Source organism: Nonomuraea sp. NPDC003804, from assembly GCF_040610675.1.
Classification (GTDB): domain Bacteria; phylum Actinomycetota; class Actinomycetes; order Streptosporangiales; family Streptosporangiaceae; genus Nonomuraea.
In genome coordinates this window covers 221447-328986 of record NZ_JBEXMT010000007.1, presented here as the reverse complement: position 1 = coordinate 328986, position 107540 = coordinate 221447, and the positions used below count along the sequence as shown (strand labels likewise).

The 107540-nt window shown below is 71.1% G+C and carries 95 protein-coding genes, 1 tRNA gene and 1 pseudogene (1 of these 97 cut by a window edge); 57 read left to right on the top strand and 40 right to left on the bottom strand.

Going from position 1 to position 107540, the window contains the following annotated elements; genetic code table 11:
- The 3 genes from ABZX22_RS12750 to ABZX22_RS12740 form a co-directional block, all read left to right on the top strand.
- On the top strand, positions 1-1191 hold a 1191-nt coding region (locus tag ABZX22_RS12750), incomplete at its 5' end, for a thioesterase domain-containing protein (RefSeq protein WP_354907946.1).
- Positions 1166-2455: an MFS transporter gene (locus ABZX22_RS12745; RefSeq protein ID WP_354907945.1), complete on the top strand. Its 1290-nt coding sequence runs from the start codon at positions 1166-1168 to the stop codon at positions 2453-2455. The genes ABZX22_RS12750 and ABZX22_RS12745, both read left to right, overlap by 26 nt.
- 2 nt (positions 2456-2457) lie before the next feature.
- Positions 2458-3363 (top strand): TauD/TfdA family dioxygenase, encoded by a 906-nt coding sequence (locus tag ABZX22_RS12740; protein WP_354907944.1) that lies wholly within the window; start codon positions 2458-2460, stop codon positions 3361-3363.
- Positions 3364-3604: 241 nt separating this feature from the next.
- Here ABZX22_RS12740 and ABZX22_RS12735 read toward each other — a convergent pair whose 3' ends face one another.
- From ABZX22_RS12735 to ABZX22_RS12720, 4 genes are all read right to left on the bottom strand, one after another.
- Complete coding sequence (locus tag ABZX22_RS12735; protein WP_354907942.1) at positions 3605-4549, bottom strand: D-2-hydroxyacid dehydrogenase family protein; 945 nt, start codon at positions 4547-4549, stop codon at positions 3605-3607.
- Between the two features lie 133 nt (positions 4550-4682).
- Complete coding sequence (locus ABZX22_RS12730; RefSeq protein WP_354907941.1) at positions 4683-4856, bottom strand: CsbD family protein; 174 nt, start codon at positions 4854-4856, stop codon at positions 4683-4685.
- Between the two features lie 276 nt (positions 4857-5132).
- Positions 5133-6707, bottom strand: coding sequence for a serine hydrolase domain-containing protein (locus ABZX22_RS12725; RefSeq protein ID WP_354907939.1), 1575 nt, complete (start codon positions 6705-6707; stop codon positions 5133-5135).
- 196 nt (positions 6708-6903) lie between these two features.
- Complete coding sequence (locus ABZX22_RS12720) at positions 6904-7383, bottom strand: MarR family winged helix-turn-helix transcriptional regulator (protein WP_354907938.1); 480 nt, start codon at positions 7381-7383, stop codon at positions 6904-6906.
- Positions 7384-7483: 100 nt separating this feature from the next.
- On the opposite strand from ABZX22_RS12720, the gene ABZX22_RS12715 reads away from it, so the two are divergent.
- The 3 genes from ABZX22_RS12715 to ABZX22_RS12705 all read left to right on the top strand — a co-directional run bounded on the left by ABZX22_RS12715 (position 7484) and on the right by ABZX22_RS12705 (position 10669).
- On the top strand, positions 7484-8317 hold the full coding sequence (locus ABZX22_RS12715; RefSeq protein ID WP_354907937.1) for an NAD(P)H-binding protein: 834 nt from the start codon (positions 7484-7486) through the stop codon (positions 8315-8317).
- 52 nt (positions 8318-8369) lie between these two features.
- On the top strand, positions 8370-9755 hold the full coding sequence (locus ABZX22_RS12710) for a DHA2 family efflux MFS transporter permease subunit (RefSeq protein WP_354907936.1): 1386 nt from the start codon (positions 8370-8372) through the stop codon (positions 9753-9755).
- Between the two features lie 500 nt (positions 9756-10255).
- Complete coding sequence (locus tag ABZX22_RS12705) at positions 10256-10669, top strand: hypothetical protein (protein WP_354907935.1); 414 nt, start codon at positions 10256-10258, stop codon at positions 10667-10669.
- Between the two features lie 164 nt (positions 10670-10833).
- On the opposite strand, the gene ABZX22_RS12700 is transcribed toward ABZX22_RS12705, so the two are convergent.
- The gene (locus ABZX22_RS12700; RefSeq protein ID WP_354907934.1) at positions 10834-11283 is read right to left on the bottom strand and encodes a MarR family transcriptional regulator; all 450 of its coding nucleotides are present in this window, start codon (positions 11281-11283) and stop codon (positions 10834-10836) included.
- A 53-nt stretch (positions 11284-11336) separates the two neighbouring features.
- On the opposite strand from ABZX22_RS12700, the gene ABZX22_RS12695 reads away from it, so the two are divergent.
- Positions 11337-12209, top strand: a complete 873-nt coding sequence (locus ABZX22_RS12695) for an alpha/beta hydrolase (protein WP_354907933.1) — start codon at positions 11337-11339, stop codon at positions 12207-12209.
- 202 nt (positions 12210-12411) lie between these two features.
- Here the strand turns inward: ABZX22_RS12695 and ABZX22_RS12690 are convergent.
- Positions 12412-12485, bottom strand: a tRNA-Pro gene (locus ABZX22_RS12690).
- A gap of 63 nt (positions 12486-12548) precedes the next feature.
- Complete coding sequence (locus ABZX22_RS12685) at positions 12549-13442, bottom strand: metallophosphoesterase (RefSeq protein WP_354907931.1); 894 nt, start codon at positions 13440-13442, stop codon at positions 12549-12551.
- A gap of 30 nt (positions 13443-13472) precedes the next feature.
- On the opposite strand from ABZX22_RS12685, the gene ABZX22_RS12680 reads away from it, so the two are divergent.
- Positions 13473-13925 (top strand): GatB/YqeY domain-containing protein, encoded by a 453-nt coding sequence (locus ABZX22_RS12680; protein WP_354907930.1) that lies wholly within the window; start codon positions 13473-13475, stop codon positions 13923-13925.
- 936 nt (positions 13926-14861) lie between these two features.
- Here the strand turns inward: ABZX22_RS12680 and ABZX22_RS12675 are convergent.
- Positions 14862-17051 (bottom strand): transglycosylase domain-containing protein, encoded by a 2190-nt coding sequence (locus ABZX22_RS12675; protein WP_354907929.1) that lies wholly within the window; start codon positions 17049-17051, stop codon positions 14862-14864.
- A gap of 281 nt (positions 17052-17332) precedes the next feature.
- On the opposite strand from ABZX22_RS12675, the gene ABZX22_RS12670 reads away from it, so the two are divergent.
- Positions 17333-17629 carry a WhiB family transcriptional regulator gene (locus tag ABZX22_RS12670; protein WP_148036282.1) on the top strand — a complete coding sequence of 99 codons (297 nt, stop codon included), beginning with the start codon at positions 17333-17335 and terminating at the stop codon, positions 17627-17629.
- Between the two features lie 60 nt (positions 17630-17689).
- Here ABZX22_RS12670 and ABZX22_RS12665 read toward each other — a convergent pair whose 3' ends face one another.
- Together ABZX22_RS12665 and ABZX22_RS12660 are read right to left on the bottom strand one after the other, a co-directional pair.
- Positions 17690-18844, bottom strand: a complete 1155-nt coding sequence (locus tag ABZX22_RS12665; RefSeq protein WP_354907927.1) for an ArsA family ATPase — start codon at positions 18842-18844, stop codon at positions 17690-17692.
- Positions 18845-18887: 43 nt separating this feature from the next.
- Positions 18888-19907, bottom strand: coding sequence for an ArsA-related P-loop ATPase (locus tag ABZX22_RS12660; RefSeq protein WP_354907964.1), 1020 nt, complete (start codon positions 19905-19907; stop codon positions 18888-18890).
- Between the two features lie 109 nt (positions 19908-20016).
- Here ABZX22_RS12660 and ABZX22_RS12655 point away from each other — a divergent pair, with 109 nt between their 5' ends.
- From ABZX22_RS12655 to ABZX22_RS12640, 4 genes are read left to right on the top strand one after another with little or no spacing between them, the layout of a single operon-like run.
- Complete coding sequence (locus tag ABZX22_RS12655) at positions 20017-20172, top strand: hypothetical protein (protein ID WP_354907925.1); 156 nt, start codon at positions 20017-20019, stop codon at positions 20170-20172.
- Complete coding sequence (locus ABZX22_RS12650) at positions 20169-20624, top strand: RidA family protein (protein ID WP_354907924.1); 456 nt, start codon at positions 20169-20171, stop codon at positions 20622-20624. Before ABZX22_RS12655 ends, ABZX22_RS12650 begins: the two co-directional genes overlap by 4 nt.
- Positions 20625-20667: 43 nt before the next feature.
- Positions 20668-21471 carry an NUDIX hydrolase gene (locus ABZX22_RS12645; RefSeq protein WP_354907922.1) on the top strand — a complete coding sequence of 268 codons (804 nt, stop codon included), beginning with the start codon at positions 20668-20670 and terminating at the stop codon, positions 21469-21471.
- The gene (locus ABZX22_RS12640) at positions 21468-22256 is read left to right on the top strand and encodes an MBL fold metallo-hydrolase (protein WP_354907921.1); all 789 of its coding nucleotides are present in this window, start codon (positions 21468-21470) and stop codon (positions 22254-22256) included. Before ABZX22_RS12645 ends, ABZX22_RS12640 begins: the two co-directional genes overlap by 4 nt.
- Before the next feature lie 17 nt (positions 22257-22273).
- Here ABZX22_RS12640 and ABZX22_RS12635 read toward each other — a convergent pair whose 3' ends face one another.
- Positions 22274-22954 (bottom strand): Crp/Fnr family transcriptional regulator, encoded by a 681-nt coding sequence (locus tag ABZX22_RS12635; protein ID WP_354907920.1) that lies wholly within the window; start codon positions 22952-22954, stop codon positions 22274-22276.
- A gap of 192 nt (positions 22955-23146) precedes the next feature.
- Between ABZX22_RS12635 and nth the strand changes: the two genes are divergently transcribed.
- Together nth and ABZX22_RS12625 are read left to right on the top strand one after the other, a co-directional pair.
- Entirely contained in the window at positions 23147-23866 is a 720-nt protein-coding gene (gene nth / locus ABZX22_RS12630) for an endonuclease III (RefSeq protein WP_354907918.1), read from the top strand.
- A gap of 162 nt (positions 23867-24028) precedes the next feature.
- The gene (locus ABZX22_RS12625) at positions 24029-24676 is read left to right on the top strand and encodes a CoA pyrophosphatase (protein WP_354907917.1); all 648 of its coding nucleotides are present in this window, start codon (positions 24029-24031) and stop codon (positions 24674-24676) included.
- Here the strand turns inward: ABZX22_RS12625 and ABZX22_RS12620 are convergent.
- Positions 24638-25153, bottom strand: coding sequence for a HEAT repeat domain-containing protein (locus ABZX22_RS12620; RefSeq protein WP_354907916.1), 516 nt, complete (start codon positions 25151-25153; stop codon positions 24638-24640). The genes ABZX22_RS12625 and ABZX22_RS12620 overlap by 39 nt on opposite strands.
- Before the next feature lie 79 nt (positions 25154-25232).
- Between ABZX22_RS12620 and ABZX22_RS12615 the strand changes: the two genes are divergently transcribed.
- Complete coding sequence (locus ABZX22_RS12615; RefSeq protein WP_354907915.1) at positions 25233-26426, top strand: MarP family serine protease; 1194 nt, start codon at positions 25233-25235, stop codon at positions 26424-26426.
- 23 nt (positions 26427-26449) lie between these two features.
- Positions 26450-28834, top strand: coding sequence for a helicase-associated domain-containing protein (locus ABZX22_RS12610; protein WP_354907914.1), 2385 nt, complete (start codon positions 26450-26452; stop codon positions 28832-28834).
- Between the two features lie 17 nt (positions 28835-28851).
- Here the strand turns inward: ABZX22_RS12610 and ABZX22_RS12605 are convergent, their stop codons facing one another.
- From ABZX22_RS12605 to acs, 5 genes are all read right to left on the bottom strand, one after another.
- Entirely contained in the window at positions 28852-29304 is a 453-nt protein-coding gene (locus tag ABZX22_RS12605) for a DUF309 domain-containing protein (protein WP_354907912.1), read from the bottom strand.
- Positions 29301-30218, bottom strand: coding sequence for an alpha/beta hydrolase (locus ABZX22_RS12600; protein WP_354907911.1), 918 nt, complete (start codon positions 30216-30218; stop codon positions 29301-29303). Before ABZX22_RS12600 ends, ABZX22_RS12605 begins: the two co-directional genes overlap by 4 nt.
- A complete protein-coding gene (locus ABZX22_RS12595; protein ID WP_354907909.1) occupies positions 30211-30621 on the bottom strand; it encodes a phage holin family protein in 411 nt (136 codons plus the stop codon). Before ABZX22_RS12595 ends, ABZX22_RS12600 begins: the two co-directional genes overlap by 8 nt.
- Before the next feature lie 31 nt (positions 30622-30652).
- Positions 30653-31879, bottom strand: coding sequence for a Na+/H+ antiporter NhaA (gene nhaA / locus ABZX22_RS12590; protein ID WP_354907908.1), 1227 nt, complete (start codon positions 31877-31879; stop codon positions 30653-30655).
- 177 nt (positions 31880-32056) lie between these two features.
- Positions 32057-34045 (bottom strand): acetate--CoA ligase, encoded by a 1989-nt coding sequence (gene acs, locus ABZX22_RS12585; protein WP_354907906.1) that lies wholly within the window; start codon positions 34043-34045, stop codon positions 32057-32059.
- A gap of 148 nt (positions 34046-34193) precedes the next feature.
- Here acs and ABZX22_RS12580 point away from each other — a divergent pair, with 148 nt between their 5' ends.
- The 8 genes from ABZX22_RS12580 to ABZX22_RS12545 all read left to right on the top strand — a co-directional run bounded on the left by ABZX22_RS12580 (position 34194) and on the right by ABZX22_RS12545 (position 42398).
- A complete protein-coding gene (locus ABZX22_RS12580; RefSeq protein WP_354907904.1) occupies positions 34194-35030 on the top strand; it encodes an oxidoreductase in 837 nt (278 codons plus the stop codon).
- A gap of 600 nt (positions 35031-35630) precedes the next feature.
- Positions 35631-36671, top strand: a complete 1041-nt coding sequence (ssd, locus tag ABZX22_RS12575) for a septum site-determining protein Ssd (RefSeq protein WP_354907903.1) — start codon at positions 35631-35633, stop codon at positions 36669-36671.
- A gap of 143 nt (positions 36672-36814) precedes the next feature.
- A complete protein-coding gene (locus ABZX22_RS12570) occupies positions 36815-37972 on the top strand; it encodes a TadA family conjugal transfer-associated ATPase (protein ID WP_354907901.1) in 1158 nt (385 codons plus the stop codon).
- Between the two features lie 253 nt (positions 37973-38225).
- Positions 38226-38927 (top strand): type II secretion system F family protein, encoded by a 702-nt coding sequence (locus tag ABZX22_RS12565; RefSeq protein WP_354907899.1) that lies wholly within the window; start codon positions 38226-38228, stop codon positions 38925-38927.
- A 626-nt stretch (positions 38928-39553) separates the two neighbouring features.
- Positions 39554-40186 (top strand): type II secretion system F family protein, encoded by a 633-nt coding sequence (locus ABZX22_RS12560; RefSeq protein WP_354907898.1) that lies wholly within the window; start codon positions 39554-39556, stop codon positions 40184-40186.
- A gap of 140 nt (positions 40187-40326) precedes the next feature.
- Positions 40327-40581, top strand: coding sequence for a DUF4244 domain-containing protein (locus tag ABZX22_RS12555; RefSeq protein WP_354907896.1), 255 nt, complete (start codon positions 40327-40329; stop codon positions 40579-40581).
- 524 nt (positions 40582-41105) lie between these two features.
- Entirely contained in the window at positions 41106-41441 is a 336-nt protein-coding gene (locus tag ABZX22_RS12550; RefSeq protein ID WP_354907895.1) for a TadE family type IV pilus minor pilin, read from the top strand.
- A gap of 510 nt (positions 41442-41951) precedes the next feature.
- The gene (locus ABZX22_RS12545) at positions 41952-42398 is read left to right on the top strand and encodes an Rv3654c family TadE-like protein (protein WP_354907893.1); all 447 of its coding nucleotides are present in this window, start codon (positions 41952-41954) and stop codon (positions 42396-42398) included.
- 470 nt (positions 42399-42868) lie between these two features.
- Here ABZX22_RS12545 and ABZX22_RS12540 read toward each other — a convergent pair whose 3' ends face one another.
- Together ABZX22_RS12540 and ABZX22_RS12535 are read right to left on the bottom strand one after the other, a co-directional pair.
- On the bottom strand, positions 42869-43537 hold the full coding sequence (locus ABZX22_RS12540; RefSeq protein ID WP_354907892.1) for a GAP family protein: 669 nt from the start codon (positions 43535-43537) through the stop codon (positions 42869-42871).
- 701 nt (positions 43538-44238) lie between these two features.
- On the bottom strand, positions 44239-45021 hold the full coding sequence (locus ABZX22_RS12535; protein ID WP_354907891.1) for a hypothetical protein: 783 nt from the start codon (positions 45019-45021) through the stop codon (positions 44239-44241).
- Between the two features lie 669 nt (positions 45022-45690).
- Between ABZX22_RS12535 and ABZX22_RS12530 the strand changes: the two genes are divergently transcribed.
- From ABZX22_RS12530 to ABZX22_RS12515, 4 genes are all read left to right on the top strand, one after another.
- Positions 45691-47181 carry a sensor domain-containing protein gene (locus ABZX22_RS12530; RefSeq protein WP_354907890.1) on the top strand — a complete coding sequence of 497 codons (1491 nt, stop codon included), beginning with the start codon at positions 45691-45693 and terminating at the stop codon, positions 47179-47181.
- A 53-nt stretch (positions 47182-47234) separates the two neighbouring features.
- The gene (locus ABZX22_RS12525) at positions 47235-47879 is read left to right on the top strand and encodes a response regulator transcription factor (RefSeq protein ID WP_354907962.1); all 645 of its coding nucleotides are present in this window, start codon (positions 47235-47237) and stop codon (positions 47877-47879) included.
- 107 nt (positions 47880-47986) lie between these two features.
- On the top strand, positions 47987-48118 hold the full coding sequence (locus ABZX22_RS12520; RefSeq protein WP_354907889.1) for a hypothetical protein: 132 nt from the start codon (positions 47987-47989) through the stop codon (positions 48116-48118).
- 605 nt (positions 48119-48723) lie between these two features.
- A complete protein-coding gene (locus ABZX22_RS12515) occupies positions 48724-50337 on the top strand; it encodes a hypothetical protein (RefSeq protein WP_354907887.1) in 1614 nt (537 codons plus the stop codon).
- A 443-nt stretch (positions 50338-50780) separates the two neighbouring features.
- On the opposite strand, the gene ABZX22_RS12510 is transcribed toward ABZX22_RS12515, so the two are convergent.
- A complete protein-coding gene (locus ABZX22_RS12510; RefSeq protein ID WP_354907886.1) occupies positions 50781-53669 on the bottom strand; it encodes a DEAD/DEAH box helicase in 2889 nt (962 codons plus the stop codon).
- 140 nt (positions 53670-53809) lie between these two features.
- Here ABZX22_RS12510 and ABZX22_RS12505 point away from each other — a divergent pair, with 140 nt between their 5' ends.
- The 5 genes from ABZX22_RS12505 (at position 53810) to ABZX22_RS12485 (ending at position 60709) form a co-directional block, all read left to right on the top strand.
- Positions 53810-54160, top strand: a complete 351-nt coding sequence (locus ABZX22_RS12505) for an STAS domain-containing protein (RefSeq protein ID WP_183652283.1) — start codon at positions 53810-53812, stop codon at positions 54158-54160.
- A 2-nt stretch (positions 54161-54162) separates the two neighbouring features.
- Complete coding sequence (locus tag ABZX22_RS12500) at positions 54163-54591, top strand: ATP-binding protein (RefSeq protein WP_354907884.1); 429 nt, start codon at positions 54163-54165, stop codon at positions 54589-54591.
- Between the two features lie 853 nt (positions 54592-55444).
- Positions 55445-57760, top strand: coding sequence for a sodium-translocating pyrophosphatase (locus ABZX22_RS12495; protein WP_354907883.1), 2316 nt, complete (start codon positions 55445-55447; stop codon positions 57758-57760).
- 434 nt (positions 57761-58194) lie between these two features.
- Entirely contained in the window at positions 58195-58662 is a 468-nt protein-coding gene (locus ABZX22_RS12490; RefSeq protein ID WP_354907882.1) for a histidine phosphatase family protein, read from the top strand.
- A 13-nt stretch (positions 58663-58675) separates the two neighbouring features.
- On the top strand, positions 58676-60709 hold the full coding sequence (locus ABZX22_RS12485; protein WP_354907881.1) for an FUSC family protein: 2034 nt from the start codon (positions 58676-58678) through the stop codon (positions 60707-60709).
- 78 nt (positions 60710-60787) lie between these two features.
- On the opposite strand, the gene serB is transcribed toward ABZX22_RS12485, so the two are convergent.
- Positions 60788-62002, bottom strand: a complete 1215-nt coding sequence (gene serB, locus ABZX22_RS12480; RefSeq protein WP_354907880.1) for a phosphoserine phosphatase SerB — start codon at positions 62000-62002, stop codon at positions 60788-60790.
- A 104-nt stretch (positions 62003-62106) separates the two neighbouring features.
- Between serB and ABZX22_RS12475 the strand changes: the two genes are divergently transcribed.
- Positions 62107-62790, top strand: a complete 684-nt coding sequence (locus ABZX22_RS12475) for a GNAT family N-acyltransferase (protein WP_354907878.1) — start codon at positions 62107-62109, stop codon at positions 62788-62790.
- On the top strand, positions 62787-63701 hold the full coding sequence (locus ABZX22_RS12470) for a lysophospholipid acyltransferase family protein (RefSeq protein WP_354907877.1): 915 nt from the start codon (positions 62787-62789) through the stop codon (positions 63699-63701). The genes ABZX22_RS12475 and ABZX22_RS12470 overlap by 4 nt, the downstream gene beginning before the upstream one ends.
- A 93-nt stretch (positions 63702-63794) precedes the next feature.
- On the opposite strand, the gene ABZX22_RS12465 is transcribed toward ABZX22_RS12470, so the two are convergent.
- From ABZX22_RS12465 to ABZX22_RS12455, 3 genes are all read right to left on the bottom strand, one after another.
- On the bottom strand, positions 63795-64364 hold the full coding sequence (locus tag ABZX22_RS12465; protein WP_354907875.1) for a hypothetical protein: 570 nt from the start codon (positions 64362-64364) through the stop codon (positions 63795-63797).
- Between the two features lie 96 nt (positions 64365-64460).
- Positions 64461-65456 carry an S-adenosylmethionine:tRNA ribosyltransferase-isomerase gene (locus tag ABZX22_RS12460; RefSeq protein WP_354907874.1) on the bottom strand — a complete coding sequence of 332 codons (996 nt, stop codon included), beginning with the start codon at positions 65454-65456 and terminating at the stop codon, positions 64461-64463.
- 15 nt (positions 65457-65471) lie between these two features.
- Positions 65472-66128, bottom strand: coding sequence for an SDR family oxidoreductase (locus tag ABZX22_RS12455; protein ID WP_354907872.1), 657 nt, complete (start codon positions 66126-66128; stop codon positions 65472-65474).
- A 93-nt stretch (positions 66129-66221) separates the two neighbouring features.
- On the opposite strand from ABZX22_RS12455, the gene ABZX22_RS12450 reads away from it, so the two are divergent.
- Complete coding sequence (locus ABZX22_RS12450; RefSeq protein ID WP_354907870.1) at positions 66222-67337, top strand: GAF domain-containing sensor histidine kinase; 1116 nt, start codon at positions 66222-66224, stop codon at positions 67335-67337.
- The gene (locus ABZX22_RS12445; RefSeq protein ID WP_354907868.1) at positions 67334-67939 is read left to right on the top strand and encodes a response regulator transcription factor; all 606 of its coding nucleotides are present in this window, start codon (positions 67334-67336) and stop codon (positions 67937-67939) included. Before ABZX22_RS12450 ends, ABZX22_RS12445 begins: the two co-directional genes overlap by 4 nt.
- Before the next feature lie 309 nt (positions 67940-68248).
- Here the strand turns inward: ABZX22_RS12445 and ABZX22_RS12440 are convergent, their stop codons facing one another.
- Positions 68249-68938: a hypothetical protein gene (locus ABZX22_RS12440; protein ID WP_354907867.1), complete on the bottom strand. Its 690-nt coding sequence runs from the start codon at positions 68936-68938 to the stop codon at positions 68249-68251.
- 172 nt (positions 68939-69110) lie between these two features.
- Here ABZX22_RS12440 and ABZX22_RS12435 point away from each other — a divergent pair, with 172 nt between their 5' ends.
- Positions 69111-72215: a protein kinase gene (locus ABZX22_RS12435; RefSeq protein ID WP_354907866.1), complete on the top strand. Its 3105-nt coding sequence runs from the start codon at positions 69111-69113 to the stop codon at positions 72213-72215.
- Positions 72216-72783: 568 nt separating this feature from the next.
- On the opposite strand, the gene ABZX22_RS12430 is transcribed toward ABZX22_RS12435, so the two are convergent.
- On the bottom strand, positions 72784-73494 hold the full coding sequence (locus tag ABZX22_RS12430; RefSeq protein WP_354907865.1) for a hypothetical protein: 711 nt from the start codon (positions 73492-73494) through the stop codon (positions 72784-72786).
- 66 nt (positions 73495-73560) lie between these two features.
- Between ABZX22_RS12430 and ABZX22_RS12425 the strand changes: the two genes are divergently transcribed.
- The 4 genes from ABZX22_RS12425 (at position 73561) to ABZX22_RS12410 (ending at position 76581) form a co-directional block, all read left to right on the top strand.
- Positions 73561-74349, top strand: a complete 789-nt coding sequence (locus ABZX22_RS12425; protein ID WP_354907864.1) for an ABC transporter ATP-binding protein — start codon at positions 73561-73563, stop codon at positions 74347-74349.
- A 115-nt stretch (positions 74350-74464) separates the two neighbouring features.
- A complete protein-coding gene (locus ABZX22_RS12420) occupies positions 74465-75352 on the top strand; it encodes an SPFH domain-containing protein (protein ID WP_354907960.1) in 888 nt (295 codons plus the stop codon).
- Positions 75353-75547: 195 nt separating this feature from the next.
- Complete coding sequence (locus tag ABZX22_RS12415; protein WP_354907863.1) at positions 75548-76303, top strand: sulfite exporter TauE/SafE family protein; 756 nt, start codon at positions 75548-75550, stop codon at positions 76301-76303.
- Positions 76304-76332: 29 nt separating this feature from the next.
- Positions 76333-76581, top strand: a complete 249-nt coding sequence (locus ABZX22_RS12410) for a hypothetical protein (protein ID WP_354907862.1) — start codon at positions 76333-76335, stop codon at positions 76579-76581.
- Here ABZX22_RS12410 and ABZX22_RS12405 read toward each other — a convergent pair.
- The 5 genes from ABZX22_RS12405 to ABZX22_RS12385 all read right to left on the bottom strand — a co-directional run bounded on the left by ABZX22_RS12405 (position 76560) and on the right by ABZX22_RS12385 (position 81516).
- Positions 76560-77378 carry an NAD(P)H-binding protein gene (locus tag ABZX22_RS12405; protein ID WP_354907861.1) on the bottom strand — a complete coding sequence of 273 codons (819 nt, stop codon included), beginning with the start codon at positions 77376-77378 and terminating at the stop codon, positions 76560-76562. The genes ABZX22_RS12410 and ABZX22_RS12405 overlap by 22 nt on opposite strands.
- 29 nt (positions 77379-77407) lie before the next feature.
- Positions 77408-78292, bottom strand: a complete 885-nt coding sequence (locus ABZX22_RS12400) for a Rieske 2Fe-2S domain-containing protein (RefSeq protein ID WP_354907860.1) — start codon at positions 78290-78292, stop codon at positions 77408-77410.
- A 30-nt stretch (positions 78293-78322) separates the two neighbouring features.
- Positions 78323-78943, bottom strand: coding sequence for an HD domain-containing protein (locus tag ABZX22_RS12395; RefSeq protein WP_354907858.1), 621 nt, complete (start codon positions 78941-78943; stop codon positions 78323-78325).
- Positions 78944-78989: 46 nt separating this feature from the next.
- On the bottom strand, positions 78990-81086 hold the full coding sequence (locus tag ABZX22_RS12390; protein ID WP_354907958.1) for a molybdopterin-dependent oxidoreductase: 2097 nt from the start codon (positions 81084-81086) through the stop codon (positions 78990-78992).
- A gap of 196 nt (positions 81087-81282) precedes the next feature.
- Positions 81283-81516 (bottom strand): hypothetical protein, encoded by a 234-nt coding sequence (locus ABZX22_RS12385; RefSeq protein ID WP_354907857.1) that lies wholly within the window; start codon positions 81514-81516, stop codon positions 81283-81285.
- 538 nt (positions 81517-82054) lie between these two features.
- Here ABZX22_RS12385 and ABZX22_RS12380 point away from each other — a divergent pair.
- Together ABZX22_RS12380 and ABZX22_RS12375 are read left to right on the top strand one after the other, a co-directional pair.
- Positions 82055-82918 (top strand): helix-turn-helix transcriptional regulator, encoded by an 864-nt coding sequence (locus ABZX22_RS12380; protein WP_354907855.1) that lies wholly within the window; start codon positions 82055-82057, stop codon positions 82916-82918.
- Between the two features lie 67 nt (positions 82919-82985).
- The gene (locus ABZX22_RS12375) at positions 82986-83198 is read left to right on the top strand and encodes a DUF397 domain-containing protein (RefSeq protein WP_354907853.1); all 213 of its coding nucleotides are present in this window, start codon (positions 82986-82988) and stop codon (positions 83196-83198) included.
- A 489-nt stretch (positions 83199-83687) separates the two neighbouring features.
- On the opposite strand, the gene ABZX22_RS12370 is transcribed toward ABZX22_RS12375, so the two are convergent.
- Positions 83688-85082: an MFS transporter gene (locus ABZX22_RS12370; protein ID WP_354907852.1), complete on the bottom strand. Its 1395-nt coding sequence runs from the start codon at positions 85080-85082 to the stop codon at positions 83688-83690.
- A gap of 69 nt (positions 85083-85151) precedes the next feature.
- Here ABZX22_RS12370 and ABZX22_RS12365 point away from each other — a divergent pair, with 69 nt between their 5' ends.
- From ABZX22_RS12365 to ABZX22_RS12350, 4 genes are all read left to right on the top strand, one after another.
- Positions 85152-86000, top strand: a complete 849-nt coding sequence (locus tag ABZX22_RS12365) for a helix-turn-helix transcriptional regulator (RefSeq protein ID WP_354907850.1) — start codon at positions 85152-85154, stop codon at positions 85998-86000.
- 33 nt (positions 86001-86033) lie between these two features.
- Positions 86034-87089 carry a CapA family protein gene (locus ABZX22_RS12360; protein ID WP_354907849.1) on the top strand — a complete coding sequence of 352 codons (1056 nt, stop codon included), beginning with the start codon at positions 86034-86036 and terminating at the stop codon, positions 87087-87089.
- A gap of 10 nt (positions 87090-87099) precedes the next feature.
- The gene (locus ABZX22_RS12355) at positions 87100-87885 is read left to right on the top strand and encodes an alpha/beta fold hydrolase (protein ID WP_354907848.1); all 786 of its coding nucleotides are present in this window, start codon (positions 87100-87102) and stop codon (positions 87883-87885) included.
- 166 nt (positions 87886-88051) lie between these two features.
- Positions 88052-88621: a TetR family transcriptional regulator gene (locus ABZX22_RS12350; protein ID WP_354907956.1), complete on the top strand. Its 570-nt coding sequence runs from the start codon at positions 88052-88054 to the stop codon at positions 88619-88621.
- On the opposite strand, the gene ABZX22_RS12345 is transcribed toward ABZX22_RS12350, so the two are convergent.
- Positions 88593-88901 (bottom strand): hypothetical protein, encoded by a 309-nt coding sequence (locus ABZX22_RS12345; protein WP_354907847.1) that lies wholly within the window; start codon positions 88899-88901, stop codon positions 88593-88595. The genes ABZX22_RS12350 and ABZX22_RS12345 overlap by 29 nt on opposite strands.
- 197 nt (positions 88902-89098) lie before the next feature.
- Between ABZX22_RS12345 and ABZX22_RS12340 the strand changes: the two genes are divergently transcribed.
- Positions 89099-89596, top strand: a complete 498-nt coding sequence (locus ABZX22_RS12340; RefSeq protein ID WP_354907846.1) for a hypothetical protein — start codon at positions 89099-89101, stop codon at positions 89594-89596.
- 123 nt (positions 89597-89719) lie between these two features.
- Here the strand turns inward: ABZX22_RS12340 and ABZX22_RS12335 are convergent, their stop codons facing one another.
- Positions 89720-90352 (bottom strand): hypothetical protein, encoded by a 633-nt coding sequence (locus tag ABZX22_RS12335; RefSeq protein WP_354907845.1) that lies wholly within the window; start codon positions 90350-90352, stop codon positions 89720-89722.
- Positions 90353-90601: 249 nt separating this feature from the next.
- Between ABZX22_RS12335 and ABZX22_RS12330 the strand changes: the two genes are divergently transcribed.
- The 3 genes from ABZX22_RS12330 to ABZX22_RS12320 are packed head-to-tail and all read left to right on the top strand — an operon-like array spanning position 90602 to position 95584.
- The gene (locus tag ABZX22_RS12330) at positions 90602-91720 is read left to right on the top strand and encodes a DUF559 domain-containing protein (protein WP_354907843.1); all 1119 of its coding nucleotides are present in this window, start codon (positions 90602-90604) and stop codon (positions 91718-91720) included.
- Entirely contained in the window at positions 91662-92294 is a 633-nt protein-coding gene (locus tag ABZX22_RS12325; protein WP_354907842.1) for a hypothetical protein, read from the top strand. The genes ABZX22_RS12330 and ABZX22_RS12325 overlap by 59 nt, the downstream gene beginning before the upstream one ends.
- On the top strand, positions 92291-95584 hold the full coding sequence (locus ABZX22_RS12320) for a DUF87 domain-containing protein (RefSeq protein WP_354907840.1): 3294 nt from the start codon (positions 92291-92293) through the stop codon (positions 95582-95584). Before ABZX22_RS12325 ends, ABZX22_RS12320 begins: the two co-directional genes overlap by 4 nt.
- Before the next feature lie 272 nt (positions 95585-95856).
- Here the strand turns inward: ABZX22_RS12320 and clpB are convergent, their stop codons facing one another.
- The 6 genes and pseudogenes from clpB to ABZX22_RS12290 form a co-directional block, all read right to left on the bottom strand.
- Positions 95857-98424, bottom strand: coding sequence for an ATP-dependent chaperone ClpB (gene clpB, locus ABZX22_RS12315; RefSeq protein ID WP_354907839.1), 2568 nt, complete (start codon positions 98422-98424; stop codon positions 95857-95859).
- 52 nt (positions 98425-98476) lie between these two features.
- Positions 98477-98779, bottom strand: a pseudogene (locus ABZX22_RS12310) (helix-turn-helix transcriptional regulator); the annotation flags it as partial.
- 4 nt (positions 98780-98783) lie between these two features.
- Entirely contained in the window at positions 98784-99965 is a 1182-nt protein-coding gene (dnaJ, locus tag ABZX22_RS12305; protein WP_354907838.1) for a molecular chaperone DnaJ, read from the bottom strand.
- 24 nt (positions 99966-99989) lie between these two features.
- Complete coding sequence (gene grpE, locus ABZX22_RS12300) at positions 99990-100583, bottom strand: nucleotide exchange factor GrpE (protein WP_354907837.1); 594 nt, start codon at positions 100581-100583, stop codon at positions 99990-99992.
- A gap of 2 nt (positions 100584-100585) precedes the next feature.
- Complete coding sequence (gene dnaK / locus ABZX22_RS12295; protein WP_354907836.1) at positions 100586-102448, bottom strand: molecular chaperone DnaK; 1863 nt, start codon at positions 102446-102448, stop codon at positions 100586-100588.
- A gap of 293 nt (positions 102449-102741) precedes the next feature.
- The gene (locus tag ABZX22_RS12290; protein WP_354907835.1) at positions 102742-103161 is read right to left on the bottom strand and encodes a hypothetical protein; all 420 of its coding nucleotides are present in this window, start codon (positions 103159-103161) and stop codon (positions 102742-102744) included.
- 514 nt (positions 103162-103675) lie between these two features.
- Here ABZX22_RS12290 and ABZX22_RS12285 point away from each other — a divergent pair.
- From ABZX22_RS12285 to ABZX22_RS12270, 4 genes are all read left to right on the top strand, one after another.
- Complete coding sequence (locus ABZX22_RS12285) at positions 103676-104563, top strand: proline dehydrogenase family protein (protein WP_354907833.1); 888 nt, start codon at positions 103676-103678, stop codon at positions 104561-104563.
- 397 nt (positions 104564-104960) lie between these two features.
- Positions 104961-105755 carry a pyrroline-5-carboxylate reductase gene (proC, locus tag ABZX22_RS12280; protein WP_354907832.1) on the top strand — a complete coding sequence of 265 codons (795 nt, stop codon included), beginning with the start codon at positions 104961-104963 and terminating at the stop codon, positions 105753-105755.
- A gap of 187 nt (positions 105756-105942) precedes the next feature.
- A complete protein-coding gene (locus tag ABZX22_RS12275) occupies positions 105943-107274 on the top strand; it encodes an HlyD family efflux transporter periplasmic adaptor subunit (RefSeq protein WP_354907830.1) in 1332 nt (443 codons plus the stop codon).
- A protein-coding gene (locus ABZX22_RS12270; RefSeq protein WP_354907829.1) for an ABC transporter ATP-binding protein crosses the window boundary here: on the top strand, positions 107271-107540 show its start. 450 nt of this gene lie beyond the right edge of the window; the window shows 270 of its 720 coding nt (coding positions 1-270); its start codon is at positions 107271-107273; the stop codon falls past the right edge of the window. Before ABZX22_RS12275 ends, ABZX22_RS12270 begins: the two co-directional genes overlap by 4 nt.

Sequence of the window (107540 nt, the reverse complement as noted above, 5' to 3'; positions counted from 1 at the left end):
TTCCTGCGGCAGGGGTTGCCGGAGCACATGGTGCCGTCGTCGTTCACGGTGTTGGATCGGTTGCCGGTGACCGCCAACGGCAAACTCGACCGCAAAGCCCTCCCTGATCCGGCACCGGTGGCCCGAGCCCCGTACGAAGCACCCAGGGACGAACTGGAAGAGACCCTCGTCGGCATCTGGGCGGAGATCCTCGGCGTGGAAACGCCGGGCATCCGCGACGACTTCTTCGACCTCGGCGGACACTCGCTGCTGGCGCTTCGCCTGGCCCTGCGGATGCGGCAGGCGCTCGGCAGGGAGATCCCGGTGGCCACCGTGCTCGCCGCGCCCACGGTCGCCCAGCTCGCCGAGGCCCTCGCGGACGAAGGCGACAACCCGATCTCCCGGGGCCGGGTCGTGCCGCTGCGCACCGCGGGCAACCGTCCTCCCCTGTTCCTCATCCACGCGCTCGGCGGGCAGGTCTTCCGATACCGGCCGCTCGCCCAGCACCTCGGCGACGACCAGCCGGTCTACGCCATCCCCGCGCACGGGCTGACCGAGGGCGACGCCGTACAGACCACCATCGACGAGATGGCCGAGAGCTACGCCGGCTACATCCGCGAGCTCTTCCCTGACGGGCCCTACTTCGTCGGCGGCTTCTGCATCGGCGGGAACATCGCCCTCGAAGTGGCCCGCAAGCTGCGCCAGGACGGCCACGACGTGCCGTACGTCTTCCTGGCCTGGTCCTCCGCGGAGGAGCCCGTGGTCGGCTCGACGCTGGAGGACGACACCGCGCTCATGGTGCACGCGCTGGCCGGCGGCGCCACCTCGCTCGACCCTCGCGAGCTGAGCCTGATGGAGCCGGCGGAGCGGCTGCTGGCCATCGTCAACGCGGCCACCAAGGAGGGCCAGCTCCGGACGGAGAGCACCGACCTCGACCAGATCCAGCGCTACGTCGAGGTCTTCCGCGCCAACGCCCACGCGGTGGGGCGCTACAAGCACGACACCTTCGACGGACCGGTGATCCTGCTGATCCCCGAGGAGGACAACGCCCCTCCCGAGGAGGACTACGGGTGGCGGGCGGTCATCCCGCACCTGGAGACCGGGCTCATCCCCGGCGCGCGGTTCAGCGCGCTCTACAACCCCTACGTCACCCGGACCGCCAACCAATGGAGGAGGTGGATGGACCGTGGCCTCGGACACGCCCACCACTGAGGCGCTCGCGCCCGCAGAAGAGAAGCCGACCAGCCTCTGGAAACACCGCGACTTCCTCAAACTCTGGCTCGGCTACAGCACCTCCCAGTTCGGCGCCCAGGTCACCGTGGTGGCCATGCCGCTCATCGCCATCGTCCTGCTGGGCGCCGACGAGGCCGAAGTGGGCACGCTGGGCGCGGTCGGGCGGCTGCCGTTCCTGCTGTTCCTGTTCGCCGGCTTCTGGGCCGACAGGTTCCGCAAGCGGCCCACCATGATCGTCGCCGACGTCGGCCGCAGCGTGCTCCTCCTGGCGGTCGTCGGGCTCTACGCCGCCGACATGCTCACGCTCTTCTGGCTCGGCACGATCTCCTTCCTGTCCATCGTGCTGTTCGTGTTCTTCGAGGTCGCGAACATGTCGCACCTGCCGTTCCTGGTGGGGCGCGAGCTGATCGGCGACGGCAACGCCAAGCTCCAGCTGAGCAACTCCGTCGCCAGGGTCGTGGGCAACAGCGTCGGCTCGGTGCTGGTCAACGCCTTCATCGCGACCCAGGTGCTGCTCGTCAACGTGGTGACGCTGATCGTCTCCGCGATCAGCTGCGCGCTCATCCGCAAGCCCGAACCGGTGCCGGAGCGCAACGCCGAGCAGCAGGGCGTGTTCTCCTCGATCGCCGAGGGCCTGCGCTGGGTGCTGCGTGACCCGCTGATCAGGCCCAGCATGATCGCCGCCGGCTTCTACATGTTCTTCTACACCGGCATCGAGGTGCTGCTGCCGCTCTGGGTCATCAAGGGCCTGGGCATGGAGGAGTACTGGGTCGGCATCCTGCTGGCCATCGGCGGCCCGGGAGCCATCCTCGGCTCCCTGCTGGCCACCAGGTCGATGAAGAAGATCGGCATCGGGCCCTCCTTCTTCTGGATGACCGTCGTCGGCAACCTCTCGCTCCTCCTCGTCGGCCTGGCCACCGGACCCACCTGGCTGATCGTCGTCATGATCGGCCTCACGCAGTTCCTGCTCGGCGTCACCGGCCCGATCGCCATGGTGTCCAGCGCCACGCTCCGCATGGGCGCCACCCCGCAGCACCTCCAGGGCCGCGTCATGGCCTCGCAGCGGGCCGTGGCCCTCGGCCTGGCGCCGGTGGGGGCCTTCCTCATGGGTCTGCTGGCCGAAGGCGTCGGCCTGCGGACGACCATGCTCATCTGCGCCGTGGGCACCGTGATCCCGATCATCGTGCTGGCGCTCTCCCCCGTCCCCCGCACCAAGGGCATGCCCGAACCGCAGGAGCACTGACCATGGAAAAGATCACCTCGGGCGCGACCACGATCGCCGTGCTGGACGACGCCGCGCGCGGGCCCGCCGACGAACTGCTGCTCCAGCACGGCGCGGTGCTCTTCCGCGGTCTCGGCGTCGACTCGCCGGCCGCCTTCCACGAGTTCGTCAGCACCTTCGGCGAGCCGTTCACCAACTACCGCCACGGCAACTCGCCCCGCGTCGCCGTACAGACCGGCGTGTGGACCTCCACCGAGTATCCGGCGGAGTACGAGATCTCCCTGCACAACGAGCTGTCCTACGCGCACCGCTGGCCGTCGCGGCTGTTCTTCTACTGCGACCAGGCCCCGGCCACCGGCGGCGCCACACCCGTCTCCGACTCTCGCGCGGTGCTGGCGGGCCTGGCGCCGGACGTGCGCGAGCGCTTCGCCACCAGAGGGGTCGCCTACCTGCAGAACCTGCACGGCGGCTTCGGGCTGGGCAAGTCCTGGCAGGACACCTACGAGACCGCCGACCGGGACGAGGTCGAGCGTGCCCTGGCCGAGACCGGCGCCGAGTTCCGCTGGACGGAGGACGACGAGTTGCGGGTACGGCAGGTGCGCCCCGCCGTCCGCCGCCACCCGGAGACCGGCGAGGAGGTCTGGTTCAACCAGGCCGAGCAGTGGCACGTCTCCAGCCTGCCCGACGACGAGGCCGAGGCCCTGCTGGAGATGGCGGCCTCCGACGAGGAACTGCCGCTGCAGGCCACCTACGGGGACGGGAGCGCGCTGGACGTGGCCGACCTCCGCCAGGTCCGCGAGGTCGCCAAGCGCAACGAGTGCGCCTTCCCCTGGCAGCAGGGCGACGTCATGATGATCGACAACCTGCTGGTGATGCACGGCCGCCACGCCTACACCGGCAACCGGAGAATCCTCGTCGCGATGATCTGACCGCGTTCGCGGGCGGTCGCCCTGTTCGACGGACGACCTCCCCTCGGGGCACCCTGCGTCCCCGGGGGAAGTCCACGTGCCGGCAGGGTCCGCCGGCAGGGTCCGCCGGCGGGGTCCGGCGGCGGGGTTCGCGGGCAGGTCGTCGAACCGGCGCGCTCGGCCGGACGCCGGAGCCGCCCGGTGCGCCCGAGCTCCTGGCGGGCGCGTCAGGCCGGCATCATGTGGGCCGGCGAGCCCCCGCTCAGGTCAGGACGCGGAGCGGGGCGCCGGAGAGGAAGGCGGTGACGTTCTCCGCGGCCTCGCGGAAGTACGTGCGGTAGTTGGCCATGGTCACGTAGCCGAGGTGCGGGGTGGCCAGCACGTTGGGAAGCGCTCTGAAGGGGTGGTCGGCGGGCAGCGGCTCGATGTCGAAGACGTCGAGGCCGGCGCCGGCGATCGCGCGGCTTTCCAGCGCCCGGATGAGTGCGGGCTGATCGACGATGGCCGCGCGCGAGGTGTTCACCAGGTAGGCGTCCGAGCGCATCGCCGCCAGCTCCTTGGCGCCGATCAGGCCGCGGGTGCGCTCGCTCAGGACGAGATGGACGGAGACGAAGGCGGACTCGGACAGCAGCGCCTCCAGCGAGGGCGCCAGCCGTACGCCGGCCTCGCCGGTACGCGCGCGGGTGAGGTTCTCGCTCCAGGCCACGACGTCCATGCCGAAGGCCTGGGCGACCTTCGCGACCTGGGAGCCGATCTTGCCGAGGCCGACCAGGCCGAGGGTGGCGCCGTGCAGGTCGGTGCCCACGGTGGTCAGCCAGGGCCCGCCGGCGCGCATGGCGGCGGACTCGTGCATCAGGTGCCTGGCCAGGCCGAGGATGAGCGCCCACGTCAGCTCGGTGGGCGGCGTGGAGAAACCGCCGGTCCCGCAGACGGTCACGCCGTGGGCTCGGGCGGCGTCGAGGTCGATGGAGGCGTTGCGCATGCCAGAGGTGATCAGCAGCCGCAGCTTGGGCAGCCTGGCGAACACCTCGGCGGGGAACGGCGTGCGCTCCCTCATGATCATCACGATCTCGTCGCCGGCGATCGCCGTGACGAGGTCGTCGATCGAGTCGATGTGCTCCTGGATGCTCCTCGCCTCGACGGCGGTCCAGTCGGCCAGGGTGAGAGCGACGTTCTGGTAGTCGTCGAGGATGGCGCAACGCAGCATGGCCGGACCCTACCAAGCTGCGTTACCGAGGTGAGAGCCGGCAAAGATGATAGTGGTGGTGCCACGCCCCTCCTATCAAGGCCGGCCACGGAAGGACCGGCCACGCGGTTCGTGGCCGGTCCTTCGCCTTCGATCACTTCTTGAAGGCGTCCTTCGCCTTCTCGGCGGCCTGCTTGAGATTGCCCTTGATCTTCTCGGCCTTCCCCTTGGCCCGCATTGACTGGTTGCCGGTCATCTCCCCGACATCCCGCTTGACCTCGCCTTTTACTTCCTCTGCCTTGCCCTTGGCCTTTTCCGTCTTGCCCATCCCCGCGCCTCCCCTGCGTGGCGAATGTCCATTTCCACAGTACGTCCGCGCGAGCAGCCGGGGCATGCGCGTCGTCGCCGTCCACATCACGTGGAGCTGCGGTCGATCCCACGACGGTCACCGCAGGCACCGGCTCATCCACGAGTTGCCACGCCTACGACCCGCCACGGTGCGCGCCGGCCTCGACCGGCCGGACGGCTCCACCCACCACGCTGCCCTGGATTCCCATAAGTACACGGGCACGCCGGGTTCACGGCCGTTTTCGCGGCGACCCGTTCATGTCGTCGACGACAGGGCGCCACCGCGGGCGGTCCTCCGGTGCCGCCAACCACGAGAGCCGCGGCCACGAACGAGGTGGACGAGACGGCAGACGATGACGGCGGCAGCGGCCGGCGCGGCCGTGGCGGCCCAGACGTACAGGGCGAGCCACACGTACGTGATCTGCTCCAGCGTGCCTGACCTATGCATCAGGAGACCGATCAGGTCGGCGAGGCCGAAGAAGAACACGATCGGCACCGCGTACGGCAGCAGCCGCAGCAGCGGGCGCCAGACGGCCTGGTCCGTGCGGCGGCGGGCCCAGCGGCGGGCACGGCAGACCCCCAGGAGGCCGAGTCCGAGGTTGAGCACGGTCAGGCCGGCCAGCCAGGGGTCCGCGGTCATGGTGAAGGGCGCCGCTCCGGCGTCGGGGCGGCCCTCGATGATGTCGATCAGGCCGTTGGTGATGAGGAGCGCGTCGTCGCCGGAGATCATCCCCGTGTTGGTGACGACGGCGATGCCGTACCGGCTCGCGGGGAGGAGCGTCTGCGCGGAGTTGTGGGTGAGTAGCCAGCCGGTGTGCTGGAGCTGGGGCGCTCCACCGGCGGTCCTGCCGGCCACCCAGCCCATGCCGTACGTGCTGCCGGCCACACCGGACGCGGTCTGGGCGGTCTTCAGGGTCTTCCTGGGCAGGACGCGGCCGGCGCCGTTCTGCGCGATCAGCCATCTGGCCAGGTCGTCGGCGGTGCTGACGACGCCGAAGGAGCCGCTGACGAACCACTTCGGGTGGGAGCGCCCGATGAGCTGCCCGTAGGCCCGGACGTAACCGGCGCCCTCACCCGGCAGGTCCCTGGTGGTGTTCACGGTCCTGGTGGACGTCATGCCGAGCGGACGGAACACCGCGGTGGCCATGTAGTCCGCGAACGGCATCCCCGCCACCACCTCCACCAGTCGCGCCGCGACGGTGTAGTTGGGGTTGTGGTAGGCCATCCTGGCGCCGGGCTCGGTGTCGAGCGGAGCGGTCCGCAGCATCGCGACGGCGTCCTTGAGGGTGTCCGGCGCGGGGAGCGTCAGCTCAGGGAAGCTCATGTCGCTCATCCCCGAGGTCTGCTGGAGCAGCTGGCGCACGGTGATCTTCGCGGCGCGCGGGTCGGCCATGGTGAACTCGGGGAGATATGTCCTTACGGGATAGTCCAGGCTGATCGTGCCCTGGCCGGCGAGCCGAAGCACCGCCAAGGCCGTGAAGGACTTGGACACCGAGGCGAGCGGCATCGGCGTCGTCTTCGTGATGGCCTCGCCGTCGGCCGTGTGGCCGTAGCCCGCGACATGGACGACCTGGTCGCCCTTGGTGACGGCGACCACGGCGCCAGGCAGCCGGGTCCTCTCGACATAGCCGCGCATGAAGTCGTCGATCACGCTCGCGCTCAGGTCCGCGCTCTTCGGTGCCGCCGAGGCGCGCGCCGTCGCTGAGGCGCCCACCGCCGCTGAGGCGCCCGCCGTCGTCGTCCCCGTCGTCGAGGCGCCCGCCGCCGTCATCCCCGTGGCCAGCAGCACACCGGCCAGACCGGCCATCGCCGCGATCTTCCGCACCTTCATCGGGTTCCTTCCGAGCTCTTCGTCCGCTGGGAAGGAACGCTAGGAGTCGGCCGGGGTGCCACACAGTGGCCGATCGGCCGCCCTGACCCTGACTTTCGTCAGGTGGACCCCGGTCTCCACGGCCGAGCCGAAGGAGGGCGCCCTCGAGCGCCACTCAACCCCCTCGACCACCAGGGCTGCGACGCCTGAACGGTGACTAGGCGCCCTTCGTGTCGCCGACCTGGGCTCTCTCGTTCAGATGCGCCAGCGAGTCGACGTACTTGAGCATCAGGCGGGCGAACTCCAGCCGATCGTGCTCCGACCAGTCGGCGGTGATGTACTCGAAGGCCGAGCGCTGGTGGCGGCGGAAGCGCGTCATGAGCTCGCGGCCTTCGGGGCTGAGCCGCAGGACCGTGCGACGGCCGTCCTCCTGGGAGGCCGCCCGGATCAGATAGCCGGCCTTGATGTTGTCGGTGACCATCCGGCTGGCGACCGAGGGATCCACTCCCAGCACCTCCGCCACCGCTCCCACGGTGACCTCCTTGCCGTCGCCCTGGGTGTGCTCCAGGACGATGTTGAGGACGAGGGTCCTGCTCAGGTCCTTGGTCGAGATCGGGTTCTCCACCTCTAGCAGCGAGGTACGGCGCAGTTTGGAGAAGGCCGGCCCCACAGCGTCCAGTAGCTCGTCATTCGTCACGCGTCCATCGTATATCCGTGAGTCTCCGAAGACATGTGTTGACATGAAATTATGTGCATGACAGCATGCATGTGTCGATCTACACGAAACGGAGTTCCTCATGACCATCCTCGTCACCGGCGCCCGCGGCAAGGTCGGCCAGGCGATCATCGCCCGCCTCCACGCCGCCGGGCTTCCCGTCCGCGCCGCCAGCGCCAACCCCGCCGAGCTCACCGTCCCCGCCGGCGTCGAGGCCGTCGAGCTCGCGCTCGACCACCCCACCGGCGCCGCGCTCGACGGAGTACGGCAGGTCTTCCTCTACCCCGACCCCACCGGCATCGACGCCTTCATCAAGAGCGCCCAGGCCGCGGGTGTCGAGCACGTCGTCCTGCTGTCGTCCTCCTCGGTCCTCGACCCCGACGCCGAGACCGACCCCCTGGCCTCCCACAGCCTGAAAGTCGAGCAGGCCCTCGCCGCCTCCGACCTGGTCCACACCTTCCTGCGCCCCGACGCCTTCGCCAGCAACGCCCTCGGCTGGGCCTACCTCATCGGCCAGAACCTGCCGATCCAGCTCGCCTACCCCGACGCCGACATCGCGCCCATCCACCCCGACGACATCGCCGACATCGCCGTCGAGGCGCTGACCGGCGACTCGCTCAAGGGTCGCGCGGTCACCCTCACCGGCGGCCAGGCGCTCACCTTCCGCCGGCAGCTCGCCGTCCTGTCCGAGGTCCTCGGCCGGGACATCCCCCTCGTGGAGATCACCCACGCCGAGGCCGAGCAGCAGATGAGCCAGTACATGCCGGCCCCGATGGTCGCCTCCCTGCTCGCCCTGTGGGCCGCCGCCTCGGCCGCCCCCGCCGCCGTCGCCGACACCACCCAGACCCTCCTCGGCACGCCCGCCCGCACCTTCGAGCAGTGGGCCCGCGACAACGCCGCGGCCTTCCAGCAGTGACAACCCCCGCCGGGCCGATGTTCAGGCCCGCCCTTCTCCTAAGGCACCCCTCATGTCCACTCTCTCGGCGCCCCCGAAGACCCCCGTCCGCAGACGCTGGGCCATCCTCGCCGTCATCCTCTTCGCCGCGATCCTCGACCTGCTCGACGCGACGATCACCAACATCGCCGCCCCCACCATCGCCGCCGACCTGCACGGCGGTCAGGCTCTCATCCAGTGGCTCGGCGCCAGTTACGCCCTGGCGATGGGCGTCCTGCTCGTGGTCGGCGGACGGCTCGGCGACAAGTACGGCAGGCGCCGCCTGTTCCTGACCGGGATCACCGGCTTCACTCTCGCGTCCATCGCCTGTGGCCTGGCTGTCGATCCCGCGTCCGCCATCGTCTTCCGGCTCCTGCAAGGAGCCTTCGGGGCGCTGCTGATCCCGCAGGGCTTCGGCATCCTCGGCGCGGTGTTCCCCCGCGAGGAGATCGGCAAGGCCTTCAGCGTCTTCGTCCCCGGACTCGGCCTGTCCGCCATCAGCGGCCCCATCGTCGCCGGCGCGCTCATCGACGCCGACCTGTTCGGGCTCGGCTGGCGCGCCATGTTCCTGATCAACATCCTGCTCGGTGGTCTGGCCATCGTCCTGGCCGCCCGGCTCCTGCCACACGACGACGGCGACCGTACGGTCACGGTGGACGGCCTGGGCTCCGGCCTGCTCGCCGCGACCATGCTCGGCCTGCTCTACGGCCTGATCGACGGCCCCGGCCACGGCTGGACCGCGCGTCCGATCCTCTCCCTGGCGGCGGGCGCCTGCTTCCTCGCCCTGTTCTTCCTGCGCCAGCGCGTCGCGGCCAACCCGCTCATCGAGCCGTCGCTGCTGAAGAACCGCGGCTTCACCTCCGGCCTGATCCTCGGGCTGGTCTTCTACGCCGGGGTCTCCGGCCTGCTGCTCGTCCTGTCCTTGTTCCTGCAGGACGTGCTCCACCACAGCCCGACCCAGGCGTCCCTCGGCCTGGCGCCGATCGCGGCCGGCATCATCGTCGCCTCGATCGCGGCGCACCGGCTGATCGCCCGGCTGGGCCGTACCCTCGTCTTCATCGGCCTGGTCCTGACCTTGGTCGGCACCCTCGTGCTGCTCGCGTTCGCGCAGACCCGGGCTTCCGGCCTGGCGCTCGCCCTGCCGGTGTTCGTCACCGGACTGGGCCTGGGCACCTGCTTCGGCTCGATCTACCAGGTCACCCTCGGCGACGTCGACCAGAAGCAGTCCGGCAGCGCCAGCGGCTCCCTGTCGGCCATCCAGCAACTGGCCAACAGCATCGGCGCGGCCGCCATCACCACCGTCTACTTCCACACCTCCGGCGGCGCCGCGCTCAGCCTGACCGTCGTGGCCGCCGCCACCTTCGCCTGCTGCGGCCTCGTCTGGCTCATGCCCCGCAACGCCCAGCCCGGCCACCACTGAGGAAACGACCAGGGGCGCACCGCTCTCGCCATGAAGGTGCCCCTGCTCCGCACCGTCCGGGCCCGGGGCACAGGCCTCGTTCGTCGACGTTCCGTGGATCCCGGACGCCTCCGACGCTTCCGCCGCCCGACCGACGTCAACCCTCCAAGCCGCACGAAGACCGCCAGGACTGATCTTGCGTTCAAGGCGTCGGGGCTCTCGGCCTCTTCGTCCCGGAGGAAAGCCGTTGCGCCTGACACGGGGACGGCCCCCAGCCGTCAGCACGTGGCCGGTCTCCGGGATCACCACGGCCTCCTGGGGCGGGTTCGGGTACCAGCGCTTCCGCAGCGCCGCCGAGCCGGTGCAGTCCGTCGCACCCTCATCGCAGAGCAGACGGTCATGGTCGCCGGCCATGCGGGAGTGTCCGGTCGTTGTCCGCAGGTGCTGTCCACCGGTGGTGGACAGCGTGCCGGCCTGCCGAAAGTGATCTCGCAGCGTTCGTCACGACGGAGGGACAGACGATGAGGAAGATCGGCGCGCTGGTCGCGGGCGGGCTTCTGGCGGCAGGGATGACGGCCCTGCCGGGTGCGGCCTCGGCCCAGCAGGCACTCACCGGCAAGGTGGTCAACACGGCGGGGCTCGCCACGTTCGAGGCGACCACCATCGGCGGGACCGCCGATGGGGAGGTGTACCGGATCAACTTCGGCAAGCGCCCCGTGGGCTGGTACGCCTACGGGGACACCGTCCACCCGGTGTGCTGGCTGGAGGGCCCGAAGGTCACCGGCCCGTACGGTTCGACCACCGCCTGGATCTCCCTGGGCGGCGGCTACGGTGCGGGCGGTGACGGCACGCAAACGGTGCTGACCGACGCGTGGGTCAACACCGGCGACGACATCCGCAGGCAGATCAGGAAGTGCGCGAACCCCGGAGGGTGATGACGGGCGGGCGGAGGGCATCGGCGCTGTCCCCGCCGCCCCGTTGATCTGTCGCAGTGCGAGGCGCATCGGAGCGGAATCCCCACCAGGACCGGATCGCCCGGGGATCGGTGACTTTCGTTCCGGTGCGCCTCACCGCACGCGACATCCGCCGGTGAGGTGCGTCAGCCGGGAGCCGGAACGTGCGAGTCGTAGACCGTTCTGAGCAGGCGGTTGAGGTGTTCGCGTTCACGATGGGTCAGGGCGTGGAGGAAGTGATCCTGTTCGGTCGCCGCGGTGGCGACCATGGTGTCGAGGAGGGCGTTTCCGCCGTCGGTGAGGGTGATGACGCGGCGGCGGCGGTCGAGGTCATGCACCCTGCGCTCGATGAGCCCTCTGGCGGCCAGGGAGTCGAGGACCAGCACGATGTTGCGGGCATCCACGGCGATCAGTTCGGCAAGGCGCCGCTGGCCGACAGGCCCCTGCTCCCTGACTGTCACGAGGACCGCGTACTGGGCCTGGGTGAGATCGTGCCCTGTCAGGAACCCGGTCCACGACCGTGCTGCCAGCGAGCCCAGCCGTGCCAGCAGGAAACCCGTTCCCCGCTCGAAGGTGGGTCCGTCGTCGTTGCTCACGCCCACCAGACTAGTCGATAGACATACTTCATGTCGTTTGATAGACATGAAGTATGTCTATCGAGCCGCGTCATACCCACGTGTCGATCGCCGATGTCTCGCTGCATGTCGTCGAAGTGGGGGATCCGCGGGGCAAGCCGTTCCTGTTCCTGCACGGCTGGCCGGAATCATGGCGGGCATGGGAGGGCGTGATGGACGTGGCCGCCGCGGACGCTCGGGTCATCGCCATCGATCTGCCCGGAATCGGCGAATCCGTTGGGGCTGTCCCGGGTGGATCCAAGCTTCGCCTGGCGGAAGTGGTGCACGAGCTGGTGCGGCGTCTCGAACTCACCGACCTGACGCTGGTCGGTCACGACGCCGGTGGGATGATCGCCTACGCCTATCTACGGCGATACGACGACGTCGCCCGTGTTGTGATCATGAACACGGTGATCCCTGGCGTGGCCCCATGGAGTGACGTCCTGGCGAACCCCTACATCTGGCACTTCGGCTTCCACACCGTAACGGCGTTGCCGGAGATCCTGGTCCAGGGGCATCAGGCCGAATACTTCGACTACTTCTACGATGTGCTGTCGGTGGACCCGGCGAGGATCACCCCGGAGTCACGGCGCGCCCACGCCGTCGCCTATGACGGTGACGCGGCGCTCACCGCCGGGTTCGACCTCTACCGCGCCTTCGGCCAGGACGCGCGGGACAACGCGGCTTTCGCCGAAGCCGGACCGGTCAGCACGCCGCTTCTCTATCTGCGCGGGGACGGAGAAGGCGGTGACATCGCCACCTACGCGCAAGGGTTCCGCGAGTCGGGAATCCAGCATCTGACCACCGCCCTGGTGCCCGGGGTCGGCCACTTCGCCCAGGAAGAGGCGCCCGCCCAGGTCTGGAAGCTCATCCACGACTTCGCCGCAGGTCCCGCAGCCTCCCACTGAGGTCTGATCCTCGCGTTCGCCGTGTTCGCGATGGCGGCGATGATGTTCCCGCGCGACGGCTCACGGCTGTGCCAGCTACTTTGGAATCCGTAAGTTCAGGGTTCGAGGTTCAGAACTTCGGATCCGGGGGCTGTAGTCACCCAGCCAACGCAGAAGGCCAGTTCCGATCTCCGGAACTGGCCTTTGTACTGCTACTTCTGGGTCGGGGTGGCGGGATTTGAACCCACGGCCTCTTCGTCCCGAACGAAGCGCGCTGCCAAGCTGCGCTACACCCCGGTGCACGCCCGTCTTGTGCGTGCCTGCACGAGTCTAGCGGACTTCCGAACCACATGTGACGCCTCAGCGTCGCGGAACCAATGTCAGCAACGACGCCTCGGGGAAGCACGCGAACCGAACCGGCGCATAGGGGGAGGTTCCGAGCCCCGCCGATACGTGGAGCCAGGCGGACGAGTGCCGGTGCAGGCCCTTCACGCGCGCCCTGTCGATGCCGCAGTTGGTGACCAGCGCCCCGTAGAACGGGATGCAGAGCTGGCCACCGTGGGTGTGGCCGGCGAGCAGGAGCTGGTAGCCGTCGGCGGCGAAGCGGCTCAGGTTGCGCGGTTCGGGGGAGTGCATGACGCCGAGGCGGAGGTCGGCGTCGCGGGGCGCCGGGCCGGCGACCAGGTCGTAGCGGTCGCGGTCGATGTGCGAGTCGTGGATGCCGGCGACGGCGATGTCGAGGTCGCCGACCTTGATGCGGGCCGTGGTGTTGTTCATGTCGAGCCAGCCCTCGGCGGCCATGCCCTCGCCGAGCTCGCGCCAAGGCAGGGAGGGGACGTGCTGGCGGCGGTCGTTCTTCGAGGTACGCCAGAGGTAGCGGGCCGGGTTCTTCGGCTTGGGCGCGTAGAGGTCGTTCGAGCCGTACACGAACAGGCCGGGCCGCGACAGCAGCGGCTCCAGGGCGTGCAGCAGGGACGGCACGGCGTCGACGTGGGCGATGGAGTCGCCGGTGTTGACCACCAGGTCGGGCTCGAGGGAGCCGAGCGAACGCACCCAGTTGATGAGCATGCGCCGCCCCGGCGTCAGGTGGAGGTCGGACAGGTGCAGGATGCGCACGGGCCGCTGGCCGCGCTCGAGAACCGGTACGTCGAAGCGCCTGAGGCGAAAGCTGTTGCGCTCGATGACCGAGGCGTAGCCAAGGCCGGCCAGACCGAGGCCCATCAGGGACAGGGGGATTGCGACAGCTTTCCTCATCTCTTCATCATGCCTGAAAGGATGGAGCGCATGAGCGCATTGAAGGACAAGCTGAAGGCCGACCTGTCGGCCTCGTTGAAGAGTAGGGACGAGGTGCGCCTGCGGACCATCCGCATGGCGCTGGCCGCGGTCAACGTGGAGGAGGTCGCGGGCAAGGAGGCCAGGGAGCTGTCCGACGACGAGATCATCAAGGTCCTCACCAAGGAGGCCAAGAAGCGTCGTGAGGCCGCGGAGGCATTTGGCAACGCGGGCCGCAAGGAGCAGGCCCAGGCGGAGCTCGACGAGCAGGCGGTGCTGGAGGAGTACCTGCCCGCGCAGCTGTCGGACGACGAGCTCGGCCGCATCGTGGACGAGGCCGTCGCCGAACTCGGCGTGTCAGGGCCGCAGGCGATGGGCCAGGTGATGAAGGTCGTCAACCCCAAGGTCGCCGGGCGCGCCGAGGGCGGCAGGGTGGCCCAGATCGTCCGCGCACGCCTCAGCTAGCCCCTCCCGGGCTTCCCCCTCCTTCCAGGGGCTTCCAGGGTCTCCTGCCTTTCAGGGGCCTAAAGGTCTCTTGCTTTCCAGGGGCTTCCAGGTCTCCTGCGGGCGAGGGCACGCCCGGTTCATCCCAGAACCCGGGCGCGCCCTCATTCTGGGCGGACCTCATTCTGGACGGATCCCGCATTCTGGACGGACCCCGCGCTTTCTCGGAGTGCCGGGGGCGCCCCTGCTCGTCGACCTGCGGCTTGCCGTCTCGGAAGGGGGGCCGGGACGTGATGGTTCTCGGGCACGCCGCCTCCGGGCGCGGGATCACGCCCGTTCCACGCGGCGTGCACCCCCGGTGGGGGCAAGACGGCGAACGGCCCGTGCACCAGGGACGACGCTACGGCGAGCGGATGGTGCACGCGGCAGGTGGGTGTGCGGCGAGCTGCACGTGCACTCGGCAAGCGGGCACGTGCACTCGGCAAGTGGGCACGTGCAGTAGGCGGGCGGGTGGGCGCCAAGCGGCACATGTAACTGGCGGGTGGGTGTGGCGAGGCGGCACTCAGCGGCGGGCGTGGTTAGCGGCACGTGCAGCTGTCGGGGGTGTGCGCCACGCGGAACATGCAGCTGGCGGGTTGGTGTGGCGAGCGGTCCATGTGCGGTGGGCGGGCCGTTCGGCCGGCGGTGTCCTGGTCGGGCGGGCGCGGGCCGGCGGCCACGTCACGGCGGGTCGTCGGCGTCGCTGGAGTGGCGTGATGGACGGGCGGTCAGCGGTGACCCACGGTGGCCGTGGACGGCTTGCCGTACAGAAGCCGGCGCCTCCAGGAACAAGCAGACGGCGCCCCAGGAACAAGCAGAGGCTGCCCTAGGAATACGGCGACCCAGGAAAACAGCCAGACGGCGCCCCTGGGAACGGGTGACGCCGGAGGCGGGGGTGGCCTCCGGCGTCGGGGTGGGTCAGTCTTCGGGCGTGATCGTTCCGCCGTTGTCCTCGTTGTCCCAGATGTCTAGCGGGTTCTCGTCGTCGGGCGGCCCGAACGGGTTGCCGCGGTCCCTGTCGCGGTCCTTGTCCTTCTTCGGCGGCTTGGGCGCGCAGCTCTTGGTGCATCCGCCGAACTTGCCGGCGTCGTAGCGCGTGAAGGAGACGGGCTCGACGCCGCGGAGCGACTTGAGCATGGAGTCCTTCCAGATCCGCCCGGAGATGGTGGCGCCGTAGACGTAGCTGTAGAAGCGTCCGCCGATGGTGACGTTGGTCAGGTCGTGGTCGAAGGCGCCGCGCGGGTCGCCGAGGCTGACGGCGGAGGCCAGGTTCGGGGTGTAGCCGGCGAACCAGGCGGCGGTGTAGCCGTCGGTGGTGCCGGTCTTGCCGGCCGCGTCCCTGCCGATGCCGCCGACCTCGGTCATGGTGCCCTGGGTGAAGACGTCGGACATGACCTCGGTGACCGCGTCGGCGACGTCCTCGTCCATGACCTGCTTGCACTTGGGCTTGGCCGTGGTGATCTTGCCGTTGCGGTCGCGGATCTCGGTGATGGCCATCGGGCTGCAGTACTGGCCGCGGCCCGCGAAGACGGCGAAGGCGTTGGCGACGGTCACCGGGTCCATCTCGTTGACGCCGAGCGTGAAGGTGGGGACCTGCTGGAGCTTGCCGCCGTCGGCGCGCTTGATGCCGAGCTTCTCGGCCATCTTGACGACCTTGCAGAGGCCGACCTGCTCCTCGAGCTTCATGAAGAAGGTGTTGACCGAGCCGAGCGTGCCGGTCCTGAGGGTCTTGAAGCCGCCGCCGCCCTCGCTGGAGTTGAAGACCTGGTGCGTCGAGCCGACCCTGAGGCCCTTGCAGTCGCGGAACGGGGTGTTGTCGACGGCGGGGACGTCGTAGGTCTTGCCGGTGGAGTTGCCGTCGTCGAGCTTCCAGCCGTTCTCGATGGCGGCCGCCAGCGTGAAGGCCTTCGCGGTCGAGCCCTGCTGGAACCCGACGCCGCCGCCGTGCTTGCTGTCGGCGGCCAGGTTGATCAGGGTCTCGTTCTTCTTCCTGTTGTCGCCGAACTTGCGGCTGGCGGCCATGGCCCGGATCTCGCCGGTGCCGGGGACGACCATGGCCTGCGCGGCGGCGGGCTTGTCCTTGGCGAAGACGTACTTCTTGATCGCGGTTTCCGAGGCCTGCTGCATCTTCGGGTCGAGTGTGGTCTTGATGCGCAGGCCGCCCTGCTGGAGCCGCTTCTCGCGCTCCTCGGGGGTGGCGCCGAAGTCGGGGTTGGTGAGGATCTCGTTCTTGACGTAGAGGCAGAAGTACGGGTACTTGCTCTCCTCGCAGCCGCCCGGAATCTTCGTGCCCTTGAAGCCCAGCTTCTCCTTCTTGGCCGCCTCGGCCTCGGCGGGGGTGATCTTGCCGTACTTGGCCATCGTGTCGAGGACGAGGTTGCGGCGCTTGAACAGGTTGTCCCTGGCGGTCTTGCCGAGCGTCGGGTCGGTGCGGACCGGGTTCTGGACGGCTCCGGCCAGCGTCGCCGCCTCCGACAGGTCGAGCTCGGAGGCCGGCTTGCCGAAGAAGCGCTTGGCCGCGGCCTGGATGCCGTAGGCGCTGGCGCCGAAGTAGGAGATGTTGAGGTACTTCTCGAGGATCTGGTCCTTGGTGTACTTCTCCTCGATGGCCATGGCGTAGCGCAGCTCGTTGAGCTTGCGGTTCAGGGTCGGCGCGATGGCCGCCATGGCTTCTTTCTTCGTCTTGGCCTTGTTGAACTGCACCAGCTTGACGTACTGCTGGGTGATCGAGGAGCCACCCTGGACCACGCCGCCGCCCGTGACGTTCTTGGCCAGGGCGCGGGCGGTGCCCTCCAGGTCGATGGCGCCGTGCTCGCGGAAGCGGACGTCCTCGATCGAGATGATCGCGTCCAGCATGACGGGCGCGATCTGGTTGATCTTCACCGACTCGCGGTTCTGGTAGTAGAACTGCGCGATCTGCTTGCCGGTGGAGTCGTAGATCTCGGTGCGCTCAGGGAGCGGCGGCTCGTCCAGGTTCTCCGGCCGCAGCGCCAGCGTCTCGGTGGTCGACTTGGCGGTCAGGCCGACCCCGCCCACCGCGGGCAGGGCTATGGCGGCGGTCAGCACCCCCGCGGCCGTGCCGGCGGCCAGCAGCCGCACGACGTTCACGATGGGGTTCGACTGGTCTTTGCCCTGAGCTTGCACAGACCCAAGACTACGTCGAAAGCGCTGCCTAATCGGTAACCGGAGGCCATTTCGCCTTGACTGAGCGAGGTGACTAGTCATTCCCGGTCAAGGTACTGGCGAGAAATTGGTCCTGCCGGGGTCTGTCGGCCCGAAGGCATGGTTGCGTACGTTCTCCTCTGCGGCAACTGAATACGGAGGCTCGGCGCCCGCGCCCGTCGGCCCCAAACGACGACTCAACCACCGAAGGGGAGTGGGGTCGAAACATGTGGATCACGGATTGGACCTCCCGTGCCGCCTGTCGGGGTGCGGACCCGGACGCGCTGTTCGTCCAGGGTGCCGCTCAGAACAGGGCGAAGCTGATCTGCCGAGGATGCCCGGTCCGTACCGAGTGCCTCGCCGATGCGCTCGACAACCGCATCGAGTTCGGGGTGTGGGGCGGTATGACGGAACGGGAACGGCGAGCGCTGCTCCGGCGGCGGCCTGACGTGGACTCCTGGCGCGAGCTGCTGGAGTCCGCGAAGGAGGAGTACGAGCGGACGAATGAGCTGATCGCCGGCTGACGTCATGACAGTACGGCCGGCGGGCTTCCCGCCGGCCGTACTGTCATGCTCGGGGCCGGTTCAGGCGCTGTGCCGGACGGTCGCTTCCGTTCCGGCGGCCAGCAGCCGCCCGATCTCGTGCAGTCCGGTCAGGTCGTGGACGTCCTCTGACATGGCCGCGACCTGGACGACCGGCACGGTGGGGTGGGCCGAAAGGAAGTGCTCGCGCTCGCGGTGCTCGCGGGCGGCGAGCTGCATCCGCCCAGCGTGCAGGCGGAGCACGGCGGCGGTCAGCTCGTGCTCGCCCCTCGACTCCAGTTCCTCGGCGGCGGCCGCGCTGCGGGTGGCCGACAGCGCCACCGCGGGCGACTCGTGCACCCGGTTGATCACCAGGCCGGCCAGCGGCATGCGCTCCTCGGCGAGCCGTTCGACGAAGTAGGAGGCTTCGCGCATCGCGTCGCGCTCGGGGGAGGCGACGACCACGAACGCGGTGCCCGGCGCCTGCAGCAGCTTGTAGGTCATCTCGGCGCGCTGCCTGAACCCGCCGAAGACCGCGTCGAGCGCCGACACGAAGGTCTGCAGATCCTTGATCACCTGCGCGCCGAGGAGCTTGGTCATCGCTCCGGCGACCAGCCCGAACCCGGCGTTGAACAGCTTGAACGCGCTGCGCCCCCCGGCCTTGGCCGGTGCCATCAGCAGCCTGATGAACCGGCCGTCGAGGAATCGGCCGAGCCGTTCGGGCGCGTCGAGGAAGTCGAGCGCGGAGCGCGAGGGCGGGGTGTCGACGATGATCAGGTCCCACTCGTCGGAGCGGCGCAGCTGGCCCAGCTTCTCCATCGCCATGTACTCCTGGGTGCCGGCGAAGCTGGAGCTGAGCGACTGGTAGAAGGGGTTCGTCAGGATCTGGCGGGCCCGCTCGGGGTCGGCGTGGGCCTCGATGATCTCGTCGAAGGTCCGCTTCATGTCGAGCATCATGGCGAACAGCTGTCCCTCGCCCGCCGTGTGGACCAGGCGCGGGGTGTTGTCCAGCTCGGTCAGGCCCATCGACTGCGCCAGCCTGCGGGCCGGGTCGACGGTCAGCACGACCGACCTGCGCCCGCGCTCGGCGGCCCGCAGTCCCAGCGCCGCGGCGGTCGTGGTCTTGCCCACGCCGCCGGAGCCGCAGCAGACGACGATGCGGGTGCCGCGATCGTCGAGGATCGCGTCGACGTCGAGAACGGGGGGAGTACGGGTCACGGTGCCTCCTTCGCCGGCGTCACGACCGTGTCGCGCCGCTCGGTCACGCGGCGCCCTCGGCGCAGATGGTCTCGGCCAGCTCGTACAGCCCCGCCAGGTCGACGCCGTCGGCCAGCAGCGGCAGCTCGTAGCACGGCACGGTGGCCTTCCGGAGCGTGGCGCGCTCGGTCTTCTCCAGTTCGGTACGGCGGGCGTGCTCGACGACCTCCGCGGCCAGCGCCTCGGCCACCGCCGTCGCGTCGCTCGCCCCGTCGGCCAGACCGGCCGCCTTGAGCCCCAGAGCGATCTCCGCCGCGTCGAATCGTCCCTTGACAGCCGAGTCAAGAACGGCCTCGGGAAGCTGTGATTCACGCACCATGTTGATGAAGATTCCACCCACGGCAAGACCGGCCGAACGCAATTCGGCAATGCCGTCGAGCGTTTCCTGGACCGGCATCTCCTCCAGGAGCGTCACGAAGTGGACGGCCGTCTCGGCGGATTTCACCACACCGCTCACGAGCTCCGAATGGTTCTTGATCGGACCGACCCTGGCCAGATCAGCCACCTCCTCGGTCACGTTGAGGAAGCGGCCGATGCGGCCCGTGGGCGGCGCGTCGAGCACCACGGCGTCGTAGACGCGCCTGCCGTTCTTGCCGCGCCGCCGTACCGCCTCGGTGGTCTTGCCGGTCACCAGCACGTCGCGGAAGCCGGGAGCCACGGTGGTGGCGAAGTCGACGATGCCCATCTTGGTCAGCGCGCGGCCGGCGCGGCGCATGCCGTAGAACATCTCGAGGTAGTCGAGCATGGCCTCTTCGGGGTCGATGGCCAGCGCGTGGACGTCGCCGCCGCCGGGGGCGACGGCGATCCTGCGCTCCTCGTACGGCAGCGGCGGCAGGTCGAAGATCTGCGCGATGCCCTGCCTGCCCTCGACCTCGACGAGGAGGACCTTGCGACCGCCTGAGGCGAGGGCCAGGGCGAGCGAGGCGGCCACAGTCGTCTTGCCGGTGCCGCCCTTACCGGTCACGACGTGGAGTCGCACGCCGTCCCAATCGGTGTCCCTAGCGGTAGCAGTCACACTTGTCAGGCTACCGAACGGTTACTTGCCGTCCGCCTTTGAGATTTCTCACACTGGGTCGCCCTCGCGGGCCACCGCGCGGCGGTCCGGAGGGGGGCTGTTCACTACGCTGGCCCTCATGAAGAAATGGGAGTATCTCACCGCTCCGGTGCTGATCCACAACACCAAGATGATCCTCGACAACTTCGGCGCGGACGGCTGGGAGCTCGTCCAGATCGTGCCGGGTCCCGACGGTCAGGGCCTGGTGGCCTACTTCAAGAGGGAGAAGGCATGAACCCCGAGGAGAAGCTGGCCGAGCTCGGTCTGACCCTGCCCGAGGTCGTCGCCCCGCTGGCGGCGTACGTGCCGGCCGTGCGCTCGGGCGACCACGTCTACACCTCGGGTCAGCTCCCGATCGTCGACGGCAAGCTGGTGAGGACCGGCAAGGTCGGGGCCGAGGTGACCGTCGACGAGGGGCGGGACCTGGCGAGGATCTGCGCGCTCAACGCCCTGGCGGCCCTCAAGTCGCAGGTCGGCGACCTGTCCGCGATCAAGCGGATCGTCAAGGTGGTCGTGTTCGTCGCCAGCACGCCGGACTTCACCGCTCAGCCGCAGGTCGGCAACGGTGCCAGCGAGCTGCTCAGGGACGTCCTCGGTGACGCGGGCGTGCACGCCCGCAGCGCGGTCGGCGTCGCCGTCCTGCCGCTGGACGCCCCGGTCGAGGTCGAGCTGATAGCGGAAGTGTAGAAGAAGGTCCATCATGACCGAGTGATGTTCTAGAGGAGGTCATGTGGACAACGGGATCCCGCTCCCCGGCGAGTTCGGGGAGCGCGCACGAGACATCCTGGCAGGACGTGTCCAGCCGGTCCCCGCGCGGGACGCCGCCACGGTGGTGCTCCTGCGCGAGGGGCCGCAGGTCTACCTCCTCAGGCGCAAGGCGACGATGGCCTTCGCCGCGGGTGCCTACGTCTTCCCCGGCGGCTCGGTCGATCCGCGCGACACCGACCACTCCGTCGCGTGGGCGGGGCCGTCGCCCGCGGAGTGGGGCGAGGTGTTCGACGCCGAGGAGAAGACCGCGAGGGGCCTGGTGTGCGCCGCCGTACGGGAGACGTTCGAGGAGTCGGGCGTGCTGCTGGCCGGGCCCGGCCCCGACACCGTCGTGGCCGACACCACCGGTGACGACTGGGAGGCCGACCGGCTCGCGTTGATCGACAGGAGCCTGGCCTTCGCCGACTTCCTCGACCGGCGGGGCCTGGTGCTCCGCTCCGACCTGCTCAAGCCGTGGGCGCACTGGATCACGCCCGAGGTGGAGCACAAGAGGTTCGACACCCGCTTCTTCGTCGCCGTGCTGCCCGAGGGGCAGCGCACCCGCGACGTGGGCGGGGAGGCGGACAAGGTCGTCTGGCAGCCGCCCGCCGAGGCGATCGAGCTGGCGCACAAGGGGGAGATCTTTCTCATGCCGCCCACCTACCGGACGCTCGCCGAGCTGGCGGGCCATCCGGACCTCGACGCGATCCTCGCGGCCGAGCGGAAGATCGTCACCATCATGCCGAGAGCCGTCGAGCGCGACGGCCGGATATGGCTGATGACATGAGCGGCCTCCACGTCCCGCTGGCGGGCCCGGACGGCACGCGCACCGACCACGCCGAGAACATCCTGGCCCCCAACCCCTCGGAGATGACGCTCGAGGGGACCAACACCTGGGTGATCGGCACGACCGAGGTGGTCGTCGTCGACCCGGGCCCGGAGGACGAGCCGCACCTGCGCAGGGTGGCCGAGCACGTGGGCGACCGCAGGGTCGCCGCGATCCTGCTCACCCACGGCCACCACGACCACAGCGGCGGGGCCAGGCGCTTCGCCGAGCTGGTCGGCGCGCCCGTGCGGGCGCTCGACCCCCGGCACATCCTGGGCGACGAGGGGCTGTCCGACGGCGACGTGGTCGAGGCCGGCGGCCTGGAGCTGAGGGTGTACGGCACGCCCGGCCACTCCTTCGACTCCCTGTGCTTCTGGCTGCCCGCCGACCGGGCCATGCTGACCGGCGACACCGTCCTGGGCAGGGGCACCACGGTCATCGCGCACGACGGGAACCTGGCCGACTACCTGCGCTCGCTCGACCTGCTGCGCGCCACGGCCGAGGAACTGGAGGCGGAGACGCTGCTGCCGGGCCACGGGCCCGCGCTGGGCGATCCCGTCTTCGCGCTCGACGCCTACATCGCCCACCGGCGGCAGCGCCTCGACCAGATCAGGGCGGCGCGCGCCGCGGGCGCCACCACGCCGCGCGAGATCGTGGAGGCGGTCTACACCGACGTCGACCGGTCGCTGTGGCAGGCGGCGGAGCAGTCGGTGCGCGCCCAGCTCGACTACCTGGACCGGTCGTAACCCTCGGACTCCCAGGACTACCGGGAACGGTTGTGCAGCCGCTCCATGTCGAGGATGACCACGGCCTTGGCCTCGATGCGCAGCCAGCCGCGCTGGGCGAAGTCGGCCAGCGCCTTGTTGACCGTCTCGCGCGAGGCGCCGACCAGCTGGGCCAGCTCCTCCTGGGTGAGGTCGTGGTGGACGCGCAGGCCGTCGTCGGTCTTGGTGCCGAACCGTTCGGCCAGGTCGAGCAGCGCCTTGGCGACCCGGCCGGGCACGTCGGTGAAGACCAGGTCGGCCAGCACGTCGTTGGTGCGGCGCAGCCGCTGGGCCAGCGCGCGCAGCAGGTGGAGGGCGACCTCGGGCCGGCCGGTGAGCCAGGGCCGCAGGTCGTCGTGGCCGAGGCCGGCCAGCCGTACGTCGGTCAGCGCGGAGGCGGTGGCCGTACGCGGCCGGGGGTCGAACAGGGACAGCTCGCCGAACATCTCGCTCGGCCCGAGCACGCTCAGCAGGTTCTCGCGGCCGTCGGGGGCGGTGCGCGACAGCTTGATCTTGCCCTCGAGAACGACGTAGAGCCGGTCACCCGTCTCGTTCTCGCTGAACAGGGTCTGCCCCTTGGACAGCTGAACCTCGGTGATGCTCGTGCGCAGCGCCGCGGCGCTCTCACGGTCGAGCGCGGCGAACAGGGGGGCCTTGCCCAGCACGTCTTCGGTGTTCACTCTGCCTCCTCAGCAGTCATTGTGACGTACCCCACTGCAGAGGTCAGAGGTGACCCATGGGTAATGGCTTGAGGGGATGCCACCTGCTGGTCGCCACGACGTTCCCACCACGGAGTTTACGGACTGATCCCCCCAAAGCGTTACTCAACGGATTGTTTCCCGGGACGAACGCGCTGGCCATACCCTTGCGGAATGGCGACGAACCGTAAGCGGGGGTCGGAGACCCGGCTGGGTCTCGTACGGCGGGCACGGAAGATGAACAGGATCCTGGCCGAGACCTACCCTGACGCTCACTGCGAGCTCGACTTCACCAACCCGCTCGAGCTGCTCGTGGCCACGATCCTGTCGGCCCAGTGCACCGACAAGCGCGTCAACATGGTCACCCCCACCCTGTTCGCGAAATATCCCACCGTCGAGGACTACGCCGCGGCGGACCGCGCCGAGATGGAAGAGATCATCAAGTCCACCGGGTTCTTCAGGGCGAAGACCAACAGCATCATCGGGATGGCCCAGGCGGTGTGCGCCGACCACGGCGGCGTGGTGCCCAACCGGCTCGCCGACCTGGTCAAGCTGCCCGGAGTGGGGCGCAAGACGGCGAACGTGGTGCTCGGCAACGCCTTCGGGGTGCCGGGGCTGACCGTCGACACGCACTTCCAGCGGCTGGTGCGGCGCTTCGGATGGACCGAGGAGACCGACCCGGTGAAGATCGAGCACATCGTGGGCGAGCTGATCCCCAAGCGCGAGTGGACGGTCTTCTCCCACCGGGTGATCTGGCACGGGCGGCGGATCTGCCACGCGCGCAGGCCGGCGTGCGGCGTGTGCCCGCTGGCGGCGCTGTGCCCGTCGTTCGGCACCGGCCCCACGGACGCCGTCGAGGCCGCCAAGCTCGTCCGGCCGGGCCCGTTCTCGTAGGGCCGCCCGGTCCCCGGCCGGTCCCCGCCCAGTCTTCTGCCGGTCCCCCGCGGCCCCGGCGTGGTGCCGTTGCTCGATTCCGCCGGAGGAGTGCGCCGACTCCTGCCAAGGTGGCCCCACACACAGGGAAGCCCGCGACGGCGTGATGCGTTGGAGGTATGCGTGACCGACGTCCCCGACTGGCTGGACAGGCTGACCGCCCGAGCCGTCCACACCCCCGTACCGAACGGCCTGCACCCGCCCGCGCAAGGCGGCCGCCCCGCCGCCGTGCTGCTGCTGTTCGGTGAGGGCCCCAACGGCCCCGACCTGCTCCTCATCCAGCGCAGCTCCCATGGCCGCAGGCACGCGGGCCAGCCGGCGTTCCCCGGTGGCGGCGTCGACCCCGAGGACGACGGGCCCGTGGGCGCCGCGCTGCGGGAGGCGGCGGAGGAGACCGGCATCGATCCCGAGGGGGTGAAGGTGCTGTGCACGCTGCCCGAGCTGTTCGTCTGGCACAGCGACAACCGGGTCACGCCGGTGCTCGGTTGGTGGCACACCCCGTGCGCGGTCTACGCCGCGGCTCCCGACGAGGTGGAGTCCGTGGAGCGGGTGCCGCTCGCCGAGCTGGTCGACCCGGCCAACAGGATCACGCTGCGCACGCCGAGTGGCCACTCAGGCCCGGCCTTCAGGGTGCGGGGGATGCTGGTGTGGGGGTTCACCGCGATGGTCCTCGACGCGGTGCTGCGCGAGGGCGGCCTGGAAAGGCCGTGGGACACAGGCCGGGTGGAGAACCTACCGCCCGATGTCCTCGATCTGGCCGCCCGTGGCTAGCGCGATCCCGAGCGTCGCCCAGTCGGCCACGTCGTCGTCGCCGTCGCGGGTGAGCCGGCGCAGCGCCGCCAGCCCTCCGGGATCGGGCGGCCGGCCGAGGACGTTCGGCAGGGCGTAGGCCGCGCCGTACCTGACCCTGGCGTCGGCGTGGGCGGCCAGCTCGATCACCGAAGGGAGCGAGCGCGGGTCGCCCAGGTGCCCGAAGGCGATCAGCACGGAGAAGAGCACCATGGGGTCGTCCTCGCTGGCGGCCAGGAAGCGCAGCACGGGCAGCGCCCGGTCCTTGAAGGCGGCCAGCTGGCCCATGATGTCGATGCCCAGCAGGCGTTCGGCGACGTCCTCGCCCGCGCACAGCCGGCGTGCCTCGGTGAAGGTCTCCAGATCCCCGCGCTCCTGCAGCGTGGAGATCACGTGCCAGCGCACCGGTCCGCCGGGATCGGTGTCGTCGAGAGCCGCCTCGATGAGATCGCGCATCATGGGCAGGCTATTGCCCCCGTACGGCGGGTCCTAGCGGAAGACGTTCACGCTTGACCGTATCGCTGGATACCTTTGAAACGTGCGCGGTGATCTGCTCGACCTCATCCTGATCGGCCTCGTGATCGCCTTCGGCATCTCGGGTTACCGTCAGGGCTTCATCATCGGCGCGATGAGCTTCGTGGGGTTCGTCGGCGGGGCCGTGCTCGGCGTGTACATCGCGCCGCCCATCGCCAGGGCGGTGGTCGACGGCGAGACCGAGCAGGCGCTGCTCGCGATCGTGATCGTCTTCCTGGCCGCGACGATCGGCCAGTTCGCCTCCTCGACCGTCGGGGCGGTGGTACGCAGCCACGTGACGTGGGAGCCCGCGCGGGTGGCCGACGCGGTCGGCGGCACGTTCGCCAGCGCGCTGTCGGTGCTGGTCATCGCCTGGCTCATCGGCTCGCTCGTCGTCTCCACCTCCTTCACCGTGCTCAGCACCCAGGTGAAGGACTCCCTGCTGCTCAGCACGGTCGACGAGGCCGTGCCCGACGCCGCGCGCAACTGGCAGCAGCCGTTCAAGGACTTCATCGACAGGTCGGAGTTCCCGCCCGTCTTCGACGCCATCGCCAACGGGCCGCTCGTCGAGGTGCCGCCGCCCGCGCCGCGCAGCCAGCTGCAGGGGCCCCGGCTGCAGAAGGCGCAGAAGGCGATCGTCAAGGTGCAGGGCACCGCGCCGAGCTGCAGCAAGCGCATCGAGGGCACCGGGTTCGTCTACGCCCCCGACCGCATCATGACCAACGCCCACGTGGTCGCCGGCGTCACCCGCGACCTCAGGATCACCGACCAGGCCGGACGGTCGCGCGACGCCGAGGTCGTCGTCTACAACCCCAAGCGTGACATCGCCATCCTCCACGTCCCGAACCTGGGCATCCAGCCGCTCGCCTTCGAGGGCACCGCGGAGAAGGGCGACAACGCGATCATCGCGGGCTTCCCGAAGGGGCAGGGGTTCACCGCCGAGTCGGCCCGCATCAGGATCAAACAGCTGGCCAAGGGGCCGGACATCTACCGCGCCAACGAGGTCGAGCGCGAGGTCTACGCGATCCGCGGCAAGGTCCTGCCGGGCAACTCGGGCGGCCCGCTGCTGACCGTCGACGGCAAGGTGTTCGGGGTCATCTTCGCGGCCGCGACCAACCAGGCCGAGACCGGATACGTGCTGACCGCGGGCGAGGTCAGGCCCGACGCGGTCAGGGGCGAGCACGACACGACGCCCGCCGACACGATGGACTGCGACTAGTGCCCAGGACACTGACCACATGGTTGCACCGTCTCGACGCCCCGCGTCTGGAGCGGGTGCTCGCGGCTCGGACGGACGCCGCCTCCCCTCCCGAGCCACGGTCGCTGAGCGAACTGGCGGACCGCCTGCAGCGCCCCGGGTCGGTGGCGTTGGCGCTGCCGCGGCTCGCGCTGCCGCACCTGCAGGTGGCCGAGGCGCTGGCGGCGCTGGGGCCCGTCCCGCGCGAGGCCCTGGCGGACCTGCTGGACGCGACGGGCGGGCCGGCCGCGCAGGGGCTGGACGCGGCGCTGGAGACGCTGGCCGATCACGCGATGGTCTGGCCGGACGCCGACGGGCTGCTGCGTATCGCGGCGCCGCTACGGCAGGCGTGGGACGCCCCGTTGGGGCTGGACGCGCCGGTGGCGGACCTGCTGGCCGGAGCGACCTCGGAAGCGTTGCGCGGCATCCTGGTGGCGCTGGGCGTCAAACCTCCGGGCACCAAACCGCAGCGGCTGGCCGCCCTGGTGGAGCACCACAGCGACCCCGAACGGATCGCGGATGTGCTCGCGCGGGCACCGGCGGCGACCAGGACACTGCTCGAGCGCCGGGCGAGCGCCGCGGCGCGACAGCCCGGGTTCATCATGTTCGGGACCGTTGAGGCCGACCCGGAGCCGGGCGCGCGATGGGCGCTGGAGCGGGGACTGCTGGTCCAGGACCGCCACCGGTACGGCCCCGTCCGCATGCCGGCCGAGGTGGCGCTGGCCGTGCGCGGTCCCGGCTGGCACGCTCCGTTCGTGCCCGCGCCGCCCGCCGTCGCGCTGGTGTCCGTCACCTCGCAGGAGGTGGATCGGGAGGCCGCGGCCATGGCCACGGCGTTCACCGCCCATGCCGCCTCCGTTCTGTCGGCGTGCGCGGCCTCGCCCGCGGCCAGGTTGAAGTCCGGCGGGGTCGGCGCGCGTGAGCTGGTCCGCCTCGGCAAGGCGGCGCGGTGCGACGAGGTCGTGGTGCGCGTCGTCCTGGAGACGGCGCACGCGGCCGGGCTGCTGGTCTGGGACGGCGAGCGCGTCGCGGCGACCGGCACCTACGACGCCTGGGCGGAGCAGGAGCCCGCGGACCGGCTCGCGGATCTTCTCCGAGCGTGGCGCGCGCTGCCGCTCACCCCCTCCCAGACCCGCGACGCGGACGGCAAGGCGCTGCCCGCACTGGCCGGCTCGCCTCGCTGCGACGGCTGCGTGCAGGCCCGGCACGGGCTGTTGACCGCCGCGGCCCAGCTCCAGGCGGGCACGGCGGTGAAGAGCGCCGAGGACCTGGGGCCGTTGATCGCCTGGTACCGCCCGCTCGCCGACCAGCTGCCGCAGGACCGGACGGCGTTCGCCACCGTGATCCGCGAGGCGGAGCTGCTCGGCGTGCTCGCCCGCGGCGCTCTGTCGCCCATCGGCGCCGCCCTGCTGGCCGACGACGCCGAAGGGGTGACCGCCGCCTGCCGCGAGCTGCTGCCCGAGGCCACGGGGACGGCACGGATCGGTGCCGACCTCACCGCCGTCGCCACCGGCACACCCTCCGCGCGGCTCACCGCGCTGCTGGACTCCGTCGCCGACAGGGAGACCGGCGGCACGGCGTCGGTATGGCGGTTCAGCGCGGCCACCGTCCGCCGGGCTCTCGACGCCGGCCGGACACCTGACGGCATCACCGCCGACCTGGCCGCCATAGCGGTCGGGCCGCTGCCGCAACCGCTGTCGTTCCTGATCGCCGACACCGCCCGCCGCCACGGCCAGATGCGCGTCGCCCCCGCCGCCTGCGTGATCCACGGCGAGGATCCCGCCCTCCTGGCCGAGCTCGCCGCCCACCGCAAGCTCGCCGAGCTCGGCCTGCGGCGGCTGGCGCCGACGGTGCTGGTCGGCCGGGCTCCGCTCGACACGACCCTCGCCGCGCTCAGGGCCGAGGGTTACGCCCCCGTCGCCGAGACCGCCGACGGCACCGTACGCGTCGAACAGGGCCCGCGCCACCGCGCCGCCGCCCCGGCCGCGCGTCCGGGCAGCGGCGGCCGGGCCCGTCCCCGGAAGGGCGGGGCACGCACGGCGCGGAAGGAGGAGGCCGTCGACCTCGCGACGCTGGCCGCCCGGCTGCTCACCGTACGGCCTGCCGCCCCGGAGGCCGGCGAGCCCGGCGGGGCTTCCGGCAGCGACACCGAGGAGATCATCGCCGGGTACGCGCGGCGGCTGTCCCACGCGGACGTGCGGCAGCTCGCCCACGCGGTGGACGGCGGCCAGGCGATCACCGTCGAGTACGTCGCCACCTCGGGCAGCCGCACGGTGCGCACGCTCAGCCGGCTCGATCTCGATCCGCCCTACCTGCACGCCTGGTGTCACCTGCGGAACGACGAGCGCGTCTTCACCCTCTCCCGCATTCTCGGCGTCATGCCCGCCTAGCGATCAGGCGCGCGACATCAGAGCGCGGCCAGCACGGCGCCGATCGCGGCCGCCGGGTCGCTGCCCTCCTTCAGGGTCAGCGCGACCCTGGCCACCTCGTCGTACGGCCCGCCGTACCGCTGGACGCGGGCCGCGCCCCTGGACAGCAGGGTGACGGCGCCGCGCCCGTTGCCGCGCTGCAGGTGGGTGAGCCCGACGCAGATCTGGGCGAGCCCCTGCCAGAGGTCGCGTTCGTCGTCGGGAGCGCACTTCCAGCGGCCCTCGAAGACCTCGTGGGCGTGGAACGGCCGGCCGTCCGTCAGGTAGGCGCGGGCGTCGGCGAGCGCCTGGCCGGTGGTGGGCGCGTAGTCGTCGGGCACCCGGGCGACGCCCTGGGCGCCGTGCGGCAGCGGCCTGCCGTACTCGTCGCGGGGTCGCGCGTTGCGCGGACGGCCCTGCGGATCCCGGTCCCGCGTCGGCCCGGCGTTCATCGATCCGGCTCGCCGTCGCTCAGCCAGGCCAGCAGCTCGGCGTCGAACGTCTCGGGCACCTCCTCGTGCGGGAAGTGCCCCGCCCCCTCGACCAGGCGCCAGCGGTAGGGCGCGGCGACGAAACGGCCGGAGCCATGCGCGGTGCGCGGCAGGATGCAGGTGTCGAGCGCGCCGTGCAGTTGCAGCGTCGGCGCCTCGATCTCGGCGCGCATGGCGCGGGCGTAGCGGTAGCCGTCGGGGCGCAGCTGGGAGCGGCCGAACCAGCGGTGGTACTCCAGCGCGCAGTGGGCGACGGCCGGGATGCCGAAGGCCTCGCGGTAGACACGGGCGGTCTCGGGCTCCGGCCAGCCGGGCCGTGACCACTCGTCGAGCAGCCGGCCCACGAGCTCGCCCCCACGGCGGGTCAGCCGGTGCTCGGGCAGGAAGGGCAGCTGGAAGCCGAGGGTGTAGCCGCTGGCCTTGAGCTGGCCGAACGGATCGGTGCGCAGCGCGCCGCGCAGCCGTACGGGATGCGGGGCGCCCACGACGACCAGGCGGTGCACGGACTTGGGGTCGGTCACCGCCATCGTCCACGCCAGCAGGCCGCCCCAGTCGTGACCGACCACGATCGCGCCGGTCTCGCCGAGGGCGCGGATCAGGCCGGTGGCGTCACCGGCCAGCGTGGGCAGGTCGTAGCCGCGGGGCGGCTTGTCGCTGCCGCCGTAGCCGCGCAGGTCGACGGCGACGGCGCGGTAGCCCGCCGCCGCCAGGCTCCGCAGCTGGTGCCGCCACGTCCACCAGAACTGCGGGAAGCCGTGCAGCAGCAGCACGAGCGGGCCCTCGCCCGCCTCCACGATGTGGAAGCGGGTGCCGCCCGCGTGCACCGCCCGGTGCGTCCACGGCCCGTCCAGCTGGACGAAGCTCTCGTCAGGCATCCGGTTTCACCAGCTCGCCCTCTGGTGTGGCGATCTCCTTCAGCTCCCGCAGCGACCTGGTGGTGCGCTGCATCCCGGCCAGGCCCTTCAGCCTGCGGGTGCCGACGAACACCAGCAGCGCCGCCACCAGCAGGTAGAACACCGTGACGATGGTGAAGGCCAGCCACGTCGCCAGGCCGATCTCCACGAGCAGGTAGGCGATCGCGAACGAGGCCAGGATCAGGCACAGGTGCGCCATGAAGGCCGCAGCGGCGAACAGACCGGCGGCCGTGCCGACCCGCTTGGCGTCGAACCTGAGCTCGGCCTTGGCCAGCTCGATCTCCGAGCGGACCAGCGTCGAGATGTGGTCGGTCGCCTGAGCGACCAGCGCGCCCAGGGATTCTTCGTCGGAAGTCTGCGGCATGAACGTCTCCTATCGGGGCCAGGTGCCCGTGTCAATCATCATCCAGTCCAATGCGACGCTTGCGCACCCGGACGTGGAGAAGCGTCGCCGCCAGCACCGAGGCCGCCAGGCTGGCGGCGAGGATCCCCGTCGTCACGGCCGCGGCCCGTGACTCGTCCGCGCCGAACGCGAGGTCGCCGATCAGCAGCGACACCGTGAAGCCGATGCCGCCCAGCAACGAGACCGCCGCCATGTCCCGCCATCGCAGCTCCTCCGACAGCCTCGCCATGCCCAGCCGTACCGACAGCCACGAACCGCCGAACACGCCAAGGAACTTACCGATGACCAGTCCCGCCATCACCCCCAGGACTACCCGATCAGTGAAGATCATGCTCACGGTGTCCGCGTCCAGCCGTACACCGGCCGACAGGAACGCGAAGACCGGCACCGCGACACCCGCCGAGATCGGCCGCACGTAGTGGTCGGCCCGCTCGGCGGGCGAGCTGTCCTCGGCGCCGACGGTCGTGACCCTGGTCAGCAGGCCGAGCGCGACGCCGGCGACCGTCGCGTGCACGCCGCTGGACTCGATGAAGTACCAGGCCAGTACGGCGAGCGGCAGGTAGACCCAGATGCTCCTGACGCGCCTGCGCTGCAGGACGCCGTAGACCGCGAGCGCGGCCACGCCGGCGAGCAGCATGACGGCGTCGAGGTGGTCGGTGTAGAAGACCGCGATGATCGTGATGGCGCCGAGGTCGTCGACGACCGCGCAGGTGAGCAGGAACGCGCGCAGCGAGGCGGGCATCGCGCTGGCCGTCACGGCGAGCACCGCGAGGGCGAAGGCGATGTCGGTGGCGGTGGGGATCGCCCAGCCCCGGGCGGCGCCCTCCGCGCCCCAGCTCACCGCCAGGTAGACGAGCGCGGGGACGATCATGCCCGACACCGCGGCGATGATGGGCAGCGCGGCCTTGCGCAGGTGGCTGAGCTCGCCGTGGACGAACTCCTCCTTCACCTCCAGACCCGCGACGAAGAAGAAGATCGTCAGCAGGCCGTTCTGGGCCCACCGGTAGAGCTCCATGTCGAGGTGGAGCGCGGCCGGGCCGAAGGTGGCCGTGCGCAGGGCCTCGTAGGAGTCGTAGGCGACGTTCGCCCAGACCAGGGCGGCGAGGGTGGCCAGCAGCATGATGATGCCGCCGAGGGTCTCCGTGCGCAGCGCCTCGGCGAGGGTGCGGGCGTAGCGGACGGTCGGTCGGAGCGGCCACACGTCGGCGGCTCGGCGCACAGTCTTCCCCCTTGGCGTACGGGTGTGATCGGTCGTATTCGCCGACCAGACTTCCCGGCACACCAAGGCACTATTTTACCCATATCGCACGCCGTGGGCGGAGGCGAGCGCCCACGGAAACCGGAAGACCCCGGCCCCGCCCCTTGCGGGACGGTGGCCGGGGTCCCGGGTCGCGCGTCAGTCCTCCGACTTCGCGCTGGGCAGCTTCTCCGAGATCAGGTTCATCACCGTGCTGTCGGCCAGCGTCGTGACGTCCCCGACGCTCCGGTTCTCCGCGACGTCACGCAGCAACCGCCGCATGATCTTGCCGGACCGCGTCTTCGGCAGCTCGGGGACCACCAGGATCTGCCGCGGCTTGGCGATGGGGCCGAGCGTCTTGGCCACGTGGTTGCGCAGGTCGGCCGCGATGTCCTCGCTCTCCTCGGCGCTCCCGCGCAGGATGACGAACGACACGATGGCCTGGCCCGTCACCGGGTCGGTCGCGCCCACGACCGCCGCCTCGGCGACCTTCGGGTGCGACACCAGCGCCGACTCCACCTCGGTCGTCGAGATGTTGTGGCCCGACACGAGCATGACGTCGTCGACGCGGCCGAGCAGCCACAGGTCGCCGTCGTCGTCCTTCTTCGCGCCGTCGCCGGGGAAGTACATGCCCTCGAACCGCGACCAGTAGGTGTCGATGTAGCGCTGGTCGTCGCCCCAGATCGTGCGGAGCATCGACGGCCACGGGTCGCGCACGACGAGGAAGCCGCCGCCGCCGTTCGGGACGCTGTTGCCCTGGTCGTCGACGACGTCCGCGGTGACGCCCGGCAGCGGGCGCATCGCGGCACCCGGCTTGGCGGAGGTCACGCCGGGCAGCGGGCTGATCATGATGGCGCCTGTCTCGGTCTGCCACCAGGTGTCGACGACCGGGCAGCGCTCGCCGCCGATGTGCTCGCGGTACCAGACGTAGGCCTCGGGGTTGATCGGCTCGCCCACCGAACCCAGGACGCGCAGGGACGACATGTCGAACTTGGCCGGGATGTCGTCACCCCACTTCATGAACGTGCGGATGGCCGTGGGCGCGGTGTAGAGGATCGTCACCTTGTACTTCTGGACGATCTCCCAGAACCGGCCCCGGTGCGGGGTGTCCGGCGTGCCCTCGTAGATGACGCTGGTCGCGCCGTTGGCGAGCGGGCCGTACACGATGTAGGAGTGTCCGGTCACCCAGCCGATGTCGGCGGTGCACCAGTAGATGTCGGTCTCCGGCTTGAGGTCGAAGACGGCGTGGTGGGTCCAGGCGGTCTGCGTGAGGTAGCCGCCGGTGGTGTGCAGGATGCCCTTCGGCTTCCCGGTGGTGCCGCTGGTGTAGAGGATGTACAGCGGGTCCTCGGCGTCGTGCGGCTCCGCCTGGTGCTGGTCGCTCTGCCGTTCGACCAGGTCGTGCCACCACACGTCGCGCTCCTGCGTCGCGACCTCCTGCCCGGTGCGGCGGACCACCAGCACGTGCTCCACGCCGGGGGTGTTGGCGACGGCCTCGTCCACGGTGGGCTTCAGGGCGGACGGCGCGCCGCGGCGGTAGCCGCCGTCGGCGGTGATGACCAGCTTGGCGTCGGCGTCCTCGATCCGGCTCTGCAACGCGGTGGCGGAGAAGCCGCCGAACACCACCGAGTGGATGGCCCCGAGGCGGGCGCAGGCCAGCATCGCGATCGGCAACTCGGGGATCATGGGCATGTAGATGGCCACCCGGTCGCCCTTGGTCACGCCGAGCTCGGTGAGGGCGTTGGCGGCCTTGTTGACCTCCCGCTGGAGGTCGGCATAAGTGATGGTACGGCTGTCGCCCTCCGGCTCACCCTCCCAGAAGTAGGCGACCTTGTCGCCGTTGCCGGCCTCGACGTGCCGGTCGACGCAGTTGTGGGCGACGTTGAGCTCACCGCCGACGAACCACTTGGCGAACGGTGCGTTCCACTCCAGCGTGGTGTCCCAGCGCTTGGCCCAGGTCAACCGGTCGGCGGCCTTCTCCCAGAACGCCAGCCGGTCGGCCTCCGCCTCGGTGTAGGCGGCGGCGGTCACGTTCGCGGCCGCGGCCAGGTCCGCTGGTGGTGCGAACCGGCGGTTCTCCTGTAGCAGGTTGGACAGCGCCTGCGGCTCGGTGCCAGGGGTCTCCGGGGCCACTGCATGCTCCTTCATATGGCCAGATTGAGTGTTGCTGTCCCACTTCACCAGGCGACCCAGGGCCACCACAAGAGGTCTAGACAGGTCTGTACCAAGAGTCCCTCGCTGACCTGGACCGCTGACAACTGCTATTAAACCGTTGTCATCCTGAAATCTCAGAATTATGGAATGGGGCGTGCGAATTGCTCACTACTCGCCGGTAAGGTCGGGTCCTGTGAGTGACCCATTGGCAGTCATTGCCGGCCTTCCTGGAGTTCCCGAAGCGGTCGAAGAGGCGCGCGAGGCCGTCGACCGGTTGTATCGGCACCGCGTGCTGCGCCGCCGCAGCCCCGAGGTGTCGGCCGAGGCGGCTCTGCGCGGCGCGCGGGCCTCGGCGGCGCTGTCGGGGGACGACGTCCCCCTCGACGTGCTGCGCAGGGGAGAGGTGTCCTCGCCGGTCGTGCAGGGAGCGCTGAGGGCGTCCGGCGAACTCGGCAGGCTGGGCTCGACCTGGCGGAGCGCCCCCAGGCAGGTGCTGGCGAGGCTGCACACGCTCGCCGCCGTGGGCCTGGCGGCGCAGGAGGACCTGGGCCGCCCGCGCCACGACTCCGGCGACTTCGCGCCCGATCCGCTCGGCCTCGGCCCCGTGCCGGGCGTCGAGGAGACCGCCACCAGGATGGCCGCCCTCGCCGCGCTCGTCGGCGGCCCGTCGAAGGCGCCCGCGCTGGTCCTGGCCGCGATCGTGCACGCGGAGCTGGCCGTCCTGCGCCCCTTCGGGGTGGCCGACGGGGTCGTCGCCCGCGCCGCGGAGCGGCTCACACTCGTGGAGTACGGCCTCGACCCCAAGTCGCTGGTGCCCGCCGAGGTCGGCCACCTGGAGCTGCCCTACGCCGAAGGGCTCAGGTCCTACCTGTCGGGCACGGCCGAGGGGGTCTCGGTATGGGTACGGCAATGTGCCGCAGCGGTGACATTGGGAGTCAGGGAAACCACAGCCGTCTGTGAGGCCATGCAGCGGGCATAGCGGACGGCGTCCCAACATCTGAGACGCCGTCTGCCGGCGCGTCACACCGGGTTACCAAGCGTGCACCTGAATTCGTCGGAGCGGGTCAAGCCCGTCTCGACGCGCCTCCCGCGGCTGGTCGCGCGTGGGTGCCCGGCTGACGCACCCGGACATGTCGTCCGTGTCACCTTTCTACGTCGAATCGGGGCCGATGTGAACCCCTTCCGCCAAGACCTTTACCCCGGTCCCTTGATCACGCAGAGTGATCTCGCGGTCTGTAGTCGTTCAACTACGGCCCAAAAAAACTAGCGGAAATTGGAGATTGCTCCTCGACGAAACTCACATCGATCGGGCAGCATACGGGGGTATCTCCCGAAACTGGAGCGACTGTGCACGGGATTGCTTTGCAAGTCTCTTGCCATGCTCTGGTTAAGTGTTGAAAGCTTTCTTCTGAAACGGGACCGGCTCTACCCCCCCGGAGCCGGACCGGTCAGGCGACCCCCGCTCTCCCCCCCGGCGGGGGTCGCCGCTTTTATCCACAGAATCTCATTCGGTTCCGCGCGCCCTCCGCCGCCTCGCCCATGCTGTGCCTCCACCCGTTCCGGAGCCCTGGAGGCCGCCATGACCCGACCCCTCGTCGTGACCGAGGACCGCGAGCTGCTCGACGACCTGGTGCGCGTCGCCGCCGCGGCGGGCGCCCAGCTCGACGTCGCCCACGCCCCGGCGCTCGCCCGGCCGTTCTGGGCGCACGCGCCGATCGTGGTGGTCGGCGACGACCTCGCCGACGCCGTGGCCACGACCGGCCCACCCCGCAGGCCCAGGGTCTTCCTGGCCACGCGGCAGCCCGGCGAGCCCGACAGCTGGCGGCGCTGCGTCGCCGTCGGCGCCCAGGCGGTGGTCGAGCTGCCCGAAGGCGAGCTGCGGCTGGTCGAGGAGTTCGCCGACGCCCTCGAACCCGCGCCCAGGGCCGGCGTCGTCGCGTGCGTCGTCGGCGGCACCGGCGGCTCGGGCGCCAGCCTGCTGGCCGCCTCCCTCGCGCTGACCGCCGCCCGGCGCAGGCTCCGCACGCTGCTGGTCGACGCCGACCCGCTCGGCGGCGGCATCGACGTCCTGCTCGGCCAGGAGGAGGCGCAGGGCGCGCGCTGGGCCGACTTCGTCTCCCGCGAGGGCCGCGTGAGCTCCACGGCGCTGCGGGCCGCGCTGCCCGCCTTCGGCGATCTCACCGTGCTCGCCTTCCACCGGGGCGAGGTCGCCGCCATCCCCGCCGAGGCGATGCGGTCGGTGCTGGAGGCGGGCGGGCGCGGCTTCGACCTCGTGGTCGTCGACCTGCCCCGCCACCTCGACCCGGCCGCCGCCGAGGCGCTGAGCCGGGCCACGGCCACCTTCCTGCTGGTCACGGCCGACGTGCGCGGCGTGCTGGCGGCCGCCCAGGTCCTCGGCGAGGTCAGGCGGCACACCCGCGAGATCGGCATGGTGCTGCGGCCTGGGGTCCTGGAGGAGGCGGTCGTGGCCACCTCCCTCGACCTGCCGTGCGCGGGACACCTCGCCGACCAGCCCCGCCTCGCGACCGCGCTCAACAAGGGCGACCTGAGCCTCCTCGACGGCCGTTCGGTGCTCGGCCACTTCTGCGCCACGCTCCTCACCGGCCTCATGGCCGCATGAGCGGCCACCCCGCGGCCTCTCCGACGCGTCAGCCGCCCGTGGGCTCGTCCACGCGTCAGCCGCCCGTGGCCTCTTCCACGCGTCAGCCGCTCGCGGTCTCTCCCATGCGTCGGCCGGCCGGCTCTTCCACGCGTCAGCCGCCCGTGGGGGAGGTCTCCCGCGAACTGGTCGAGGCGGTCAGGGTCCGCCTCGCCCGCGCCGGCGTCGAGCCGAGCGCCGCCCAGGTGGCCGTCGCCCTGCGCGCGGAGAAATCCGTGTACGGCGACGCCGAGATCCTGGCCGTGGCCCGCGCCCTGTGCGCCGACCTCATCGGGGCCGGGCCGCTCGAACCGCTGCTGGCCGCGCCCGACGTCACCGACGTCCTGGTCAACGGGCCGCGCGAGGTCTGGGTCGACGACGGCCGCGGGCTGCGCCGCACCACCGTCACCTTCCCCGACGACGGCGCGGTGCGCCGCCTCGCCCAGCGCCTGGCCGCCGCCGCGGGCCGCCGGCTCGACGACGCGTCCCCGCACGTCGACGCCCGCCTGGCCGGTGGCGTCCGCCTCCACGCGATCCTGCCGCCGATCGCCGCGGAAGGCACGTGCGTGTCGCTGCGCCTGCCGCCCCGCCGTACCTTCACGCTCACCGACCTGGTCGCCGCGGGCACCGTCGCGCCCGAGGCGGTCGCCGTCCTGTCGGCCGTCGTCGAGGCCAGGCTGGCGTTCCTGGTCACCGGAGGCACGGGCACCGGCAAGACCACGCTCCTCAGCGCCCTGCTCTCCCTCGCCGACCACGGCGAGCGCCTCCTGCTCGTGGAGGACTCCGCCGAACTGCGCCCCCTCCACCCCCACGTGGTCCGCCTCGAGACCCGCCCCGCCAACCTGGAGGGAGCCGGCGGCGTCGGCCTGCGCGACCTCGTACGGCAGGCGCTGCGCATGCGGCCCGACCGGCTCGTCGTCGGAGAGGTGCGCGGCTCGGAGGTGGTGGACCTGCTGGCCGCCCTCAACACCGGTCACGAGGGCGGCTGCGGCACCCTCCACGCCAACACCGCGGCCGACGTACCGCCCCGGCTCGAGGCGCTGGCCTGCGCGGCGGGGCTCAGCCGCGAGGCCGTGCACAGCCAGCTGGCCGCCGCGCTCGACGTGGTGATCCACCTGTCCCGGCGGCGGTCCGACGGGAGGCGCCGGGTGTCGCAGATCTGCCTGATGTCGCGCCGGGCGTCGGGGTTCGTGGAGGCGGAGCCGGCGCTGACGTTCGACGAGGACGGACGCGCGCACGTCGGACCCGCGTACCCGGCCCTCACCACCCGAACCCCCACCTGACCACCCGCCATCTCGCAGCCGTGGTGCGGAGTGCCTGGGACCATCCGGGATCTATCAGCGACTCACCCGTTCCGAAGACCTCAGCCCCTGCCCGCCTGCCATCTCACGCTCCGGAAGCACCTGTTGCCTGCCGGAGCGAGGCAACGCTGTCCCCGACTTGCCCGCCCGAGCGAGAGAACCCGGCCACCGACCGCCTGGGCACAGCCCGCGCAAGCCCTGAACCAGCCACAACCCCCACCCCCGGAAGCACTTCATGACACTCACCGCCGCGCTCTGCGGAGCGCTCGCCCTCTGGCTGTGGACCGGCCCCACCCGGGCCCATCGCCGCCTCAGCCGCCTCCTCGGCGTCCGGCCGCCGAGCCCGTGGCCGTCGTCCCTCAGGGCCAGGGTCCACCGCCCGTCCGCCGCCCGCCGCGCCGAGGCGTGGCACGTCGCCTCCATCGAGCTCTGTCAGGCCCTCTCCGCCGAGCTGGCCGCGGGCCGTACCGCGGGAGAGGCCCTCACCCGCGCCCTGGCCGCGGTCGACTTTCCCGACCCGCTGAACCCGCTCGCCGCGGCCGCCAGAGACGGAGGGGACGTGGCGGCGGCCTTCCGCGAGGTCGCCCCCACGCAGGGCGGAGAGGGGCTCCGGCGGTTGGCGGCCTGCTGGGAGGTCAGCGTGTCCGTGGGGGCGGGCCTCTCCGGACTGGTCGACAGGGTCGGCACCTCCTTGCGCGCCGCCCAGGCACACCGCGGTGAGGTGTCCGCCCAGCTCGCCGGCCCCAGAGCCACCGCCAGGATGCTCGCCGCCCTCCCGGTCCTCGGACTGCTCATGGGCGCCGCGCTCGGCATGAACCCGCTGGGCTTCCTGCTCGGCAGCGTCCCCGGCCTCGGTTGCCTGACCGTCGGGGTGGCCCTTGACGCCTGCGGGCTGTGGTGGACGCAGCGGATGGCGTGCCGAGCGGAGTCCGCGTGATCGTCGCGACGGTCTGCGCGTTCCTGGCGGCCTGGCTGTGGTTCCCCTCCCGCACGCCCGCCGACCGCCTCCACGCCCTCCGATCCACCGCCTCGCTTCACGGCGGCGAGCAGCCGCCCTCACCGGCCGGCTGGTCCCCCCGCCATGCCGCCTCGCTCGACGGCGGGCACCAGTCGGCCGCTTGGTCCCCCCACACCGGCGTTTCCCCCGACACCGGGAAGCAGCACTCGCCGGCCGCCTGGTCTCCCCACGCCGGCCTTTCCCTCGACACCGGGAAGCAGCACTCGCCGGCCGGACGGTCCGCCCGCCCCGGCGGCCCGCTCGATCTCAGGGAACGGCACGCGCCGGCCGGACGGCCCCCTCTCCACCCTGGCGGTTCGCTCGACGGTGGGAACGGGGGTTCATCGGCCGGTCGGGCTCCCCGCCTTGGCGGTTCGATCGAGAGCGCGGAGCGGCGCTCGCCGGCCGAGCGGTCTCTTCGGCCCGGCGGTTCGTTCGACGGTGGGGAGCCGGTCGGCTGGTTCCGTCGGCCTGGCGGTTCGCTTGAGGGGCGGTCGCCGGTCGAGCGATCTCCTCGCCGCGGCGGTTCGCTCGACGGCGAGGAGAGGGCTTCACCAGCCGACTGGTTGTTCGGGCGTGCCACCACCCCGGGACGCGGGCCCGACCGTCGTGCCGTCCTGTCCGGCTGCGGCGTCGCCGTCATCATGGCGCTGCTGGTCGGAGGCATCCCAGGAGTCATCACCGGCCTGGTGGCCGGCCCGGCGGCCACCGTACTCATCCACAGGAAAGCCGCCCGCGGATCCCACGAAGACCGGGCGCGGATCACGGCCGACCTGCCGTTCGCGACGGACCTGATGGTCGCCTGCCTCCAGGCGGGGCAGCCCGTCAGCGCCGCGACCGAGACCGCCGCCGCGGCCGTCGGCGGGCCGCTCGGACAGCGCCTCTCCTGGGTGAGCGGTCAGCTCCGCCTCGGCGCCGACCCCGAACCCGCCTGGATGGCACTGGCCCGCGAGCCCTCCATGGGGCCGCTCGCCCGCACCATGTCCCGCGCGGCACAGAGCGGCGCGCCCGTCGCCGACGTACTCACCCGCCTGGCCGACGACGCCCGTCAAGCCTCCCGCACCGCTTCACTGGCCGCCGCGCGGAAGGTCGGCGTCCAGGCCGTCGCCCCTCTGGGGCTGTGCTTCCTGCCCGCCTTCGTCCTCCTCGGCATCATCCCCGTCGTCGCGGGGCTCGCCGGCGGCGTGCTGCTCCCCTGAGGATCCGTCATCCACAACCCCCCACGCGCGATCCCCCTTCATCCACAGAACCGCGCTCGGCCCCTCCCAACCCCCCTCCACCCAGCGAACCTTGACCCCAAGCGCCGGACACCGCCCGGCCCCACCCCTGGGAGGCAACGATGCGACACCCCTTCTCCTTCTCCATCGACCCGATCAGCCAGCGCCTGCGCGCCGCCGTCCACAGGCTGTGGACCACCCGTCTCGCCCAGGCCACCCGCCTCGGCCGCGACCGCGGCATGTCGACCGCCGAGTACGCCGTCGGCACCATCGCCGCATGCGGCTTCGCCGCCCTGCTCTTCAAGGTCGTCACCAGCACCGAAGTCCAGGAGATGCTCAGCGCCCTGGTCAACCGCGCACTCAACACCGCCGGCTAGCTCACACCGCCCATCCCGGGCCGCCGCTCCAACCGCCGCCACCTCCGCCTGACACATCAGACCAGCGTTAGCCACCTCGGGCAGAACGACTGCCTTGCCCCCCTGGCCCCGTTTTGCAGACAGCTTCATCTGACACACCAGCCATCTCGAGGTCTGACACACCAGCCATCTCAGATACCTGACACAACCGCCATCTCGAGCGTCTGACACACCAGGAATCTCAGGCATCTGACACACCAGCCATCTCGGCCATCTGACAGACCAGCTTCGGGGGCGAACGACTGCGATGTCGCCCCCGGGGTTTCAGCCAGCACCTCCACTGAGATGCCAGCTCCTGCATGGGCGCGGCTCCACCGCGGCCACCTCTGCCTGACACATCAACCAGCCCCGTCCGCCTTGGGACCACGGTTCCATCCCCGCCCCGAACTGCCCGCACACCAGAGGGGAGCTCGCCGATGCACTCGTTGCCGATCGTCCACCAGCGCACCAGGCGCAACCGACCAACGGAGCGTTCTCGAGGCTCCGTGACGGCGGAGACCGCTGCCGTACTGCCTGCCCTCATGGTCGTCCTGGCCGCGGCTCTATGGGCCATCACCGTGGTGAACACCCACCTGCGCTGCGTCGACGCCGCGCGTGCGGGCGCCCGAGCCGCCGCCCGCGGCGAACCCCTCGCCCAGGTGCGCGAACGAACCAAGGCCCTCGCTCCCCGGGGCGCCCAGATCGACATCGCCAGAGGACCCGAGACCATCCGCGTCGACATCACGGCCCGCGCCCACCCTCCATGGGCCTCGGCTCTGCCGGCCGTAGAGGTAACGGCCTCAGCCATCTCAGACATGGAGCCCGGCGCCGCCCAACCCTGACCACCTCGCATGACCGACTCCGGCGCCACGCAGCCTGGATGACCCCTCGCGACGAACCTTCACCCAGGCAGTCCTGACCACGCCTGCGGAATCCGGCGCCACGGCCCCTGATCACATCTCATAGCGGACTCCGCGCGATGCAACCCTGCACTCGTCTCATGGCGGAACTCCGCGCGATGCAGCCCTGCACTCGTCTCATGGCGGAACTCCGCGCGATGCAGCCCTGCACTCGTCTCATGGCGGAACTCCGGCGCACCCAGCCCTGCCGGCGCCGGCGCCGGCCTTGACCGACCATGCCCGATGACCGAACCCCGGGCACCACCTGGCCATGACGGTGTCCCGTGAAACCGGCGCCACGCGCCCCTGTCCACCCCTCAAGACGAGAACCAGCTCCCACCCAGTTCTGACGACGCCCCAACACGGAACAAAGGCGGCGCTCGGCCTCGACGACGCGCCACGGCTGTCTCCAGCCATGAGCCACACCGCATCCCCACCACTTCAGGAGCCACCATGACCGGCCCACGACGCGCGGCGTCGCCTCCTGCTCTCGAACAGCCGACACCCAGTCGCACACGGCGATCCAGCGCCTCACGCGAGAGAGGATCAGCCACGCTGTGGTGTGTGGCCCTGTCGGCTCTGCTGTTCACGGTCGCGATGACCTTTGTCCTGGTGGGGACAGTGCGAGTCGCCCATCACCGCGCCCAGAGCGCCGCGGACCTGAGCGCTCTCGCGGCCGCCAGATGGGCGTTCGCCTCACCTGAGAAGGCTTGTGAACGCGCGTCCCGGCTGGCGGCGCAGAACGGCGCCGGGCTCGTCCGCTGCGCGCTCACCGAGACCACGGCCGACGTGACGGTCTCGGTCGAACTCTCCCTCCCGGGAGTCGGCGAACGCACCGTTCACGCTCGTGCCCGCGCCGGCCCGGCATCCACCACGCTCGACCCCGCACATCCCCGGTAGCCCCCACGCTCCAACCCGTAACCTTCAGCTGCAGCCACGCTCATCCCGTAAGTCTTCAGCCCCCAGTGACGCTCGATCTCGTAAGTTCCTCAGCCACAGTGACGCTCGATCTCGTAAGTTCCTCAGCCAAAGCCAGGCTCGATCCCGTAATCACCCGCCATGGCCACCATGCCGGCCGCCGTAGCGCCAGGATCCTGACCCTCCACGGTCCGCGAAGCAGGCTCGCACTCGCCCAGTGGCTCCAGAACCGGGCTGGCTGCCGAGAGGCCCGGCCTGTCCGCCCGCACGGCCTTGGGACCTGCGGGCACAGCGCCACAGCGCCTTTCTTGATACGCCATCGGGCGCTCCCGGACACGGGAGGCAATCGCGTGCGCGCGTCGCCGGGGGATTGCGGCCGGACAGTGCTGCGGAACGGTGCTGCGGATACGTGGGAGCAAGCCCTCCATCCGGCCACGAGGCGTGTCCGGAGATCAGCGGAAGAACAAGAACGCCGCCGCATCACGAGCCAGGAGGAAACCGACGATGGCGAGGCTCCAACTGACCGCCGAGGCCGCGTGCTTGGCCATCCAGGCGCGCAGCCGCTCCAGCTTGGGCTCCAGCCACCCCTTCGCAACGCTGCGGACCGCGATGAGCACCAGCGGCGGCATGATCATGATGAGGACGTACACCGCGAGCAGCGGCACCCACTGCGCCACTGGCAGCTTCGACGTCGTCATGATTCCGATGGCCGCGAGATACGGCACCATGGTCGCCACCTCGAGCAGCCCTGCGGTCAGCCCGAGCATCACCATCACGCGCGGCCCGCCGATGCGCGGCTCGAAGCGGTGCTCTGGCTTGCCGAGCTTCCGCCGCCGCTTGGGGTCGAACCGGTAGCTCAGCGCGAACAGTCCCACTCCGAGGGCGAGCTGGATCATGTAGGCGGTACGGCTGCGCAGCACATCCCCGAAGGACTCCAGCAGCGTCGACAGGCCCAACATGAGGCCGACGCCAACGAGGAAGTAGAAGATCGCCACGGTGGCGAGATAGATCATCAGCCGGGGAACCTGCGACCGCTGCGAGGACAGCAGCAGAAACACGGGGATGCCGAGGGTGCCGAAGCTCGTGCTGTCGACGATCGCCAGGGCGGCGAGGGTCAGCAAGAGGGCGACTGTCATGGCTCGATCATTTCGGCTTGGACGTGGGATTGCCTCCTTCCGCGGGCCCAACGCGGCGTACAACTTTGTGCCCATCCAAGGCAGCACATGAGAAGCGGTTCGAAGCCGGGTGGCCCGATGGGTCCACGTACGCGCCGGGCGCAAGGCTGGGTGGGCCGGCGGGTCCGCGTCGCAAGACACGGGGTCGGGTAGGCCGGGGGTTTCGCGTCACGTCAGGTGCAGTTCCTCCCAGCCGCGTACGGGTCGTCGCGTAGTCCCGTGGTGGCGGGCCGAACGGCACGGGAACGCCACGAGAGGTGACGCGAGCGCCGGAAGGCGTGCGCTCAGGCAAGGAGGGCTGTGTCCGAGTGCAAGGGGGTGAACGCGAGGTGCCGGGAGGGGTGCACGGGAGCACTGGGAGACATCCGCGAGGAGGGGTTGCACAGGAGCGTAAGGGGGTGAACGCGAGGCGCCGGGAGCGGCGAAGCGGAGTGCCAGGAGATCCCCGCTGGAGGGTGCGGAGGGTTGCTCAGCATGCTGTGGAGGGGCGCCTCGTGTCCTGTGGAGGGGCGACATGACCGCGCCCCGCACGACCAGCAAGCCTCCACGCCTGGACTCCTGCCCGAGGCCGGCTGGTCCCCTGGCGCTCACTGGCATTCAGAGGTGTTCTCGCTGGTGTGCGTGAAGCTGGTCTCCCATGGCGTGCCTCACCAGCCGCCTTCGAAGAAGGCCAGGAATGCCGGCGCCGGGTCCGCTGAGGTGGTCGTGTTCGCCACAGCGACGACGATCATGGGCAGCGACAACAACGCCGAGAGCACACCGAACGACCCCAACACGCGCCTCGTTCGCCTGTCGGACGACCCTGTTCTCGTCATCCACGACACCACGCTCATGCCGATGAGGACGATCGCCACGATCGCAGCAATCACGACCATCGCCACGTGATACAGACCGAAGTCGCTGATCATCACCTCAAGGGTGGGCGGGGTTTGGCCACCCGCGCTCAGGGAGTCAGCCAGCCGCTGCTTGACCTGGTCGAGAATGTCGGCGAGCTCTCCGCCGGCTTTGCCGACCACCAGCATCGGCAACAGCGAGGCGAAGGGCGCTACTGCACCCTGGATGTTGACCATGACCATCACCAGCGAGAACAGCGCGAGCACCGTGACGACAGAGCCGGCCGACGCGAGGGCGGCCCTCCTGCCCGCCCCGAGACCGCCGGCCCTCAGGAACGCCTTCCAGAGACGAACGCCGAGTGCGAGCAGCACGATCAGCAAGATCGCAGCGATCGCGGCCTTGGCCACGTGGTAACGGAACCAGTAATCGACAACGCTCTGCAGGGCCGGGGAGAAATCCCGGTCGCCGGAACCCCAATAGTCGACGAACGCCTCACGGAGGGCTTTGATGAGGCTGCGCTGATCGGCGAAGCCGCCGCCCGAGCTGCTCGCCGCCAGCGTGCGCGGGGCGATGACGAAGGCGGCGGCGAGGGCCATGGCGAGGGCGACGAGCGTGGCGAGTGCGCGACCGGAGAGACCTGTGGATCGCGACGGGGCTGTTGGACTGCGCAAGGGGATTCCTTCGGTTCGATCGAGTGTGTGGACGGCGCGCCGACCTGGAGGTTCGCCGGTTGAGGGGGGTGGTGCGGCAGGGTCCCGTGGCCGGGTTGTTCGAAGCGCGGTGCTGCCGCAGCGCCGCTGGACCGGCTCAGTCACGTGACCCGCTTCGGGCTCGAGGACCTGATCGCCGGAAGGGCGAGGGAGCCGGCGGCGAGGGCGCGGTGGTCCGGCCGTACCAGGAGGTGCCGCCACCATGAGGCCGACACCATGGGGTGGTTACGGCGTCGGCGGTGAGCAGGTCGTGTTCGAGGTCGTTCGTGTGCGCTGGTGGGTTGCTGTTGTCACTCCGATCACCATTCCGCACCGGCGGTCGCCTGGTCATGGGGGTTCGCCGGACACTTGAAGGTGTGGCCTGCCCCCATATCTCGAACAGCGCGGGCGAAGGGTTGTCTCCACGGCCGACCCGCGCGCTGAGTTCCGGTGACCGCAGAGCGCTCCACGCCATCTGGCCGCAGCGGTGCGGGAAGAGGCCTCCTTCGTGCGCTCGCGATCAGGGCCGAGTTCTCCTGCGAAATGATCAGAGAGGCTCCGGATTAGGCTTGGGCCATGACCGGGTCGTTCCCCTCCGCGATCTGGCGTCGGTGGCGGTCGGGCGTCAGGTTGGTCTTCCATGTGGTGCGTCGCACGATCGTGGAGTCGCTGTACCTGCTCACCGCGCCGGTGACCGCCGTGACCGGCCTGCTACTGGTGCTCGCCGGTCTGTGTGTCGGCGCGGTCGGTTCGCTGTTGCCGGGCGGGTCGCCGGTCGTGGCCGGCGGGTTGGCGCCGGTGCGGTGGTTCGCCGACGTGGAACGGTGGCGGATCGCCAAGGTGCGTTCCCTGGCCGCCGGGGTGGAGGGCGCGCGCCGGCCGCGACCCGGTCCGGCGGCGGGGCTGTGGCTGGACATGGAGGGTGCTGGCCGTGGGCGGGGTCCGGACGCGGCGGGGTTGTGGTCCGGGAAGGTGGAGGGTGCGGGCCGTGAGCAAGGTCCGGACGCGGCGGGGTTGTGGTCCGGGAAGGTGGAGGGTGCGGGCCGTGAGCGGGGTCCGGACGCGGCTGGGCTGTGGCTGGGCGTGGCGTACGCGGTGGTGGTGCTCCCTGTCGCCCTGGTCACCTCGGTGGTGACGGTGCTGTGGTGGTTCGTCGGCCTCGGCGCCGGCACGTCCGCCCTGCGCAGTCCCTCTTCCTCCGTTGAGCTGATGCGGCCCATGACCCTGACCGTGGGCAGCGCCCAGTCCCACATCGCCTTGAGCCTGGGGCTGACGTCGCCGACCGAGCGGCTCGCCTTCGGGACCGCGGTCGGCCTGCTGCTGCTGTTCACCCTGCCGCTGGTCACCCGGGCGTGCGTCGCCGCCCACGCCGGACTGGGGCAGACGCTGCTGACTGACGCGTCCGCGTTGCACCGCAGGATCAGCGGACTGGAGGAGGAGCGGGACACCGCCCGCGCGCAGACCGTCGCCGCGGTGACGGCCGAGGCGACCGCGCTGCGCCGGCTCGAACGTGACATCCACGACGGTCCCCAGCAGCGGCTGGTCCGCCTGGCGATGGAACTGGGCCGCGCTCAGCACCACTTCGACAGCAGGCCGGAGGCCGTCCGCGCGGCGCTCGCCGACGCGATCGTCCAGACCGAGGAGGCGCTGGACGAGCTGCGGGCCCTGTCGCGTGGCATCGCCCCGCCGATCCTCGCCGACCGCGGCCTGCACGCGGCGCTCACCGCCCTGGCCGCGCGTTCGACCGTCCCGGTCGAGCTCGATGCCGATCCCCTGAACCGCCGGCTGGAGGCCGCCGTCGAGACGGCCGCGTACTTCGTGATCGCCGAGGCCCTGACCAACGTGGCCAAGCACAGCTACGCCGACCGGTGTGCGATCGGGCTGCGCCACAGTGAGGGAACCTTGCGGGTCTGGGTGACGGACAACGGCGTAGGTGGCGCCGCGCTGGCCAAGGGACACGGGCTGCGCGGGCTGGAGGACCGGCTGCACGCGGTAGGCGGCCGGCTGCGGGTCACCAGTCCCTACGGCGGGCCGACGACGATCACCGGGGAGCTGCCGTGCTGCTGAACCCGCACGAAGCGGCGCCCGAACCATCATCGGACCGCCCGGCCCGCCGTCCGCTGCGGATCGTCCTGGCCGACGACGCGGTACTGCTGCGCGAGGGCCTGGTCCGGTTGCTCGCCGAGGACGGTCACCAGGTGGTGGCCGCTGTCGGTGACGGCCCGGCCATGGTCGAGGCGGTGCTCAGACACCGCCCGGACGTGTCGATCGTCGATGTGCGGATGCCACCGACCTACACGGACGAGGGCTTGCGGGCGGCGATCACAGCCCGCTCGCAGGTGCCGGGCGCGCCCATGCTGGTGCTCAGCCAGTATGTGGAGGCGTCCTACGCCGGCGAACTGCTCGCGGACGGCTCCGGTGCGGTCGGGTACCTGCTGAAGAACCGGGTCGCCAGGGTCGAGGAGTTCCTGGATGCGCTGGATCGGGTCGCCGGGGGCGCGACGGTGCTCGACCCGCAGGTCGTCGCGCAGTTGCTGGCCGGGCAGCGCCGGGACAAGGCCCTGGGGACGCTGACCGCACGTGAACGGCAGCTCCTGGCGCTGATGGCCGAGGGGCATTCCAACACGGCCATCGCCGAGCGGCTGGTGGTCTCCGCCAGCACGGTGGAAAAGCACATCGGCAATGTCTTCACCAAGCTCGGCCTGCCGCCTGACGACGCCCAGCACCGTCGGGTGCTCGCCGTCCTCGCCTACCTCAGGGCCTGACGGCCCAATCCCGGGCCTGGCTCGCCCCGGGCCTGGCTCGCCCCTTGCCTGCCCCACCCTAGGTGTGCAGCGGAACCGTCGTCGGCCTGACAATCGCATCTCACCTCATGGGCTCGCGCGGCCGCCGCTCCGGTCGCAGCGCCGCCAGGAACCGGCGTCACGAGGCGTCGCGCGGCATGCTCAAGCCGTTGTTCTGGGACGGCGCGCGCATCCGTGCCGACCGGGTGCCGTGGGAGTAGGAAGCGGCGGGTGAGCCGCTTGCCGTACAGCGCGGTTGGTGGCGATGAGGCGGTCAGTGCACGCCCCAAAAACAGATCATTTATGGGGACTTGTCGGAGCAATGCGCTTTTCGCTGATGGGGCCGATCCTGCCGTCATCGACTTTTCTCCGTATGGGCGGCCGACCGCGTACGGCGAGGCGATCGGCGGCGGCCGGCGGGTTGTCGTGGCGCGACCGCGAAGATCGATATGCCGGCAAGGCGACGTCGGGCGGGTTGTGCCGGAAATCGGCGCGAGAGGTGCCCGAGCAGGGGATTTGGAGGTTAAGGCCGGCTCGGGTGAAGCGAAGGGGCGGAAGGGGCAAGAGAGGCAATGTCGCAATCGAATCACGACTTCTTGGACGGCGTGTCCAAGAGAGCGAATTCTCACATAAGGTCGCGCTTACTTCGGTCCATGCCGTCTGGTGTTGAGGTCTGTAATCCTCCGGACCTTTGTCGCTAGGCTGCACGACACCGTCGAGGCTGACGGGTGCGGATTCGAGGAACTGGCACTTCCGGTCGCCGTTTGGTCGCTCGTCGGGGGCGAGGGGTCGGGCGGTGCGAGGCTCTCGATGAAGGGGAAGCGTCGTGACGGCAGTTCGCAGGCTGATGGCCGCAGGCGTGGTGATGCCGGTCGTGATCGGTGCCGCGGTGTTCGGCGTGGCGACGCCGGCGCAGGCCCGTGCGGATATCGACATGCCGTCGCGGGTGACGACCAGCGCGCCGGTCACCATCCAGGGCACCGTCGACCTGGCCTTCGACGCCGTCCTCTACGTCGACGGCACCGAGGTCGCCAAGGGTAACCAGCGGGTGACCTACACCTGGAACCCCGCCGAGCACGCCAACGGCAGCTACCAGATCAGGCTGGTTCAGAAGGGCAAGCTGCTCGGCTCCAAGTGGGACGAGAACACCGCCACGCTGCGGCAGGCGATCCCCGCCGATCCTCCGTCGGGCGTGGCCGCCGTGATGTCGGGTGACGACAAGATCGTGGTGACGTGGAGCAAGGGATCCGAGGCCGACCTCCAGTCCTACGAGATCTTCACCAGCCAGTCGGGTTCGGTGGGCAAGGTGTCGGCCGACAGCGCGTGCTCGGGCGGCGCGTGCAAGGCGACGCTGGCCGTACCGGGTAAGGCGACCGGGCAGCAGGTCGGCTTCATGGTCAAGGCCTACAGGAGCGACGGCGAGGGCGGGATGCTCGGCTCGGGCAACTCGAACACGGCCTACGTCACGGTTCCCGCGCCCCCGCCGCCGGCCCAGCCGAAGGCGGCGCAGACCAAGCAGGCCCAGCCGCAGACCAGCGGCAACCAGCAGGCCAAGAACACGCGCAAGACCGAACAGTCGCTCCCGTCCATCCCGTCGAAGAAGCGCGTGACGCCGACGGCCAAACCGCGGCAGAACGTGCCGAAGACGGTGAGCAGGATGCCCGCACTGCCCGCCACCGAGACCGACACCAAGGGCGAGTACAAGCTGCCCGCGGCCAAGCCCGAGACCAAGAAGAAGTCCGACGACGAGCCGCTGGTGCCGGCCGACGACGAGGCCGCGACCGCGAAGGACACCGCGGCGCAGGCCGTCGACACCACCGTCAAGGCACAGTCGTCGGAGTCGCCGATCGGCAACATCGGACAGTACGGCATCTATGTGGCCGGTGGGCTGCTCCTCCTGCTGCTCGCGGCACACGGCGGCGCGTGGGCGCGCAGGCGGGCGCTCGCTTCCGCGGGCGGCGGGCCCGTCGCGGCGCCGGCCCCCGCACCGGCCGACGGCCCCCAGCCCGGCGACAGCATCCCGCCGACCGCCGCCGCGCCGCGCCGTCCCGCCGTCGTGCTCGCGGTGGCCAAGACCCGCAAGCCGCAGCCGCACGTCCCCGAGCAGCCGGGGCCGGACGGCGCGGGGCCGCGGCTGCCGATGTACATGAGCGCGCAGGAGGCCAAGGTCGCCGATCCTCCGGTACGGCCGGAGCCGATCCGGCTCGCCCTGCCCAGCTCGGCGGTGACGACGGTGACGCCCGGATCCGACATCTCCCCGGTACGGCCCGCCGCGGCCCGGATCGAGGACCGCTGGGACGACTACCTGCCCCCGGCGCCGCGTTCCATGGAGGACAGCGGGTTCTGGGAGCGTCCGCAGCCGGGCGCGGGCGACTTCTGGGCGGCGGACGACGACGAGGCCGCCTACATCGGACGCCGCCACCTGGGCGGCGACAGCTGATCCACCGGGGTACGGCCCGCGTCTCGGGTTCGCGGCGCAGGCCGTGTCGCGCTGGGCGGGTCAGCGCCGAGCAGGTCAGCGTCGCACCGGACAGGTCAGTGTCGCGTCGGGCGGGTCTGTGTCGCGTCGGGCGGGTTGGCGTCGCGCCGGGCGGGTCTGTGTCGCACCGGACGGGATCGACGCGGTCGGCACGGCGGAGCGGTCGCGCGGCGGTCAGAGACGAGGGGCCGCTCCTCCTTCGAGAGGGAGAGGAGCCGCCCAGGGAGGGGCCGCCCACGAGCCGAGCCCTGACGACTGCGCTGCCCTTCTTGCGTCTGCGGTGACCAACGCGCCGGTCCTCGAGGTGAGCGGGCGTGGGGCGAGCGGTTCCTGGCGTCTCCCGTGGCGAACGCGCCTGTCAAGGGAGCGTTCTCTCGGCGAGCGGTCCCGTCAGAAGTATCCGGTCAGGCGGGGGTGTCGGTGGTGAGGAGGGTGTCGAGGAGGCGGATGGCGCCGGCCTTGTCGAGAGGCTCGTTGCCGTTGCCGCACTTGGGTGACTGGATGCACGACGGGCACCCCCGCTCGCACTCACACGACGCGATCGCCTCGCGCGTCGCGGTGAGCCAGTCGACGGCGCGGGAGTAGCCGCGTTCGGCGAACCCGGCGCCGCCCTCGTGCCCGTCGTACACGAACACCGTCAGCATGCCCGTGTCGGCGTGGAGCTCGGTGGAGACGCCGCCGATGTCCCAGCGGTCGCAGGTGGCGAAGAGGGGGAGCAGTCCGATCGAGGCGTGTTCGGCCGCGTGGGCCGCGCCGCCGAGGTCGATGCCCGCCTCGGCGAGTGGGGCGACCTGGGAGGCGGGAAGCGTCCACCAGACGGCGCGGGTGCGCAGCGTGCGCGGCGGCAGGTCGAGCGGTTCGTCGCCGAGCATCTCGCCGGTCTGGAGCCGCCGTTTGAGGTAGGAGACGACCTGCCGGGTGACCTCGACCTCGCCGAAGTTCAGGCATGCCGTACCGAGGTCATGGGAGCGGAGGGTGGACAGGACGGAGATGTCCGTGACGTCGCGGGCGAACGTGCTGTACTCGGGCTCGGCGGACGACACCAGGGCGACGCCCGCCTCAAGGTCGAGCTGTTCGACGAGGAAGGTCTCGCCCTGGTGAAGGTAGACGGCGCCGGTGTGGACGGTGGTGTGCGCGGAAGGCTCGTCGACGGTGCCGAGCAGGCGACCCGTGGACGACTCGACGACCTGGACGGGCGCGCCGCCCGAGCCGCGGATGTCGGCCAGGTCGGTGGCGCGTTCGCGGCGGGTCCAGAAATATCCGGCGGGGCGCCGGCGGAGCAGGCCCTGCTCGACGAGGTCCGCCGCCAGCCGTTCGGCGGTCGGGCCGAAGAGCGGCAGGTCCTCGTCGGTGAGCGGGATCTCGGCGGCGGCGGCGCACAGGTGCGGGCCGAGCACGTAGGGGTTGTCGGGGTCGAGCACGATCGCCTCCACCGGGCGGCCGAACAGCGCCTCGGGGTGGTGGACGAGGTAGGTGTCGAGCGGGTCGTCGCGGGCGATGAGGACGGCCAGCGCGTCCTGGCCGGCGCGTCCTGCCCGGCCCGCCTGCTGCCAGAGGGAGGCCCTGGTGCCCGGCCAGCCCGCGATGAGGACGGCGTCGAGGCCGGAGACGTCGACGCCGAGCTCGAGGGCGTTGGTGGTGGCCAGGCCGAGGAGTTCGCCGCTGCGCAGGGCCTTCTCGATGATCCTGCGGTCCTCGGACAGGTAGCCGGCCCGGTAGGCGGCGACCCGGTCAGGGAGGTCGGCGAGCGCCCGCCGCGGGGCCGCCGGATCCGCTTCACCCGGGGCCGCGGGGTCTCGAAGGCCGCCGTCGCCTGGATGCGGGGCTGTGGGGTGCTGGGGGTCGAGGTCTTCCGGACGCGGGGGTGCGGGGTGCCGGCGGCTGGGGGCGTGTGCGGGCTCGGGCGTCAGGCGCTGCGGGTGGGAGTCGCCTGAGGGTGCGGGGTGCTGCGGGTGGAGGTCGCCTGAGGGTGCGGGGTGCTGCGGGTGAAGGTCGCCTGCGGGCGTCGGTTGGGGGACGGCATGCGTCGTCGAGCGCGGGCCGGCGGCGCGGGGTGGGGCGCCGGCGGGATCGGCGTCGGTCGCGGCGGCGGACGGCGTGGGGCCGGTCGGAGGGGTGGGGTCGATCGGGGAGGCGGGGTCGATCGGAGTGATGGGGCTGGTCGAAGGGGCGGGGCCGGTCGGAGAGCTGAGGTCGATCGGCGCGGCGGGGCTGATCGGAGAGGCGGGGTCGATCAGGGAGGGCGACTCGATCGGCGAGGCAGAGGTGGGGAAGGTGTGCGGGAAGTGGCGGGGGGTGCTGAAGGCGACGTCGGACAGGCGGGCCCGAGCCGTCAACGCCACCGTCTCCGCGCCGCGCCGTGACCGGACGAAGGCGAGCGTGCGTACCTCGGCCAGTACCAGGTCGGCAAGCAGGTCGGCCGTCTCGGCGCCGGCCGTCCGCCGTACCGGCGCGCCTCCCTCGCCCCGCAGGTCGGTCAGGGGCGGCTCCCACAGCGCGAAGGTGGTCGCACCCTTGGGCGAGGCGTCGGAGGTCACCTCGTCCATCTCAAGCCCCGTCAGCCGCGTCCCGAACGCCGCGGGCTCGCTGGCCGTCGCGGAGGCCAGCATGAAGACCGGCGTCGCGCCGTACCTGGAACACACCCTGCGCAGCCGGCGCAGGATCTGCGCCACGTGGGAGCCGAAGACCCCGCGGTAGCCGTGGCATTCGTCCACCACGACCATCCGCAGCCGCCGGAAGAACGATGACCAGCGCGCGTGCTGGGGGAGCAGCGCGCGGTGCAGCATGTCGGGATTAGTCAGGACATAGTTGGCGTATTGCCGCACCCATGCGCGCTCCTCGAACGGCGTGTCGCCGTCGAAGGTCGCCGCCCGCAGCTGGGCGATCCGCAGGTCCCTGAGGCTGCGCAGCTGGTCGGCGGCGAGGGCCTTGGTCGGGGTGAGGTAGAGGATCGTGCCGCCTTCGAGGGCGGCCGTGACAGCCGGAGCGAGGTAGGCGAGCGACTTGCCCGACGCCGTGCCTGTGGAGATGATCACGTTTCGGCCACGCCTCGCCAGGTCGGCGGCCTCGTGTTGGTGCGTCCAGAGCCCGGAGATCCCCTGGTTCGCCAAGCGCGTAATCAGAAGGTCATGGACCCACTCCGGCCAGCGAACATTACCGGCTTGACGTGCGGGAACGTGCTCCACATGGGTGACTCGCTCATGGCGTGCGGGAACGCCGAGCAGGTGGTGGAGGAGTGGACCGACTCGGTGTGGGGAGGAAGCGGAGGAACTCACTGGTTTCCAGTCTGACATCCATGGGCAAAGTGGCCGGGAATCGTGATTTCGTATAGACACAAGCAGCGACCGTGGTTGAATGCCGCGCGTCGGGGTCGGGCAGTTCCACACTGCCAGGCCCGCAAGGGTACTTTCGCAGGCGAGGCGCTGGAGGATCTGTGGATCTGAAGTTGGATCACCACCAGGACGACCGACTCACCATCGTTGAGGTCGAGGGTGAGATCGATGTCTACACCGCGCCCAGGCTGCGTGAGCTCCTGATCGACCTGGTGAACAAGGGGAGCTACCACCTTCTCGTGAACATGGAGAAGGTCGACTTCCTCGACTCGACCGGTCTGGGCGTCCTGGTCGGCGGGCTCAAGCGGGTGCGGGCGCACGACGGCTCCCTCGAGCTGGTGTGCACGCAGGAGCGCATCCTGAAGATCTTCAGGATCACCGGCCTGACGAAGGTCTTCGGCATCTACGCTTCGGTCGACGAGGCCAAGGAAGCTCACGGCCGAGACAAGTAGTCATGGCAACCGTCGAGCTGACGTTCAGCGCTCTTCCCGCGCACGTGCGGACCGCGCGGCTGGTCGCCACGGCGATCGCGCGTCGGACCGGCGTGGAGGAGTCGCTCCTTGACGAGGTCAGGCTCGCCGTCGGTGAGGCTTGTTCCCGGGCCGTGGAGGCGCATCGCGCCCACTGCCCGGGGGAGCCGATCCGCATCGAGCTCAAGGACGACTCCGGGCGCTTCGAGGTCACGGTCAGCGACCAGGCTCCGAGCGACGAGATCAAGCAGGAGCAGCCTGTCGATCTCGGGGCGCTGTCCGATTCCTTCATGTCGGGCTTCGGCATCGCGGTGATCGCGGGCCTGGCCGACGACGTGGAGGTGTTCCCGAGCCCCAAGGGCATGCGCATCCGGATGAGCTGGCCCGCACCCACCAACGCGCGCGTGGTCTGACCCCGCGCCGGCCCCCGGAGAGCGGAACGGCAGCAGGCGTTCCCCGAAGCGTCGGCGACTCTCTCGCGTGAGGGCGGGACCCCCCGGGGCGTCGCCCCGAGTCAGGACCCGCCCCGCCGGGCGCCTTCTTCCCCTGGTTGGAAGGCGCCTGCCGGGACACCGCCAGACGCGGCGGAGGGCTGCGTCAAGGGTCTCTCCTCCCGTGTGCCCGGGGCTCGTCTCCAGGACTCCCCATGGCCGGGCAGGGGCCGCAGGAACGCCCCCAGGTGCCGATGACGGCGAGCCGTTTCCCTTAGGTGCCCGGGCGGCGGCACTGTCCGGGGCTCCAGGACGGGCGTGGGACGCATCGCCCACAGACGGCGGTCAAGGCGGGCGCAGACGACCCTCCCGTACGGCAAGCCGCCCCAGCCCCACCCGGGCCGCGGGGCGGGCGTCCCTCCAGGGAGACGCCGCTCCAGCGCGCGGGGCCGGGCGCCGTGACGCGGTCAGGTCCGGCCGGTCACGCCGATTCCCGCCCCGCACCGGTACGGCCAGTTACCACAGCAGGTAACCCCTATTCCGGTCCAGCCATAAATAGCTCCTGTGACGCCCGTAACCCGCCGGAAAATCTTCACTGTCAATACCAAACCGCCTCACTGTCAGGGACTCAGTGGAGGCACCGAAATTTGACGACCCCGAGAGCCTTCATATCCGCGGAACCCGTGCGTAGACTCCCGGCACCGGCCAAGGTGATCCGGCGCATCAGCGGGACTCAACCGGAAGCGGCAGCCCATAACCCGGACGCCGCTGACAGGCCCGCCGCATATCACAGCGCCGTCCGGGCAGGACGTACCCGTCTTGCCGAGGAGAACGGATGTCTAGGCTCTATCTGGCCGCCGAGCCAGCCTCAGCGCTGTCCCTGAGCGGAAACAATCTCACCATCGTCGTCGTGGTCGCAGCCGTGGCCCTGGTCGCGCTCGCCGTAGCCGGCGGCCTGGTGCGCGAGGTCCTGGCCGCCGACCAGGGCACCGAGCGCATGCAGAACATCGCGCGTGCCGTGCAGGAGGGCGCGGCGGCTTATCTGACCCGCCAGTTCAGAACGCTCGCGATCTTCGTGATCCTGATCCCGATCCTGTTGTGGTTCCTGCCAGGGACGACGGACGTGAAGATCGGGCGTTCCATCTTCTTCGTGGTCGGCGCCGGATTCTCGGCGCTGACCGGTTTCATGGGCATGTGGCTTGCCGTACGCGGAAACGTGCGTGTGGCGGCCGCGGCCCGGACGTCGGGCGAGAAGAAGGCGATGCGCATCGCCTTCCGCACCGGCGGTGTGGCGGGCATGTTCACCGTCGGTCTCGGCCTGCTGGGCGCGGCGGTCGTCGTGCTGCTCTACCAGGGCGACGCGCCGGGCGTGCTGGAGGGCTTCGGCTTCGGCGCGGCGCTGCTGGCGATGTTCATGCGTGTCGGCGGCGGCATCTTCACCAAGGCCGCCGACGTCGGCGCCGACCTGGTCGGCAAGGTCGAGCAGGGCATCCCCGAGGACGACCCGCGCAACGCGGCGACGATCGCCGACAACGTGGGCGACAACGTCGGCGACTGCGCGGGCATGGCGGCCGACCTGTTCGAGTCCTACGCGGTCATGCTGGTGGCCAGCCTCATCCTGGGCAAGGTGGCCTTCGGTGAGCAGGGTCTGATCTTCCCGCTCATCGTGCCGATGATCGGTGTCGTCACCGCCATCATCGGCATCTTCGTCACCCGCCTGCGCGACAAGGACCGCAACGGCATGGCGGCCATCAACCGCAGCTTCTTCATCTCCGCCGCGATCTCGGCGGTGCTGGTCTCGGCCGCGGCGTACTGGTACCTGCCGGCCAGCTTCGGCGAGCTGTCGGGCGCGACGGTGCAGTCCACCGCCGACCCGCGCGTCATCGCGATCGGCGCCGTGCTGATCGGTCTCGTGCTGGCCAGCGCCATCCAGATCCTCACCGGCTACTTCACCGAGACCAACCGGCGCCCGGTGAAGGAGATCGGCGAAAGCTCGCTCACCGGCCCCGCCACCGTCATCCTGTCGGGCATCAGCGTCGGCCTCGAGTCGGCGGTCTACTCGGCGCTCATCATCGGTGGCGCCGTCTACGGCGCGTTCCTGCTGGGCTTCGGAAACGTGACGATCGCGCTGTTCGCGGTCGCGCTGGCCGGCACCGGCCTGCTGACCACGGTCGGCGTCATCGTGTCCATGGACACCTTCGGCCCCGTCTCCGACAACGCGCAGGGCATCGCCGAGATGTCCGGCGACGTCGACGGCGACGGCGCGCGCGTCCTGACCAGCCTCGACGCGGTCGGCAACACCACCAAGGCCATCACCAAGGGCATCGCGATCGCCACGGCCGTGCTGGCGGCGACCGCGCTGTTCGGCGCGTTCCGCACCTCGGTGGAGGCGGAGCTGGCCGCCGCCACCGACTCGGTGAAGAGCGCGCTCGGCGCGTTCCAGACCTTCAACCTCGGCATCGACCAGCCGAACGTCCTGGTCGGCCTGGTGATCGGCGCCGCGGTCGTGTTCCTGTTCTCCGGCCTGGCGATCATGGCGGTCGGCAGGGCGGCGATGCGCGTGGTGTTCGAGGTGCGCGACCAGTTCCGCAACAACCCGGGCATCATGGACGGCAGCGTCAAGCCCGAGTACGGCCGCGTGGTCGACATCTGCACCCGCGACTCGCTGCGCGAGCTGGCCACGCCCGGTCTGCTGGCCGTCATGACGCCGATCGCGGTGGGCTTCGCGCTCGGGTACGCCCCGCTGGGCGCGTACCTGGCCGGCGCCATCGCCTGCGGCACCCTGATGGCGGTCTTCCTCGCCAACTCCGGTGGCGCCTGGGACAACGCCAAGAAGCTGGTCGAGGACGGTCACCACGGCGGCAAGGGCTCCGAGGCCCACGCCGCGACCGTCATCGGCGACACGGTCGGCGACCCGTTCAAGGACACGGCCGGTCCCGCGATCAACCCGCTGATCAAGGTGATGAACCTGGTGGCGCTGCTGATCGCGCCCGCCGTGGTGGTCTACGCCGGCAACGTCGCCGTCCGCGTCGGTGTCACCGTGGTCGCGCTGGTGGTCGTGGTGGCGGCGATCGTCGTCTCCAAGCGCCGCTCGGTGAGCATCGCGCCGGCGGAGACCAGCGAGAAGAAGCCGCAGACCGTCAGTTCCTGATCCGTTCCGCTCGTACGGCCCGCGTCCGGCTTCGGCGCGGGCCGTACGCGTGCCCGGGTGAAAACCGCGGCCGAAGCCGTGAGCGGCGTGTGGCGCCGGCCCCGGATGGTGGCCGGGCGGTGGAAACAGCCGGTGGTGGCGGGTCGGGGGAGGTAGCGGGAGTGGTCGGTGGGGGAAGCCGTGGAACCGGCCGTGGTGGAAGCCGGCGGGAGCGGCCGGTCGGTGGTCGAAGCCGCTGGAGAGTGGCCGAGGTCGGGCCAGATTCGGGACCCGGTGCGCTTACCGGGACGGCCGCCGCAGGTGGAAGACTGGAGGCATGGGAGAGCCTGCCAACTCCGGCGCGAAGACGCTGGTGATCATCTTGCTCGCCATGATGGCGATTCTCGCCCTCATCGCCGGTCTGGCCGTGTGGGCGTCGAACGGTGGCTGAGCACGTGCGCACACTGATCGTGCTGCGGCACGCCAAAGCCGCCCACATCGCCGGTCTGGCCGATCGTGAGCGTCCTCTCACCGACAGGGGTGAGCGTGACTCCGTCAAGGCGGGCGAGGCCATCAAGGCGCTCGGCCTGGCTCCCGAGCTGGTCCTGTGCTCTCCGGCCCTCCGCACCAGCAGGACCGCCGAGCTGGCCTTCCCCACGCTGGAGATCAGCTTCGAGCGTGACATCTACGAGGCCGACTCCGAGGACCTCTACGAGCTGATCCGCCGCCTCGACCCCGACGTCGAGACGCTGGTCCTGTGCGGGCACAACCCCGCCGTGCACGAGATGGCGCTCACGCTGACCAGCGGCGACTTCACGTTCAAGCCTGGCGCGTTCGCCGTGGTCGAGGTCGAGTCCTCGTGGGTAGACCTCTGGCCTGGGGAGGGACGCCTGGTCACGCACTGGGATCCCAAGGAGCACTGAACCGGGGGAGCGGATGCGGGGGGCGATCACCGCGCTGCGCGACGGGTTCCTGTCGCTGCCCGCCAAGCCCCCCTGGCGGTACGGCCTGCTGTGCGGCGTGGCCGTCGCGCTCCCGCTGGCGGTCGGCGCGCTGGCCGGGCGGCCGCGTGAGGGCGCGGTCGTCGCCCTCGGCGCCTACCTGACCGCCTTCGGCGACTCGTACGGCAAGCCGTACGGCGAGCGTGCCAAGAGCCTGTTCGGCACGGTGCCGCTGCTGGTCGTGGCCTTCTGGTTCGGCATCTTCCTGGCCGCGTACCCGTGGGCCGCGGTGTTCGGCGTCGGGCTGGCCGCCGCGGCGGGCGCGCAATGGAAGGCGATCGGGACGCCGCCGGTGCTGGCCGTGGTGGTCGGCTTCTACAGCGGCCTGCCGCTGGGTCTCGCCCCCGCGCTGCTGACCGGGCTCGGCGGGCTCCTGTACTGCGCGATCACGCTGGCGCCGTGGCCGCTGCGCCGGCTCGACCCGCTGAAGCAGGCGCTCGCCGCGGGGTGTACGGCGATGGCCGGGCTGCTGGACGGGTTCGACGAGCCGGAGGAGGACTGGGCGAGGCTCAGGCAGCGGGCGGCGGACGCGCTGGAGGAGGCGGAGACGGCCTCGGCCGCCTTCCACAGCCCCGAGGAGAGCGACCGCTCCCCTGACGCCTTCGTCTCGTCGTTGACCAGGATCTTCCACGAGAGCGTCGCCCTGCGTTCGCTGCGCGCCCAGGCGGTCACGGCAGGGGCGACGCCGCCGGAGCTGGACGAGGCGGTCGTCGCGCTGTCGACGGCGCTGCGCGGGGCCGGCGGGCACGACGTCACGCTCGACAGCAAGCAGGCGCTGGCGGCGGTGGCCGGCTTCGCCGAAGGGGTGACGGCCGTGCGCGACAGGTTGACGCCCGTCCAGCGGGCGATCCTGGGTCAGGTCCGCAGGTGCATGGACCGTATCGGCCTGGCGGTGCGGTCGCTGTCGGCGCATGCGCGTGAGGGGGTGTGGGCGCCGGCCACGCTGCCGCGCCTGACCTGGCAGGCGCCTTCGCTGACCGGCCACGACGCCGCGCACGCGGCCAGGTCGGGGATCGCGGTGGCGGTCTCGATGGCGCTCGTGGTGGGCCTGCACGAGAGCCACGGTAGGTGGCTGGTGTTCACGGTGCTGCTGGCGCTGCGGCCCACCTACGGCGACACCATCGACCGGGTGACGCTGCGGGTGGCCGGCACGGTGATCGGCTCCACGATGGCCGCGCTGCTGCTGGCCGCCGTGCCAGGGCACGCGACGCTGGTGGTGGTCGTGTGGGCGTTCGCGACGGTGGGGTTCGCGCTGAGGGAGGTCAGCTACGCCTACTGGTCGGTCTTCGCGACGCCGCTGGCGCTCATGCTGTCCGACTTCTCGGCGCGGCTCGACTGGGGCGCGGCCGGGCTCAGGGTGCTGCTCACCGTGTGCGGGGGCGTGCTCGCGCTGCTGGCGGCCAGGCTGCTGTGGCCGAGGGGCGAGGTGGGCAGGCTCAGGGAGCGGATGGTCGACCTGCTGCGGGAGCACGCGCGCATGGTCAGGGCGCTGGCCGGCCATGACCTGGCGGACCTGTCCGAGCACACGGAAGCGGCCGGTCAGGCGGCCGACCGGCTGCAGGCGTCCCTGGACACCGTCGACAAGGAGCCGGGCGGCCAGGCGCCCGAACGGCTGCGGCAGGCCTTGACCGACGCGCGCAGGCTGCGCGACGACGTGATCCTGCTGGGGGCCGTCATGAGGGGCGCGCCCGACGGGACGGACGCGACCGTCGCCGTGCTCGACGCCGTGGCCGACAGGATGGAGGCGGTGGCGCACGCCGTACGGCACGACACGGCGCCGCTGGAGACGGACGAACTGGACGTCAATCTCGCCGAGCTGGCCACCCGGATGGACGCGCTCATCGAGGAGGCGTCCGTCACGGACGACACGGCGGTGAAGCGGCAGCTGCGCCACGCGGTCACGGCGCATCCCGCGCTGCGGACCCTCACGGCGGACGCGCTGCGCCTGGCCACGGACGCCTGCCGGTGACGGCGGACGTGCTGCGCCCGGTGGCCGCTGACCTCCGGTGAAGGTCAGCGGGAGCCGCGGCGTGGCCGTCGAAGAGCGTCAGCGGGCGATCTGGTCCTCGGCGTCGGCGGCCTCGATCTCGTCGCGGGAGATGCCCAGCAGGTAGAGGATCGAGTCGAGGTAGGGCGTGTTGACGGCGGTGTCGGCGGCCTGCCGTACGACGGGCTTGGCGTTGAAGGCGATGCCGAGGCCCGCGACGCCCATCATGTCGAGGTCGTTGGCGCCGTCGCCGATGGCGACGGTCTGGCTGATCGGCACCCCGGCCTCGCGGGCGAACCGCTCCAGGGCGCGGGCCTTGCCGGGACGGTCGACGATCTCGCCGACCACCCTGCCGGTCAGCTTGCCGCCGACGACCTCCAGCGTGTTGGCCGCGGAGTAGTCGATGCCGAGGTCGCTCACCAGGGCGTCGGTGATCTGCGTGAAGCCGCCGCTGACGATGGCGAACCTGTAGTCGAGGCGCTTCAGGGTCCGCACCAGCGTGCGGGCGCCGGGGGTGAGCACGACCTCCTCGCGCACCTTGCGGAAGGTCTCCTCCGGCAGGCCGGCCAGCAGCTTGACCCTGCGGCGCAGCGACTCGGCGAAGTCGAGCTCGCCGCGCATCGCCTCCTCGGTGACCTTCGCGACCTCGTCGAGGCAACCCGCGTGCGCCGCGAGCAGCTCGATGACCTCGCCCTGGATGAGGGTGGAGTCGACGTCCATGACGATCAGCCGCTTGGCCCTGCGGGACAGCCCCGTGCGCTGGACGGCCACGTCCACCTTCTGGGCGGCGGCCTCCGCGGCCAGCTCCACCCGCAGCGCGTCGGGGTCGGCGCCGGACACCGACAGTTCGATGCACGTCACGGGCCACTGGGCGAGCCGCTCGATGCGGTCGATGTTCGCCCCGGCGGCGGCGATGCGCCCGGCGATGCCGCCGATCGCGGCCGGCGGCAGGGCGGCGCCGAGCACGCTCACCGACAGGCGGCCGCGGCGGCGCTTCTCCTTGGTCATGGAGCCGGTGGCGAGGTCGACCTCCATGCCGAGGTCCTCGGCCACCCGCTCGACAGCCGTCCACAGGGCGCCGATGGTGCCGCCCGTGCCGGTCGACGGGCCTCCCACGTAGGCGACGAGGACGCCGAGGGTGAGGCGGCCGCGGATGACGACCTGCTCGATGTCGGCCACGGTCACGGGGAAGCCCGCGAGCACCGAGAACAGTCGTGAGGTGACGCCGGGCCGGTCGGGGCCGGTGAGCGTGATCAGGAGCGTGCGCTGGTCCACATCAGGCCACGCTACTGGCACCCGTGCCGTGCTCCGCATCGAGGTTCACCATTCGGACGGCTGACCTTGGGCGTGTGGCCATCATGAGCTGCCTTCATAGGTTCATGCACCGCTACACCGTGGGACTGGCCCGCACGCCCGCCGATCTCCAGGCCGCCCAGCGCCTGCGTTACCGCGTGTTCGCCGAGGAGCTCGGCGCGCGGCTCGACTCGCCCGTCACGGGGTTGGACGTCGACCCCTTCGACGCCTACTGCGACCACCTGCTCGTCCGCTCGGGCGACGACGTGGTCGGCACCTACCGGCTGCTGCCGCCGAAGCGCAAGGACCGCCTCTACTCGGACACCGAGTTCGACCTGGCGGGCCTGGCCCACCTGCGGGACGACCTGGTCGAGGTCGGGCGTTCCTGCGTGCATCCCGACCATCGCGCGGGTGCGGTCATCGGGCTGATGTGGGCGGGCATCGCCCGCTACATGGCCGAGGGCGGCTACGGCTGGCTGGTCGGCTGCTGCTCGGTGCCGCTGCGGGACGCCGCGAACATCATGGGGCGGGCGCCGCTGGCTCCCGAGGAGTACCGGGTCAAGCCGCTGCTGCCGTGGACGGATCTCGGCGAGGGGTCGCCGGCGTTCGTGATGCCGCCGCTGCTGCGTGGCTACCTCCGGCTCGGCGCGTGGATCTGCGGCGAGCCCGCCTACGATCCGGCGTTCGGCTGCGCCGACTTCCTGGTGCTGCTGTCGATGGCCCGGGTGGACCAGCGCTACCTGCGGCACTTCCTCGGGGAGCCGTCATGAGCCCATGGTTCCCCACGTCCCCGTGCACGACCGCCAGGTGCGTGGACGTGCCCATGCGGGCCGCGGGTGTGCCGCGCCAGGTGCTGCGCGGGCTGGCGGTCATCGCGGTCGTCCTGGTGGGCGTGCCGCTCGCCCGCCTGGTCAGGGGTACGGCACGGCGGCGCGTGACGCTGGCGTGGTCGCGCACCCTGCTCAGGGCGCTGGGCGTCAGGGTGGAGGTGCGCCAGGGGTTCGCGTTCTTCGCCGGCGCCGTGCCGTCCGCCGAGGCGACGCCGGCACGGCAGACGGGTGACGGCCCCGGGTCGACGTCGGCACGGCAGGCAGATGATGCCCCCGAGGCGCGGCTGGTCGTGGCCAACCACATCTCCTGGCTCGACCCCCTGGTGGTCGCCGCCGCGCTGCCGTGCAGGCTGGTGGCCAAGAGCGAGGTGTCGGCGTGGCCGGTGGTCGGCGGTCTGGCCGCCGGGTCGGGCGCGCTGCCCATCGCCCGCGACTCGCTGCTCGACCTGCCCGGCGCGGTGGCCAGGATCGCCGACACGCTGCGGTCCGGCGAGACCGTCGCGGCCTTCCCCGAGGGGACGACGTGGTGCGGCAGGGGGAGCGGCACCTTCAAACCCGCGGTCTTCCAGGCCGCCGTCGACGCGGGCGTCAGCGTCACGCCGGTGGCCATCGCCTACCGGGAGGCGGACGGGCCGAGGACCACCGCTCCCGCGTACGTCGGGGACGACACGCTGGCCGCCTCCGTGCTCAGGGTGCTCGCGGTGCGGCGGCTCGTCGTCGAGGTCACCGTGCTGCCGCCGGTGAGCGCGGCCGACCGGAGGGAGCTCGCGGGTCTGGCCGAGGCCGCGGTGGCGTCCGCGACGGGACGCCTCCCGCTGCCCCGTCACACGTCCACCCCGGCCCTCGCGTGACCGGCCGCGGCGCGCGGGGCCGGCAGGGGACGGGCCGGGCATGGGAACGCCCGCTCCCGGCCAGGCGGAAGCGGGCGTCTGCTCCGGACGGCGTCAGCGGACGACCGTGGTCCTGGCCTGCTTGACGAAGCCGAACCCGGGAACGCCCAGCCGGTCGAGCTCCTCCTTGCTGAGGTTCTCCATGCCGGTCTCGACGTTGTAGGAGACCACCCCGAGGACGGCCTTCTGCGTGCCCGACGCGGTCTTCGTCAGCCGGGCGTCGAAGACCATGGCGATCGACTCGCCCTTCTTCACCGTGGCCGGCAGGACGCAGAACAGGTCACGCTTGATCAGCTCGCAGGCCGTGTCGTCGACGCTGGTCCGGTAGGTGACCTTGCGCAGGTCGACACCCTTGGGGAAGAGGCCGCCGACGAACCAGGTGCCCGCGGTCGCCTCGTGCGGGCCGGTGTTGACGGCCGTGATCGTGTAACGGACCTTGCCGCCGCGCTTCGCCTTCTTGGTCGCCGTGAGCTTGACGTCGAAGGTGGAGAACGGGTCGGCGGCCGACTTCGCGACCGCGGCGGCCGCGACGGGCGCCGTGGGGGCGGCCGAGACCGGCGCTGCGCTGAAGACAAGGGCGCCCGCCACCGGGGCGGCCACCAGGAAAGAAGCGATGCGGCGCATTCACGTCTCCGATGAGGAAGAGGACGAGGATGCCCAGAAATATGAGCCCCCGTTAAGACCGCAGCTTTTTATCACGTTTGGCCAGGAAAGATCTACCTATTTGGGGGAGAGGAGGAGGTGCGAGTCGCCGAATTCATGCCACAAATAGCCCTCTTGCAGGGCAACCGCATAGGAACGTGCCAACATCTCCTCGCCCGCGATCGCGGCGAGCATCATGAGATGCGTCGAGCGCGGCTCGTGCAGCCCGGTGATGAGCCCGGTGACCGCCCTCACGCCCCGCTCCGGCGTCACGAGGTGGTCGGTCCAGCCGGAAGCCGCGCCGACCAGCCCGTCGGAGCCCACCGCTGTCTCCAGCGCCCGCACGACCGTCGTGCCGGCCGCGACGACCTTCCCGCCCTCCGACCGGGTCAGGTTCACCAGGTGCGCCGTCGAGGCCGGGACGGCGAAGCGCTCGGCGTAGGGCGGCTCGTCCTTCTCCACCGAGGCGACGCCGGTGTGCAGGGTCACGGGCGCGACCCGGACGCCGCGGGCGACCAGCTCGGTCACCAGCGGCGACGTGAACGGCCGGCCCGCGCTCGGCATCTCGGCGCTGCCGGGCACCGTGGCGAACACGGTCTGGTAGTCGGCGAGGGGCCAGTCCCTGTCGACGTAGGAGTAGCGGATCGGCACGCCGTACGACATCAGGTACTCCTCCACGTCGCGGTCGAGCGCGGCCCGCCAGAGGCGGGGCGTCTCCCGGGCGAGGAGCCGCAGCGTCGCGCCGCCGGGCAGCGGCAGCCACTCGCCCGCCGCGCCGCCCCCGTAGGGCTCGAACGACAGGCGGCGCAGCTCCACCAGCCACGTGCCGTCTTCGCGCGCGGTGGAGAAGTGCACGGCCAGCCGGTCGAGCCGGACGGCCGCGGGCAGGGTGGCCGAGTTGTTCACCACCACCAGGTCGCCGGGCGCCAGGAGGGCCGGCAGGTCCGCGAACGTGTGGTGGGAGTCGCCCGCCTCGTCGGACACCAGCAGCCGTACGGCGTCGCGAGCCACGCCCCGTGCCTCGGGCGGCTCGTGCGCGGCCGGCACGTCGGGAAGCGCGAAGTCAGTGGTCACGGTGCGCTCCGGAACTCATGACAGGGCCACCCTGCCGCTGGCGGGACGGCGCTCGACCAGCTCCCGCAGGGCGGCGGCGACGGTCGCGGGGTCGGCCGCGCCGGCGGCCTCCTCGGCGCCCACGGCGTCGGCGAGCATCCTGGTGTTCATCTCGCCCGGGTCCACCCACCAGACCGCCACGTCGGGCTCCTCGGCGGCCAGCACGTTCGACAGCTGGTCGAGGGCCGCCTTCGTCGCGCCGTACCCGCCCCAGCCCTCGTAGGCGCCGGTGGCGGCGTCGGAGGTGACGTTGACCACGGCCCCGTGGCGGCGGCGCAGCGCCGGCAGCGTGGCCTGCAGCAGCCCCAGCGGCGCGACCACGTTGGTCGACAGCAGGGCCGTGAAGACGTCGAGCGGGTAGTCGGCCAGGCGCGGCAGCGGGGTGGCGCCGAGCCCGCCGGCGTTGTTGACGAGGAGGTCCAGCTCGGGCACGGCCGCCGCCAGCGCGGCCCGGTGCGCGGGATCGGCCACGTCGCCCGCGATGGCCGTCGCGCCCAGCTCGGCGGCGGCCTTCTCCAGCTCCTCGGCACTCCTGGCGGTCAGGACGAGCTGCCAGCCCGCGGCCGACAGCGATCGGGCGAGTTCGAGACCGAGCCCGCGGGAAGCGCCGGTGATGAGTGCGGTGTTCGTCATGAGGACACGGTAGGAAGCGCGCCCGTTCGCGGCATCGGGCGAGCGGCCGATGTCGTGGTGAGCACTTCGACCTAGGACCGTAGGCTGAGGACCGTGAGCCCCGAATCCGACATCCTGCGAGCGGTGAGCTCAGCCGTCCTGGCCGTCACCCGGCACCTGTCGGTGCGGGAGGTCCTGCAGGTCATCGTCCGCTCGGCGCAGCAACTGCTCAACGCCAGGTACGCGGCGCTCGGCGTGCCCGACGAGGACGGCTCCTTCGCCGAGTTCGTCGCCGAAGGGCTCACCGACAAGCAGTGGGAGGCCATCGGCCCGCTGCCTCGCCAGCATGGCATGCTCGGCGCGATGCTGCGCGACGGGGTCCCCGTCCGGATCCCCGACCTGCCGAAGGACTCCAGGTTCGAGTACTGGCCCAAGGCGCATCCGGTGATGCGCGACTTCCTCGGTGTGCCGATCCTCGACGGCGGCGAGGTGCTGGGCATCATCTTCCTGGCCAACAAGAAGGTGCCGGGCGGGTTCACCGAGGACGACGAGAAGCTGCTGACGATGTTCGCGGCGCACGCCGCCCTCGCGCTGACCAACGCCCGCCTCTACGAGCGCGGGCGCGAGCTGGCCATGCTCGAGGAACGCAACCGGATGGCCCGCGAACTGCACGACGCGGTCACCCAGAAGCTGTTCTCGCTCCGGCTGACCGCGCAGGCCGCCCACGCCCTCCTGCCGGTCGACCAGGACCGCGCCGCGGTCGAGCTCGACCGGGTGCAGCGCCTGGCCGGGGAGGCGCTGGCCGAGCTGCGCGCCGTCATCGTCGAGCTGCGTCCGGCCGAGCTCGACCGGCACGGGCTCGCCGAGACGCTCCGCAAGCACGTACGGCTGCTCGACCGGCTCCAGCCGTTCCGGGTGACCTTCGAGGGCGACGACCTGCCGCCGGTGCCCGCCGACATCGAGGTGGCGGTGCTGCGCGTGGCCCAGGAGGCGCTCCACAACGCGCTGCGCCACGCCGGCGCCGACCGCGTCGAGGTGCGGCTCTCGCACGCCTCGGGCAAGCTGGTCCTCCAGGTGCGCGACCAGGGCGAAGGGTTCGACGACTCCGCACGACAGCGGGGCCTCGGGCTGGCCTCGATGAGCGACCGCGCCGAGTCGGTCGGCGGGAAGGTGACCGTGACGTCGGAGCCCGGCCGGGGCACGACGGTGCGCATGGAGGTGGACGTGTGATCCAGGTGCTGATCGCCGACGATCATCCAGTCGTACGGCAGGGCCTGCGCACCTTTCTCGACCTGCAGGACGACATCACGGTCGTCGGCGAGGCGGGAGACGGGCAGGAAGCGGTGTCCCTGGTGGAGCGGCTGCGTCCGGACGTGCTGCTGCTGGATCTCAAGATGCCGGTCCTCGACGGCCTCGGCACCCTCCAACGGCTCGGCGGCTCCCCGACCAGGATCCTGGTGCTGACCTCGGTGAGCGACCGGTCCGACGTGGGCCCCGCGATGCGGGCGGGGGCGTCCGGGTTCCTCTACAAGGACGTCGACCCGAACGCGCTCGTCCAGGCGGTGCGGGCGGTACACGGGGGACAGGTGCTGCTGGCCCCCGAGGCGGCGTCGGCCATGATGGCCGCCGAGTCCACACCGGTGCCGCTGACGGAACGGGAGCGCGAGGTGCTCAAGCTGATCGCGGCCGGGCGGTCGAACAAGGAGATCGCCAGGGACCTGGCCGTGGCGGAGAAGACCGTCAAGACGCACGTGTCGAACGTGCTGATGAAGCTCGGCGTCCAGGACCGGACCCAGGCGGCGCTCTACGCCGTACGCCACGGCCTGGCGTGACGCCCGCCGTCCGACGCCTCCACCCGACCCCGACCCCGGCACGTTCCGACCCCGGCAGGTTCTGACCCGGGCACGTTCCGGCCCAGGACATGTCTGACCCGGGCACCTTGTGACCCGGGCACCTTGTGAACCGGGCACCTTGTGACCCGGGCACCTTGTGACCCGGGCACCTTCTGACCTGGGCACCTTCTGACCCGGACATGTTGACCCGGGCATGTTTCTGGCCCAGGAAAGACCTGAGCCCCCGGACAGACGTGCTCGTCCGGGGGCCCCGCGCCGCCGGGAACCTCGACCGGTTCCCTGGACGCGTCAGGTGTCCTTCTTCTCGTTCCGCTCCACCCGCGTGGGAGACGGCGGGTTCCACTTCGGCGGGGGCGGCGGCGGGGGCGGCGTGTAGGTGCCGGTGCCCGTGCGGCGCTTCTTCTGCGGCCAGACGATCTTCGTCGTGGTGCTCTTCATGAACAGATGGCCCTTGAGGCCCATCCGGGCGAGCTCTTCCTCGTCGAGGTTCTCCGCGCCGGTCGGCAGGTCGTAGGCGACGACGCCGAGCCTGGCGGCGGCCGTGCCCTTGGTGGTCTTCTTCAGCGTCAGCTGGAAATTGAGCCACGTCGTGCCGCCCACCGGCACCTGGTACTTCGGCACGCACAGGAAGACCTGGTCCTGCCAGACGCACGAGGTGCCCTTCGGGCCGCCCCACTTCAGGGTCGGGACGACACCCTTCGGCACGAAGCCCCCGATGCCGAAGTAGTCGGCGTCGTAGGGGCCGAGGTTCTTGGCCTTGATGAGATATGTGATCTTGCCGCCGCGCTTGGTGGCCTTGTTGTACGTGACCTTCACGCTGAACTTGGAGAACGGGTCCTTCGCCGCCGTCGCCGTCGTGGCGGCCGCCGCGAGTCCGGCCGGAGGCGTGACGGCCGCCGCCGCGGGCGCCGCCACGGCCAGCGGAGTCAGCGGCGCGACCAGGCCGAGCCCTATGAACATGCCGATTGCTCGGCGCATTGGGTTGCTCCCCCCTAACGGAACTGGAAATCCCCCATTGTCTAGTGGATTATTGCCCACGGCAAAGATTTCGCAAAGAGTGATGATCTATCGTGATATGACGTTGCTTGCACACCGTGCAGCGAGCCCGTCACTCTTGCGACTGGGGGAACGCACGAGGGGGAGGGCTCAGGTGCCTGACAAGCACCCGTTACAGCCAGGAGACCCGGCTGAGCTGGGTCCGTACCGGCTGCTCGGGCGGCTGGGCAAGGGCGCGCAGGGCATCGTCTACAAGGCCGAGGGCCCGGACGGCGAGCTGGTCGCGATCAAGCTGCTCAACACCAGGCTCGACGCGCCCGGCATCGACGCCGAACGCTTCATGCGCGAGGTCGCGGCCGCCCGGCGGGTGGCGCAGTTCTGCACCGCGCAGGTGCTCGGCGCCAACATGGACGGCGAGCAGCCGTACATCGTCAGCGAGCTGGTCGAAGGCGTCTCGCTCCAGCGTGTGGTGCAGATGGACGGCCCGCGCTCGGGCGGCGCCCTCTACCGGCTCGCCGTCGGCACCGTCACCGCGCTCGCGGCCATCCACCGCGCGGGCATCGTGCACCGCGACTTCAAGCCGAGCAACGTGCTGCTGGGCCCCGACGGCCCCCGCGTGATCGACTTCGGCATCGCCCGCGCGCTCGACTCGTCCATGACGCTCAGCAGCGGGGTGGTCGGCACGCCCGCGTACATGTCACCCGAGCAGATCTCCGGCGAGCGGGTCGGGCCCGCCAGCGACATGTTCAGCTGGGCCCTGACGATGACGTACGCGGCCACCGGCGCGCCCGCGTTCGGCCAGGACAGCCTGCCCGCCGTCATCTACCGGGTGATGAACGACCAGCCGAATCTGTCGGCGTTCCCCGACAGCCTGCGGCCGCTGGTGCAGGCGTGCCTGAGCAAGCGGGCCGACGAGCGGCCCACGGCGGCGGAGGCGCTGTTCTCGCTCCTGGAGAACCAGGGCGCCGCCGCCGAACGGGACGCCGAGGTGGCGATGACCACCGGGTCGCAGATGGCGGCCGAGGAGGTGGCCAACCCCGCGCTCTACGAGTCCCTCCCGGACGGCTGGTCGAAGCCGCAGGACCCGTCCGTCAACCGCTGGGCCGCCCCGGCCGACCCCGGAGAGGGCCACTCTGACGACCCCTCCGCGTCCGCCCGGCCCGCGGCCGCCCCTCCCGCGGGTCACCCGGACGGGAGCCAGGGCCCGCCCGCGCCGTCGAACCCAGGCGGCTGGGCGAGCCCGTCGGACTCCGGCGGCTGGGCCAACCCCTCGGGCGCCGCCTACATCCCACCGCAGGGCTCCGTGCCCCCGCAGCCGGGCCCCTACCACCAGGCCCCCACGGGCCCGCCTCGCCCCGGCCCGCCTCACCCTGGTCCTGCTTACTCCGGCCCTGCTCACTCGGGACCTGTTCATTCCGGGGCGCCTTATTCCAGTCCTGGTCACTCGGGCCCGGTTCATCCTGGGGCGTCTCATTCCGGTCCTGGTCACTCGGGGCCACCTCACCCGGGCCCCGTTCACCCTGGGCCGCCTCACCAGGGCCCCGCCCAAGGTGGGTCGCCTGCTCATCCCGGTGTGCCCGGACAAGGCGGAACTCACCCCGGGCCGCATCACCAGGTGCCTGGTCGCGCTGACGCGCCCGAAAACGGTCCCGCCCACCCCGGGTCGCCTCATCAGGGGTCCGCTCACCCCGGCGTGCCCGGACAGGCGTCCGCCTATCCCGGGTCGTCTCCCTCCGTCCCCGCGCAACCCCAGGGACCGCCCGGCGGGGCGCCGTACCAGAACGCGCCGCACCAGGGCACGCCGCATCAGGACGCGCTGTACCAGAACGCGCCTCATCAGGCCGCGTCACACCAGGGCGCGCCGTATCAAGGCGCGCCTCACCAGGGGCGGACACCTCCCGGGGCGCCGCCGCAGAGGGGCGGTCCCTCGGGCGACCCCCCGCGCGCGGAGTCGCAGGGCCAACCCGGGCGCGACAACGACAACGATGCCTTCTTCAGGGAGACCAGGCCCGAGGAACAGCGCGAGGACAGCTCGCGCCGCCGCAGGGCGGTCATGGTCGGCGGCGCGCTGCTCCTCGCGCTCGCGCTGGCCGCCGGCGTGCTGCTGTTCGTGCCGCGGACGTTCGAGGGCCAGGAGAACCCGGCGCCGACCCCGCTGGCCCAGGGATCCAACACAGCCCAGCCCTCGCCTCCTGTCTCCCCCTCGGCGTCCGTGCCGGTCTCGCCGGCCGTCTCCGGATCGCCGGCCGTCTCCGGATCCCCGGCGCCCACGCCGACGGTCCCGCCCCTCGAGTCGCCGCAGGCCCTGCCCGCGCTCGGCAAGCAGGACGGCAAGTCGCTGTCCGGGCACAGCGAGCCGATCCAGTCGCTGTCCGCGATCATGGTCGGGGACGACCAGCGGTTCGTGTCAGGCGGGCAGGACGGCGTGCTGCGCGTCTGGGACCCGGTCAAGCGCACCACCATCGCCAAGCTGCGCGGCCACGACAACGACATTTACGCGGTCGCCTGCGTCACCGTCGGCTCCACCCCGATGGCCGTGACGGGCGGTTACGACCACACCGTCCGCCTGTGGAACCTGAAGACCCGCAAGGGCACGGTCCTCGGCAGGCATCCGATCGCCGTGTTCGCGGCCGCCGTGAGCAAGGTGGACGGCCGCTACATCGCGGTCACCGGCGACGGCGACGGCATGCTGCGGTTCTGGGACCTGAAGAAGCGCCGGCAGATCGGCTCCGTCAAGGCGCACAGCAAGGACGTCAACTGGCTGAGCGTCGGCCGCGTGGGTGACCGCCCCGTGGTGGTCTCGGCCAGCGAGGACAAGACGCTGCGGGTGTGGGACCTGGCCAAGCGCAAGGCGTACGGCAAGACGTACAAGGGGCACAGCAAGGCCGTCTTCTCCGTCGCGGTGGGACAGGTGGACGGCAAGGCCGTGGTGGCCTCGGGCGGCAAGGACGAGAAGATCCGCCTCTGGGACCCGAAGACCGGCCGCTCGATCGGCAAGCCCCTGTCCGGCCACTCGAACAACGTGTACTCGCTGTCGTTCGGGTCCGTGGACGGCAAGGCGGTGCTGGCGTCGGGCAGCACGGACGGCACGATCCGGCTGTGGGACCCGCAGAGCCGGCAGGCGCTGGGCGGCTCGGTGAAGGCCCACTCGGGCGGGGTGTACGCGGTAGCGGTCACCCCGGTGGAGGGCGCCCCTGCGGTGGTGTCGGCCGGAAAGGACAAGCGCATCAAGATCTGGCGCTTCGCCTCGACCTCCTGACCCACCGCAACGCCCCAGCCATAGGACACACCCGGGGATGGGGATCGGCCGCGCGGGAGAGTTTCGCGGCGGGATCGGGCGTGTGGGGAGCTCCGTGTGGGGTCGGCCGTGCGGGAGAGTTCCCGTGGCGGGGTCGGCCGTGTGGGGAGCTTCGCGAAGTGGGATCGGCCGCGCGGTCGGGGCGAGACCTGGCCAGCCGGGGAATCTCGAGCGGAAGGGGCACCGGGGAGCCCGGCGGTGGGGTCGGCCAGGTGGCGGTGGGGTAGGGAACGGTCGTCTGGGGCTCGGCGGTGGGATCGGCCAACGGGTCGTCCGGGCTGGGTGGCCTGAACGGGTGGTCCGGGCTGGGGTGGCCAGGTGGGGAATCCGGGGATGGGGGCACGTGACGGCGGCCGGCCACGTGCGCTGGAGGAGCGTCTCCCCGGACGGGCGGCGGCCGGTGACCGGGGTGGGCTGTCGGCGGCTTGCCGTACGGGAGGCTCACAGGACGGGCCGGAGGAGGCTCGCCGGACGGGCGTCAGGAGGCTCGCGAGGCTGGGCGGTGGAGGCCCCAGGGCGCCGGGTGGATCTAGTGGTGTGGTTCGAAGACGGCGTGGTGGGCGGAGATGAGGGCGCGGCGGACCGCGGCGTCGAGGGTGCGGAGCGCCGTCGCGCGGGTGGCGATCTGCGCGGACGTCAGCCCCCGCTCGTCGGCCTGCCGCAGGGCCGCCGACAGGCGGGCCGCCAGCGCCGACACCCGGTGGGCGCGCGGCGGGTAGCCGGGGGCCAGCTCGCCACTGTCGTGCAGCCGTCCGGGGTGTCCCTGCGCGGGCCCGCCCACGCCCGCCAGCGCCTCGGTGGCCTCGCGCATGGCGCCGGTCAGCTCGCGTTCGGCCTCGGCCAGCGACGGCAGGTCGGCTCGCGGCGGCCCCGACTCGTGCACGGAGAGGCGCACGCCCACGTAGGAGGATCCGCGCAGGTCCGGTGCCGGGACGAGCCCGATGACCCGCTCGTTCAGCACCGCTATCGCCGCCTCGCCCGCTTCGACGGCGGCCGCGTTGAAGTCCGGCGGCCCCGACAGTCCGAGCGGGTCGCCGGGAGCGGGAAGCGCGAGACGTAGTTCGGTGAGACCATCGACACGCAGCTCGGCCAGATACGCGCGGAGCGGCAGCGAGCCGACCACGACCGGTCCGGCCAGCCGCTCCACCTGGTCGGCGGCCTCGTCGAGGCCCACGTGTCCGGTCAGCCAGGCGTTGCCCCACGCGACGAGCGGCAGTGAGATAGGCGTTTGATGGCGCACCGGTCCACGATATGCGCTCGCCCTGCAATAGGTTTGTCCCGAGCGTTCGACTGGGAGGGATCAGCGATGGGTGGTCAGGTGCTGCGGCTCCAGGATGTCGGCGTCCGGCGCGACGGATCGGCCCTGATACGCGGCGTCGACTGGGCGGTCAACGAGGACGAGCGTTGGGTCGTCATCGGGCCGAACGGCGCGGGCAAGACCACGCTGCTGCAGGTCGCCGCCACGTTGCTGTTCCCCAGCGAGGGTGTGGCCGAGGTGCTGGGTGAGCGGATCGGCCAGACCGACGTGTTCGACCTGCGTCCGCGCATCGGCCTGGCCAGCTCGGCGCTGGCGGAGAAGGTGCCCGCCGAGGAGAAGGTCATCGACCTGGTGCTGACCGCCTCCTACGCGATTCTCGGCCGGTGGACGGAGGAGTACGACTCCCACGACGTCACCCGCGCCGTCGAGCTGATCGACATGATGGGTGTCGCGCACCTGATCAGGCGGCGTTTCGGCACCTTGTCGGAGGGTGAGCGCAAGCGCGTCCAGATCGCCCGCGCCCTCATGCCGGACCCGGAGCTGCTGCTGCTCGACGAGCCCGCCGCCGGGCTCGACCTGGGCGGGCGCGAGGATCTGGTGCGGCGGCTGGCGACGCTGGCGGGCGACCACCGCTCCCCGACGATGGTGCTGGTCACCCACCACGTGGAGGAGGTGCCGGCCGGGTTCACCCACGCGCTGCTCATGCGCCACGGATCCGTCGTCACCCAGGGGCCGATCGAGCACGTGTTGACCGCCGACAACCTCTCGCGGACGTTCGGGGTGCCGCTGGTCCTCGACCGCAACGCCGAGGGTCGCTGGTACGCCAGGCCACAGTAGCTTTTGTGCGGTTGACGGCTTCGGCAAGCCGGAACCAAATATCATCTGCGGAGTCGGCCCCGACGACTCCCGGAGTGTGGCCATGGGCACCGAGCAGCTGATCGTCGCGCTTGTCATGGTCGCCGTGGTGGGGTTCGCGCTGGTGCGGACCATCCGCATCATCCCGCAGGCCACGGCGGCGATCATCGAACGGCTCGGCCGCTACCATCGCACGCTCACTCCCGGGCTGAACCTCGTCGTGCCGTTCATCGACAACATCAAGGAGATGATCGACCTGCGGGAGCAGGTCGTGTCGTTCCCCCCGCAGCCGGTCATCACGTCCGACAACCTCGTCGTCTCCATCGACACGGTCATCTACTTCCAGGTGACCAATCCCAGGGCGGCCACCTACGAGATCGCGAACTTCCTCGTCGGCGTCGAGCAGCTGACCGTCACGACGCTGCGCAACGTCGTCGGCGGGATGGACCTCGAGCGGACGCTCACCTCGCGCGAGGAGATCAACACCGAGCTGCGCGGGGTGCTCGACGAGGCGACGGGCAAGTGGGGGATCAGGGTCAACAGGGTCGAGCTGAAGGCCATCGACCCGCCGGCGTCCATCCAGGACTCGATGGAGAAGCAGATGCGGGCCGACCGCGACAAGCGGGCCGCGGTGCTGGCGGCGGAGGGTCAGAAGCAGGCGGCGATCCTGACGGCCGAGGGGGAGAAGCAGGCGGCCGTGCTGAGGGCCAGGGGCGAGGCGGAGGCGGCGGTCCTGCGCGCGCAGGCCGAGGCGGAGGCGGCGGCGATGCGGGCCAAGGGGCAGGCCGACGCGATCGGGATGGTGTTCAGGGCGATCCACGAGGGCAAGCCGGACGAGCGGCTGCTGGCCTACCAGTACCTGCAGATGTTGCCGGAGATCGCCAAGGGCGATGCGAACAAGCTGTGGATCGTGCCGTCGGAGATGGGCAAGGCGCTGGAGAACCTCGGCGGCCTGTTCGGCGGTGCCAAGGACAAACCGGAGTAGGCCACGGGCAAGCCGGAGTAGGCCGTGCGCCGCTGTCGGGCCCCGGCGTCGCCGTTCCCGCGCGCCTGGAGCGGTGGCGACCGGATCATGCGGTGACCCGTGATGCGCGGAGAGTGCCCACCCCGGGCGCGGGCAGCTGACGTGTGACGTCTAGGCTCTGGCCGACGTGCATACGGAACGTGAAGGGGGCGGGACGTGACTCCGTGGGAAGCGGTCGCGGTCTGTGCGGCCGGAGTCGCAGCCGGGGCCATCAACGCCGTCGTCGGCTCGGGATCGCTGATCACCTTTCCCACGCTGGTGGCCGTCGGGGTCGACCCTGTCACGGCCAACGTCTCCAACAACATCGGCCTGGTCCCCGGCTCCTTCACCGGCGCGTACGGCTACCGCGCCGAGCTCAAGGGCCAGCGTGACCGCCTGGTCAGGCTGGGCACGGGCTCGGCGCTCGGTTCCCTGGTGGGCGGCCTGCTGCTGCTGGTCCTCGATCCTGCCGTCTTCCAGGTCGTCGTCCCCGTCCTGATCGCGATCGCCTGCGTGCTGGTGGTGGTGCAGCCGAAGCTGAACGGCTGGCTGGCCGCCCGGCGCGAGCACGCCCACCCGGACGGCGGCCCATGGCTGTGGATGGGCGTGTTCGGCGCGGGCGTCTACGGCGGCTACTTCGGCGCCGCCCAGGGGGTGCTGCTCATCGGCCTGCTGGGCAGTTTCCTGGACGACGGCCTGCAGCGCGTCAACGCGGCCAAGAACGTCCTGTCGCTGATCGTCAACGCCACGGCCGCGGTCCTGTTCACGATCATCGCGCCGGTGGACTGGTGGGCGGTGCTGATGGTGGCGCTCGGCGCCACGCTGGGCGGGTTCCTCGGCGCGAAGGTAGGCCGCCGGCTGCCCGCGCCGGTGCTGCGCGGGTTCATCGTGTGCGTGGGGATCGTCGCCATCATCAAACTGGTGTACGGATAAATCCCTGGTAAATGGGTATAAATCAGGGCATGAAGGGTGATCGGGTCGAGATCGTGATCGACGCGGGGGGTACCCCGCGCACCTACGAAGTGATCGCCACCAAGGCCGGCCGGCGGGTCGAGGTCGCGACCAGGCGCGGCCTCGTCGAGGTCAGCGAGGTGACACGAAGCGGCACGGCCGTACGCACCGCCCGCTTCATGTCCAGCAGGATCCTCGCCCTCGTCGAGCACCCCGCCGACGCGCCGCGTCCGGCGGCTCAGCGGAAGTCGGCCGCGTGATCGGCGGCCCATGCGGCGAATGACCGGGCGGGGCGCCCGGTCAGCCGTTCCACCGCGTCGGTGACCTGCTCAGGAGCGGCGACGAAGCCGCCCCAGGCGGCCACGGCCTCCCGCGCCAGCACCGGGTCACCCCACACCGTGGCCAGCTGCGTCACGGCCTCCTCAGGCGGCATCTCCTCCCACCGCACCTCGCGTCCCACGGCCGCGCCGATGATCCGCACCTGCTCGGCCTGGGTGACGGCGGCCGGCCCGCTGAGCACGGGAGCCTGCCCGACGAGCTCGTCCGACAGCAGCGCCTTCACCGCGACGGCGGCGATGTCGGCCTCGTGGATGAGGGAGCGGGCGGCCTGGCCGTACACCCATCGGACGGTGCCGGCGCGGACCGCGTCGGCCCAGCCGAGCGTGTTGGCGGCGAACCCGCCCGGCCGCAGGAACGTCCACTCCAGCGGCGAGGCGCTGATGAGCCGTTCGAGGTCCTTGTGGAACATCGTGGAGTCCTCGGGCAGGTTCGCCGACAGGTAGACGACACGGCGGGCGTGCGCGGCGACCAGGTCGACGACCTTGGCCGCGGTCTCGGCCGCGAACCCGGGCCAGACGAGGAAGACGCCGTCGACGCCGTCGAGGGCGCCGGACAGTGAGGCGGGGTCGGTGAGATCGCCGGTGACGACCTCGACGCCGGCGGGGAAGGCGGCCTTGGCGGGGTTCCTGACCAGCGCCCGCACCTGGGCGCCCGCGGCGGTGAGCTGGGAAACGGCGTGGCGACCGACGTTGCCGGTCGCTCCGGTGACGAGAATCATGCCGACGACGTTAGGAGTTCAACAAAGGTTCAAGTCAACGGCCGCACCTGAATCGTGCCGTCCTCCCGTACCCGGGTCTCGAAGATGGGCGCGGGCGCGGTGGCGGGGCCGTGCTTGACCGAGCCGTCGCCCAGCCGGAACGTGCTGCCGTGCCAGGGGCACACCACGCACGGCACGCCGTCCTCGAGGACGATCCTGCCCTGGTGGAGCGGGCCCGCCAGGTGCGAGCACTGGTCGGCGAGCACGGTGACGCCACCGCCGTGACGCAGCACGAACAGCTGGATGTAGCCCAGCCTGCGGGCGACCGGCCTGCCCTGCGGCAGGTCGTCGATCCGGCACAGGTCGTGCCAGCCCAGCGGCACCAGGTGCGCGACCTGCTCGGCGTGGTTGGCGCCCGACGCCTGCCGGTAGGCCAGATGCCCGCCGAGGTAGCCGCCGACCGTGGCCGCGCCGAGCCCCGCAAGGGACAGCGCCTTGCCGCCGCTCTCGCGTCCGGCCAGCCGCAGCAGGAGGGACCCCGAGAAGAGCCCCACCGCGGCCAGGTTCACCATCATGTGGACGAAGCCCACTCGCTGCTGCTCGCGGTGGAGCGAGGACCAGTCGGTGAGCCCCGCGGCGGCCGTCGGCAGCGCGCTGCCGAGCCCCGCGGCGATCAGGGTACGCGTGGCGCGCGGGTCGGCCTTCACCAGGTCGAGCAGGGCGGCCGACACCCAGCAGCCGATCGTCACCGTGGTCAGCGGCGGGTGCAGCGGCTTGCCCATGGGCACGCCGTGCAGCCAGTCGCGGAGCCCGCCGGGGCCGATCTTCTCGCGGACGAATTTCGCCAGCGCGTGGATCGGCCGGTCCATCGTCCTGCTCTTCTCGAGCCGATCGGCCAGATCGACCGGGCCGGCCAGCCTGACTTTCTCCTTCACGACCGGACCCCTACCCCGGCGGTCAGGGGATCACTCGGCGAGGTGGCCCCGGCTGACCGAGAGGTCGACCAGTTCGTAGGCGTAGGCGCCGAGCGACGCCGACCCCTCCTCGATGATCTTCACCTTCTCCCGCACCTGGTCGGCCCGCACCTTGAACAGCGGCCACGTGCCGCCCTCGGTGTGGTGGTTGGCCAGGATCGGGGCGAAGCGGTCGAGCGCCTTGGCGAAGCGCGCCTCCACCGTCTCACGCGCCTCGAACTCCTCCCACAGCTGCCTGAAGACGCTCGCCTGGTCGGCCGGGAGCAGCGCGAAGATGCGGTCGGCGGCGGCGCGCTCGGTGTCAGCCTGCGCCGCCACCGCCACCGCGTCGTAGATGAAGGTGTCGCCCGCGTCGATCTCCACCAGGTCGTGGACGAGGAGCATGGCGACCACGCGCTGGATGTCGGTGCCGGGTGGCGCGTGCTCGCCGAGGATCATCGCCAGCATGCCGATGTACCAGGAGTGCTCGGCGTCGTTCTCCCGCCGCGAGCCGTCCATGAGGCTGTTGCGGCGGATCACCCGCTTCAGCTTGTCGATCTCCAGGGCGAAGGCGATCTGGGCGGTCAGTCGGTCCTCTTCCGGGGCGCTAGTCACGCGCGACACCTTATGCATGCGCCACGCGTCCGTCGACCGCGACGATCACGGCGACGGGGTCACCTCACGGCGCCTCGACGGTGACCGGAACCCCGTTGAAGACGGCGTTTCCGGACGGCACGTCGATCGCCGCGTCGTCGGTCAGCGTGTTCGCGCTGACCCCCGGATGCCCGGCGGCCACCGCCTGCGCGCTGCCCGCGTGGCCCCAGCCGTGCGGGAGGCTGACCACCCCCCGCATGATCGTCTCCGTCGGCTCCAGCGTGACCGTGAGCCGGCCGACGGCCGAGGTGACCACCGCCTGCCCGTCGAGCCCGAGCCGCGCCACGTCCGCCGGGTTGATCTGCAGCGTGCAGGTGTTGCTGCCGCCGACCAGCGTGCTGACGTTGTGCATCCAGCTGTTGTTCGAGCGCAGGTGGCGGCGGCCGATCAGGACCATCTCCGGCGGGGCCTGCTCCAGCCGTTCCTTCAGCCGCTCGACGTCCTCCAGCAGTTGGGCAGGCGCCAGCTCCACCCGCCCCGAGGCGGTGCGGAGGATGCCCGGCAGCCGGGGCTCCAGCGGGCCCAGGTCGAGACCGTGCGGGTTCTCGCGCAGCTTGGCCAGGGACAGCTCGTAGGGGCCGAGCCGCAGCATCATGTCGAGCCTGCGCTCCGCTCCCGTCTCTCCGTCCAGCTCGAGCTCCACGCCGGCCTTCTGGAGGGTCTGGTCGATGACGAACGCGTCCAGGTCGCCCTCGAGACCCGAGGCGATCATCGCGAGCCGCGCCAGGATCTCGCCCTCGGACGGCCGGCCGCCCAGAGGCAGGATCGGCGGCGAGTAGCGCGCGTAGTTGCGCACCGCGAATCCCAGCAGCGCGAAGTCGTAGTGTCCCGACTGCAGCACCCGTGGCGGCGGCAGGATCACGTTCGCGTGCCTGGTCGTCTCGTTGAGGTAGGGGTCGACGCTGACCATGAAGTCGAGCCGCTCGAACGCCCTGTCCAGCCGGGCCCCGTTCGGCGCCGACAGCACCGGGTTGCCCGCCACCGTCACCAGGAAGCGGACCTGGCCCTCGCCCGGCGTCTCGATCTCGTCGGCCAGCGTCGCCACGGGCAGCTCGCCGTTGGCCTCAGGCAGGCCGCGCACCCTGCTCCTCCACCGGCCCGTCGTGTACGGCCTTCGGCTGCCGGGCGCCTCGGTCGCGGCCATGGGGAACATCGCCCCGCCCGGCCGGTCGAGGTTGCCCGTCAGCGTGTTGAGGACGTCGACCAGCCACTGGGCCAGCGTCCCGAACTCCTGGGTGCAGGTGCCGATCCTCGCGTAGACGGCCGCGGACGGGGCGGCGGCCAGCTCGCGGGCCAGCCGGACGACCGTCTCCTCCGGCACCCCGGTACGGCGCGCGACCACCTCGGGGGTGAAGGGCCGGGCCGCCCCCCTGACCTCCTCCAGGCCCTTGACCTCGCACGACACCGTGGTCAGGCCTTCGGCGAACAGCGTGTGCACCAGGCCGAACAGCAGGTAGGCGTCGGCTCCGGGCCGGACGAACACGTGCTCGTCGGCCAGCGCGGCGGTCCTGGTGCGCCGCGGGTCGACCACGACCACCTTGCCGCCGCGCCGCCTGATCGCCTTCAGCCGGCCGGGGAAGTCGGGGGCCGTGCACAGCGAGCCGTTGGACTCCAGCGGGTTGGCGCCGAGCATCAGCAGGTAGCCGGTGCGGTCGAGGTCGGGCACCGGGATGCGCAGGGGGTGCCCGAACATCAGCCCGCTGGCCACGTGCTTGGGCATCTGGTCGGCCGTGCTGGCGGAGTAGACGTTCCTGGTGCCGAGGGCTCTGATGAGCGGCGCGCCGTACAGGGCGCCCGCCATCGTGTGGGCGGCCGGGTTGCCGAGGTAGACGGCGACCGATCGGCGGTCCCGCACGGCCGCGAAGGCGCGGGCGACGGTGTCGAAGGCCGCCTCCCACGTCACCTCGCGCCACTGGTCGCCGTCGCGGACCAGCGGCGCGCGGAGCCGGTCGGGGTCCTCGTCGAGGCGGCCGAGGCTGGCGCCCTTGGGGCAGATGAAGCCCTTGCTGAACGGGTCGTCCTTGTCGCCCTTCACGCTGGTGACGTGGCCGCTGTCGTCGAGGGTGAGCGTCAGGCCGCAGACGGCCTCGCAGAGGGGACAGGTGCGGTGCACGGTCGTCATCGCCACTCCTGAGTTCGTCATCTGAACTCATCTTGTCCGGTACGGCACGCCCTGGGAAGGCCCGAGGGCCGAGGCCGTGCCCGGCGCCTTCGACGCTCGGAAGGCCCCGGCCCTCTCCCGGATGGCTCAGGCGGGAACGAGCAGTTCCGCAGTATCGGGGCGGCTCCTCGATGTCGGCACGGGTTTGCGCGACATTTCACGACACCTCTTCGGGGACGAGCGAGGGACGCGGCACCTTGAGCTGGTCGAACCGCGGGTCGCGGTACGAGCGGGAGCCGAACCGGGTACGGGAGACGGTCCAGCCGCGCCGGTGAGCGAACTCGTCGGGCTCCATGCAGATGTCCCTGTCCGCCCACGCGATCCACCCCGCGATCAGTTCCCGGGCCGGGGACTTGATTCGGCTGAGTCCCTTGGTACCTTGTGAGTACATAGAAGACCCCTTTCGCGGCATTCTTGAGGTGGACTTCTGGCCGGGCCTGGCGCTGAGGCTCGACCGTCACCCGGGTGGCAGCCCGTTGACGGTGCCGGTGCGGGATCAGCGTCGGTCCGGCTTCGTGCTGAGTGCCTGTGTCGCCTCTATCTGAACGGCGCCGTTGCCGGAAGGGCGGCCTGCAGGGGCCGCGATTGAAGCATCGGGGGAAGGCTCCGCGTCCGCCATCTCGCCTTCCTGGCCTGATCGTCCCTCTGTGAACTGGCTGCGGCAATAGCTGGGGCGAAAGAAAATTCAAATTTCTTCGCAATTCCCGCTGCTAGATGCGGCGCACGAGTACATGCAACTTGCACGCAACCTGTCAGGCGGCACGTACGGCCGAGAAGTCCCCGACGCGCATCCATACGCTCTCGTCCATGGCTTTTCTCTTGCCCCCACCGTCCTCCCATGGAAGCCTTATGGCAAGTCTTCGTGCGAGTCCCCGTGCAACTTGCACGGTCTCCACCCCACTCTCGTTCCCGGTTGAGGAGAGCGGACGGTGCCATCAGAGCAGGGCAGCCCGACGGTGCGCAGGCTCAAGCTCGGTCAGGAGCTGCGCTATCTGCGCGAGCGAGGGAAGCTGACCGGCGCCCGAGCCGCGAGCCTGCTCGGCTGGTCGCCGAGCAAGGTGAGCAGGATCGAGTCCGCGAAGACGATGCCGAGCGAGGCGGACATCAAGGCGATGGCGGAGCTCTACCATGCCGGCGACGAAAAGGTCGTCGAGTTGCTCGGCCTGTTGCATGATGCGGATCAGCGCGGCTGGTGGGAAGATTACGAAGACGCCCTGCCCGGGGAGTACACAAGACTGCTCGGGCTGGAGGCGGAGGCCATCGATCAACGAGACTGGGAACCCCAGATCGTGCCAGGCCTCCTCCAAACCGAGGACTATGCCAGAGAAGTCATTCTGGCCACTCGCGGCATCGCGCGAATCACGCACAGCGGTGTTCGCAGCAGGGTCGAGGCCCGCCTCGACCGGCAGCAACGCGTCCTGCACCGGCCGGATCCACCCACGCTCTGCGTGAATCTGGACGAGTCGGTCCTGATGCGCCGCTTCGGGGAACCCTCGGTGATGCGGGAACAGATGGAGCACCTCCTCGAGGTCTCCCAGCTCTCGCATGTCAGTGTCCGTGTCCTGACCTTTGAATCACGTCATCCGGTCAACACGGGAGCTTTCATCCATCTGAGGTTCGCGGCGTTCGACGATGTCGTCTACCTGGAGTCGCTGTACGGTGCGCGCTTCGTCGAGGACCTCGAACTGGTGGCTGGATACGAAACCGCCTTCGACCACATCGGATCCGAAGCGCTCGATGAGGACGAGTCACGCGTGCTCATCCAACACAAGGCGATGATGTGGCGGCGTTGACGACAATTCCGAACAAATAGGGGCAATGGCGCCCCTTTGCCCATTTGGGGAGAAAATGCACATCGATATGAGCAGGGCGGGTTGGCGCAAGAGCCGGTACTGCAACGGCGCGGCGGCTTGCGTCGAGTTCGCCCAGCTGGCGGACGGCAACGTGGCCCTCAGGGACAGCAAGCACGAGGACGGTCCTGTCCTGGTCTTCACCCCGGACGAGTGGGCCGCTTTCGCGGCGGGTGTTCGCGACGGCGAGTTCGACCTCGTGGCCTTGGGCGCGTCCGCATAAAGAACGGCCCTGGCAGGTTGCTGGCACAACCCTCAGGGCCGTTCGGAAGGAGCCTCGATCCGGCGTCCTCTCTTGTCTGCTCAGCACGAAGTCGAGCATGAAGATCTTCATATCATTGCACGTTGATCATTCCGGTCAGGCTCCCGGGTGCGCCGTTTCCGCCTGCTTCCCACGACCAGCGCGACGACCGCCGCGACGAGCACGGCGATACCCCACTGGATCGGCCTGACGTCGCGAGCGGGAGGTCCTTCGGCATGCGAAGGGCTGGGCTCCGCCGCCTCGCCTCCCCCGCTCCAGACACCGTCGACGATCCGGTGGAACTCCGCCCGAGGACCGTCGGCCATACGGCGCCGGTGCTCCCGCGTGACCGCCCAGAACCGCCGCCCCACGGCTGTCCCGTCGGTGGAAGGCGGCGCGCATGCGTTCACCGTGACACGGGGTTCCCGTAGAGGAAAGGCTCGCGTCCGAGCGGAGCGCGAGCCTGCCGCGTCATGACGCCGGGGAGGTCTGCGCCTGGGAGATCTTCGGGCGGATGAGGAAGATGGAGCTCAGCCCGGCCAGGACGGCAAGCGCCGCCAATGCGACGGCCGTCCCCAGCGAGGCCTGTCCCGAATGGCCCTGCATGAGCGAGATGAACAGCGTGCCGACCGTGGCCACTCCGATCACCTGGCCGAGCTGCATGACCGTCAGCAGCGCGCCACTGGCGTCGGCCGCGTAGGCGGCGTCCACCCGCTGGGTGGCCATGTTGGTCACCGCGATCTGCACGCCGAGCCCGGCGCCGATCAGCGCGCTGACGATCGCGTACGGCAGGCCGCCCTCCGAAGCGGCCGCCAGCCCGAGGTACGCGGGCGCCGCGACGACGTAGCCGAAGGGCACCAGCGACCGCTGCAGCCGCTGCGGCAGCCGGGGCCAGGCCAGCCCGACGGCGGCGAAGGCCAGCGCGCACGGCACCAGCATCAGCCCGGACATCAGCGGTGTCAGATGCAGCTCGCCCTGGAGGTGCAGGGCCGAGGTGAAGAGGAAGGCTCCCCACGTGGCGGGCCCGAACAGCAGGACCGCCAGTCCGGGCCGCATGCCGGGAGCGCGCAGCACCCTGGCGTCGACCAGCGGTCGGCCGCCGCGCGCGGTCACCCAGCGCTCGACGCGGACGAACAGCGCGAAGACCGCCAGGCCGGCCGCCATCGACGCCCATCCCCACAGCGGCCAGCCGAGCTCGCGGCCCAGCACCAGCGGCACGATGACGAGCAGGACCGCCGACGACAGCGTGACCAGGCCGAGCGGGTCCAGGCCCGTACGGCCGCCGCCCTGGTCGGCGGGCAGTACCCGCAGGCCCGCCACGAGCAACAGCACGCCGATCGGCACGAGCACCAGGAACACGATCCGCCAGCCCGCGCCCAGGCCGAGCAGGATGCCGCCGAGCGCCTGGCCCACCACGATGCCGCCGCTCACCACGGCCGACCACAGCGCGATCGCCCTGCCTCGCGCCTCTCCCTGGTAGTTGCGCTGGATCAGGGTGAGCACCTGCGGCATCATGAGCGCCGCTCCCGCGCCCTGCGCGAAACGGAAGGCGACCAGTACACCCGTCGACGGCGCCAGCCCGCAGCCGAGCGTGGTCAGGGTGAACAACGCGAGGCCGGTCAGGAAGGTGTTGCGATAGCCGAACAGGTCCCCGACCCGGGCTCCGGTGATCAACAGGACGGCATAGGTGATGGTGTAGCCCGCCACGATCATCTGCAGTCCCGCCCCCGACGAGCGCAGGTCTGCTTCGATCGTCGGGGTGGCGACGTTGACGATGTTGACGTTGAGGACGGCGAGGAACTGGCCGAGCAACACGATGGGCAGGAGCAGGCCGGTGGTGCTCCTGGTAGTCGGGGTGTGGGTCATGCTACCAATGTGGTGGGCCGTGGATACTAGTAAAAAGAGTCCGATTATCCCGGTATTGGTGGCACCTGGATGAGTAAGCGACGTGATGACCTGGCCGCTTTCCTGCGCTCCCGGCGGGAGCGGGTCACGCCCGAAATGGCGGGCCTGCCGCCGGGCACCCGCAGGCGTACCCCCGGCCTGCGCAGGGAGGAGGTCGCCCATCTCGCCGGGGTGGGTGTCACCTGGTACACGTGGCTGGAGCAGGGCCGGCCCATCAACGTCAGCCTGCAGGTCCTCGACTCCATCGCGCGCACGCTCATGCTCGACGTCGCCGAGCGCCAGCAGCTCTACCTCCTGGCGGGCCACGCCGTCGCCCCGCCCGTGCGCGACTCCACCCGTGTCACGCCGGCCATGCAGGAGATCATCAACAGGCTGAGCCCGTTGCCGGCCGCCTTCAGCACCAGCCGGCACGACGTCCTGGCGTGGAACGCCGCCTACGCCGCGCTCTTCCCCGAGCTGGTCAGCGCCCCGGAGGAGGAGCGCAACACGCTGTGGCAGTGCTTCGTCGGCGCCCAGTGGCGGACGGCGCTGGTCGACAGGGAGCAGGAGCTGCACGGCAGCGTCGCCGTCTTCCGCGGCGCCTACACCCGCCACGCCGACGACCCCTTGTGGCGCGACTTCGTGAAGCGGCTGTCGGCGGCCAGCCCCGAGTTCGCCGCCCTGTGGGCCACCCATGACGTCGCCGATCCCCGCTCGCGGGAGAAGACGTTCGACAACGACCAGGTCGGACGGCTGCGGTTCACCAGCACGCTGTTCAACTGCACGGCCGCGCCCGAGACCCGTATGATCGTTTACACTCCCGTCGACGAGGCGACGCACTCCGCCGTGGTGTGGCTCACCGCGCACAGCGAGCGCGCGCATGGCATGCTCGGTGCCTGAAGACCGGGAGGGCAGATGAGACCGAGCCGCGCTGTGGCCGTTGTGGGTGTCGTGATCGCGATGACCGCCTGTGCGGCGGCGGAGTCCGAGCCGACCCCTGAGGCGGCCGAACGGCCGACGATCTCGCCCAGCCTGCCGAAGGAGCCCGAGCGCACGCCGTACACGATCTCCTTCGGGGGTGACGTGCACTTCGAGGGCGTGCTGAGAGGCAGGCTCGCCAACCCGCGCACCGCGCTCGGTCCGATCGCCAAGGTGCTGAGGTCGTCGGACCTGGCGATGGTCAACCTGGAGACGGCCATCACGACGGGCGGCACGCCGGCGCCGGGCAAGCAGTACACCTTCCGCGCGCCGGCCTCGGCGTTAACCGCGCTCAAGGCGGCCGGCGTGGACGTGGCCTCGATGGCCAACAACCACGGCATGGACTACATGGACAGTGGCCTGGCCGACTCGCTCGCCTCGATCAGGAAGTCCCGGTTCCCCGTCGTGGGCATCGGCAGGAACGAGACCGAGGCCTACAAGCCCTACCGCGTCACGGTGAACGGCAACCGCGTCGCGATCATCGGTGCCACCCAGGTGCTCGACTCGGAGTTCATCCAGGCGTGGACCGCGGCGGGCGACAAGGGCGGGCTGGCCTCGGCCAAGAACGAGGACCGCCTCATCAGAGCGGTACGGCAGGCCCGCAAGAGCGCCGACACGGTGATCGTGCACCTCCACTGGGGCACCGAGATGCAGAAGTGCCCCAACCCGGCGCAGCGCGCTCTCGCCCCCAAGCTGGTCAAGGCGGGCGCGGACGTCATCGTCGGCGGCCACGCGCACATCCTGCTCGGCAGCGGGTTCGTCGGCAACGCCTATGTCAACTACGGCCTGGGCAACTTCGTCTTCTACAACTGGGGGCCCGAGACCGGCAGGACCGGCGTCCTCACGCTCACCATCGACGGGCGCAAGGTGCTCAAGGACAAGTGGACGCCCGCCACCATCCAGGGCGGTGTGCCGGTCCCGCTGACCGGGGCGGCCAGGACCCAGGCGGTCTCCCAGTGGAAGGACCTGCGTTCGTGCACGGGTCTGGCCGGGAGCCCAGCCGACAGCTAGCCTCTGGACCGTGCGTCTAATAGATTCCGGTGAGGTTCGATTAGCCGTCCACGAGCAGGGCGACCCTGCGAAACCGACGATCGTGTTCCTGCACGGTTATCCCGACGACCACCACGTGTGGGACCGGGTCGTCCCGCTGCTCGGCGGCTATCACATCGTCCGGTACGACGTGCGAGGCGCCGGCGCCTCCACGGCGCCGCGCTCGCCCGGCGGCTACCTGCTCGACCGGCTGGCCGCCGACATGGACGCGGTGCTCGACGCCGTCGGCAAGCCCAAGATCCACCTCGTCGGCCATGACTGGGGCTCCATCCAGGGGTGGTACTTCCTCGGCAGGAGCGACAGGTTCGCCTCCTTCACCACGATCGGCGGCCCCGGCCTCGACCAGGCCGCCGCCTTCTTCCGCCAGGCCCGCCCGAGCAGGGTGCTCGGCCAGCTGCTGCGGTCGTGGTACATCGCCGGGTTCCAGCTCCCCGTGCTGCCCGAGCTGGTCGTGACGCGGCTCGCCCGTCCGCTCGGGGCCAACGCCGCCGACGCCCGCAACGGGCTCAACCTCTACCGCGCGAACATGCTCACCCGGCTGCGCCGCCCCGGCGACCCCCGCGTGCGCACGCCCGTGCAGCTCATCCGGTGCACCCGCGACCCGTTCGTCTCCCCGTGGCTGCTCGCCTCGCTCGGGCAGTGGGCGCCGGCGTTCACGCACGAGAGGCTCGTCGCCGACCACTGGCCGCAGCGCACGCGGCCTGAAGCCGTCGCCAAGCTGGTCGCCGCGTTCGCCGACCGCTGGAACGCGTCGTGACCCGCATTGCACGTCGTTCTACAATCGCGGTTTTCCCGGCGGCGCCCGGCGTATTGGAGGCAAGATGAAGTCCGTGTCCTCTCTGCCGGATGACGAAGACGGCACCGAGCTAGCGACGCTCCGCCGTCAGCCCACGCAGCGCCGTAGCGCGCGCAGGGTCGAGCGGATGCTCGACGCCTGCGCCCACCTGCTCGACGACGTCGGCTACGAAGCCCTCTCGACCACCCGCATCGCCGAGCGTGCCGGAGTCGCGATCGGCTCGGTCTACCAGTTCTTCCCTGACAAGCGGGCCATCACCCAGGAGCTGACCAGGCGCAACGTCGAGCTGTTCGTCTCCAGGGTCGGCGCCCGCTTCCTCGACGAGGACTACCGGGGATGGTGGGACGCCGTCGACGCGATCATCGACGAGTACGTCGCCATGCACAGGACCGTCCCCGGTTTCAAGAGCCTCCACTTCGGCGACGTCGTCGACCTCAACCTGCTCGACTCAGACTCCGAGAACAACATGGTGATCGCGGGACGGCTGCGCGGCCTGCTGCTCCAGGAGTACGGCCTGGCCGACAGCGAGGAGCTCGACGTGGCCGTCCTGGTGGCCGTCGAGGCGGGCGACGCCGTACTCAAGCTGGCCTTCCGCCGCGACCCTGCGGGCGCGCCCGACATCATCGAGGCCGCCAAGCAGCTCATCAGGTCGTTCCTGTCACGCAGGCTCAGTCCGCGCCGGTCACGCCAGGCGTGATCGGCCCGTACTCGGGCGCCGGCACCACCGGCTGCTCCGCGGGCGGGAGCGCGCGCGGCGCGGTGGGTCTCGCTTTCAGCCGGTTCGCGGGAACGGGGGAACAGGGACGGGGCAGCGAGACCATCTGGATCTTGTTCGCCAGCCGCGCCTGCATCATCGCCACCCTGAACTCGGCCGCCTCCACGGCCTCCATCCGGGCGGAGAAATAACCGGCGGTACCCGGGATCACCGTCGACAGCACCGCGGCACAGGCGATCATGAAGGTCACATGCTTGGCCATGCCCAGCCCCTTCCGCCCCTGATGACGTGTGCCATATATGCCCTTGGTCCTGGAGAGACACGCGGTGTGTAGTGGGGTTTGCACGAATCGTTGCCGAAGCTGTGCAGAGGCGGTGATGTTGCATTGTCCAGGCAAAACCGGGACCAGCTCGGTAGTCTCGCGGTGTGGCGCATGTGACCCGTGAGCACCTTGATCGAATGCTGGAGCAGGCACTGCTGGCCGACGACCACAGTTCGCTGGCCCGGCAGCTGAGCGAGCTCGCCCTCACCTACTCCTCGGGCGACATCTCCCGCGCGGCCATCTTCGTGCTGGCCGCCGAGGAATGGAAGCAGGCGGGGCAGCCGGCCCGGGCGCTCGAATGCTTCCAGCGGGCGGTGGACGACGGCGGCGAGTCGATGATCGACCCCCGGGCCGGCATCGCCGACACGCTCTTCGAGCTCGACCGGCCCGGCGAGGCACGAGAGATCATCGAGACGCTCAGGGCGGAGGGCGCGCTCACGCCCGCCACGGCGCACAACATCGCCGAGACGCTGGTGGCGTACGGTGACCTGCAGGGCGGGCTCGAGTGGGCGACCCAGGCGGCGCTCACCTGCGCCGAGGACGACCCCGAGCACGTCGCCCTCCTGCGCACCCGCTACCGGATCAGGCTCGACCTGGGGCTGCCGGAGGACGAACTCGACTCCCTCGTCTCCTGACACGCGCTCTGTCTCCAGGACCCGCGGCCACCGGGTGTGGACCCCCGGTTCCACCCGGGGAAGGGCCGTGCCCGGGAAAGGGGGCACGGCCCTGGTATGGGGTGCGGGAGCGAAACCGCGTCCTCAGTTCTGCAGGGGGTCCAGCCCCAGTCCCGCCTTGCCCACGGCGTCGGTGACCCGCTTGACCCCGTCCAGCTCGAGCGCCTTCTTCGTCTCCTCGTTGACGGTCTGACCCGCCTTCCCGACCGCGTCCTTGACCGGGGCCGCCAGCTTGAGCGGCGCCTTCTCCCCCTCGACCACGTCCGGCAGCGCGGGCAGGGCCTGCGACGGCAGGTCGGGCAGCCACGGGAGGGCGGAGACCCTGTCGGCGTTGGGCAGCGACGGCAGCCCCACCGGGTCGGGCGCGGTGGACTGGTGCGCCACCGCCGGCAGGCCGGACTCCTCGGGCAGCGCCACCGGGAGCGAGGGATGACCGGCGCCGGCCGCGACGCCACCCATGTCGGCGATGCTGAACACCGCCGTCGAGCGTGACATGCCCGGCATGCCGAGCTGCCTGGCGAGCTTCTCGACCGCCTTCGCCGTCTCCGAGTTCGAGGGGACGGCCATCGACGTGTGCGTGACCTGCGCCCTGACCTCCGCCGCGTCATCGCAGAGCGCGGCCACCGACGATCCCTCGTTGAGGGCGATCCGCCGCTCGCACTCCTCCGCCGACGCGGGCCCGGCCGCCAAGCTCACGCTCGTCGCCAGCACGGCCACCGCAAGGACGCTCCGAATACTCCGTGATGCGTTCGACATGCACGTTCCCCCTGATGGTGTTCGGTGATCCGACGAATCACGAAGCTAGCCACGGCGGCACGGCGGCCACCGTGGCTTGGGGCAACAGTGGTGAAGCTCTTAATGATCGAGACGCGCGGCGCGAACATCTCGTAACACTCATGCGCGGCAAGGGCGATTACGTATAGCTTCAGCAAAGAGTGGATGGTCCGCGAACGAGGGGATTGCGCAGTGTCGCCGGTCGTCCTCACGCACGCCATGACCGCCCCGCATCGGGCGAGCGAGCTGGTGGCGGCGGTGCTGCGCGACATGGAGGACCTCGCCGTGCGCCGCTTTCCCCAGTGGTTACCCGGCGCCGAGGACATCCCGGGGCCGGGCGGCGCCGGTGTCAGGGCCGTCCGGTTGCTCGCCGTACGGCTGGCGGCGGGGGACCGGCACTTCGGGCCGTTCCTGGCCGACCTGGCCGAGGCGGCGCTCAGCGGCCACCCCGGTACGGCACGCCACCCCGCGGAGGTGCGCGCGGCGGGGCTCGGCCGGGTGCTCGGCACCGGTGCGACGATCGCGGTCGAGACCCCCGGTGACCTGAGCGAGGGCGAGGCTGACGCGGTGGTCGCGGGCTGCCAGTGGCTCGAACGATGGACGGGCCTGCGCGTCGTGAAGTCGTCGCGCCCGCCGGCGGAGCCCCCGGCGCCCGCCTCTCCCCGCGTTCCCGGTCAGCCCACGCGCGGGCGATCCGGGGCTTCTGGGGAGCCCACGCCCACGCCCGCGCCAGCGCCAGCGCCCGCGCCCACGCCCGCGCCAGCGCCAGCGCCCGTGCCCACGCCCGCGCCAGCGCCAGCGCCCGTGCCCACGCCCGCGCCCGCGCCCACGCCCGCGCCCACGCCCGCGCCGTCCGGGCTTCCCTGGCAGCCTGCGGATGGTCCCGGCGGGCGGGGGCCGTGGCCGCCCAGGAAGGGGCGTCCGCATCACGCGAGCCCCGCCGAGCAGCGCATGGAGAGCGTGCTCAGGTGGTGCGAATGGGCGGCCGGCAGGGAGTGGAACCAGGTCTACGGCGCCCACCCGCTCGCCAACCCGATCAGGGTCGACCTCCTCTGGCGGGAGGCGTGGCTGATCGTCGAGATCGACGACGACAGCCACCTGAGGCAGGAGAAGTTCGAGTCGGACCGCCGGCGTGACGTGCGCCTGCACCGGGACGGCTACACGGTGCTGCGCTTCACCAGCGGCGACGTTCTGACGGACGCGCAGGCCGTGGCCCGCGAGATCGCGGTGTTCGTCAACGAAAGGGTAGGAAATGGCACTGTCGGTTCCGCAGGTCTCGGTGATGATCGTCCTCATGGCCGAGGCCGATGAGGTGACCAACCCGGAGCTGAAGAAGCGGTACGGGCTCACCCTCGACGGCGAGGACCGCCGTCGCCTGAACGACCTCAAGCTGGTGGAGAGCTGCAAACGGGGCAGGTCGTTCGCGCACGTGCTGACCGACGACGGCTGGGCGCGCCTGGCCGAGGAGATCCGTGCGGGCGTGAAGGTCACCTCCGGCTCGAACGGGGCCGCGCTCAGGGCGGTGCTGGCCGGACTGGTGCGCTTCCTGGCCCGTACCGACCAGCGTCTGGGCGACGTCTTCCAGCCCGCCCAGGAGGCGGACTCCCGCGAGACCACACCCGAGGACGTCGAAGGGCGGGTGCGGGCCGTCTACGCCGAGCTGGCCCGCGAGCCGGGCGGCTGGGTCAGCCTGACCGACGTCCGCCTTCGGCTGGCCGACGTGCCCAAGGACGTGATGGACGCCGCCCTGCGCGGCCTCAACAGGCAGCCCGACGTCGTCATGGTGCCCGAGGACAACCAGAAGGCGCTCAGGCCGCAGGACCGCAGCTCCGCGCTGGCCGTCGGCGACCAGGACAAGCACTACCTGTCGATCGGCGCCCGATGACGGCGGAATGGGAGGCGCTGAGCGCGCTGCGGCTCAACGCGGTCCACGCCCCTGACGACGTCTGGCGGCCCTCGCCGTACCACGTGGAGAGCCTGCACCCGATGGCCGCGCTCGACCTGCGCCGCGGGGTGACCGAGGCGAAGGAGAGCGCTGACGCCAGCCCGATCGGCGTGGTGATCCAGGGGCAGCGCGGCACCGGCAAGACCCACCTGTTGGGCTGGGCGCGCGAGCACGCTCAGCGGGAGGGCGGGTACTTCTTCCTGATCGGCCTGCTCGACGCCAGGAGCTTCTGGGAGAGCATCGTGATCGCGATGCTGGACAGCCTCTGGCGGCCGGCCGAGGACGGCCACTCCCAGCTGCGCCTGCTGCTGAACCGGCTGGCGCAGCTGGCCGACGTGCCCAGGATGGTACGGCGGGCCGTCGACGGAAGGGGCCACCTCGACAGGAAGGCGCTCGACCTGTTCGTGGAGGCGCTGCGCCGCAAGGGCGGCACCGTGCTCAGGGACGCGCACGACACGGCGCGGGCCCTGGTGCTGCTGGCCTCCGACGACCTGACGGCGCAGGACGTGGGGCAGGCCTACCTGTCGTCGCTCCCCGACGAGGGGCTGGGCAGGGAATGGGGGCTGACCAGGGTCTACCGCTCGCCGCAGGAGGTGGTGCGTGACCTGTCACGGCTGCTGGCGCTGACGGGTCCGTCGGTGATCGCGGTCGACCAGGTCGACGCGCTGGTGGCGCAGTCCGGCGCCCGCCTGGTCGACGAGGGGCAGGGCGCGGTCGTCGAGCAGGTGGCCGGCGGCCTGATGGCGCTGCGTGACGTCACCCGGCGGACGCTGACCGTGCTCTCCTGCCTGCCGCACACCTGGATGCTGATCAGGGAGCAGGCGACGGACACCGTCCGCGACAGGTTCAGGGAACCGGCCACGCTCAGGGTGCTGAAGGACGCGCAGACCGCGCGGGCCATCGTCGAACGGCGTTTCGCGACAGGGTTCGGCAAGGTGGGGTTCGTTCCGCCGTACCCGACCTGGCCGGTGTTGGAGGACGCCTTCGACAGCGCAGTCGGGCTGACGCCGCGGCAGATCCTCGTCAAGATCGACAAGCATGTCCAGAGCTGCCTCGCCGAGGGCGAGATCAGGGAGCTCGACCGGCTCGACGACCCGGGAGACGGGGGCGGCGGAGGTGGCGGCACGCCGTCCGGCGCCGGTCCCTCCGGGCTGGCCGCGCTCGACGCCCACTTCGCCCGGCTGAGGGAGAGCGCCGAGATCGAGCCCGCGCTGGACCCCAGAACCGAGGACGCCGTCCTGCCCGGACTCCTGTCGGCCGGGCTGGCGGCGTGGACGGTGGGTCGTGGCGCCGCGGCGCACGTGTACGCCCAGGATCCGCCGCCGAGCACCAAACCGCCCCTGCACGCCCGCCTGCGCCTGACGCTCGACGAGGCGACGGAGGACGAGGTGCACTGGTGCTTCAGGGGCATCGCCAGCACCCACCCCGTCGCGGCGCTGCACCGGCTGAGGGCGGCGTGCGTCTCGGCGGGGCTGCAGGCGGGGGTGCCGAGACGGCAGCTGTTCGTGCTGCGCAACGAGCCCTGGTCGGGCGGGCCGAAGACGAAGGATGCGGTGGCGGCGTTCGAGGCGGCGGGCGGGCGGGTGCTGCACGTGGACGAGGCGGACCTGCGCACGCTGGCGGCGCTGCGGGCGCTGCTCGACGAGGAGCCCGCGCACCTGCGGGAGTGGCTGTCCGCCCGGCGGCCGGCCGACGACGTGAAGCTGCTGGTCGAGGCTCTCAGCCACCCCGCCACCGCCCTCCCCCCAGCTCCCACCGCGCCCGGCCCCGCTGCCCTGCCCGCCGTGGAAGGGCCCGCCGCCGCACCACCCGGCCGTGCTGCCCTGCCCGCCGTGGAAGCCGCTGCCGCGCCACCCGGGCCCGCCGAACCCGTGAGGGCCGCGCCGCCCGGGCCCGTCGCCCAGCCCGCCGCACCCGTGAGGGCCGCGCCGTCCGGCGGGGGCTCCCTCACCACCGGCGCGGGCCGTTCCGGATCCGGGGCAGCCGGCGCGCGCCCGGACTCGGTGGTCGTCGGCACGGACACGGGCGCGGGCACACCGGTGCGGATCGAGCTGGCGGCCCTCAGGAAGCACACGGTCATCTTCGCCGGCTCGGGCTCCGGCAAGACCGTGCTGATCCGCAGGCTCGTCGAGGAGTGCGCGCTGCAGGGCGTCTCCGCCGTCGTGCTCGATCCGAACAACGACCTGTCCCGCCTCGGTACGCCATGGCCCGAGCCCCCACCCGCCTGGGAGGACGGCGACCGGCAGAAGGCCGCCGACTACCTCCGCGACACCGACGTGGTCGTCTGGACCCCCGGCAGGCAGACCGGCCGCCCGCTCACCTTCCAGCCGCTGCCCGACCTGAGCGGCCTGGCCGACGACCCCGACGAGTTCCGCCTGGCGATCGACGCCGCGGTGGCCGCCCTCGCCCCCAAGGCCAGGATCGACGGGGCGACGGCCAAGGCGCAGCGCTCCCAGGCCGTGCTGAGGGAGGCGGTCGCCCACCACGCGAAGCTCCGGGCGCACGGGCTGGAGGGGTTGATCGAGCTGCTGTCCGACCTGCCCGACGAGGTCAGCGACCTGGACGGCGCCGCGAAGCTGGCCGCCGAGGTGGGACAGAACCTGCGGGCGGCGGTCATCAACGACCCCCTGTTCGGCGGTCGCGGCACCCCGGTCGACCCCGGCGTGCTGCTGACCCCGGAGCGCGGACGGCGGGCCCGGGTATCGGTGATCAACATGGCCGGGCTCCAGGAGGACGAGCAGCGGCAGGGCTTCGTCAACCGGCTCCAGCTCGGGCTGTTCGCGTGGTTCAGACGGCATCCGGCGGGCGGCCGGCCGCTGGGCGGGCTGCTGGTCATGGACGAGGCGCAGACGTTCGCGCCGCAGGCGAAGACCACGCCCGCCACGGGCAGCACCCTCATGCTCGCCTCCCAGGCCCGCAAGTACGGCCTGGGCCTGGTGTTCGCCACCCAGGCGCCGAAGGGGCTGCACAACCACATCCCCGGCAACGCCGCCACGCAGTTCTTCGGCTTCCTGAACGCGCCGATCCAGCGGCAGGCCGCGGAGGAGATGGCCAGGTCCAAGGGGGGAGCGGCGACGGAGATCGGGCGGTTGCGGGCCGGGCGGTTCTACGTGGCGGCGGAGGGGGCGGGGTTCCACCAGATCAGCGTGCCGATGTGCCTGAGCCACCACCCGGCCGCCCCGCCCACCGCCGAGGAGGTTCTCTCCCTGGCCCGCGCCGACACCCCCTGACCACAGGCCCCGACCGGCCCCACTCCACAGCTCTCTCGCGAGCGGGACGCGCCCCTCGAGGACTGTCCCCCTGAGCATGAAGCGCCCCTCGGGACTCTCCCCGTGTGCGGTACGAGCCCCTCAGGGACTCTCCCCGTGTGTGGACGCGCTCCCCGGGGACTCTCGCCGTGTGCGGGACGCACCTCGTGGACGGAGCGCGGGACGGGGCCACGCGGACGTGACAAGGCCCCGGACGGGAATCCGCCCGAGGCCTTGTGGTTCAGGGGTCAGGGTCAGGCGCGGCCGATGGTCAGCTCGTCGTCGCCCAGGTCGACCAGGACCGTGTCGCCGTCGACCACCTCGCCGGACAGCACCGCCTTGGCCAGCTTGTCGCCGATCGCCGACTGCACCAGCCGCCGCAGCGGCCGCGCGCCGTACATCGGGTCGTAGCCGGTGATCGCCAGCCAGTCGCGCGCCGCCGGGGTGACGTCGAGCGCGAGCCGCCGGTCGGCCAGCCGCTGGGCGAGCCGGTCCACCTGCAGGTCGACGATCTTCGTCAGCTCCTCTGTGCCGAGCGCGTCGAACAGGATGACGTCGTCGAGCCGGTTGAGGAACTCCGGCTTGAACGACGCCCGCACCGCGCCCATCACAGCGTCGCGCTTGGCGCCGTTCTCCAGTTTCGGATCGACGAGGTACTGCGAGCCGATGTTGGAGGTCAGGATGAGGATCGTGTTGCGGAAGTCGACCGTGCGGCCCTGCCCGTCGGTCAGCCGGCCGTCGTCGAGCACCTGCAGCAGGATGTCGAAGACCTCGGGGTGCGCCTTCTCGACCTCGTCCAGCAGGACGACGGTGTAGGGGCGCCGCCGTACGGTCTCGGTGAGCTGGCCGCCCTCCTCGTAGCCGACGTAGCCGGGAGGCGCGCCGACCAGGCGGGCGACGCTGTGCTTCTCGGAGTACTCGGACATGTCGATGCGGGTCATCGCCCGCTCGTCGTCGAACAGGAACTCCGCCAGCGCCTTGGCCAGCTCGGTCTTGCCGACGCCGGTCGGGCCGAGGAACAGGAACGAGCCCGTCGGCCGGTCGGGGTCGGCGATGCCGGCGCGGCTGCGCCGTACGGCGTCGGAGACGGCCTGGACGGCTTCGCGCTGCCCGATGAGGCGCCTGCCGAGCTCCTCCTCCATCCGAAGCAGCTTGGCGGTCTCGGCCTCGAGCAGCCGCCCGGCGGGGATGCCGGTCCACGAGGAGATGACCTCCGCGATGTCGTCGGAGCCGACCTCCTCCTTGACCATCTGCTGCTCGGGCGTCTCCTGGGCGGCGGCCAGCAGCTCCTTCTCCAGGCGGGGAACCTCGTCGTACAGGAGCCTGGAGGCGTCGGCGTAGTTGCCGTCGCGCTGGAAACGTTCGGCGGCGCCGCGCGCCTCGTCGAGCTGCTTCTTCAGGTCACCGACGCGGTTGAGCCCGTCCTTCTCGCGCTGCCACCTGGCCACGAGGGCGTTGAGCTCCTCCTGGCGGTCGGCCAGCTCGGCGCGCAGCCGTTCGAGGCGCTGCAGGGAGGCCTCGTCGGTCTCCTTGGCCAGGGCCAGCTCCTCCATCTTCATCCGGTCGACGTTGCGCTGGAGCTGGTCGATCTCGACGGGACGCGAGTCGATCTCCATGCGCAGCCGCGAGGCGGCCTCGTCGACCAGGTCGATGGCCTTGTCGGGGAGGAAGCGGTTGGTGATGTAGCGGTCGGACAGCGCCGCGGCGGCCACGAGGGCGCTGTCGGCGATCTGCACCTGGTGGTGGGCCTCGTAACGGCCCTTCAGCCCGCGCAGGATGGCGATGGTGTCCTCGACGGACGGCTCGCCGACGAACACCTGCTGGAAGCGCCGCTCGAGCGCCGGGTCCTTCTCGATCCGCTCGCGGTACTCGTCGAGGGTGGTGGCGCCGATCATGCGCAGCTCGCCGCGCGCCAGCATCGGCTTGAGCATGTTGCCCGCGTCCATGGCGCCCTCGGCGGCGCCCGCGCCGACCACGGTGTGCAGTTCGTCGATGAAGGTGACGATCTGCCCGTTGCTCTCCTTGATCTCGGAGAGCACGGCCTTGAGCCGCTCCTCGAACTCGCCGCGGTACTTCGCGCCCGCCACCATCGCGCCGAGGTCGAGCGAGACGAGCTTCTTGTTGCGCAGCGACTCGGGGACGTCACCGGCGACGATCCGCTGCGCCAGCCCCTCGACGACGGCGGTCTTGCCGACGCCCGGCTCGCCGATCAGCACCGGGTTGTTCTTGGTACGGCGCGACAGCACCTGCACCACGCGCCTGATCTCGGAGTCGCGCCCGATCACCGGGTCGAGCTTGCCGCTCCTGGCCCGCTCGGTCAGGTCGACGCCGTACTTCTCCAGCGCCTGGTAGGTGTCCTCCGGCGTCTCGCTGGTGACCCTGGCGTGCCCGCGCACCTTCTCGAACGCGTCGAGCAGCGCCTGCGGCGTGGCCCCCGAGTTCTTCAGCAGCGTGGCCATCTCGCCGCCGTCGGTCGCGAGACCGACCAGCAGGTGCTCGGTCGAGACGTACTCGTCCTCCAGGCGCTTGGCCCGCTGCGCGGCGGTGTTGATCACCGTCAGCACCTGACGCGAGCTGGAGGGCGCGCTCACCGTGGCGCCCTGCGCCTTCGGCAGGGCCGCCAGCGCGGCCTCCACCTTGGCGCGCAACGCTTTCCAGTCGGCGCCGACCGCTTCGAGCAGAGGTACGGCGGTGCCGCCCGTCTGGGAGAGGAGGGCGGCCAGCAGATGGGCCGGCGCGATCTCGGGATTTCCTTCGGTGGCCGCCCGCCGCATGGCGACCGACAGCGCTTCCTGGCTCTTCTGCGTGAGCTTGTAGTCCATGTATTCAGGCCCCCGGTGGCAACTCGTAGCGGATCAGCGCCTTGACCATGGACACTTCGGCTCTGAGGCGGTGAACCTCCTCACGCAGCCTCAGCGCTTCGTTCTCCAGCTCAAGAATCCGCTTGATGCCGGCGAGGTTGATGCCCTCCTCCTGGGACAGGCGCTGCACCTCGCGCAGCTGGATGATGTCTCGCATGGAGTAGAGGCGGCCGCGGCCCGCCGTACGGCCCGGGCAGACCAGCCCGAGGCGGTCGTACTGCCGCAGGGTCTGCGGATGCAGGCCGGACAGCTGGGCGGCCACCGAGATGACATAGACGGGTGTCTCGTCCGACAGGTTGAAGTAGTTGGCGTCCATCGGCCTACTCACTCCTGGCACGTTGGATGAGGTCGGCCCGAGGGTCCTCGTTCGCGGTGGCGGTGCGGAACTCGTTCAGCAGCTCGCGCGACTTGTCGTCGAGCTCCTGCGGCACGAGCACCTCCACCGAGGCGAGCAGGTCGCCCTTGGTGCCGTCCTTACGGGTGGCCCCCCTGCCGCGGACCCTGAACGTGCGGCCGTTGGGCGTACCCGCCGGAATGCGCAGAGTGACAGGCAGGCCCTTGAGGACGGGCACCTTGATCTCCGCGCCGAGCGCCGCCTCGGTGAAGGTGACGGGAACGGTGATGGTCAGGTTGTCGCCCGACCGCCCGAACACCGCGTGCGGCTTGACGTGAGTCTGGATGTAGAGGTCGCCGGCCGGCCCGCCGTTCTCGCCGGGCGCGCCCTTGCCCTTGAGCTTGACCCGCTGCCCGTCGGCCACCCCGGCCGGGATGCGCGCCTGGATGGTGCGGGTGCTCTTGGCCCGCCCGCTGCCGTCGCAGACCTGGCACGGGTCGTCGACGAGCAGCCCGCGGCCCTTGCAGTCGCGGCAGGGCTCGGAGAAGGCGAAGTTGCCCAGGTTACGGCTGGCCGCACCGGTGCCCTCACAGGTCGGGCAGACCCGCGGGGTCGTGCCCGCCTTGGCTCCCGTGCCGCTACAGGCCTTGCACGCCGACGACGTGGTCAGCCTCAGCGAGACGGTGTGACCCTCGACCGCCTCGGTGAAGGAGAGCGTGACCTCGGACTCGATGTCCTGGCCGCGGCGCGGCCTGGTCGTCGTGCCCGTGGTACGGGTGCTCCCGCCACCCCTGTTGAACAGCCCGCCGAACAGGTCGCCGATGCGCTCGCTCGTGCTTCCGCTGTGCTGGCCGGTGCCGCCGAACAGGTCGCCGAAGTCGAACGGGAAACCGCCGCCACCGCCGCCGGGCCGCGGCGCGCCCATGCCCGACCCGAACAGGGTGCGCGCCTCGTCGTACTCCTTGCGGCGCTTGCTGTCCGAGAGCACGTCGTTGGCCTCGGAGATCTCCTTGAACCTGGCCTCCTTGGCGGAGTCACCCTGGTTGGCGTCCGGGTGGTACTGCCTGGCCAGCTTCCGGTAGGCCTTCTTGATCTCTTCGGCGGTGGCGGTTTTCGGCACACCAAGGACGGCGTAGTAATCCTTCTCCAGGTAGTCCTTGGTGCTCATCTATGGCGTCCTTTCGGGGGGTTCTCAGTTGTCGTCGGACGCGGCCGGGGCGTCCTCGGGTTCGGCGACCGCGACCCTTGCCGGGCGCAGCACCCGATCACCGATGCGGTAGCCGAGCTGCAGCACCTCGATGGCGGTCGGCTCGGTCACCTCCGAGGAGTAGCTGTGCATCAGCGCCTCGTGGACCGTCGGGTCGAAGGGCTCGCCCTTCTGGCCGAACGGGGTCAGCCCCAGCTTGGTGACGACCGCCTCCAGCGACTCGGCGACCTTGGCGAAACCGCCGGTCAGTTCGCCGTGGTCGCGAGCCCTGCCGATGTCGTCGAGGACCGGCAGCAGCTCGGTGAGCGCTCCGGCGACCGCCTGCTCGCGGACCGCGACCCGGTCGCGCTCGACCCGCCTGCGGTAGTTGGTGTACTCCGCCTGCAGCCGCTGCAGGTCCGCGGTGCGCTCGGCCAGGAGGCCGGCGTCGCCCCCCGCGACAGGCGCGGCGTCCGCCGGAGGAGCGGCCGGGGCCGGCTCCTCCTTGGCGGTCCTCGCCTGACCCGTCTGGGGGTCGATCTTGCGGTTGTCGCGGATCACCGGCTCTGACTCGGGCCCGTTATCGCGCGGCTCAGACATCGTCACTGGTCCTTCTTGGGCTGGTCGTCGTCCACGATCTCCGCCTCGACGACGTCGTCGTCGCCGCCGGCCTTGGCCTGGCCGGTCTCGCCCTCGGGCGTGGGGCCGGCCTGCTGCTGGCTCTGAGCGTAGATCGCCGAACCCATCTTCTGGCTGACCGTGGCCAGCTTCTCCGCCGAGGTGCGGATCGTGTCGGTGTCGGTGCCCTCGAGAGCCTTCTTCAGCTCGGCGAGCGCGTCGTTCACCTCGGTCTTGATCTCACCGGGGACCTTGTCGTCGTTCTCGCGGAGGAACTTCTCCGTCTGGTAGGCGAGGCCGTCGGCGTTGTTGCGGACCTCGGCCTCCTCACGACGCTTCTTGTCCTCCTCGGCGTAGGACTCGGCCTCGCGCATCATGCGCTCGATGTCGTCCTTCGGCAGCGCCGAGCCGCCGGTGATCGTCATCGTCTGCTCCTTGCCGGTGCCAAGGTCCTTGGCGGAGACGTTGACGATGCCGTTGGCGTCGATGTCGAAGGTGACCTCGATCTGCGGGATGCCGCGCGGGGCCGGGGCGATGCCGGTCAGCTCGAAGGTGGCCAGCTTCTTGTTGTAGGAAGCGATCTCACGCTCGCCCTGGTAGACCTGGATCTGCACCGACGGCTGGTTGTCCTCGGCCGTGGTGAAGACCTCCGAGCGCTTGGTCGGGATCGTCGTGTTGCGCTCGATGATCTTCGTGAAGATGCCGCCCTTGGTCTCGATGCCGAGGGACAGCGGGGTCACGTCGAGCAGCAGGACGTCCTTGACCTCACCCTTGAGCACGCCCGCCTGGAGCGCGGCGCCGATCGCCACGACCTCGTCGGGGTTGACGCCCTTGTTCGGCTCCTTGCCGCCGGTGAGCTCCTTGACCAGCTCGGAGACGGCGGGCATACGGGTCGAGCCGCCGACGAGCACCACGTGGGCGATGTCGGAGACCTTGATGCCGGCGTCCTTGATGACCTGGTGGAACGGGCCCTTGGTCCGCTCGAGCAGGTCGGCGGTCAGGCGCTGGAACTCCGAGCGGGTCAGCTTCTCGTCGAGGTGCAGCGGGCCCTCGGAGGAGGCCGTGATGTAGGGCAGGTTGATGTTGGTCTCGGCCTGGCTGGACAGCTCGATCTTGGCCTTCTCCGCCGCCTCGCGCAGGCGCTGGAGGGCCATCTTGTCCTTGGCCAGGTCGACGCCGTGGGCGTTCTGGAAGCGCTTGACCAGCTCGTCGACGACGCGCTGGTCCCAGTCGTCGCCACCGAGGTGGTTGTCGCCGGAGGTGGCCTTCACCTCGACGAAGCCGTGGCCGTCCTCCTGACCGACGTCGAGCAGGGACACGTCGAAGGTGCCGCCGCCGAGGTCGAAGACCAGGATGGTCTGGTCCTTGTCCTTGTCGAGGCCGTAGGCGAGGGCCGCGGCCGTCGGCTCGTTGATGATGCGAAGCACGTTGAGGCCCGCGATCGTGCCGGCTTCCTTGGTGGCCTGGCGCTGGGCGTCGTTGAAGTAGGCCGGGACGGTGATCACGGCGTCGGTGATCTTCTCGCCCAGGTAGGCCTCGGCGTCCTGCTTGAGCTTCTGCAGGACGAAAGCGCTGATCTGCTGCGGGGAGAACTTCTTCCCGTCGATCTCCGTGGACCAGTTGGTGCCCATCTCGCGCTTGACCGAGCGAATCGTCCGGTCCACGTTGGTGACGGCCTGACGCTTGGCCACCTCACCGACGAGGACCTCGCCGTTCTTCGCGAAGGCGACCACGGACGGCGTGGTCCGCGAGCCCTGCGCGTTGGCGATGACGGTGGGCTCACCGCCCTCGAGGATCGAGACGACGGAGTTGGTCGTCCCCAGGTCGATACCTACCGCACGTGCCATGAGTACGTCCTTGTAGTCAAAGTTGAGCTTGTTGGGCTCAACCTATGGACCGACGAGTAGTTTGTCAAACGAGTTGAGCCTATGCGACTCAACCTCTGGGTGCGCACCGACATTCCCGGCGAGGGGGATTTTCCGAGTGACTCACGATCCTGAACGACAGGCGCCACGCCCGCGGTTCCAACCTGGTGCGGACGCACACGGCGACGGCCGCCCCTCGGGGACGGCCGTCGTGTGGGTTCGGCTTCTCCAGCGCCTGTGCCGGCGCTTCTCTGGCGTCTTCTCTCGCGTCTTCTCTAGCGCCGCCCGGCGCCGTCGACGATCTTGCGTTTCCCGATCGGCGCCTTCAGCTTGACCGTCGTGGTCTTCTGGATGGCGATCTCGATGCAGGAGACGTTCTGGGCCTTGGCCGCCGTGCCCTCGTAGAGGGTGACGGTCACCTGCTTGGCCGTCTCCTTCACCGCCACCCTGTCGAGCACCGCGCACGGCTCGACACCCGACCACCAGACCAGCTTGACCAGGCGGTCCTTGGCCTTGGCGCTCTCGAACCGGACCTTACGGGTGTTGACGGTGTCGCCGACCGGTCTGACCTTCTTCGGCGACGGGGTGGGGGAGGTGGAGGGTGTGCTGATCGCCGGCTGGGCGGCGACGGGCTGGTGGGGGTTCGGGCGGGCTGCCGTGTCAGTGGCGGCCGCGCCGCAGCTCAGGGTCAGCATCAGACACCCGGCCACGAGGGCTGTAGTCCGCATACCCGTATGACGGATCCCGCGACGCCCCGGTTCACCCTCCCGCCGCCCATCCTTCGCGCCGGCCCGCGCCCGCATTCCGAGCGAATCGCCCCTCCGACCGTCGCGGGGTCGCGGCCGGTCCTGCCCGCAGGCGTCGGGTGACCGTCTCGGGCCCTTCCCGTGGACATCGGGATGGCCGTCTCGGGTCCTTCTCGGACGTCGGGACCGTCTCGGGTCCGTCGGTCCTTCCGGTTGACGTCCGAGTGACGGTCGCGAAGCCCGGCGGTCCTCCCTCCGGGTGTCGAAGGAGCCTCCCTCCGGGTGTCGAAGGGTCGTCTCGGGATCGGCCGGTCCTCGCCGCGGACCTCGGGGGACGGTCTCGGGGTGTCGGCGCCGGCCTCCCGGGGTGGCCGCCTCGGGGTGCTCCCGGCGGGCCGTACCGAGGGTCGCGGGAGAGATCGAGGCGGTGATCCACCGGCGATGCGGGGTCTACGCTGGTGATGTGCTGCGTCACGTTCTCCTGGCCGCCTCGCGAAGCGAGCGCGCCGAGCGTCTCATCGCCTCGTCCCCGCTGACCAGGGGAGTGGTCAGCCGCTACGTGGCCGACGACGTGGGCGCCGTCGTCCACGACCTGTCACACCAGGGGCTGCTCGTCACCGTCGACCACCTCGGCGAGGACGTCACCGACAGGACACAGGCCGAGCGCGAGGTCCGCGCCTACCTCACCCTCCTCGAAGGTCTCCCCTCGGGAGCCGACGTCTCCGTCAAGCTCACCGCCCTCGGCCTGCGCCTGTCGGAGCAGTTCGCCCTCGACAACGCCGCGTCGGTCTGCGAGGCCGCCGCGGCCAGGGGCGTGACGGTCACCCTCGACGCCGAGGAACACGACACCATCGAGGCCCAGCTGTCGATCCACTCGACCCTCCGCAAGGAGCATCCCGACGTCGGCGTGGTCGTCCAGTCCTACCTGCGCGCCGCGCCTGAGCGCTGCGCGAAGCTCGACAGCGCCAGGGTACGGCTGTGCAAGGGCGCGTACGTGGCGCCCGAAGCGCTGTCGTACACCTCGCCGAGGGACATCGACCGCAGCTACGTCCGCTGCCTCAAGACACTCATGGCGGGCACCGGCTACCCGATGGTCGCCACCCACGACCCGCGCCTGATCGAGATCTCCGCCGCGCTGGCCGTCCTCCACGGGCGCGACACCGCGGGCTTCGAGTTCCAGATGCTGTACGGCGTGCGGCCCGCCGAGCAGCGGCGGCTGGCGGGGGTCGGCTCGCAGGTCAGGGTGTACGTGCCGTACGGCGACGACTGGTACGCCTACCTCATGCGCCGCCTGGCCGAGCGCCCGGCCAACCTGACCTTCTTCGCCCGCTCGCTCCTCTCCCGGGACTGAGGCTCCCAGCGTCGCGACCGTCACGCTCTCCGGGATCGAGGCCGCTCGCTTCCCTCCGGGAGTCGGGGTCGGGTGGCACTCTCTCCGGGGCCGAGACTGCTCGCGCCTCTCACGGGTGGGGCCGAGACCGCCCGCTCCTTCTCCTCGGAGAGGCCGGTCGCTTCCCCCTGGGGCGGAGGCCGGTCGGTCCTCCTCCGGGCGGAAGCCGGTCGCTCCTCTCGCGGCTGAGCCCGGTCGGTATCCCGGGGCAGGCCGGTCGGGGATCCCAAGGTCGGCGAGGTGGTCGTGGTCGAGTGTGCCGATCCGGCGTGACCTCGCCAGGCCCAACCACGATGCCGTACCGGCCGCCGCCTTTTCCGGCGCGATGCCGCCACGTCGGACTAGGTAGGCTGCCCGCATGATTGCGATTCTGGGAACCGGCAAGATGGGCGAGGCCCTGCTGTCGGGGCTGCTGCGGGCCGGGTTCAAGCCGGGCGACGTCCTGGCGACCGCGCGCAGGGAGGAGCGGGCCCAGGCGCTTCGGGAGACGTACGGCGTGCGGACCGTGTCGAACACCGAGGCCGCCAAGGCCGCCGACACGCTGATCCTCGCCGTCAAGCCACAGGACATGGCCGCTCTGCTGGCCGAGATCGCCCCCTACGTGCCCGCCGACAGGCTCGTCATCTCGGCGGCGGCGGGCATCACGACCGCGTTCGTCGAGCAGCGGCTCGGGGTGGACGTGCCGGTGGTCAGGGTCATGTCGAACACGCCGATCAAGTTCGACGAGGCGATGAGCGTGATCTCGGCCGGCGCGTACGCGGGTGAAGAGCACCTGCAGCGCACCGAGAACCTGCTCAAGCCGGTGGGCAAGGTGCTGCGGATCCCCGAGTCGCAGCAGGACGCGGCGACGGCGCTGTCGGGAAGCGGTCCCGCGTACTTCTTCTACCTGGTCGAGGCGATGGTGGACGCGGGCATCCTGCTCGGCATGCCGCGCGCCGCGGCGCTGGACATGGTCACGCAGTCGATCGTGGGAGCGGCGATCATGCTGCGCGACTCGGGGGAGCACCCGGTGATCCTGCGCGAGGCGGTGACCTCGCCCGGCGGCACGACCATCGCGGCGATCGCCGAGCTCGAACGGCACAGCGTGCGCGCGGCCTTCTTGGCCGCCATCGAGGCGGCCCGCGACCGCGGCCGCCAGCTCGCCTCCGGCTGACCGCAGGCTCCCGACCTCACGCCCGTCCTGCGGTCGGGCCCGCTGTTAGGAAGCCTTCCTTAATACGGCGTCATGGCGCACCATGACCGTCTGGACCCGCGACTTTCGGCCGCGGTGCTGCTGGCCGTACCGGCGGTGAGAGGGGTACGGCAGGCGGTCGCCTGATGCGCCCTCTACGCTAGGCGGCGTGACGGTTCGTCGCGGTATCCCCCCGCTGCTCGTCCTGTTAGCGCTTACCGGTTGCACCGCCGAGGAGCCGCCTGCCTTCCAGCTCGCGCAGGTGCAGCGCGCCCCGGTCACGGAGGTCGTCGAGGCGCCCGCCACGATCGGTGCCAGGGCCACGGCCACGCTGCGCGCGCCCGCCCAGGGCACGGTGACCAAGCTGTACGTGCGTGACGGCGAGAAGGTCGCCAAGGGGCAGATCCTGGCCAGGATCCGGTCCCCGCAGGCCACCGACCAGCTCGCCCAGGCGCGCAGAGCGGCGCGTCCCGTGCCCGCCCCCTCGACGCCGCGCCTGGCGAGCATCGACACCAGCGCCTTCGACCGCAAGGTGGCCAGGCACTTCGCCAAGGCCAGGGCGGAGGCCCGCAAGGTGGACGACGCGGCCGCGCGCAGGCAGCTGCTGTCCGCCATCGACATGGCCGAGACGCAGCACAAGGCCAACAAGCAGGCGCTGTCGCAGATCACCGCCTCGCTCAGCCGTACCGTCAGCGGCTTCACCAGCGGGCTGACCGCCTCGATGTCGTCGCTGCAGGCGGCCTCGCGCACGCAGGCCAGGGCGGCGGTCAAGGCCGCCGAGTCCACGGTGAAGGCGCTCACCATCAAGGCGCCGTTCGGCGGCGTCGTCACGCTCGGACGTCCTTCGGGCGGTGGCGGCTCCAGCGCGTTGAGCGGGCTGCTCGGGCAGATCCCCGGCGGGGCGGCGCCGCAGCTGCCCGCCGTACCGGCGGGTGGGTCGTCGGGCGGCGGCGCGCCGGTCGCGGTCGGCGTGCCGGTGTCGGCGGGCGACCCGATCGTGACGGTGACCGACGTGTCCAAGCTGACGCTCTCCGCCGACATCGACGAGACCGACGTGCTGCTGGTCAAGCCCGAGACCCGCGCGGAGATCGAGCTGGACGCGGTGCCCGGCGCGACCTACACCGCCACGGTGACGGGCGTCGGCATCCAGCCCATGGAGGCCACCACCGGCGGGGTCAGCTACCCCGTGCAGCTGTCCCTCGGCTCCGGCGCCTTCGACGACGGGTCCGCGGCGCCCACCCCCAAACCCGGCATGAGCGCGGTCGCCAGGCTGACCGTCCGCGAGGCGCCTTCGGCCGTCGCCGTGCCGGCCTCGGCGATCGTCTCGAGCGGGCGGGAGAGCGTCGTCTGGATCTCGTCCGCCGGTACGGCCCAGCGGCGCGTGGTCAAGCTCGGCGCCCAGGGCGACGCGATGGTCGAGGTCGTGAGCGGCCTGACCGTGGGCGAGCGCGTGGTGGTCAAGGGCGCCGACGCGGTACGGCAGGGCCAGCCGCTGTCATGACCCCCGCACTGGAGGCCGTCGACCTCACACGCTCCTACCAGCTCGAAGGCGTCTCCGTGGACGCCCTTCGCGGGGTGAGCCTGCGGATCGACCAGGGCGAGTTCGTGGCGATCGTCGGGCCGTCCGGGTCGGGCAAGTCGACGCTGATGCACCTGCTCGGCTGCCTCGACCGGCCCACGTCGGGCGCGCTGCGGTTGAACGGCACCGAGATGTCCACCCTGTCCGACACCGCGCTCGCCGAGCTGCGCAACAGGACGATCGGGTTC

Coding starts and splice junctions, on each gene's coding strand:
- ABZX22_RS12325 (WP_354907842.1), top strand. CDS start 91,662: ATGGCACTGTCGGTTCCGCAGGTCTCGGTGATGATCGTCCTCATGGCC.
- ABZX22_RS12440 (WP_354907867.1), bottom strand. CDS start 68,938: ATGCGCCGAGCAATCGGCATGTTCATAGGGCTCGGCCTGGTCGCGCCG.
- ABZX22_RS12350 (WP_354907956.1), top strand. CDS start 88,052: ATGCTCGACGCCTGCGCCCACCTGCTCGACGACGTCGGCTACGAAGCC.
- nth (WP_354907918.1), top strand. CDS start 23,147: ATGGCGACGAACCGTAAGCGGGGGTCGGAGACCCGGCTGGGTCTCGTA.
- ABZX22_RS12705 (WP_354907935.1), top strand. CDS start 10,256: ATGAGGAAGATCGGCGCGCTGGTCGCGGGCGGGCTTCTGGCGGCAGGG.
- ABZX22_RS12510 (WP_354907886.1), bottom strand. CDS start 53,669: ATGTCAGACTGGAAACCAGTGAGTTCCTCCGCTTCCTCCCCACACCGA.
- ABZX22_RS12425 (WP_354907864.1), top strand. CDS start 73,561: ATGGGTGGTCAGGTGCTGCGGCTCCAGGATGTCGGCGTCCGGCGCGAC.
- ABZX22_RS12390 (WP_354907958.1), bottom strand. CDS start 81,086: ATGACGACCGTGCACCGCACCTGTCCCCTCTGCGAGGCCGTCTGCGGC.
- clpB (WP_354907839.1), bottom strand. CDS start 98,424: ATGGACTACAAGCTCACGCAGAAGAGCCAGGAAGCGCTGTCGGTCGCC.
- ABZX22_RS12340 (WP_354907846.1), top strand. CDS start 89,099: ATGCTGGAGCAGGCACTGCTGGCCGACGACCACAGTTCGCTGGCCCGG.
- ABZX22_RS12715 (WP_354907937.1), top strand. CDS start 7,484: ATGACCATCCTCGTCACCGGCGCCCGCGGCAAGGTCGGCCAGGCGATC.
- dnaK (WP_354907836.1), bottom strand. CDS start 102,448: ATGGCACGTGCGGTAGGTATCGACCTGGGGACGACCAACTCCGTCGTC.
- ABZX22_RS12655 (WP_354907925.1), top strand. CDS start 20,017: ATGAAGAAATGGGAGTATCTCACCGCTCCGGTGCTGATCCACAACACC.
- ABZX22_RS12740 (WP_354907944.1), top strand. CDS start 2,458: ATGGAAAAGATCACCTCGGGCGCGACCACGATCGCCGTGCTGGACGAC.
- ABZX22_RS12530 (WP_354907890.1), top strand. CDS start 45,691: ATGACCGGGTCGTTCCCCTCCGCGATCTGGCGTCGGTGGCGGTCGGGC.
- ABZX22_RS12580 (WP_354907904.1), top strand. CDS start 34,194: ATGGAATGGGGCGTGCGAATTGCTCACTACTCGCCGGTAAGGTCGGGT.
- proC (WP_354907832.1), top strand. CDS start 104,961: ATGATTGCGATTCTGGGAACCGGCAAGATGGGCGAGGCCCTGCTGTCG.
- dnaJ (WP_354907838.1), bottom strand. CDS start 99,965: ATGAGCACCAAGGACTACCTGGAGAAGGATTACTACGCCGTCCTTGGT.
- ABZX22_RS12730 (WP_354907941.1), bottom strand. CDS start 4,856: ATGGGCAAGACGGAAAAGGCCAAGGGCAAGGCAGAGGAAGTAAAAGGC.
- ABZX22_RS12455 (WP_354907872.1), bottom strand. CDS start 66,128: ATGACGAACACCGCACTCATCACCGGCGCTTCCCGCGGGCTCGGTCTC.
- ABZX22_RS12465 (WP_354907875.1), bottom strand. CDS start 64,364: ATGCGCCGCATCGCTTCTTTCCTGGTGGCCGCCCCGGTGGCGGGCGCC.
- ABZX22_RS12290 (WP_354907835.1), bottom strand. CDS start 103,161: ATGCTGACCCTGAGCTGCGGCGCGGCCGCCACTGACACGGCAGCCCGC.
- ABZX22_RS12685 (WP_354907931.1), bottom strand. CDS start 13,442: ATGAGGAAAGCTGTCGCAATCCCCCTGTCCCTGATGGGCCTCGGTCTG.
- ABZX22_RS12565 (WP_354907899.1), top strand. CDS start 38,226: ATGACACTCACCGCCGCGCTCTGCGGAGCGCTCGCCCTCTGGCTGTGG.
- acs (WP_354907906.1), bottom strand. CDS start 34,045: ATGAAGGAGCATGCAGTGGCCCCGGAGACCCCTGGCACCGAGCCGCAG.
- ABZX22_RS12345 (WP_354907847.1), bottom strand. CDS start 88,901: ATGGCCAAGCATGTGACCTTCATGATCGCCTGTGCCGCGGTGCTGTCG.
- ABZX22_RS12650 (WP_354907924.1), top strand. CDS start 20,169: ATGAACCCCGAGGAGAAGCTGGCCGAGCTCGGTCTGACCCTGCCCGAG.
- ABZX22_RS12545 (WP_354907893.1), top strand. CDS start 41,952: ATGACCGGCCCACGACGCGCGGCGTCGCCTCCTGCTCTCGAACAGCCG.
- ABZX22_RS12495 (WP_354907883.1), top strand. CDS start 55,445: ATGTCTAGGCTCTATCTGGCCGCCGAGCCAGCCTCAGCGCTGTCCCTG.
- ABZX22_RS12535 (WP_354907891.1), bottom strand. CDS start 45,021: ATGGCCCTCGCCGCCGCCTTCGTCATCGCCCCGCGCACGCTGGCGGCG.
- ABZX22_RS12695 (WP_354907933.1), top strand. CDS start 11,337: ATGTCTATCGAGCCGCGTCATACCCACGTGTCGATCGCCGATGTCTCG.
- ABZX22_RS12405 (WP_354907861.1), bottom strand. CDS start 77,378: ATGATTCTCGTCACCGGAGCGACCGGCAACGTCGGTCGCCACGCCGTT.
- ABZX22_RS12320 (WP_354907840.1), top strand. CDS start 92,291: ATGACGGCGGAATGGGAGGCGCTGAGCGCGCTGCGGCTCAACGCGGTC.
- ABZX22_RS12410 (WP_354907862.1), top strand. CDS start 76,333: ATGAAGGGTGATCGGGTCGAGATCGTGATCGACGCGGGGGGTACCCCG.
- ABZX22_RS12640 (WP_354907921.1), top strand. CDS start 21,468: ATGAGCGGCCTCCACGTCCCGCTGGCGGGCCCGGACGGCACGCGCACC.
- ABZX22_RS12485 (WP_354907881.1), top strand. CDS start 58,676: ATGCGGGGGGCGATCACCGCGCTGCGCGACGGGTTCCTGTCGCTGCCC.
- ABZX22_RS12375 (WP_354907853.1), top strand. CDS start 82,986: ATGAGCAGGGCGGGTTGGCGCAAGAGCCGGTACTGCAACGGCGCGGCG.
- ABZX22_RS12620 (WP_354907916.1), bottom strand. CDS start 25,153: ATGATGCGCGATCTCATCGAGGCGGCTCTCGACGACACCGATCCCGGC.
- ABZX22_RS12370 (WP_354907852.1), bottom strand. CDS start 85,082: ATGACCCACACCCCGACTACCAGGAGCACCACCGGCCTGCTCCTGCCC.
- ABZX22_RS12500 (WP_354907884.1), top strand. CDS start 54,163: ATGGCAACCGTCGAGCTGACGTTCAGCGCTCTTCCCGCGCACGTGCGG.
- ABZX22_RS12725 (WP_354907939.1), bottom strand. CDS start 6,707: ATGAAGGTGCGGAAGATCGCGGCGATGGCCGGTCTGGCCGGTGTGCTG.
- ABZX22_RS12555 (WP_354907896.1), top strand. CDS start 40,327: ATGCGACACCCCTTCTCCTTCTCCATCGACCCGATCAGCCAGCGCCTG.
- ABZX22_RS12395 (WP_354907858.1), bottom strand. CDS start 78,943: ATGCATAAGGTGTCGCGCGTGACTAGCGCCCCGGAAGAGGACCGACTG.
- ABZX22_RS12600 (WP_354907911.1), bottom strand. CDS start 30,218: ATGCCTGACGAGAGCTTCGTCCAGCTGGACGGGCCGTGGACGCACCGG.
- ABZX22_RS12710 (WP_354907936.1), top strand. CDS start 8,370: ATGTCCACTCTCTCGGCGCCCCCGAAGACCCCCGTCCGCAGACGCTGG.
- ABZX22_RS12605 (WP_354907912.1), bottom strand. CDS start 29,304: ATGAACGCCGGGCCGACGCGGGACCGGGATCCGCAGGGCCGTCCGCGC.
- grpE (WP_354907837.1), bottom strand. CDS start 100,583: ATGTCTGAGCCGCGCGATAACGGGCCCGAGTCAGAGCCGGTGATCCGC.
- ABZX22_RS12680 (WP_354907930.1), top strand. CDS start 13,473: ATGAGCGCATTGAAGGACAAGCTGAAGGCCGACCTGTCGGCCTCGTTG.
- ssd (WP_354907903.1), top strand. CDS start 35,631: ATGACCCGACCCCTCGTCGTGACCGAGGACCGCGAGCTGCTCGACGAC.
- ABZX22_RS12365 (WP_354907850.1), top strand. CDS start 85,152: ATGAGTAAGCGACGTGATGACCTGGCCGCTTTCCTGCGCTCCCGGCGG.
- ABZX22_RS12670 (WP_148036282.1), top strand. CDS start 17,333: ATGTGGATCACGGATTGGACCTCCCGTGCCGCCTGTCGGGGTGCGGAC.
- ABZX22_RS12420 (WP_354907960.1), top strand. CDS start 74,465: ATGGTCGCCGTGGTGGGGTTCGCGCTGGTGCGGACCATCCGCATCATC.
- ABZX22_RS12595 (WP_354907909.1), bottom strand. CDS start 30,621: ATGCCGCAGACTTCCGACGAAGAATCCCTGGGCGCGCTGGTCGCTCAG.
- ABZX22_RS12735 (WP_354907942.1), bottom strand. CDS start 4,549: ATGCTGCGTTGCGCCATCCTCGACGACTACCAGAACGTCGCTCTCACC.
- ABZX22_RS12520 (WP_354907889.1), top strand. CDS start 47,987: ATGGGCTCGCGCGGCCGCCGCTCCGGTCGCAGCGCCGCCAGGAACCGG.
- ABZX22_RS12470 (WP_354907877.1), top strand. CDS start 62,787: ATGAGCCCATGGTTCCCCACGTCCCCGTGCACGACCGCCAGGTGCGTG.
- ABZX22_RS12475 (WP_354907878.1), top strand. CDS start 62,107: ATGCACCGCTACACCGTGGGACTGGCCCGCACGCCCGCCGATCTCCAG.
- ABZX22_RS12385 (WP_354907857.1), bottom strand. CDS start 81,516: ATGTACTCACAAGGTACCAAGGGACTCAGCCGAATCAAGTCCCCGGCC.